Here is a 110,695-nt window from a genome sequence, read left to right as displayed (position 1 = left end):
GCGGCGGGAGTCGGTCCCCCCACATCCGCTCCCGTCGCGCGCCACTCCCCGTCGCCTCGCACCGCACCCCGGCTTGACCTGACCGCGGCCGGTGCGCTCAGCGCATCGCGGTCGCCAGGTACGCGTCGATCTCGCCGCTGATCCGGGCCTGCTCCGTGGGCTCCAGGAACGCGGCGGTGACCGCGTTACGGGCCAGCGCGGCGAGCCCGTCCGGGCCGAGGTGCAGCAGCCGGGCGGCGACCGCGTACTCGTCGTTGAGGGTGGTGCCGAACATGGGCGGGTCGTCGGAGTTGACGGTGACCAGCACCCCGGCCTCGACGAACTGCGGCAGCGGGTGCTCCTCGATGCTCGCCACCGCCCGGGTGCGGACGTTGGAGGTGGGGCACACCTCCAACGGGATCTGCCGCTCGGCCAGGTAGGTGAGCAGCTCCGGGTCGAGCACGGCGGAGACGCCGTGGCCGATCCGCTCCGCGCCCAGCTCCCGCAGCGCGTCCCAGACGGTCTCCGGGCCGGTGGTCTCGCCGGCGTGCGGCACCGAGCGCAGCCCGGCCGCCCGGGCCTGGTCGAAGTACGGCTTGAACTGCGGCCGCGGCACCCCGATCTCGGGCCCGCCCAGGCCGAAGCTGATCAACCCGTCCGGCCGCTGCTCCAGCGCGATCCGCAGGGTCTCCTCGGCGGCCGGCAGCCCCGCCTCGCCGGGGATGTCGAAGCACCAGCGCAGCGCGATGCCGAAGTCCGCCTCGGCCCGCTTGCGGGCGTCCTCGATCGCCTCGCAGAACGCCGGCGCCGGGATCCCCCGCCGCACGTGCGAGTACGGCGTCACGGTCAGCTCGGCGTACCGGACCTGCTGCCGGGCCAGTTCGCGGGCCACCTCGTGGGTCAGGATCCAGACGTCCTCGGGGTCGCGGATCAGGTCCACGACGCTGAGGTAGACCTCGATGAAGTGGGCGAAGTCGCGGAAGGCGAAGTAGTCGGCGAGCCGCTCCGGGTCGGCCGGGACCGGGCTGCGCCCCTCGTGCCGGGCGGCCAGCTCGGCGACGATCCGGGGCGAGGCGGAGCCGACGTGGTGCACGTGCAGCTCCACCTTGGGCAGTCCGGCGATGAACGTGGGCAGGTCGGTCACAGATTCTCCTCGCTGCGGGCGCCGGTACGGGCGACCACGAAGATCCGGCGGAACGGGAAGTACACCTGACCCTGCCGCACCGGGTACGCCTGCGCGAGCCGCACCCCGAGCTCGGCGCGGAAGTCGGCCCAGCCGGCGGCGTCGAGCGCGGCCCGGACCGGGCGCAGCGCCGTCCCATCCATCCAGCTCAGCACCGGGTGGTCCGCGCCGGCGGCGGCGGGAAGCAGGTGCACGTAGGTAGTTTCCCAGGCGTCGACCGCGCAGCCCGCACCGGCCAGCAGCGCGGCGTAGTCGACCGGGTCGTCGACGGGCGCCTCGCGCAGCAGCGGGGCGAGCGTGTCCCGCCACCGGTCCCGCCCGGCCACCTCGCGCAGCGCGCGGTGCGACGGGGCGGCGAAGTTGCCGGGCACCTGGAACGCCAGCCAGGCCCACGACGGCAGCTCGGCTGCCCAGCGGACGAGCAACTCCTGGTGGCCGGGCACCCACTGGAGCACCGCGTTGCAGACGACCACGTCGACGTCAGGCTCTGGGCGCCAGGAGCGCACGTCCCCGACCGCGAAGGACAGCGACTCGGCCAGGGTGCCGGTCGCCGCCAGGCTGCGGACCCGGCTCTGGGCGCGGGCCCGCGCGATCATCTCCGCGGAGGAGTCCAGGCCGGAGATCCGGCTGTCCGGCCAGCGGCCGGCGAGGGTCGCGGTCAAGGTGCCCGGGCCGCAGCCGAGGTCGACGACCGCGCGGGGCCGCTCCGCCGGGACCCGGGCCAGCAGGTCGTGGAACGGCCGGGACCGCTCGTCGCCATAGCGCAGGTAGGTGCTGGGATCCCACATGACGGCCTCCAAACCGTACGTACGTCTTGTTAGACCCTACGGCCCGCCGCGAGAACCGGCAAGCCGCTCACTAGGCTCTCCGGCGTGGAACAGCGCAGCTTCGACCGGCTCGGCCGGCAGGTGGGCATCGTCGGACTCGGCGCCTGGCAGCTCGGCGCCGACTGGGGTGAGGTCAGCGAGAGCGCGGCGATGGCCGTCCTCGCCGCCGCCGTGGACGCCGGGGTCACCTTCCTGGACACCGCCGACGTGTACGGCGACGGCCGCAGCGAGCAGCTGATCGGCCGGTTCCTGCGCGAGCGCCCCGGGCACGGGCTGACCGTGGCCACCAAGATGGGCCGGCGGGTGCCGCAGACGCCGGAGGCGTACACCCTGGACAACTTCCGGACCTGGACCGACCGGTCCCGGGCCAACCTCGGGGTGGACACCCTCGACCTGGTGCAGTTGCACTGCCCGCCCACCGCGGTCTTCGCCGACGACCGGGTCTTCGACGCGCTGGACACCCTGGTCGCCGAGCAGCGCGTCGCCGGGTACGGAGTCAGCGTCGAGACCTGCGACCAGGCGCTCACCGCCATCGCCCGCCCCGGGGTGGCCAGCGTGCAGATCATCCTCAACGCGGTCCGGCACAAGCCCCTGGACCGGGTGCTGCCCGCCGCCGCGGCGGCCCGGGTCGGCGTCATCGCCCGGGTGCCGCTGGCCAGCGGCCTGCTCTCCGGGCGGTACGACGAGCACACCACCTTCCCCGCGAACGACCACCGCACCTTCAACCGGCACGGCGAGTCGTTCGACGTCGGCGAGACCTTCTCCGGAGTGGACTACGATCTCGGCCTGGCCGCCGTACGCCGGCTCGTGCCGCTGGTCGGCGCCGACCGCACAATGGCCCAGTTCGCGCTCCGCTGGATCCTCGACCAGCCCGGCGTCACCGTGGTCATCCCCGGCGCGCGCAACGCCGAGCAGGCCCGGCGCAACGCCGCCGCGGCCGACCTGCCGCCGCTGACCGAGGGGGAGCTGGCCGCCGTCCGCGAGACCTACGACGAGCTGATCCGGCCGCAGGTGCACGGGCGGTGGTGACCCGGCCCGTGGGCGGCGTCGGCGCGGCGTCGCCGCGGACCGCCGCCGGCGGGCATCCTGGAGTCGGGCGGGCGTCGTCGGAGGGGGAACGATGAAAGGCTGGTTCCGGCTCACCCTGGGGCTGCTGGCCGTCGTGCTGGGTGCGGTCTGGACGCTGCAGGGACTGGGCTACGTGGACGGCAGCATGATGACCGGCGAACGGATCTGGGTGGTCATCGGCCCGATCGTCGTCCTGATCGGACTCGTCGTGCTCTGGTACGGGTTGCGGGCCCGGCGCCGGCGTACCTGAATCCGAGGAACGCGTCCAGATGCGGAAAGCCCCGCGTCCCGGAAGCGGGAAGCGGGGCTTCGTGCCGGCCGGCGCGGCCGGCAATTCGTCGCTCAGAGGGGGCGGACCTGCTCGGCCTGCGGACCCTTCTGACCCTGGGCGATCTCGAACTCCACCCGCTGGTTCTCCTCCAGCGTGCGGTAGCCGCTGGACTGGATGGCCGAGAAGTGGACGAACACGTCAGCACCCCCGCCGTCGACGGTGATGAAGCCGAAGCCCTTGTCAGCGTTGAACCACTTCACGGTTCCCTGCGCCATGTGTATCTCCTTCTAAAACTGGCGGCCGAGCACGCCGTGCGGCCGGTTGGCCGTTTTCGAGCAGCGGTGCCTGAGGCGGCCCCCGGTGAAGGAGACTTCTCTCAACCCACGCGTCTCGCAACAGCGTGAGACAGCAAACCACGTACGCAAAAACTCTGCACAGCCTACCCGACGAAATTCTCCGACATGTGACCTGACGGTTGTCAAAGGTCCACTGGCCGGGCTGTGCGAGCCGTGCGAAAGGCCCCCTTTCCGCGCTGGCGAAAAGAGGGCCTGCCGTGCGTAACTGATCAGTCGGGCCAGTGGCCGGTGAGCCGGCGTACGCCGACCGCCCCGCCCCGGGCCACCGCCGAGTGGACGACCGCGAAGATGGCCCCCTGCAACGCCGCGGCGACCAGGATCTCGCCCCAGCCCCGCTCCTCGTCGGTGGCGCTCGGCGCGTCGCCCTCGCCCGCCGTGATCCGCCAGACCTGCCGGAAGATGGCCCCGGCGACCGTACCGGCGGCCACCCCGAGCAGCACCCCGACGGGCTTGTACGCCACCTTGCCGATCCTGTTGCTCACCTACGCCTCCCGCGCACGATCAGCAGCACCACCACGGTCGCCACCGCGCCGGCCGCGACGGCCGCCCAGGGCGCGACCGCCCTGCCCTTCCCGGACGTCCGGGCCCGGGCGATCCGGGCCTTCCCGGCCGCCTGCTCCCGGGCGAACCGGGACTTCGCCGTCGCCTGCCCGCGCACCCGGGCCACGGCCTGGGCGGCCTGCTCGCGCACGCGCCCCTTCGCCTGCTCGGCAGACTCCCGCAGCCGGGCCTTCACGTCGGCCCGGGCGGCCAGCAGCTCCATCGTCTCACCGAGTTCCACCCGCGTGCGGCGGATCTCCTCACGGAGCGCCTCCACATCGCCGCGTCCGTTGCCGGTCATCCCCGTCTCCCGTCCTTTACCGCGGCGGCGACGGTGTCGACGTCCGCCCGGACACTGCGGACCGTCGCCTCCGGCACCGGTGGGACGGCACGGCTGACCTGCGTCTTGCCGACCAGGGCGAGAATCCCCGCGAGCAGGAAGAGCGCCACCGCCACGATCAGGGCGGCCAGCCACGCGGGCAGGACCAGCGCCAGCGCCAGGATCACCGTGGCGACCAGCGCCCCCGCGCCGTAGAGGGCCATCACCCCGCCGCCGCCGAACAGGCCGATCCCGATGCCGGCGTGCTTGCCCTTGCGGGTGAGTTCCACCCGGGCCAGCGCCAGTTCGTCCCGGACCAGGCGGGAGACCTGCTCGGTGGCCCGCTGGATGAGCTCCGCGGTGGACGGCTCGCTCCCGTTCCGGGACGTGCTGCGACTCGCGACGTCAGCCATGCTGTCCTCCTTTCATCATCCCCGCGCTGTATGCCCGGAGTCGCCGCCCGTCAATCCTGCGCGGAGAACGGCCGGTCGGCCCGGCCGCGCACCACCGGGCGTCGGGCCGCCGGGATGGCGAACCCGAGCCGGGGCGTGCGCCGCGGGTCCCCCGAAACGCGCCGGACAAACGCAGCGGGCGGAATGTCTTGCGCGGAGGCGAGGCCCCGGTGGCTGCCCCCTGGCACCGCGGTCGCCGCCTGCAGACGCGCGGGAGCCCCGGCGCCGGGGCTCGGGGCGGTCCGGTCAGCGGTGAGCGTCGACGGGTTCCTCCGGGCCGACGAAGACCTCGCTGCGGGCCTCGCCGTCGTCGCTGCCGCCGAAGACCCGCGCGTCGTCGGGCACGTCTTCGGGCAGCCGGGGGGCCGGTCGCCGGGACCGCACCGCCTGCCACGGCAGCGCGCCGGAGGCGTCGCCCACCTCGGTACGCAGCCGGGGCAGCGCGGCCGGGCGCTGGTCGCGTACCCAGGCCACCAGGTGCTCGCGGACCAGGCAGCGCAGGTCCCACAGGCTGCCGGCGTCGGCGGCGCTGACCAGGGCCCGCACCTTGACCATGCCGCCGGTGGCATCGGTCACCTGGAGTACGCAGACCCGGCCGTCCCACAGCTCGGTGCTCTCGCAGAGCCGGCGCAGCTCCTCCCGCATCGCCTGGACCGGGATCGCCCAGTCCACGTCGAACTCGGCGGTGCCGAGCACCGCCGCCTCGGTACGGGTCCAGTTCTGGAACGGGGTACGGGTGAAATAGGAGGTGGGCAGGATCAACCGCCGGTCGTCCCAGATCTGCACCACCACGTAGCTGAGGGTCAGCTCCTCGATCCGGCCCCACTCCCCCTCGACCACCACCACGTCGTCGAGGCGTACCGCGTCGCTGAAGGCGAGCTGGAGGCCGGCGAAGACGTTGCCCAGCAGGCTCTGGGCGGCCAGCGCGGCGACCGCGGCCGCCACACCGGCGGAGGTCAGCACGCCGGCGCCGATGCCCCGGACCGCGGGGAACGTCATCAGCATGACGCCCACGGTCAGGATGACGATCACCGCGATGGTGAGCCGGCGGAGCATCACCACCTGGGTCCGCACCCGGCGGGCGTGCCGGTTGTTCGGCACGTCCACCCGGAACCGGGCCAGCGCGGTGTCCTCGATCACCACCAGCAGCGAGGCGACCAGCCAGGCCGCGGCGACGATCAGGGCCAGCACCAGGACGTGCAGGACGACCTGACGCCACGGGCTGCCGACCGCGTACAGGGTGCCGAAGCGGACGGCGAGCTGCCCGGCGAACACGGTCGCGGCCACCTGGAACGGGCGGTGCGAGTGCTCGGTGAGCTCGGTCATCAGCACCGAGCGCCGGCCCAGCCGGCGGGCCACCCGGTGCACCACCTCGACCAGCAGCAGAGCGGCCGCCGCCGCGGCGAGCGCGGCGACGGCCGTTCCGACGTAGCTCTGCACGGATCTCTCTCCCTCCGGGCATGCTCGGGCAAAGGGCCCATAATGCCCGACGACCCCGGTATCGACCAGGATCAGACCCGCCGGTATCGGGACTGGAGGAAGCAGTAGACGCCGAAGGCGGCGATGCCGAGCGCCGCGAGGGTGAGCAGCACCGGTCCGTACGACTGGTCCCGCAGGATACGCAGGGCGGCGTCGAGGCCGCGGGCCTTCGCCGGGTCGTACTTCACCGCGGCCACCACGATCAGCAGGCCGGCGACGGCGAAGACCGCGCCCCGGGCGCCGTACCCGGCCATGCCGAGGCGGCGGGCCAGGGTGTGCGCCCTCGGGGTCAGCTGCCCGATCTTGAGATTGCGCTCGAACTTCTTCTTCAGCCCGTACCCGATCATGCCGACGCCGACGGCGGCGAGCACCAGGCCGGCCAGGCCGACCACCCAGCGGCCGCCGGTGCCGGCCATCAGCTTCGCGGTGAGCGCCTGCTGCTGGTCGGCTGCGTTGGCGCTGGCGTCCTGGAAGACCTTGACGGCGGTCCAGGCCAGCCAGCCGAAGACGACGGTACGCACCACGGACGCGATCCGCTCGAAGAGGCGGTCCCGGCCGCGCAGGCTCCGGTGGCCGATGGCCGCCTCGAACGCCTGCCAGATCGCCATGGCGAACAGGCCGATCGCGATCGCCACCAGCAGGAACTTGCCGAGCGGCTGGGCTCCCAGGGTGCGCAGGGCGCCGTTCTGGTTGCCCTCCTCACCGGAGTGACCGAAGGCGATCTGGAGCGCGAGCCAGGCGAAGAGGAGGTGCAGGATCCCGTAGCCGACGAAGCCGGCCCGGGTCAACAGTTCGAGCCACCGGCTGTTGGCGGCCCGGACGGCGGTGGCGCCGGCGTTCCGGGTGAGTGACATGGCGGCACAATCTCCCGCCGCCATGATCTCCAAACGTCGGCCACCACCGCCCGTGGCCGCGGGTCAGCCGTTGGGGTTACGGGCCACCCGGATGGCGACCTGGTCGGCGGTGACGCTGTCCAGGCTCACCTGGAAGCCGCCGGCCTCGGTGGCCTGCTGGCCGGTGGTGAGCGAGAGCTGCTCCCCGGCCACCTCCACGGTCACCTGGTCACCCTGGACGCCGACCAGCTTGGCCTCGACGCCGAGGATGCTGGCGCTGGCCTCGACGCCCCGGTCGAAGGTGACCGTGCAGGCGTCCAGGCCGCAGTCGGTGTCGGCGCCCTCGGAGCTGCAACCGGCCAGCAGCGCGACGCCGAGCGCGAGGCCGGCCAGCAGGCCGCCGGCGCGGCGGACGGGGGTCAGTGCGGGGGAAACGTGTCGGTTCGTCACCGTGCCAAGGGTACGAGACGATCGCCACGCCGCCACCGGCGTGTGATCGTTTCCGGCGGGCGTTAGGGTCCCGCCATGCCGTTCGACATCGCCCGCACCCGGGCCGCCTACCCCGCGCTGACCGAGGGCTTCGCCCACTTCGACGGTGCCGGCGGCACCCAGACCGCCCAGCCGGTGATCGCCGCGGTCGCCACCGCGATGCGGGCCGCGACGGGCAACCGGAGCAGCGCCTTCGTGCCCGGTCGGCGGTCGCTGGAGCTGGTCGCCGCCGCCCGCTCGGCGGTGGCGGACCTGCTCGGCGCGCAGGCTGAGGGGGTGGTGCTCGGGCCGAGCGCCACGGCGCTGACGTACACCCTGGCGCGGACGCTCGGCGCGGGCTGGCGCCCGGGCGACGAGGTGGTCGTCTCCCGGCTGGACCACGACGCCAACGTCCGGCCGTGGGTGCAGGCGGCCGAGGCCGCCGGGGCAACCGTGCGCTGGGCCGAGTTCGACCCGGCGACCGGCGAGCTGCCCGCCGGCCAGTACGCCGACCTCGTCGGCGAGCGCACCCGACTGGTCGCGGTGACCGCCGGCAGCAACGCCATCGGCACGGTGCCCGACGTCGCGGCGATCGCCAAGACCGCGCACGCGGCCGGCGCGCTGGTCTGCGTGGACGGAGTCCACGCGGTGCCGCACGGCCCCACCGACCTGACCTCGCTCGGCGCGGACTTCCTGGTCACCAGCGCCTACAAGTGGTCGGGGCCGCACCTGGCGGCGATGGTCGCCGACCCGGACCGCTGGGCGACGCTGCGGCCGGCGAAGCTGCTGCCCTCCTCCGACGCGGTCCCGGATCGGTTCGAGTACGGCACGCCGAGCTTCCCGCTGCTGGCCGGGGTGGCCGCCGCGGTGGACCACCTGGCCACCCTGGACCCCACGGCGACCGGCAGCCGCCGGGACCGGGTCCGGGCCGGGCTGGCCGCCGCCCAGGCCCACGAGGAGACGGTCTTCGAGCGGCTGCTCGCCGGCCTGGCCGAGCGGCCGGCGGTCACCGTGTACGGCTCCCCGGCCCGGCGCTGCCCCACCGTGTCGTTCCGGCTGGCCGGGCTGGGCCCGGCGGAGACGGCGGCGGCGCTGGGCGCGGCCGGCGTCTGCCTCTCCTCCGGCGACTACTACGCCTACGAGTACTTCCGCACCATGGGGTTGCGGGACAGTGGCGGCGCGGTCCGGGCCAGCGTCTACCACTACAACACGGCCGAGGAGGTGGACCGGTTGCTGGCCGAACTGGACCGGCTGGCCGACGCCGGGGAGACAATGGCCGGGTGAGCTATCTGGTCGAGGACGACCCCGCCAAGCGTCGGTTCGAGATCCTGGTCGACGACGCGCTGGCCGGGTTCACCGCGTACCTGCCGCGCAACGGCGTGCTGGTCCTGACGCACACCGAGGTGGACGAGCGCTACCGGGGCATGGGCGTGGGCGCGGCGCTGGTCCGGGGCACCCTGGACCAGCTCCGCGAGCGCGGCGACCGCATCGTGCCGCAGTGCGCCTTCGTCGCCAGGTTCATCGAGCGCCATGCCGAGTACGCCGACCTGGTGGTCGCCGCGCCGTAGGCCCCGGCCGGGTGGCGGCCGGCCCGGCCACGCCCGGATCAGCGGGTGCCGGCGAGGAGTTCGGCGGCGGCGTACCCGGCCGCCCGGGTGGCGCCGTGGGTGGCCACGTGCACCGCGCCGGTGACCAGCTCGGGGACGCCCAGCTCGACCACCACCGCGTCGGGGCGGGCCGCCAGCGCGCGGTCCACCGCCGCCCGCATCCAGTCGTGCCGGTGCAGGTCCCGCACCACCAGCACCAGGGGGCGGCCGACCGCCCCGCCGGCCGGGTCGGCCGGGGTGTCGCCCTCGGCGTACCGGACGGTGGTGGTGCCGGCGACGAGCGCGGTCAGCGGTGCGGCGATCCCCCACGGGGTCTCCGCGCCGATGGCGATGTTGCGGGGCGGGGCGAACTCCACCACGTGCGCCGGGCCGGCCAGCGGTAGCACCCCGGCCCCGGCCGCCCCGGTGACCACGCGCACCGCCCGGCGCGCGGCGGCCAGCCCGATCGCCGAGCCGTTGCCGGCGTGGGCCACCGGCGGCCGGTCGGCGCGGGCGGCGACCGTCCAGGCGGCGAGCTGGCCGACCCGCTTCGCCGCCTCGGCCAGGCGCTCCTCGGGCAACTGGCCGGCCACCACGGCGGCGACGATGGCGTCGCGCAGCTCCGCCGCGTCCGCCTCGGCGGCCCGCTCCCCACCCACGCAGATGGCGTCCGCCCCGGCGGCGAGGGCGCGCACGGCCGCCCCGGCGAAGCCGTAGCGGTCGGCGACCGCCCGCATCTCCACCGCGTCGGTCACCACCACCCCCTGGAAGCCCAGCTCATCGCGGAGCAGCCCGCCGAGGATCCGGGGGCTCAGGGTGGCCGGCAGCTCCGGGTCCAGCGCCGGCACCAGCAGGTGCCCGGTCATCACCGCCTGCGCCCCGGCGGCCACCGCCGCCCGGAACGGGGCCAGCTCGACCGCGTCCAGCCGGGCCCGGTCGCCGTCGATGCGGGGCAGGTCGTGGTGCGAGTCGACGTGGGTGTCGCCGTGACCGGGGAAGTGCTTGGCGCAGGCGGCCACCCCGCCGGCTTGGAGTCCGCGTACCCAGGCGGCGGTGTGCCGGGCCACCAGGGCCGGGTGGGCGCCGAACGAGCGGACCCCGATGACCGGGTTGGCCGGGTTGGAGTTGACGTCGGCGTCCGGGGCGTAGTTGAGGCCGACTCCCAGGGCGGCCAGCTCGGCGCCCAGGTCGCGGGCGACCTCCTCGGTCAGCTTCGGGTCGTCGACCGCGCCGAGGGCGAAGTTGCCGGGTCGCGAGCTGCCCCGGGCGGACTCGATCCGGGTGACGTCCCCCGCCTCCTCGTCGATCGCGACGATCACGTCGGGCCGCTCGGCACGCAGCGCCGCGGTCAGGCGGGCGAGCTGATCGTGGTCGACGACATTGCGGGCGAAGAGGACCACCGAGCCGAGCCCTGCGCCGAGCCACCGGCGGATCCAGGCCGGCGGGGTGGTGCCGACGAATCCGGGTTGCAGGACGGCCGCGGCGAGACCCGCCAGGTCTCCGGTCGCTCCCTCGATCCGCGCGCTCACACGTACCCCCGTCTCCCCCACGACCCGCCGCCTCCGGCGGTGGTGTCATGGTCACATCGCCTCCCGAAATAGTCAACAATCCTTACTGTTAGCGCCTGGCGCACCCCGGCACGCCATGGGAGAGTGCGACCATGCACCCCGCGCTGCTCGCCGACGCCACCACCGCCGCGGACATTCCCGGCGTACGCCTGCTCGGCCTGATGGTGGGCGGCGTGCTCCTGCTGCTCGCCATCCGCGCGATGTTCCGCCGCTGATCGCCGGAGCCCGCGGCGTTCGCGCGCCAGCTTCCCGGGTACGGCTCTCGTCGTCCGTACGGTGCGCCCGGCACCCGGCGAGGGAGATGTGATGAAGATCGGCTACTTCCTGTCCAGCGAGGAGTACGGCCCGGCGGAACTGCTCGCGCAGGCACGCGCCGCCGAGCAGGCCGGCTTCGCGGCGCTGTGGATCTCCGACCACTACCACCCCTGGCTCGACGTGCAGGGCCAGAGCTCCTTCGTCTGGTCCACGATCGGCGCGCTCAGCCAGGTCTGCTCGCTGCCGGTGACCACCGCGGTCACCTGCCCGATCATGCGAATCCACCCGGCGCTGATCGCCCAGGCCGCGGCCACCAGCGCGGTGCTGCACTCAGGCCGGTTCGTGCTCGGCGTCGGCACCGGCGAGGCGCTCAACGAGCACATCCTCGGCGGCCCCTGGCCGCAGCTCGACCTCCGGTTGGCGATGCTGGAGGAGGCGGTCGAGGTGATGCGCAAGCTGTGGCGCGGCCGGTTCGTCAACCACTACGGCGAGCACTACACGGTGCAGCACGCCCGGATCTACACGTTGCCGGACACTCCCCCGCCGGTCTACATGTCCGGCTTCGGTCCGAAGTCGATCGACCTGGCCGCCCGGATCGGCGACGGCTACATCAGCACCAAGCCCGACGCCGACCTGGTCCGCCGGTTCCGGGACGGCGGCGGCGGCGACAAGCCGTGCCAGGCCGGCTTCAAGGCGGCGTACGCCGAGAGCGAGGACGAGGGCGCTCGGCTCGCGTACGAGAAGTGGCCGAACGAGGCAATGCCCGGCGAGCTGTCCCAGGTGCTCCCCTCGCCGCGGCACTTCGAGCAGGCCGCGCAGCTGGTCAAGCCGGAGATGATGAAGCAGTCGTTCGTCTGCGGCAAGAACCCGGACGCCCACCTGGAGATGATCGACAAGTTCGCCAAGGCCGGCTACGACGAGCTCTACGTGACCAACACCGGCCCGCACTGGCAGGGCCTGCTCGACCTCTACCAGCGCGACGTGCTGCCCCGGCTGCGCTGAGCCGGGGGCGGACACGCGACGACATGCCGGCATGATGACGCACCCGATCAACCCGGCGTCCGCCCCGGACCGTCCCGTGCCCCCGCTCGATCGCCGGGCAGGACGCCGTGCAGCAGGGTGGCGACCAGCGCGTCCACCAGCTCGGCCGGGGGCTCCGGCGGCGGTCCGGACGGGTCGAGCAGCCGGCCGAGGACCAGGTCGTGGCAGACGCCGACGACCAGCGTGGCGACCGCCTCCGGGCTGGCCGAGGCCGCCACCCGGCCGAGCCGCCGCTCGGCGTGGACGTAACCGGCGAGTTCCGTCCGCAGGCCCTGACCGCCGGCCAGCGGGGTGGGCAGGTCACCCAGGCGGGCCAGCAGTTTCGGCTGGGTGGTCAGCCCGGCGAAGGCCGGCAGGATCGCCGCGTGCAGCGCCAGCGCCCGCGCCAGGTACGCGCGCAGGTTCGCCGCGACGGTCCCCTCCCCCGGGCGGGGAGCCGCACCGTCCAGCTCCGCCTCGACCGCCCGCACGTGCGCGTGCAGCGCGTACGCGAGCAGTTCCTCCTTGTCGGCGAAGTGGTTGTAGAGCACCCCGTCGGCGACCCCGGCCTCCCCGGCGATGTCCCGGACGGTCAGCCCGGCGGTGCCGCGCCGGGCGACCAGCGCCCGGGCGGCGGCGATCAGGTGCTCCCGTAGGCTCTGCTCGCCGCCGCGCAGCGCCGCCGCTCGTCTCGGTGCCATGAGGGGGCATCCTAAGGAGGCGCTCGGCGGTCAGTCGGGGCACCGGGCGGTGACCAGCCAGGCCGCGCCCCGCAGGTGCACCCCGTCCGGGCCCTCGTACGGGCGCATGGCCTCGACCAGCGCGGCCTGGACCCGCTCGCCGACCGTCGGGTCGAGCGGGGCGAGCTGGTGCTGGACCGGCCCCCAGCCGGCGAGGAAGGCAGCCGCCTCCGCCGCGTCCCGGCCCCACCGTCCCAGCGCCTGCTGCGGGGCGCAGGCCACCTCGACGAACCCGGCGTCGGTGAGCACCCCGCGGACGACGTCGGGGTCGGCGAAGGAGAGCGGTTCGCCGGCGGCCGTGCCGTCGGTGCCCGGTGCCGGCAAATGCGCGGCGAGGGGCGCGAGCACCGCGCCGAGGTCGCCCCGACGGACGTCGTCGAGGCAGACGAAGGTGAGCCGGCCGCCCGGGCGCAGCGCCCGGCGTACGTTGGCGAACGCGGCGACCGGGTCGGCGAAGAACATCACCCCGAACCGGCTCAGCGCGACGTCGAACCCGGCGGCCGGGAACGGGTGCACCTGGGCGTCGCCCCGGACGAAGTCCACGTTGTCCACGCCCTCGTCGGCCGCCGACGCCCGGGCCCGGTCGAGCATCGGCGCGGAGAGGTCGACGCCGACCGCGTGGCCGGTGCCGGAGCGCCGGGCGGCGAGCCGGGTGAGCTGCCCGTTGCCGCAGCCGATGTCGAGCACCCGGTCGCCGGGCCGGACCGCGGCGAGCAGCAGCTCGTTGAAGCCGCTGTTGACGGCGTCGTAGCGGGCCTGGTGCGCGGCCCAGTGTCGCCCCTCGTATCCGTTCCAGGCCTGCTCCTGATGCCCGTTCACGATCGTCCCCACCCCGGCCTCCTTAATGAACGGCTGTTCATGAACGCGTATTCAGAATGGGCTCGACGAGCAGGCCCGTCAACACCCGGTCCGGTTTCGGCCGTGATCGACGGGGGTAGCACAGCCAGGTACGGCATCCGGAGTGGGGTCCCGGCCCGGTGCTGAGCGACGAGGAGGACCAGATGCGGTGCTCTTCGACGAGGTGGGCCACAAGACGTTGTCCGTGCGCGTGGTGTCCGAACAGGGCCTGCTGACGCTGGACTAGCCTGACCCGGGCATGCCAGGCGTGCCCGTCGACACACGACCACCACGGCGAAAGGGGCTTGATCGTGATCGAGCAGCCGGCGTACACCGGGTTCGGTTTCTCCGACGAGGAGTGGGGGCTGCTGGTCGGGCTGCCGCAGTCCGTCCTCACCGCGGCGAGCGCGGCGGAGTCCGACGGCGCCCGACGCACCATGGCCGAGAGCGCCGCCGGGCTGGAGACCATCGCGACCGGACGCGAATCGGCCAGCCCGCTGGTGGCCGCCGTCGCCGGCGAGGTCGTCACCCGGGTGGGTGACCCGGAGATCGGCGCGGAGCTGCCGGTGATCGAGCCCGCCGACCCGCAGGCGATGATCGACGACGTGCTCGCCCGGGCCGCGCAGGCGTCGACCCTGCTGGCCGCCAAGGTGGACGAGGGGCAGGCCGGGGCCTACCGGCACTGGCTGGTGGAGATCGCCGAGCAGGTGGTGGGCGCCGCCGCCAGCGGCGGCCTGCTGGGCCTCGGCGGCGACGTGGTCAGCGACTCGGAGCGCCACTTCCGGGACCGGCTGGCGCAGGTGCTGAACGACTGATCCGGGGGCGCGACCCCGCGCCCGGCCTGGGACACCGGCCGAGGCCGACGGTTCTAACAGGTGAAGTTATCCTCGTCAATGACGGATATCAGACGCCCCACGACCGCAGACTGTGGCCTCCGTGGGGCGTCGTCATGGATGGAGGGTGACCGAAACACGGGGGTCGTGGCATGGAAATGATGCTCAACCGGATGATTCTCGACACCGAGCGGGTGCCCGCGGCCGATCGCTTCGGGCTGTGGCTGGACATGCTCGCCGACTCGCCCGCGCCCCTGCGGGTACGCACCGAGCACGCCGACGACTTCGTGGCGCGGGCGGACACCATCGACCTGGGCCGGATGCGGCTGGTCCGCTACCGCTACCCGCCGCTGGACTGCGTCCGGAGCCGGAAGCTGATCCAGCGCTCCGACCCGGACTACTACGTGCTCGCGCTGACCCTCGCCGGCACCGGCACGGCGGACCAGGCGGGCCAACGGAGCGAATGCCGCCCCGGCGACTTCACCTTCTACGACTGCTCCCGGCCGCACGAGGTCAGCCACCACGGCGAGCACCACGGGCTCGCGCACCCCAGCTCGATCGTGGCCTTCATCCCGTACGACGCGCTGCCGCTGCCCCACCGCCGGCTCGCCGCGCTGTTCGCCGGCCGGATGCCCGGCAACGAGGGGATCGGGGCGCTGCTCGCCGACTACCTCATCCGGATCACCGGCCACCCCGAGCAGTACCACGCGGCGGACGCCGAACGGCTGGCCGGCATCGGGCTCGACCTGGTGTCCATGATGCTCGGCCGGCATCTGGTGTCCGAGGACGCGGTGCCCACCGAGGTCCGCCGCCAGGCGCTGCTGGCCCAGGTGCGCTCCCACATCCGCCAGCACCTGGGGGACGCCACGCTGAGCCCGCAGTCGATCGCGGACGCGCACCACATCTCGGTGCGGTCGCTGCACCGGCTCTTCGAGGCCGAGGAGACCACGGTGGCGGCATACATCCGGGACCAGCGGCTGGAGCGGTGCCGGCGCGACCTCGCCGACCCGGCCCTGCGCGACCGGCCGATCCAGCTGATCGCGGGCCGCTGGGGCTTCCGGGACAAGGCCCACTTCAGCCGCGCCTTCCGGGCCGCGCACGAGGAGACTCCCCAGGCGTACCGGGTGCGGCACCTCGAACAGGCACGCATCGTCAACACTCCGGCGTCCGTAATCAACTCGCAGCGGACATACTGATCCCGGGCCGGCAGCCGGGAGACCGGCACGGCCCACTGGTAACGGGGGGCCGTGGCGAGGCGCCCGCGACAGGTCGTCGCGGGCGGCCGCCCGGTGCCGGCGCCTCCGCGACCCCGCGGACCGGCCAGTTCCCCCGCCGGCCGTCGACGGCCACGCCGGATTCCGGCCCCGTCCATCTCCCCCCAGGACCTCACGACGGGGCCGGTCAGGCCGCCTCCTCCAGCAGCGCCAGCACGGCCTTCTCCACCGCCTGTCGCGGCGTCGCCGGCTCCACCGGGACCACCACCCCGTCGTGGTAGAGGTCCACCACCCGCGGGTCCACGTAGGACGTTCGGGCCACGGTGGGCGTGTTGCCGAGCAGCTCGGCGACCGAGCGCATCACCGCGGCGACCGCCCGCTTCCGGGCCGTCGCGGAGCGCTGGGCGCCGGCCGCCGCCAGCTCGGTGGCGGCCAGCACCGTGGCGTGCCAGGTACGGAAGTCCTTGGCGGTCATCTCCCCGCCGCTGGCGTCCCGCAGGTAGTCGTTGACCTCGTCGCTGCGTACGTCCCGCCAGAGCCGGCCGTCCCAGTAGCCGAACAGCCGCTCCTCCGTCCGCCGCCGGCGCCGCAGGCTGGTCAGCACCCGGCACAGCTCGGCGTCCTCGATCCGGCGTACCTGCTCGATGCCGCCCTTCGCCGGGAACTCGAAGACCACGCAGCCGCCCCGGGACCGGGCGTGCTCGGGGCGCAGGGTGGCGACGCCGAAGGTGGGGTCGTCACCGGTGGCGTACTGGTCGCTGCCGACCCGGAAGGTGCCCATGTCCAGCAGCCGGGCGACGGTGGCGAGGACGCGTTCCCGGCGCAGCCCGCGCAGCGCCAGGTCGTGGTCCACCTGGTCGCGCAGCACCGGTAGCCGGTGCGCCACCCCGAGCACGTGGTCGAACTTGGCCTCGTCCCGCTTCTGCCGCCACTGCGGGTGGTAGAGGTACTGCTTGCGCCCGGCCGCGTCGATGCCGGTGGCCTGGATGTGCCCGTTGGGGTACGGCGAGATCCACACGTCCCGCCAGGCCGGCGGGATGACGAGATCACGCAGCCGGGCCAGCTCGTCGGGGTCGCGGACCGGCGCGCCCTCCGGGTCGACGAAGAGCCAGCCCTTGCCGCGCCGCCGGCGTCCGTACCCCGGCCGGCCCGGATCGCTACGCCGTAATCGCACCGGAGACCCGCATCGCCCGTTCCGCCTCGTCCGCGGCGGCCAGCACCTCGTCCACCTGAATGACCGCCAGAGTCGGGTGACTTCCTACCCCGGCGCCGGCCCGCCAACCCCGGTCGAGCCCGGGGCGACGCGTGACGTCGAGCACCCGGTGCCGGGGCCGGTCCGGCGGCGGCCCCCAGTGCGCCGGCGGCACCGGCCCGAAGAGCACCACCGACGCGGTGCCGTACCCGGTGGCCAGGTGGGCCACCCCGGTGTCCCCGCTGACCACCAGCCGGGCGTCGGCAACCAGGGCGGCCAGCTCGGCCAGGTCGGTCCGGCCGGCGAGCACCGCGTCCGGCGGCAGCCCGGCGTCGCGGGCGATCCGGGCGGACAGGTCCCGCTCGCCGGTCGAACCGGTGAGCACCACCCGGTGCCCCCGATCGGCGAGGGCCCGGGCGAGCGCCGCGAACCGCCCCGCCGGCCAGCGCTTCGCCGGGATCTTGCTCCCCGGGTGCAGCACGGTGACGCCGGCCGGCATCCCGGCGGCGGGCGGGCGGCGCAGCGCCAGGTCGCCCGGGTCGGCCGACAGGCCGTACCAGTCCAGCAGCCGGCACCAGCGGCGGACCTCGTGCTCGTCGTCGTCCCACGGCGGGCCGTCACCGTGCCCCGCCTCGGCGTTCGCGAAGGCGAGCAGCCGGCCGGGCCGGGCGTCGGCGAGCATCCGGTGCGACCGCGGGCCCCGGCCGTGCAGGTTGACCGCCACTTCCGGCGGCGGGCCGGGCCAGGCCGGGTGATCCGCCAGCCCGTCGGTGGGCAGCACCCGGTCGATCCCGCCGACCAGGTCGGCCAGTGGCGCCAGCCAGGCCGGCGCGGCCAGCACCAGCTCGCGGTCCGGGAAGCCGGCCCGCAGGCCGCGCAGCGCCGGGACGGCGGTGGCCAGGTCGCCGACACCGAGCGCCCGGAGCACGAGGATCACGGGTACGAGGATTCCTGCTCGGCGCAGACCACCATCTCCCGTACGGCGCAGCCGACCGGCTGGGAGAGGGCGAACATGATCGCGGCGGCGGTGTCGGCGGGTTCGTTGAGCGCCGCGTCCGGGCCGGGCCGGTACTGCGCGTCCCGCTCGTCGAAGAACGCGGTGCGCATGCCGCCGGGGATGAGCAGGGTGACGCCGACCGCGCCGGCCAGTTCGGCGGCGAGCGCCCGGGTGAAGCCGACCACTCCGAACTTCGCCGCGCAGTACGCGGTGGCGTCGCTGACCGCCTTCACGCCGAGGGTGGAGGCGACCGTGACGATGTTCCCCCGGGAGGCTTCCAGGTACGGCAGCGCGGCCCGGATCACCGCGGCCGTGGCGAGCAGGTCGACCGTCACGATCCGTTCCCAGGTCTCCCCCGGGATGTCGGCCAGCCGGCCCGGCATGTCCATGCCGGCGGCGGTGACCACGGCGTCCAGCCCGCCGGAACGTTCGGCCAGATCCCGGGTGGCGGCCTCGGCGGCCCGGGTGTCGGCCAGGTCGCATTCGATCCACGGAACCCCGTCCGCGGGGCGCTGCCGGTCGAGCACGAGGGGACGGCCGCCGGCGCGGGCCACCGCGGTGACCACCGCGGCGCCCAGCCCGCTCGCGCCGCCGGTGACCAGGACGGTGGGGCCGGCCCCGGGTGGACTGCTGCTCATGCCGCCTCCTCCTTCCGCTCGGCGCCGGCATGAGGCACCAGGGCGCTGCACTGACGATTCGCTCGCTGACGCTCGCTCATGCCGGCACTCCGCTTCGCTCCGTGCCGCCATGAGGCACCACCGCACTGCGTTGATGATTCGCTCGCTGACGCTCGCTCATCGTGCCCCCTCCGCCGTCGGCCGGATGACCGCCGCCCGGGCCGGGCCGCCGGCGCCGGGCGGGACGCCGCCGCCCGGCGGGACGGCGGAGGCCCGACCGGCGCGGGCCGCCGCGATCATGTCGCTGGTGGACCGCCCGTCCAGATAGGGCACGACGACTGTGTGCCCGCCCCAGCGGGCCAGGATCTCCGCCTCGGGCAGGGTCTCCGCGCCGCCACCGCTGGCGTAGTCGCCGCCCTTGACCCAGATGTCCGGCCGCAGCCAGGAGAGCGCCGCGTGCGGCGTCGGCTCGTCGAAGATCATCACCGCGTCCACGCAGCCCAGCGCGGCGAGCAGTCGGCTGCGGTCGCCCTGCGGCACGACCGGGCGCTCGGGGCCCTTCAGGCCGGCCACGCTGGCGTCGGAGTTGAGGCAGACGACAAGGCAGTCGCCGAGCTGCCGGGCGGCCTGGAGGGTCGCCACGTGCCCGGCGTGCAGCAGGTCGAAGCAACCGCCGGTGGCGACCACCGTGCCGCCGGCGGCCCGCACCTCGGCGACCACCGCACCGGCGGCGTCGGCGCCGATCCGGTCCCCGCCGCCGGAGACCACCACCGGTGAGGCGTCCCGGACCGGGGCGGGCAGCGCGGTGCCCACTCCCCCGCCGGCCACGTACGCGGACGCCTCGGCGACCGCCGCCTGCACCGCCTCGGAGACGAGCGCGCCCCCGGCCAGGGCGAGGGCGGCCGCGGCCGCGAACCGGTCCCCCGCCCCGCAGGTGTCCCCGTCCGCGCTGGCGGACGCGGGGACCACCAGCGGGGTCGAGCCGGCGTGGCAGAGCAGCGCGCCCTCCCCGCCCATGGTCACCGCGACCGCGCCGGCCTGCCAGCGCTGGCGCAGGGCCTGGGCGCTCCGGGACGCGGTGACCAGCCGGGACGCGCCCGGCCGCACCTTCGCCAGCTCGCGCGCCTCCGCCTCGTTCGGGGTGGCCAGGTGCACCCCGGGCACCGCCTCCGGCCCGCGCGGGTGCGGATCCCACACCACCGGCGCGCGGGTGGCGGCGAGCGCCGCCCGCAGCGCCGGATCCCGGGCGACGCCCCGGCCGTAGTCGCTGACCAGCACCACGGCGGCGTCGGCGAGCAGCCGCAGCACCGCCTCGCTCGGCTCACCGGGCTCGCCGGCCGGCCCGCCGCGGTCGTGCCGCAGCAGCACCCGGCCGCGGGCCCGCAGCCGGATCTTCTCTGGGGTGGCCCCGGCCAGCGGCAGCGCGTACAGCTGCACGCCGGCGGCGGCGAGCAGCGTGCCGAGCCGGGCTCCGCCGGCGTCGTCGGCGACCGCGGTGACCAGCGCGACCTCGGCGCCCTCGGCGGCGGCGAAGACCGCGGCCAGGCCGGCGCCGCCGGGGCGGTCGACGTACGTGCTCTCGTCGAGCACCGGCACCGGGGAGTCCGGGCAGAGCCGGTTCACCGTGCCCTCGACGTCCCGGTCCAACAGGGTGTCGCCGAGCACCACCACGGGTCCCGTCACGTTCGACCTCCTCATCGGGCCTGCACCTCCCGGCCGGTGTCGTCACCGAGCACCACCTCGACGCCGGTACGCACCGGGCCCGACCCGGCCGCCGTCCGCGCGGCCAGCGCCGCCGGCAGGGCCCGGTCGACGTACTCGCAGAGCACGTGGGTGGCGACCAGGTGCAGCTCCTGCACCACCTGGCCCTCCGGCGAGTCGATGGCGAGGACCTCGTGGCAGGCGTCGGCGAGTGGGTTGGGTGTCGGGCCGGTGAAGGCCCAGCAGCGCAGTCCGGTCTCGCGTCCGGCGTGGGCGGCGGTGAGCAGGTTGGTGCTGCTGCCGCTGGTGGACAGGAGCAGGAGGATGTCGTCGGTTCGGCCGTGGGCGCGGACCTGGCGGGCGAAGACCTCGTCGTAGCCGTAGTCGTTGCCGATGGCGGTGAGCGCGGAGGTTTCGGCGTGCAGGGCGATGGCGGACAGGGGTTCCCGGTCGTCGCGGAGCTTGCCGACGAGTTCGGCGGTGAGGTGCTGGGCCTCCGCGGCGCTGCCCCCGTTGCCCGCCACCAGCAGCCGCCCGCCGCCGGCCAGCCGGTGCGCCAACTCCCCGCCCCAGCGGGCCAGCAGCTCCTCCGACTGCCGGAACGGCAGCAACGCGGCGGCCAGGTGCGTCAGGTGGTCCTCCAGCACCGTTCCGCCGACCACGGGTCCGGGCGCCCTCATCAGGCGACCACCCGGGTCGGTCGACGCACGGTGGCCACCTGGCCGTACACCTCCGCCAGCCGCTCGGCGGTGCTCGACCAGGAGTAGCGGGTGCGGGCCCGGTCCAGGGCCGCCGTGGCGTACGCGAACCGGCGGATCCGGTCACCGAAGAGTCGGCGGATCGCCGCACCGAGGGCCGCCGGGTCCCGGGCGGGCACCAGGTCGCCGGTCCGTCCGGGCACCACCGTGTCGGTCAGCCCGCCGACCGCGGTGCCGATCACCGGTACGCCGCAGGCCATCGCCTCGAGCGGGGTGAGTCCGAACGGCTCGTACCAGGGGGCGGCCACCAGCACGTCCGCCGACCGGTACCAGCGCCCCATCTCCTCCCGGGGCACCGCGCCGATCAGCTTGACCCGGTCGGCGACCCCGCAGGACTCGGCGAGCGCCCGCAGCCGCCGGGCGTACGGGTCGGTCTCCAGCAGCCCGGCCGGTGGTCCGCCCACCACCACGCACTCGGCGTCGGGGACCAGCGCGGTGGCCCGGATGACGTCCTGGAAGCCCTTGCGTTCCACCAGTCGCCCCACGGTGAGGATGCGCGGCCGGACGCCGTCGCGTTCGGCGACCGGGCCGAGCGGGGCGAAGGTGCTCAGGTTCACCCCGGACGGGACGACGGTCATCCGGGACCGGGGCACCCCCAGCCGGACCAGCTCGGCGACCTCGTCCTGGCACTGGGCCACCACCCGGTCGACCGAGCGGCCCAGCTTGCGCTCGTGCTCGATCCGGCCGGGCGGGCTGGTGTCCTGCGCGCCCTGGTGGCGCCGCTTCACGGTGCCGAGCGCGTGGTACGTCTGCACCACCGGCACCCCGGTCCGCCGGCCGGCGGCGATGGCGGCGAGACCGCTCATCCAGAAGTGCCCGTGGACCACCTCGGGCTGCCAGTCGCCGGCCCGCCACCGCTCGGCCAACCACTCTCCGAACGCGGGCATGTACGGCAGCAGGTCGTCCTTGGCGACCGGCTCGGCCGGGCCGGCGGGCACGTGCACCACCTCGTAGCCGTCCGCGGTGCGGACCGTCACGGGCAGGTCGACGGCGTCTCGCCGGGTGTAGACCCGGACGTCGTGGCCGGCGGCCGCGAGCGCGGCGGAGAGCTCCGCGACATGCGTGTTCTGGCCACCGGCGTCCTCCCCGCCGAGGACGGCGAGCGGGCTGGCGTGCTCCGAGATCATCGCGATCCGCATACTTCCTCCTCCAGCAGCCGGTCCCAGTCGGCGAGGAAACGCTCCAGGCCGTAGCGCTGCCGTGCGGCGCTGCGGGCCTCGGTGCCGGCCCGGCGGGCCGCCGCCGGGTCGTCCACGAGGCCCCGGGCCGCCTCCAGCAGCACGTCGACCCGGGTGGAGAGGGCGCCGGCGGACGGTGGCACCGCCTCCACGGCTTCGGTGGTGGCCAGTGCCACCACGGGCATGCCCATGGTCATCGCCTCGATCAGGCTGAGTCCGAGGGATGTCCAGCGGCACAGGTGCAGGTATGCCCGTCGTCGGGCGAGTTCGGTGTGCATGGTGTGTTGTGGCACGTCGTCGTGGCTGGTGAGCCGGTCGGGTGGTAGTCCGAGGTGGTCGGCCAGTCCGGTCACGCTCATGCCGTAGACGTCCAGCGGGGCGATGTCGGCGAAGCGGGGGAGCAGGTCGGTGCCGGTGACCCGCCAGCGGCGTACGGGTTCGTTGATGACCACGGCCAGGCGGTTCAGCTCGCCGGTCCATTCGACGGCCGGTGGGAGCACTCCGTGTTCGATGACGGTGGTGCGGGTGGCGCCGTTGTCCCAGAACAGTTCGTTGAAGTGGGTGACGTGGGCGATGATCAGGTCGTCCCGGTCGGCCATCGGGTGGCGGGTGTTCGGCACGTCGCCCTTGGGGGTGTTGTGCTCGACGTAGATCGCGGGCAGGTCGCGGCCGGGGCAGCGGCCCAGCCACTCGCAGGCCAGGTCGAATTCCTCGGGGCGCTGGAGCAGCACCAGGTCCACCTCGGACCGGCGCAGCTGCTGGGGAGTCACCTCGACGGCGTTGTCCGGCCACCGGTAGGTCCGCGCCCGCCCGAGGCCGTACGGACCCCGGTCCGGGGTGACCGGCACCAGATAACGGTGCTTGCCGTGGACGAACGACGTGGTCCACGACCCGTGCACGTGCCACACCAGGATGTTCATCCGACCACCCCGCCGGTTCGGGTGGCCACCGGGCCGGCGAGGACGGACTCCGGCGCGTCGGCGGGTACGCCGAGCAGCCGCAGCGCCTCCAGCACGCGCCCCGGCTCCACGGCGGACAGGCACGGGTGCCCGGGGACCGGGCAGCGGGTGGCCCGGGTGTCCCGACACGGCGCCCCGGCGTCGCCGAGCCGGACGGTCGGCACCCGGTACGGCCCCCACTGACCGAACGGGACGGTAGGGGCGAAGAGGCTGACCACGGGCACGCCGAGCGCGGCGGCCAGGTGCGCCGGCCCGGTGTTGCCGACCACCAGGGCACCGGCCCGGGCGATGACGGCGGCCAGTTCGCCGAGTCCGGTACGCCCGCCCAGGTCCACGCCGCCGGCGGCGGCGACCCGCGCGGTCAGGTCCCGCTCGTCCGGGCCACCGGTCACCACCACCCGGTAGCCGGCGGCGCTGAGCACCCGGACGATCCGGGTGGCCAACTCGGGCGGGCAGGCCCGGGTCTCCACGGAGGAGCCCGGGTGCAGCACGACATAGCCCGGCTCGCCGGCCCCGGCCGGGACGGGCGGCAGCCGGTCGGTACGCAGTCGCAGTCCCGGTTCGTCGTCGGTGGGGAGGGTGTATCCGGCGGCGGCGGCGAGGGAGAGGGCTCGTTCGGGTTCGGGTATGCCGGTGGGGACGTGGTGGCGGATGTCGAGCAGGGTGCCGGGGTAGTCGTCGCTGATGGCGCTGATGCGGGGGATGCCGGCGATGCGTAGGAGCAGGGCGAGGGGTAGGGGGGACTGGTGGAAGGAGGTGAAGATGATTGCTTCGTCGGCGTGGGTGGTGGTGAGTCGGGTGGTGAGGTGGTGCATGTCGTGTGGGTCGACGGGTTGGGGGTTGGCGTCGATCCAGGGCAGTGGCCATTCGATGATTTCGTCGATGCCGGGTAGCAGGTCGGCGGCTGCCCTGCCTTGTGGCCCGCAGAGCAGTACGACGCGGTCGGCGCCGGCCGCGACGGCGCGGATGCCCGGGCCGGTGACCAGCACGTCCCCGGCCGCGTCGCTGCGGGCCACCAGGACGGCGCCCCGCCGTGGCGGGGACCCGGGGGCGGCCACCAGCCGCACCCGGCGCAGGATCTCGGTCGCCGCGTCCGGCAGGTCGCGGGCGACCGTGGGCGCCGCAGCCACCTCAGCCGCCCGGGTGGCCGGGGTGGGGACCAGGATGCCGGCCGCGCCGGCCGCCGCGGCGGCGGTCATGTCGGCGCCGATGTCGCCGACCAGCACGCACCGGGTCGGCGTGGTGCCGAGCGCCCGGGCGGCGGCGTGCACCAGACCCGGCGCCGGCTTGCGGCAGGCACAGCCGTCCGGTTCGCCGTGCGGGCAGATCTGCCAGCTGTCGAAGGGGCCGAGCAACTCCTCCACCCGGGCGTTGACGGCGCGCATCTGCCGCTCGGTGAAGTAGCCCCGGGCCAGGCCGGACTGGTTGCTGACCACGGCCAGACGCAGCCCGGCCGCGCGCAACCGGTCCAGCGCCTCCCGCGCGCCGGGCACCGGGCGGACCTTCTCCGGGTCGCCGTTGTAGGGCACGTCCTCGACGAGCGTGCCGTCCCGATCAAGCAGCACCGCGTCGTACAGGCCGGACGGGAACTGGTCAGCACCCGGGTCAACCCGGGCTGACCTGCACTGATCCCGCTCGTGGTCCCGTCGCACGGGCGGCGGGTTCCCGACCCCCCGAGGAGTAAACATCAACTTCGGCGGAGCCGCCTCCGCCGGTGCTGCCACGGCCGGTGCGTCCCGCACTCCGCCGGCCCGGTCCGGCGATACCCGCCGCCCCGGAGAAGCTAACCCGGAGTCGTCGTTAGCCGTGGCGGAGGCGGGGTACGGGGTTGGCGTGGCGATTGTGGAGAAAGTGATCGACGCACCCCCGCAGCAGGTCTTCGCCGTGCTCGCCGACGGGTGGACGTACAGCGACTGGGTGGTCGGCACGGCCCATGTGCGGGGGGTGGACGACAGCTGGCCGCAGGTCGGCAGCCGGCTGCACCACCGGGTCGGACCGTGGCCCTTCTCGCTGCAGGACTGCTCCCACGTGCTGGCCTGCGAACCGGCGCACCGGCTCGTGCTCCGCGCGAGGCTGTGGCCGGCGGGCGAGGCGATCGTCGACTTCACCCTGGAACCGCTCGACGGCGGCCGGACCCAGGTCCGCTTGCGCGAGGACTTCGCCGCCGGGCCGTTGCGCTGGGTCTGGACCGGGCTCAACGGCCTGGTCCTGCGTCAGCGCAACAAGGAGATGTTGAACCGGCTCTCCGACATCGCCACCAGGCAGAAGACGGTGCGCTGACGCCACCCCGCGGTGACCGCCGGTCGGCACGGTCGGTTCCGCCGGCCCGCAACCCCCGAACCGGCGCTTCCGGCTCGCCGAGCGGGCGTCTGTGCGGACCTGGCGCGGGCGACTGGCTACCCTCTCAGGTGAACCATGTCGGCCGACCGAGGATGTCCGTGATGATCGAACCCGTGCAGTTGCCCGCCCCGTGGCGCGACGCACGCCTGACCGTCGTCGTTCCCACCTACAACGAGGCGGGCAATCTCCCGGTGCTGGTCGAGCGGCTCCTCGCCCTGCCGCTGCCCGGATTGAAGGTGCTCGTCGCGGACGACAACTCACCGGACGGGACCGGCGAGGTGGCCGACAAACTGGCCATCGAGCACCCGGACCGGGTGCTCGTGGTGCACCGCCCGGGCAAGGAGGGACTCGGCCGGGCGTACGTGGACGGGATCGGGCGGGCGCTCGCCGGCGACGCCGAGTTCGTCGCGCAGATGGACGCGGACCTGTCGCACCCGCCGGAGGCCCTGCCCGGCATGCTCGGCGCGCTGCTCTCCACCCAGGCCAGCGTGGTGATCGGCTCCCGGTACGTGCCCGGCGGCGAGTTGGACGAGAACTGGCCGCTCTACCGGCGTGCGCTCAGCGGCTGGGCCAACCTCTACGTGCACACCCTGCTGCGGGTGCGGATCCGCGACCTGACCGCCGGCTTCAAGATCTGGCGGGCCGACGCGCTGCGGGAGATCGGCCTGGATCGGGTGCAGTCCAACGGCTACAGCTTCCAGGTGGAGATGCACTACCTGGCCACCAAGCTGGGGCACACCATCCTGGAGGTGCCGATCCGCTTCGAGGAGCGCCGCGACGGCGCCTCGAAGATGACCACCGCCACCAAGATCGAGAGCGCGCTGATGCCGTTCATGCTGCGAGCCCGGCACCGCAACCTGCCGGACTGACGGCAGCGATCCACCATCTCCAGCCTCACGCTGCGTCATCGTGACGCAGCGTGAGAACTCTCCCGCTGCCCTACGGTGCCTGTCGCCCGCCTTTGCTCTGCAGCCATCTACGCAACACCGCGATGACCTGGGACATTGGATCAGCGGCCACCGTCGCCCAACTTCGCGTCATGTACCGACCGTGACCGCTGCGTATCTGGCTGCAGAGCAAAGGCAACGCGCGGCATGGTGCCGGCGGACCACATGGCTCACGCACCGTGACTGCGCGCCGCTGCCCGCACACCGCCGCGCCGACGAACCGTCGCCGCCGGCAGGCCGAGTGCGCCGTGGGCGGCGAGCGCCACCCGCTCCCGGCCGCCGAACTTCGCGGCCACCGGCACGGTGAGCACGCACGGTGCGCGCCGAGCGTTCCGAGCCCCGAGCACGCGGACCGCCGAGCACGCCAAGCAGCGCAGACCGTCGAGCACGCCGAGCACGGCGGAGTCGAGCACGACGCGGCCGTCGAGCACACCGAGCAAGGCGGGCGTCAGCGGTAGACCGCCCGGTGCGCCGCGCCGATCGCGCCCGCGTACAGGCCGCCGGTGAGCGCGCGGTCGCGCGCCAGGGCGGCCCGCGCGGCGTTCGCGCCGGGCGCGCCGTGCACGCCGCCGCCCGGATGCGCCGAGGCACTGGCCAGGAAGAGCCGGTCCACCGGGGTGTCCGCGCGCCCCAGGCCGGGGATCGGCCGCAGGAACAGCTGCTGGTACGCGGCCGCGGTGCCGCCGGCGAGCGCGCCGCCGACCAGGCTGGGATCGCCCGCCTCCAGCTCGGCCGGGCCGGCCACGTGCCGCCCGACGATCAGCGAGCGGAACCCGGGTGCGGCGTCCTCCAGCACCTCCTCCATCCGCGCCACCTGTGCGGCGAGTTCCTCGCCCCGCCAGTCGTGCCGGAACGGCAGGTGGGTGTAGGACCACAGCGACTCGGTGCCCGGCGGGGAGTGGCTCGGGTCGGCCACCGACATCTGCCCGACCAGCAGGAACGGGTCCCGGGGCACCTCGCCGCGGGCCAGCGCCGCCGAGTACGTGGTGAGCCCGTTCAGGTCGGCGCCGAGGTGCACGGTGCCGGCGCCGGCCACCGCCCGGTTGCGCCAGGGCACCGGCGCGGACAGCGCCCAGTCGACCTTGAGCGTGGAGCCGTCCCACCGGAAGTGGGCCAGGTCCTCGACGAGGCGGGGCGGCAGCGCGGCCGGGCCCACCAGGTCCAGGTAGAGCGCCGGGGCGGGCACGTCCGCGAGCACCGCTCGCCGGGCCCGCCAGCTGGCGCCGCCGACCGTGCGGACACCCATGGCCCGCCCCCGGGCGGTGAGCACCCGGTCGACCCGGGCGCCGTAGTCGATCCGGCCGCCCCGTTCGACCAGCCGGGCCACCAGCGCGTCGGTGATCTTCTGGGCGCCGCCGACCGGCACCGGCCAGCCGACCTGCTGGCCGAGCATGGCGAGCAGCCACCCGTAGACCCCGGAGCCGGCCTCGTCTGGCGACAGGTCGGTGTGCAGCGCGCAGCCGGCGAGCAGTGCCGGGCCGCCCTCGCCGGCGAAGAGTTCGTCGCCGAGCCTGCGGACCGGTACGACGAGCCGCCGGGCCAGCCGCAACGCGCCCGACAGGTGCAGCCGGCGCAGCAGGGTCAGCCCGCCACGGACCGGCGGGAAGGGGCTGGTGATGACGCCGAGCATCGGCTCGGCCACCGCGCACCAGGCCGCGTACGCCTGCCGCCAGCTGTCCCCGTCACCGGGGGCGAACTCCGCCAGCGAGGCCGCGGTCACCTCCAGGTCCCGGTTGACCACCGCCGCCCGGCCGTCCGGTAGCAGATGGGCCAGCACGTCCGGGGCGTGCGTCCAGGCCAGCCCGTACCGATCGAGGCCGAGCCGGCGCAGCACCGGGGAGGCGTAGCCGAGCGGATAGAACGAGCTGTAGAGGTCGCTGAGGTAGCCGGGGGCGGTGACCTGGGCCGAACGGACCGCACCGCCCGGCGCCTGGGTGGCCTCCAGCACCAGGACGTCCCAGCCCGCGTCGGCGAGCAGGTTGGCGGCCACCAGACCGTTGTGGCCGGCGCCGATGACCACAGCGTCCGCGCTCTGCGCGCCGGGCGGGCTCATCCGATCCGCCTACCCGGCCGGTTACCGGGCAAAACGCGTTTGCCTCGGCCGGGTCGGGGCATCCACCGCCGCATGTACACGGTTGCGCAACTCATAGGTGGAGTGTGGGGCGCGGGTGGTGAGGGGGGCGAACTGGTCGTACGTGATCCGGCCGACGACTCTCCGGTGGCCACCGTGCCGGTGGCGACGGCGGACGAGGTGGCGAAGGCGGTCGAGGCCGCCCGGGGCGTGGCGGCGGACTGGGCGGTGACCGACCCGGCGGACCGGGCGGCGGCGCTGCACCGGGCGGCGGACGCGGTCGAGGCCGCCGCGGAGGAACTGGCCCAGGCCACCACGGCCGAGATGGGCAAGCCGCTGGACGACGCCCGCGGCGGCGTGGCGGCCGGCATCGGCACCCTGCGCCAGTACGCGGAGCTCGGCCCGCTGCGCGGCGGGCGGACGCTGCACGGTGGGCACGGCGCCCTCGACTTCATGACCCCCGAACCGCGCGGCGTGGTCGCCGCGATCACCCCCTGGAACGACCCGGTCGCGGTCTCCTGCGGCCTGCTCGGCGCGGCACTGGTGACCGGAAACGTCGTGCTCTACAAGCCCAGCGAGCGCACCCCGGCCACCGGCTGGCTGCTGGCGCGGGCCCTCGACGCCGCGCTGCCGGCCGGGGTGCTGTCCCTGCTCACCGGCGGGGCCGAGGTGGGCGCGGCGTTGGCCGGCCAGGACGTGGACGTGGTGGCCCACGTCGGGTCCACCGCCACCGGCCGAGCGATCGCCGCCGCCGGCGCCCGCACCGGCGCCAAGGTGCTGCTGGAGAACGGCGGCAGCGACCCGCTGGTGATCGATAATGGGGTGGATCCGGTCTGGGCGGCCGATCAGGCCGCGCTGGGCTGCTTCGCGAACGCCGGGCAGATCTGCGTCGCCGTGGAACGCATCTACGTGCACCGGGACGTGGCCGAGGACTTCGTCGACGCGCTGATCCAGCGCGCGGAGGCGCTGACCGTGGGCCCCGGCCGGGAACCCGGTACGCAGCTCGGGCCGCTGGTCGACCGGCGGCACCGGGACCACGTGCACGGGCAGGTCACCGCGGCGGTGGCCGAGGGGGCGCGGCTCCGCACCGGCGGAGAACTCCCGGACGGCCCGGGGGCGTTCTACCCGGCCACGGTGGTGTCGGACTGCCGACACGAGATGGTTCTGGTGCGAGAGGAGACGTTCGGCCCGGTCGCCCCGGTGGTCGTGGTCGACTCGTTCAGCGAGGGGCTGCGCTGCGCTGCCGACTCGCCGTACGGGCTGGCCGCCACGGTGCTGACCGGCTCGATGAGCCACGCCCACCGGGCTTGGCGGGAGCTGCCGGTGGGCACCGTCAAGGTGAACGCGGTCTTCGGGGGCGCGCCGGGTGGCGCCGCGCAGCCGCGCCGCGGCAGCGGCCAGGGCTTTGGGTACGGCCCGGAACTGTTGGACGAGTTCAGCACGGTGAAGACGGTGCACATCGAGGCGCCGGGCGGCGGCCACTGGTGACCGACCTGGAAAGGGTGGCTGTCCGAAGGACAGCCACCCTTTCCGGTGGTGCGGTCAGCGGCCGCGGGACTTGGCGCTCTCGCGGGCCTTGGTGGTCTCGCGGGCGTTCGCCTTCTGGATCGCCTTGACCAGTTCCGGCTTGGTCATCCGGGACCGGCCGGGCACGTCCAGCTTCTTGGCGACCTCCATGAGGTGCTCCTTGGGCGCGTTGGCGTCCACCCCGGCGGCGGTGGGTGCCCGCCGCGCCGGGCCACCACCGGCGGCCTGGCGGTCGCTCGGGCCCTTGCGTCCCTTGGGCTCCCAGTGGTCGCCGACCTTCTCGAACTCGTGCTTCACCGCGGCGAACGCGGTGCGGTGCGCCCGCTGTCCCTCGCCGTACGTCTCCACGGCCGAGTCGTGCGTCTTCTCCCAGGTCCGCTGCGCCTTCGCCGGGGAGCGCCGCAGCGTGCTGGGCAGTACCTCGCGCCCGGGCATCTCGTCCTCCTCCGTCTTGATGGGTTCCTATGACCGTTCCCCCGCGTTCCGGCCGCAAACCGCCACCCGGTTTGTCGATTTCCGCGGCGGGGTACCGCCGGGCCACGCGCGACGGGCGCGCCGGGGTCGAGGAGGCGGTCATGGCGGCGACGACGGAGCCGGTGGTCCCGGCCCGGAAGCGGGCCCGGATGCCCCGCCGGGTACGCCAGCTGAGCTGGGCGACCTGGCGCGGGGTGCTGGTCCGCAGCGGGCGGAACTTCGTCAAGGACAACTGCGCCGACTGGGCCGCGGCGTTGACGTACTACGGAGTGCTGGCGCTCTTCCCCGCGACCGTCGTGGTGGTCGCCCTGGTCGGGCTGGTCTCCGACGGCGAGCGGACCGTCGACACGGTGATCGGCCTGGCGCGGGAGATCGGCGCCGGGTCGGTGGTCGGCAACGACGGCTTCGTCAGCGTGGTCCGCGGCGTGGTGGAGCAGCAGGGCTCGGCGAAGGTGCTGCTCAGCTTCGGTCTGCTCGGCGCGCTCTGGTCGGCGTCCGGGTTCATCGGCGCGTTCACCCGGGCGTCCAACGCCGTCTACGGCGTCGCGGAGGGGCGGCCGTTCTACCGGCTGCGCCCGCTGCAGATCGGCCTGGCCGGGTTGTCGCTGGTGCTGCTCGCGGTGGTCGCCACCGGGCTGATCGTCAGCGGCCCGGTCACCGACGCGGTCGGCGACCGGCTGCACGCCGGCGGCCTGGCCCGCACGGTGTGGACGGTGGCGAAGTGGCCGATGCTCGCCCTGGTGGCGTTGACCCTGCTGTCGCTGCTGTTCTGGATCGCCCCGAACGTCCGGCAGCCCCGGTTCCGCTGGCTCACCCCGGGCGGCGCCCTCGCCCTGCTGGTCTGGGTGCTCGCCTCCGCCGGCTTCGGCCTCTACGTCGCCAACTTCGGCTCGTACGACGTCACGTACGGCAGCCTCGGCGCGGTCATCGCCTTCCTGGTCTGGCTCTACCTGTCCAACTGCGCCCTGCTGCTCGGCGTGCAGGTCAACGCGGAGCTGCAGCGCGGCCGGGTGCTGCAGACCGGCGCCACCGACCCGGGCGAGCCGGTGCTGCCGCCCCGCGCGCCGGCCGATTCGTGACCGGATGACCGGCTCTGCCGGCCACCCCCGGTTTACCGGCGGTCCCCTCGGGCATGTCTGTCGGCATGGAACGTGGCAGCAGCAAGCACTCACCCAGGGTCGACGACAACATGAGCCAGGACGTCAGCGGCCTCATCCAGGGTCCGGGGGCCGGTGGCTCGCGCGTCGAGGAGTCCCGCCAGCCGGAGCCGGCGGGTGAGGACCAGCCGGAGCCGAAGACGCTCACGGCCGGCGCGAGCCGCGGCGGCAACCCGCAGGGGATGAGCATGGACGACGTCGAGGCGCGCAGCCGCCTCGGCCGGTTCATCACCATGACCGCGCTGCCTGGGGACCGCGACGCGCTGGTGGCCAACGCGCGGGAGAACCAGGCGCCGGCGGACATCGTGGCCGCCCTGGAACGCCTGCCCGACGGCACCCGTTACCAGACGATTTCCGAGGTGTGGGCCGCACTCGGGCACAAGAACGAGACGACGCGCTGGTGAGCGGATCGGCCCACGTTCCGTGCGACGACACCGGCGGGAACAGGAGGATTCGACGATGAGCAGCGGCGTGATGGAACACGTGGACGTTTCCGTTCCGATCCGCACCGCCTACGACCAGTGGACGCAGTTCGAGGAGTTTCCGCACTTCATGGAGGGCGTCCAGGAGGTCCGGCAGCTCTCCGACACGCTGACGCACTGGACGGTCGAGATCGGCGGCGTGAAGCGCGAGTTCGACGCCGAGATCACCGAGCAGTTGCCGGACGAGCGGGTGGCCTGGCGGTCCACCGGGGGCACCCAGCAGGCCGGCGTGGTGACCTTCCACCGCCTCGACGAGGGGAACACGCGGGTCACCTTGCAGATGGAGTTCGAGCCGCACGGCGTGGTCGAACAGGCCGGCGCCAAGCTCGGCGCGGTGGACCGCCGGGCCAGGGGCGACCTGGAGCGGTTCAAGCAGTTCATCGAGCGGCGCGGCCAGGAGACCGGCGCCTGGCGCGGCACGGTCGAGCGACCCACCCCCTGACGTCGCGCTCCCGGACACCACAGCTCCGATGGCCGCCGGTATTTTCCGGCGGCCATCGCCGTGCCCGCCGTCCGCCGGCCCGGGCCGTTTGCGATCACCGGGTCCGGGTACCGCTGGGGAATGACCGACAAAGACAGGCACGTGTGGCGCGACGAGGATCGCACCTCCCTGCACGAACTGGACCGGGCGATCGCCCGGTCGACCGTCGACGGGCAGGGCGACGACGTCACCGGCAACGACGCCGGCGAGGAGTCCGCGTTCGGCCACGGGCCCGAGGCGGTGGACCGGGGCGCCGGCCCGGAGGCCGAACGCCGGGAGATGACCGACGCGGACCGGGCGTACCGGCCGTCGACAACCGGCCGAACCGGCCCCGACGCGTGAGCCCGCCTCCGGGCGTCGCGAGGCGCCCGGAGGCCGACCCGTGCGACGGTGACGCGCGGTTCGCCCGAAACGACAAGAAGTGAGGTACGGACGGTCGGGAAAACGGACAGCCCATCCAGAATCGGCCGAACGGGGGACGGCGATGTGCCCGTCCCACGTAAGACTTTTCGGATGCAACAGGGCACCGGCTTCCTCACCACCCGTCAGCGTCGCCTGGCCTGGCTGGGCTTCCTGCTCGTCGCCGCCCAGGCGCCCGTCGCCGCCAAACTGGTGGCCGACAGCTCCTGGCTGTTCAGCCTCGTGGTGGCGCTCATGGTGGCGACCGTGATCATCGCCGACGACGCCATGCGGCGCCGGCCGGCGGACGCCCGCTCGTCCGACTAGCCGTCCGCGCCGGGCCGCGCCTCGTGTCCCGGCCGCCCCCGGGTGCGCCGGCGTTCCTTCATCTCCGCCTCGTAGAGGTGCCGCCGGCCGCCGACCAGCTCGTCGCGGGCCCGGCGGTCGAGCTCCCGGAACAGCGCGTAGTACCCGTCGTCGAAGTCCTCGACGAGCTGGAAGGTCCAGCGCCCGGCGATCACGTTGCGGCCGAGCAGGTCCTGCTCGATCCGGTCGGCGATCCCGTCGTGGCCGGCGGACCGGAACAGCGCCACCGCGTCGTCCAGCATCAGGTCGGCGTGGCCGATCAGCTGGTGCACCGAGTAGAAGTGACCCCGGGCCCGCTCCACGCACTCCAGGGCCTCGCTGAGCTTGCCGAGCGCCTCGACCGTGGTGTCACTCACGCCCGCCGGCCGCCGGTGCGCCTCGTCCGGCCCGTCCGCCTGCTGTTCCAATTCCGCTCCTCCACGGGTCCGCCGCACGGCTCGCCGGTCTCCCATCTGCCCGCTGGCGGCCGACTCAATCCCGGCGGGCGGGACCGGACCGCGCCCGGTGGACCCCGGCATCGGCCGGTCGGCCGAGGTCGCCGCGCTCGCCGCGCGGTTAGCCTCGGTCACCATGCGCGTGCCGAACAACCGGGTGGTGTCCCGCTCCGCGGCGGAATCCGCGCGGTCCACCCTCGTCAGGCTCACCGCCTCCGTCGGCACCGCGGGGCTCACCGCGGCCGCCGCCAACCCCGGCCTGCTCGCCGCGGTCGACCAGCACGCCGCCGCCGTACGCGACAGCCTGCAGGACGACAACCGGGCGCTGACCGTGGCCGCGCTGGCCGGGTACGCCGAGGGGGTCCGCGCCGCGGCGCTGGAGCACGGCTGGCGGCCACCGGTCGCGCCGATCGACTGGGCGCAGCCGGACTGGCTGCTCACCCGCCTGCTCGCCGTCTGTGCCCTGGCCCGCTCGCTGGACCCCCGGCACCTGGCCTGAGACACGGCGGAGCCGCCCTCCCCCGTATCGGCCTGCGGCTGCGACCTGCGCGAGCCTCCATGCCGGGCGATTCGGTGACCCGGCCCGCCGCGCGTGATCGAAACCGGTGCGGCACTCTCCGGATAGGCTGCGGTCATGCCAGGCACGGTCGGGCGGGTTCCCACGCCATCAGCCCCCACCTCGGGGGCGCCCATGGGCTCGGGCGCCGCCGCGTCCCCCGCCGGGGCGGCGCACTCGTGGGCCGGCACGCCGCTCGGCGCACCCGAGCAGTGGGACCCGGCCGTCCGCGCGGTGGTCGACCTCGTGCTCGCCTCGCCCGTGCCGATGGCCCTGCTCTACGGCGAGGACCTGGTCCTGCTCTACAACGAGGGGTACGCCGAACTGATCGGCGCGCGGCATCCGGAGGCGCTCGGGCGGCCGGCGGCGGAGGTGTTCGCCGACATCTGGCACGAACCTGACGCCGGGGAGGTGATCGGGCGGGCGTACCAGCAGGGCGAGCCGTTCCTGGAACGGGAGGCCGTGCTGCCGGTCGACCGGCACCGGGCCGGGGCCGCCGAGCCACCGGTGTTCACCCGCGGCTATTCGCCCGTCCGGGACAGCGCCGGCCAGATCATCGGCGTGCTCAGCGTGGCCGCGCAGACCACCCACGTCACCCAGCAGTTGCAGAGCCTCAGCGACTTCGCCGCCGCGCTCTCCGGCACCCTCACCCTGGACGACGTCGCCCGGGTCACCCTCCGCTACTGCCTCGACTCGTTCGACGCCGACCGGGTCTCCTTCATGGTCGACGACGGGTCGGCCTGGCGGATGGTCCGCCGGGTCCGCGGCGAGTTGCTGGACGAGGCCGACGAGCGCCTGCCGCCGCTGTGGCGCCGGATACCGGCCGAGTCGCCCGTCCCGATCGTGGTGACGTCCCGCAGTGGCGTGCCCGTGTTCACCACCGACGGGCAGCCGCTGCGGGACACCGCGGCGGACCGGCACGACCAGAAGATCCGGTCGCTCGCCTCCCTGCCGCTGCGCTCGGCGGTGATCCGCGGCGCGGTCACCGTGGGCTACCAGTCCCCGCACCCCTGGTCGCCGGCGGAGCGCGCGCTGCTCGCCGCGTCCGCGGAGCTGGTCGGCCAGGCCGCCGAGCGGGCCCGCCGCTTCGAGACCCAGCACGGCACGGCCCAGCTGCTCCAACGCAGCATGCTCCCCGAGCAGCTACCGGACCTGCCCCGGCTGCGGATCGCGGCGCGGTACGACCCCGGCGTGGACGGCAACGCCGCCGGGGGTGACTTCTACGACGCGTTCCTGCTGCCCAGCGGCGCGCTCGGGGTGGTCCTCGGCGACGTGGCCGGACACGACGTGCAGGCCGCCGCCCGGATGGGGCAGGTCCGCGCCGCGCTGCGCGCGCTGGCGCTCACCGACCCGCGCCCGGACGCCGTGCTCGCCGGCCTGGACCGGCTCGTTGCCAGCCTGGGTACCGAGCGCGGGACGCAGGAGCTGTTCGTCACCGTGGTGTTCGGGGTCATCGACACCGACCGGGAGCGGATCACCCTGGCCAGCGCCGGCCATCCCGCCCCGCTGATCCGGCGCTGCCCGCCGGTGGGCGGTCCGGCGGCCGAGTACGTCGAGGTACCCCCCAGCCCGCCGCTGGGGCTGGGCCACCGGTCGGGGACGGCCACCGTGGCGTTCCGCCCCGGCGACACCCTGCTGCTGTACAGCGACGGGGTGGTGGAGCGGCGCGGCCAGGACCTCGGTGCCGGGCTGGCCGGGCTGGCCGCGGCGGTGACGGCGGCGACCAGCGGTGACCCCCGGACGCTCTGCGCGGTGGCCACCGCCGCGGTGGCCGGCACGACGGAGGACGACGTGGCGGTGCTCGCCGTGGAACACGCGGTCAAGCCGAGCCGCTCGGCCAGCATGGCGGTGCCGGCGGAGCCGACCGCGCCGAGCCGGGTCCGGCACTGGTTGACCGGCCAGCTCGTTGAGTGGCAGGTGCCCGAGTCGGTGGTCGGCGCCGCCGTGCTGTGCACGAGCGAGCTGACCACGAACGCCCTGCTGCACGCCGGGACCGCCGCCCGAGTGGAGATCGACCTGACCGCGGAACGGCTGCTGGTCTCGGTGGCCGACTCGGGCACCCGGGGTCAGGTGACGCGGGCCCAGACCGACACCCTGAGCAGCCGGGGGCGCGGGCTGGGGCTGATCGAGGAGCTGAGCGACGCCTGGGGCACCGACCCGACGGTGCGGGGGTCGACCGTCTGGTTCGAGATCCTCATTCCCGCGACCTGAGGCGCGCGTCGGCGACGGCGCGGGCGGGTAGGAGGGAAGCCATGCCAAGCGACAACCGCCGAGGTGTCCTCTTCGACGTGGACGGCACCCTGGTCGACACCACGTACCTGCACACGGTGAGCTGGTGGGAGGCGCTGCGACAGGCGGACCACCGGGTACCGATGGCCACCATCCACCGGTCCATCGGCATGGGCTCCGACAAGCTCCTCGACCACCTGCTCGGGCCGGAGCGCGACCGGGACGCCGACCGCAAGCTGCGCGACGGGCACGACGTCATCTACGCCGAGTACTGGGAGCGGCTGACACCGCTGCCACGGGCGGTGGACCTGCTGCGCGCCTGCGCCGCGCGCGGGCTGCGGGTGGTGCTGGCCACCTCGGCGGCCGAACCCGAGGTGGCCGCGCTGAGGGCCGCGCTCGACGCGGACGACGTGATCGACACCGTCACGTCCTCGGGCGACGCGCGGGAGAGCAAGCCGGCTCCGGACATCCTGGTCGCGGCGCTGGACCAGTCCGGGCTGGCCGCCGAACGCGTGGTGTTCGTCGGCGACTCGGTCTGGGACGTCGTGGCGGCCGGCCGCCTGGGCATCCCCTGTATCGGCCTGACCTGCGGCGGCACCAGCCGGGCGGAGCTGGCGGCGGCCGGCGCGGTGGCGGCGTACGACGACCCGGCGGCGCTGCTCGACGGGCTCGGTGAGAGCGCCCTCGCGGCCCGGGGCTGAGACCGACGGGACGGTGGCGGGTCGCACCCGGGACAAGCCGGACCCGGAGGCATGACGGACCGGATTACGGGGCACTGGTGACCACCTGGCCGCCGCGGGCGGCGGGAGGGTGGTGCCGTGGAACCGGTGGATGTCGCGATCGCGCTGCTGGGCGCCGGTGCGCTGCTCGCGGGGGTGCTGCCGCGGGTCCTGGAACGCCGGCCGCTGTCCATGCCGATCGCCTTCCTCGGGCTCGGCATGCTGGTGTTCCTGCTGCCCACCGGGCTGCCGACGCCGGACCCGCTGCGTTGGCCGGAGGTCACTACCCACCTCACCGAGATCGGCGTGATCGTGGCGCTGATGGGCGCCGGACTGAAGATCGACCGGCCGCTGAGCCCGGTCCGCTGGGCGTCGACCTGGCGACTGCTGGCGATCGCCATGCCGTTGTGCATCGCGGCGGTGGCGCTGCTCGGCTGGTGGTGGGCGGGCCTGGTGCCGGCGGCTGCGCTGCTGCTGGGCGCCGTGCTCGCCCCGACCGACCCGGTGCTCGCCGCCGACGTGCAGGTGGGCGAGCCGACCGACGTGGAGGACTCCGAGGATGAGGTCCGCTTCGCCCTCACCTCCGAGGCCGGGCTGAATGACGGCCTGGCCTTTCCCTTCGTCTACGCGGCCATCGCCATCGCCACCACCAGCCTCGCCCCGGCGGACTGGCTGGCCCGCTGGTTCACCGTGCACGTGCTCTATCAGATCGCCGTCGGGTTCGCCGGTGGGCTGCTGATCGGCTGGCTGCTCGGCAAGCTCTTCTTCCGGGCGCCGAGCCAGTTGCGGCTCGCCCGGCACGCCGAGGGCTTCCTCGTGCTGGCCGCCACCTTCCTGGCGTACGGGCTGGTGGAGGTGGCCGGCGGATACGGCTTCCTGGCCGTGTTCGTGGCCGCCCGGGCGATCCGCGCCGCCGAGCGGACCCACGAGTTCCACTCCGTGCTGCACGACTTCGCCGAGCAGGTCGAGCGCCTGCTGACCGTGCTGTTGCTGCTGCTCTTCGGCGGTGCGGTGGTCGGCGGCCTGCTCGCCCCGCTGACCTGGCCGGCGGCCGTGGTCGGGCTGGCCCTGCTCCTCGTGATCCGGCCGCTGTCCGGGTGGCTGTCGCTGCGCGGCGCCCCCGGCCGGCCGGCCGAGCACTGGGTGATCGCCCTGTTCGGCATCCGCGGCGTCGGCTCGTTCTACTACCTGGCCTACGCGACCAGCAGGACCGACTTCCCGCAGGCCGAGCTGCTCTGGGCGACGGTCGGCCTGGTGGTGATCGTCTCGGTGGTGGGGCACGGCATCGCGGCCACCCCGGTCATGCAGTTGCTCGACCGGGCGGGCGAGCGGAGCCACGACGCCCCAGCGCGACACGGGGCCCCCGAACCCACGCTGGACGCCGTCCCCGCTGACCGGGGGCTGCCAGCAACGTCGGGGAGGTTGCCACCTCAGCGCGCCGGGACGCAGCAACCTCCCCGAAGGTAGGCGGATCTTGACCGGGCCCGGTCAGCGGCGGTCGGTGCGCAGCCGGGTCGCGAGCGCCCGGCCGAGGTCGCGGCCGGAGCGCCAAGCGCTCTGCACCCGAGGCCGCCCGAACGCGTCCCCGGCAACGCCGACCCCGTCGTCGTCCAGGTGGTAGGTGCCGTCACCGCCGTCGGTGGGGGTGGCGTACGTCCAGCGGTGCACGTGCACCAGCTCGGCCGGCTCGGGCAGGCCGAGCAGGTCGCGGACCGCCTCCTCGATCGCCGAGCCGGCGGCGGTGGGCTGCAGCAGGTGCCCCGCGGCGAACTCGGGGGTGGTGTGCGCGACCAGCACCGGCGCTGCGTCGCCCCGCCGATCGCCGTCGTCGCAGACCAGACGCAGCAGCGGGTGGTCGTTGACGAAGGCGCCCCGAAAGTCGGGCCAGCGGCGGGCCGGGAAGCGCAGCACCGCGGCCAGCGCCGACGACCAGCGCTGCGCCGCCACCGCCCGGGTCGCCGCCACAAGTGCGGGGTCGAGCAGCAGGGCCGCCTGCGGGCCCGGCATGGCCAGCACCGCCGCCTCGCACGCCCGGCCGTCCACCCGCGGCCCCGGTTCCACGGTCATCACCAGCCGGTCAGGCACCACGGTGAGGTCCCGGGCCAGGTGCTCGACCAGCGAGCGCAGCCCGTGCGGGGCCGCCCAGCGCACCGGCCCGGCGACCTCGCGCCGCCCCTCCGGGCCGTACGCGATCAGGGTGTCGGTCCACGGCCGGATCAGGCCGGCGGCCCGCCAGCCGTCGACGACCTCGGCGAAGTCCGGGTCGTCGACGGTGAGGTACGCGGCCCCCAGGTCGACGGGGCGGCCGTCGAAGCGTTTGCTGGCCATCCGCCCGCCGGTGACCCGGGCCCGCTCGCGGACCTCCACCGGGATGCCGGCCCGAGTCAGCTCGTTCGCGCAGGCCACCCCGGCGATGCCCGCGCCGACCACCACCACACCCGCCCGGTCCGCCGCCACCCCATGATCGTAAGCGGCGGGCGGCGTGCCGGCCTCCGGACCGAAGGGCTGACCGAGGCCGCCGGATCGACGAGCTCCCGGCGGAGGCCGGTCGCGGCCGGGAGTCAGCGCGGGGGCAGGCGGTGCAGCTCCACCCGGTCGAGCCGCCCCGCCGCCACCCGCGCGGTCAGGTACGTCGCGTACGGCTGGGCCCGACGGTCAGTGGGTGAGCCGGGGTTGAGCAGGCGCAGTCCGTTCGGGGCCACGCTGTCCCACGGGATGTGGGAGTGCCCGAAGACGAGCAGGTCGCAGTAGGGGTAGGCGGCCGCGCAGCGCTCCTCCCGGCGGGTCTTCGGCCCGGTCTCGTGCACCACCGCCACCCGCAGCCCGGCCAGTTCGACCCGGGCCACCTCGGGCAGCCGGGCCCGCAGCGGCGGCCCGTCGTTGTTGCCGTAGACGCCGATCAGTCGGCGGGCCCGGGCCGCCATCGCGTCCAGCAGCGACACGTCCACCCAGTCCCCCGCGTGCAGCACCACGTCGGCGGCGTCGATCGCCGCCCAGAGCGCCGGCGGCAGGTCCCGCGCCCGCTTCGGCACGTGGGTATCAGCGGTAACGACCAACTCCACCCCCCGATCCTCCCCCACCCCGCCCCGTCTCCGCGTCGATCATGAGGTTGGCGGCACTCGGGGAGATCCACTCCGCCGTCAACCTCATGATCGCCGGCGCGGGCGGGGCGGGGCGACGGGCGGGGTCAGGCGCCCTGGCCCTGGTTCTGCATGAGGCCACCGTCGATGAAGTACGTCGACCCGGTCACGTAGTCGGCGTCGTCGCTGGCCAGGAAGACCGCCACCTTGGCGATCTCCTCCGGCTTCGCGGCCCGCTTCCAGGGGATGCTCTGCACCTGCTCCTCCAGGTACTTCGGGTCGTCGATGGCCCGCTGGTTGAACGGGGTGAGCACCATTCCCGGCCCGATGTTGTTGACGTTCATGTGCATCGGCGCCACCTCGAGGGCCAGGCTCTTGGCCAGCTCCAGCATCCCGCCCTTGCTGGCGTCGTAGTCGGAGCCGCCGGCCCGGGCCACCTCCTGGTGGATCGAGGTGATGTTGATGATCTTCCCGTGCCCGCCCTGGTCACGCCGGTGCCGGACGAACCGGCGGCAGCAGAAGAACATCCCGTACAGGTTGGTCCGGATGCACCGGTCCCAGGTCTCGGTGTCCAGGTCCGCCACCGGAATGCCGGAGGCGTCGACGCCCGCGTCGTTCATCAACACGTCCAGCGTGTCGAACTCGGCCAGCGCCTCCTCGAACATCGCCTCCACCTGGTGCTCCACGCTGATGTCGCCCTGCACCACCACGGCCCGCCGGCCGGCCTTCTCGATCTCCGCCTTGGTGTGGTTCGCCCCGGCGTGGTCGTGGAGATAGTGCACCACCACGTCGGCGCCCTCCCGGCCGAACTCGATGGCGGTGGCCTGGCCGATGCCCGAGTCCGAGCCGGTGATCAGGGCGGTCTTGCCCGCCAGTCGTCCGGTCATCCGCGCGCTCCCTCCGTGGTCGCCGTACCGGTCGGCACGGCCTCCCGTTCGAACCGTTCGGCGGCCTCGGTGATATGGCCCGCGGCGTTGATCAGGCCGACGTGCGAGAAGGCCTGCGGGAAGTTGCCGAGCTGCTCGCCGGTGGCCTGGTCGATCTGCTCGGCGTACAGGCCGAGGTCGTTGAGCCCGGCGGCGAGCTGCTCGAACAGCCGCCGCGCCCGGTCCAGCTCGCCGGCCTCGGCGAGGCAGCTGACCAGCCAGAACGAGCAGATCACGAAGCCCGCCGGGTCGGTGTCCCAGCGCCGCAGCAGGCCGTCGCGGGAGAGCCGGCGCTCCACCACGTCCATCGTCGACCGCATCCGCGGGTCGTCGGCCGGCAGGAAACCGACCAGCGGCATGATCAGCACGGAGGCGTCCAGCTCGTCCGAGTCGAACGCCCCGGTGTACGCGCCGAGCCGGTCGTTCCAGCCCCAGGTGAGCACCGCCTGGCGCACCTCGTCCCGGGCCGCCGCCCAGCGGGCCAGGTCGGCGTCGTCGCCGATCAGCCGCCCGAAGCGGACCGCCCGGTCCAGCGCGGTCCAGCACTGCACCTTGGACGACAGGTAGTGCCGCTCGGCGTCGCGGGCCTCCCACATCCCGGCGTCCGGCCGGCGCCAGTCCAGCACCGCCTGGTCGGCGAGGCCGTGCAGCAGCTGACGGACCTCGGGCGACATCGGGTCGAGGTAGTACCGCATCAACCAGGCGGCGTCGAGGATCTCGCCGAGCACGTCCGTCTGCCGCTGCCGCCAGGCGTCGTTGCCGACGAGGACCGGCTGGCTGCCGGCGTACCCGGCCAGGTGGTCGAGGCGGTGTTCGGTGAGGTCCCGCTCGCCCTCCACGCCGTACATGATCGGCACGGGTTCGTCACCGATCCGGCCCATGGCCCGGGACACCCAGGCGAACTGTCGGTTGGCCTCGTCCGGACAGGCGGCCCGCCAGAGCGCCTGGAGGGTGAGGCTGAAGTCGCGTACCCAGACGAAGCGGTAGTCGTAGTTGCGGTCGCCGCCCAACTCCTCGGGGAGCGAGGTGGTGGCCGCGGCGACCACCGCTCCGCTGGGCTGGTAAGTCATCCCCTGCACCACCATGGCGCTGCGCCGGACCTGGTCGCGGTAGCACCCCCGGTAGTCGTGCAGCCCGGCCCAGGACCGCCAGCCGGCGACCGCGTCGGCCACCACCTGGTCGGCGTCGGGCAGCGCGGGCTCCCCGCCGTCGTAGGTCGGGGCGTACCCGAGGGTGAAGTGGTGGGCGGTGCCGACGCGGGCGGTGAACCGCCCGGACGCGGCCCCGTCGCCGCAGCTCATCGGGACGTTGGCGCGCAGGCTCAGCCGGGTGCCGCCGGCCACGGCGTCGATGACCTCCTCGGTGCCGGTGACGTAGGCGCGCACCCGCCCGTACTCGAAGCGGGGCTGGTAGTCCACCCGCATCGGCACCTCGCCGGAGAGCCCCTCGACGACCCGGGCGAGCACCCGGGGCGACCGCAGGCCGATCTCGTGCCCGCGCGCGCCGGGCTCCAGCGCCAGGGCGTCGGTGACGGCCACCACCCCGGTCGCGGTGGTGAAGACGGTACGCAGCACCAGCGTGTCCTCCAGGTAGGACCGCTCGGTGGTGAAGTCGTCCACGGGCCGGATGCTCCAGTGGCCGGCGCGATCGTCGAGCAGCCGGCCGAAGACCGAGGGGCCGTCGAAGCGGGCCGGGCACCACCAGTTCACCGCACCGGCCCGGTCGACCAGCGCCGCGCTGCGCCCGTCGGCGAGGAACCCGTGCTCGCTGATCCGTCCCGCCTCCACACTCGTGCCTACCCGGCCCGTCCGCCGCCATGCGTGCCGCGCCCGTCGTCCCGGACGTGTTACCGGAGGACAGCGGTGGGAACGCGGCGGGTTGACGAAGGAGGACGCTCATGACCAGACCCTCGACTCCGTCCCCGGCCTGGCGGCCCGGGATGCCGGGCGGCTCCAACCTCCCGTCCGGCCCCGGCGGTCAACCGGCCGCGCCGAGCGGGGACGGCCACGGGCCGGAGCCAGGTCCACCGACCGTCACGATCGGCACCTACCCGGACTATCCATCCGCCCAGCGGGTGGTGGACTATCTGGCCGACAACCGGTTCCCGGTGGAGCACGCGGCGATCATCGGCACCAACCTCACCCTGGTGGAGACGGTGATGGGCCGGATGACCACGGGCCGGGCCGCGCTGATCGGCGCGGGGGCCGGCGCCTGGTTCGGGCTCTTCATCGGCCTGCTGTTCGGCATCTTCACCGCCGGGAGCTGGCTCGCGGTGATCGTGGTCGGGTTGGTGATCGGCGCGATCTGGGGTGCCGTGTTCGGCGCGGTGGCCCACGCGATGACCGGGGGCCAACGGGATTTCACCTCGGCCAGTTCGCTGCGCGCCAGCCAGTACGCCGTGACCGTGCACGCCGACCTGGCCGACCAGGCCCGGCAGTTGCTCGGCCGGATGCACCTGACGCCGACCGGCGCGACCGCCCGGTAGCCGACCGGCACCAGCCGAGAGGGCCCCGCGCGGGCCCTCTCCTCAGTCTGTCGACAGGTCCGGCCGGTGCTCCCGGATCCACTGCTCCACGTCCGACTTCCGCCACACCTTGCCCATCGCCAAAACGGCGATCGGCTCGGGGAAGTTCCGCTGATTGGCGATCACCGAGGCGCGCTGCCGGGAGACACCGCCGAGCATCACCCGGATCTCCGACACGCCGACAAGCTCCACATGTTGACGATGACAGCGGCGATGCATCTAGACGGAGACAACTACGCAGGCCGTTGACGTAGTCAACACGTTGCACCACCATGAGCAGGTGACCGTCCCTCTGCACGACCGCCAGCGTCGGGCCGTGCGCCCGCACCTGCCCATGCGGCCCCTGTGGCTGTGCCGGATCTGCGCCGCGCCGTGGCCGTGCCAGCCGGCCCGGCTGTTGCTGCTGATGGAGCACCGGCGGGATCGGGTGGCCCTCTCGGTCTACCTGGCGGGCCTGCTCTTCGACGCCACCGCGGACCTGATGAAGCTCAACCCGAATGCCACCCCGTCCCCGGCGGAACTCTTCGACCGCTTCCTCGCCTGGGCCGCCCCGGAAAGCCGCAACCGCCGCCAGGTTGATCATGAGGTTAGCGCCATTCTCGGAGATCAAACTCCCCGCCAATATCATGATCAACGCTAGAAACGGACAGCGGGCCAGGTCTCAGGCCCGGTAGGCAAGCTCCCCGGCCCGGATCGGGACGTCGAGGCGGTTCTCCGGCGGGGCGAGGGGGCAGGCCCAGCGGTCGTCGTACGCGCAGCTCGGGTTGTAGAGGTAGTTGGCGTCGAGGCGGACCCGCCCGCCGGGCAGCACGGTCAGGCCGCGCCCGAAGGTGCCCTTCACCGTGTCGGTCAGGTAGCGCCCACCGCCGTAGGTCTCGGCGCCGCAGGTGGCGTCGCGCAGGGGCACGAACAGCCCACCCCCGTACGCCTCGATCCACCACACGGTGAGCGGGCCCCACGGTGTGTCGGCCACCGCGACCCGGCGGTACCGGACGACCCCGTCGGGCCCGCCGGTGTCGATGGTCTCTGCGCCGGAGGCGGGCCGCAGCGGCGCCTCGACCACGGCCGCCGGATCGGGCGGAAACCAGCGCAGCCCCGGGAAGTCGGCCCGGTCGGCGGCCGGCAGCGGGCTGCACGGGTGCGTGCGGAACAGGTCGTCGCGGGCGGCCCGGAACCCGGCCAGGTCCAGGTCGGAGAGGTAGAGCCGGGCCACCCGCTCCCGCCAGTCGAGCAGGTCGAGATCATCCACTCCCCGACCCTAGCCCGCGCAGCAGTGTCCGGCTCTGCTTCAAATTCCAACCTCCTTCCCAGCACCACTCGTTGTCACGCGGCTCACACGTACTCCGCAGCACTTGTTTAAATTTGAAGTAGTGCTACTGTCATAGCCGTGACCGAGAGCCTGAGCCCCGAGCGGATGACCGCCTGGCGCGCCTACATCGAGGCGAGCCAGCGGCTCTTCACCCAACTCGAGGACGACCTCCGCGCCGACAGCGAGCTGAGCTTCGCCGACTACCACGTGCTGGTCCTGCTCTCCGAGGCGCCGGGGCAGCGGCTGCGGATGGGTGAGCTGGCCAGCCGGCTGGTGTTCTCGCCGAGCCGGCTGACGTACCAGATCTCCTCGATGCAGAAGCGTGGCCTGGTCGCCCGGCAGTCCTGCCCGGAGGACCGACGCGGCAGCGAAGCCGTGCTGACCGCGGCCGGCCTGCTGGCGCTGCGCGAGGCCGCGCCGCACCACCTGCGCTCCGTGCGCACCCACCTGATCGACGACCTCGACGACGCCGAGGTCGCCTGCCTCACCCGGGTCTTCGAGCGGCTCGGCCGGCGCCTACGCGCCGACCGCGACGCGTCGTCCACCCCGGCCGACAAGTAAGGAGCCCGCGATGCCCGCCATCACCGTCGACGACGTCCTCGTCCTGCCCCGCCTGCCGCAGCTGGACGAGTCCACCGCCTTCCGTCCGGTCCGCCGGCTGACCACCGCCCCGAGCGGGTACGAGGGCGAGGGCTTCCCGGTCCGCCGGGCCTTCGCCGGCGTGCCGCTGACCGAACTGGACCCGTTCGTCCACCTCGACCAGATGGGCGAGGTCGACTACGCGCCGGGTGAGCCGAAGGGGACCGCCTGGCACCCGCACCGCGGCTTCGAGACGGTGACCTACATGATCGATGGGATCATGGATCACCAGGACTCGCAGGGCGGCGGCGGGACCATCACCGACGGCGACACCCAGTGGATGACGGCCGGCAGCGGCCTGCTCCACATCGAGGCGCCGCCGGAGCACCTGGTGATGAGCGGCGGCCTCTTCCACGGTCTCCAGCTCTGGGTCAACCTGCCCCGGGTGGCGAAGCTGAACCCGCCGCGCTACCAGGACATCCGCGGCCGGGAATCGGCGCTGCTGACCACGCCCGACGGCGGCGCGCTGATCCGGGTGATCGCCGGGGAGATCGCCGGGCACCGGGGCCCGGGCTCGACCCACACCCCGATCACCATCGCGCACGTGACGCTGCAGCCCGGCGCGGAGCTGAGCCTGCCCTGGCGGCCGGACTTCAACGCACTGGTCTACGTGCTGGCCGGCCGGGGCACGGTGGGCAGCGACCGCCGCCCGATCCACCTCGGCCAGCTCGCGGTGCACGGCGCGGGCGACGCGCTGCGGGTCACCGCCGACGCGAAGCAGGACGGCAACACCCCGGCCCTGGAGCTCTACCTCATGGGCGGGCAGCCGATCCGGGAGCCGGTCGCGCACTACGGCCCGTTCGTGATGAACACCCGGGACGAGCTGGTCCAGGCGTTCGAGGACTTCCAGGCCGGCCGGCTCGGCGTGATCCCGGCCGGGCGGATGCCGCACACCGACGGCGAGGGCTCCCGGCCCTGACCCATCCGCCCAGCACGGGCGTCCCGGGGCAACCCGGGGCGCCCGCCGGCGCTCAGGAGACGGCGAAGATGCCGGCCACGCCGAGGATCACCATCACCAAGACCGCCACCAGCGCACCCCGCTCCCCCTCCACCGCCGGCGCGCGGTGCTCGGTCACGGTGTTCGTCGTCTCGGCGGACATGGTGCGGCCTCCTCCGTGGGGCGGTACAGGGTCGCGGCGGGACCCACGGGAGGGCCGGCCGACCTGGGGCGGTCAGCGCGCGGGGCCGTCTCGGGGGGCCTACCGTGAGGTCGGGGTCGACCTCGGGAGGCTGGAACGTGGCGATGCGGGACTGGTTCCTCACCGCACAGGAACGTGCCAACCCGGCATCTGAGTTACCCATCTGGACGACCGGAAACCTCGCCGAGCCGCTCATTCACGGCGCCGCCTACTTTGACCGGCTGGTCCGCGAGGTGGCGGCGCTAAAGGCCGGTGACCACCTGTTCTTCACCGACTGGCGCCGGCCGGAGGCCGGTGGCGGCCGGCGGATGGTCCAGCGCGACCGGCAGCGCCGGGTACGCGAACGACACCCGGGGCGAGTACAGGCCGCCGCAGATGGTGAGCGGGTTGGCCGGGCGTAACGGATAGACCGGGTGTGCCGGGACGAGGAACTCCACCGACTCGACCTCGAACGGGGTCACCGGTTCGGCCACGTACGGGAATTCGGCGCTGAACAGCCCGCCGCCCCAGGCGGTCAGGTAACGGTGGTGCCCGCTGAACACCCGGCAGCCGGTGCCGCCGACGCGGGCGATCGTGCGGATGAGCGCAGCCCCGTCCGCGTGGGTCTCCGCGGTCAACTGCTCGCCCCGCAGGTCGAGCCAGGTCTTCCCGGGTGTCGCCGGGACGCCCCGGGCGGCGGCGTAGTCGCGGACCCGGGGGCTGGAGGCGAAGTAGTGAATCCACAGGCCGCCGGGGGTGTCCCCCGCGGCCGGCGGCTCGATGCCGTCGAGCGCGACGCCGAGGTAGGTGAGGGAGTACGCGCCGAGGCCGGAGGTCTGCGCCGCGTCGTCCACCACGTACTGACAGAGGAACACCTGGCGGTCGGGGCTCGGACACACCCCGGCGGGCAGTACCGCCGCGACCGCGTCGGGGTCCGCCGGGAGCCAGCTGAACTGCAGCATCCGGGCGTTGAGGACGAGTTGCGGAGCGGCGGGGTCGAGCACGGGGTGCCTCCGTATACGGCTACCCCGTGACGCTACGGGCGGTCTCGTCAGCGGGACAACGACCGAAAGTCGGCAATGCGAGCTGATTGTCGGCTTCTCCGTTGACCGCTCGGTTGAGCTGCACTGACGAAGCGGACACCCGAAGCGGGCTCGGACTGCGGGCCGCTGCCGGCCCGCGATGTCTCGATATCGCCGAATAAGGTAGGTAAGATCCCATAAGTACATCGTACTTTCGGCTAGATTTCTTCCGGACGATCGGGTTACGGTGGCTCCCGAACGTACGAACTGAAGCTGAACCGACGCGTCACGACTTTCCTTCGCGGACGAGGTGCAGGGAGGACCACCATGACCGCGCACACGATCAGCGAGCAGGCGACCACACCGTCCACCACCGGGAAGCTCGACCCGGGCGCGCTCACCGACAGCGCCGCCGACCTGCTCAACGCGATGGCGGCGCTGCCCGCCAACCACCCGTCGCGCCCCGCGCTGCGCGACCGGGCGATCGAGGCCTGGCTGCCGCTCGCAAACCACCTCGCCCACCGCTACAGCGGCCGGGGCGAGCCCACCGACGACCTGGCGCAGACCGCCGCCGTCGGGCTGATCAAGGCGATCGACAAGTTCGACCCCTCCCGGGGCGTCGACTTCGCCGGCTACGCCATCCCGACCATCATCGGCGAGCTCAAGCGGCACTTCCGCGACCGGACCTGGGACATCCGGGTGCCCCGGCGCCTCCAGGAGCTGCGGCTGGCCATCTCCGACGCCAACAGCGCGCTGCTGCAGACCCTCGGCCGCTCGCCGACGGTCGCCGACATCGCCGCCCACCTCAACCTCACCGAGGAAGAGGTGCTGGAGGGCCTGGAAGGCGCCCGCGCCTACAACGCGTTGTCGCTGTCCACCCCGACCGGCGACGGCGACCGGGCCACCGAGCTGGGCGACATGCTCGGCGGCGAGGACGGCGAGTTCGAGCTGGCCGAGCTGCGGGTCGCCCTGGGCCCGGCGCTCGCCACGCTGGACGAGCGGGAGCAGAAGATCCTCACCCTGCGGTTCTACGGCAACCTGACCCAGTCCCAGATCGCCGAGCAGATCGGCGTGTCACAGATGCACGTGTCCCGGCTGCTGGCCCGGGCGCTGACGAGGCTGCGCGGGCAACTCGACGGAGCGTACTGACGGGTGGACGACGGTGGTCGGGCCGGCGGGCCCGACCACCGTCGCGTCCACGCGGCCCGGTCGGCGGTTCGCCGACCGGGCCGTACCCGGTTTCCCGCACGTCGACCCGGGCCGCGTGGACAGCCGCGCATCGACGGCGCGCACCGCTCAGCCGACCGGGTCGCGCCACATCGGGTAGAAGGGGGCGCCGTCGGGAACGCGGAACGGCTCGGCGGCCCGGTAGCCGTGCCGGGCGTACAGGTCGCGGCTGCGCTCGCTGCTCGCCTCCAGGTATGCGGGCACGCCTTCGGCGTCGAGCACGCCGTGATGGTGCCGCAGCAGCGCGTTGCCCAGGCCCCGCCCCTGGCGTTCCGGCGCGACCGCCAGAAACGCCAGATGGTGGTGGTCGGCGTGCGGGTGGTGTGCCTCGAACAGCTCGTCGAGATGCTGGAACCGCGGCGTCCACTCGCCGCAGGCGGCGGCGAGCCGGGCGTCGTAGTCGGCCGGCGGCGGGGCCGGCTCGCCGGTCTGCGGGAACCAGACCGCGACGCCCGCCCGGTCCGCGGTGCCGTGCACGATCCCGTGCAGCATCGCGTGGTCGACCAGGATCTCGAAGTTGTCGGCGAGCACCGCCTCCCGCTTCGCCTCGTCTGGCACGAGCCACCGGGTGACGGCCAGCAGCCGGAAGGCCCGGGCGATCCGCTCGGCGACCGACCGGGTCTCCGCCGGCCCGAGCCGCTCGATCGGCACCTCGCTCATGCCGTCACCTCGCTCCGCTCGGCGCCGCCATGAGGCACCACGGCACCGCACTGACGATTCGCTCGCTGACGCTCGCTCATGCCGTCATCTCCGCCCCGGCCGGCGGCGTCACCTCGTCGGCCGTCCGCGGCGCGTCGACGACGGCGCTCTCCGCGCCCAGCCCGATCCGGGCGTACACGGCCGGCCGGGTGCGGCGCAGCACCAGCCCCCAGAGCAGGCCGAGCAGCGCCGCCACCGGGTAGACCGCCGGGATCATCCAGCGCAGCGGCGAGTCCGGGGCGACCCCGAGCAGGATGGCGAAGTTGTCCACCGCGACCACGATGACGGCGACCAGCGCGATCGCGGCGAGGGCGGGGGCGACGACCCGCCGCCACAGCGTCTCCTCGGTGCGGGTCCGGGCGAAGAAGGTGATCACCGCGACCGCGGTGGCGGTGATCAGCAGCAACACCCCGAACCCGCCGCCGGTGCCGCCCCAGAAGAACAGCTGCACCAGCGGGTCCCAGCCGGCGGCCGCGTAGAGGACGATCACGACCAGGCCGAGGGCGCTCTGCGCCAGGGAGGCGGCCCGCGGCGCCCCGGTGAGCGGCGAGGTCTGCCCGAACAGTGCCGGCAGCACCCGCTCCCGCCCGAGCGCGAAGGCGTACCGGGCGGTGGTGTTGTGGAACGAGATCATCGCCGCCAGCAGCGAGGTGAGGAAGAGCGCCTGGCCGATGGTCACCGCGGTGTCGCCGAGGTGCGCGCCGGCGAGGTTGAAGATGAGCCCCGTGCTCTGTTCCCGGGACGCGTCGACGATCCGGTCCGGCCCGGTGGCGACGGTCATCGTCCAGGCCGAGAAGGCGTACAGACCGGCGATGATGGCCACCGACAGGTAGGTGGCCATCGGGACGGTCCGCTTCGGGTCCTTGCTCTCCTCGCTGAACACCACCGCGGACTCGAAGCCGGTGAAGCCGGTCGTGGCCAGCACCAGGATCGCGCCGACCCCCGGCACCAGCAGATTGTCCGGCGACAGGGTGGCGAAGCTGACCGAACCGCCGGCCGGGTGGGTGACCTGCGCCAGGTCGAAGACGAGGATGACCGCGATCTCGGCCAGCAGCAGCACGGCGAGCACCAGGCCGTTCACGTCCACCCGGAGCACGCCCAGCACCGCGACCAGCGCCCAGGCGACCAGGGCCACCACCCACCAGGCGGGTGAACTGCCGAAGAGCTGGTCCAGCACCGGCTCGGCGGCCGCGCCGATCGCGCCGTAGAGCCCGACCTGCAGCGCGTTGTACGCGATCAACGCGACCCACGCCGCACCGACCCCGGCGGGCCGACCGAGCCCACGGGCGATGTACGCGTAGAACGCGCCGGCGTTCGTCAGCCGGCGGGCCATCGCCACGTAGCCGACCGCGAAGAGGGTGAGCACCAGCGCGACCGCCAGGAACGCCAGCGGGATGCCGGTGACGCCGGTGACGGCGTACCCCGTGGTGACCACGCCGGCCACCACGGTCAGCGGGGCGGCGGCGGAGAGGACGAAGAAGACGACCGACGGTATGCCGAGCCGGCCGCGGGCCAGGGCCTCGGAGACGTTGCTGGGACGCTCGACGGTGGCTGCAGGGGGCATGGGGGCTGCTCCGGTGGAGGGGGAGGAATGGGGGCGGTGACCCGGAGGTCAGGGGATGCCGCGCAGCACCGCGGCACCGACGGCGGCCTCGGTGTGCCCGACCAGTTCCTTCAGCGGCGCGGGCAGCGTGGGGATGAGCCCGCTCAGCCGGTGGTGGGCCTGCGGTCCGGCGCTGAACAGCACCTCGCGGGTCAACCCGGTGGCGGCGATCAGGCCGAGCAGCAGGGCGTCCGGCACGGCGATGGGCTCCGGGCGTTCCAGCAGGGTCCACAGCCGGGCCGCCGGCCAGGCGGCCGCGTTCAGATCGACCGGAACGTAGCTGAGGCTCGTCCGCAGGAGACGCCGGTTCTCCTGGCGGCGCAGCACCCCGGCGCGGGCCAGCCGCTCGCCGACCGCGGTCACGCCGGTCTGGGCCAGGAAACTGAGCCAGGTGCGGACCGCCCGATGCTGGGCCTCGCCGATCAGCTGGTCGAGCACGGTGTGCGCGAGCGCGTCGGCCGGCGGCCGGCGGTCGAGCACGGTGATCAGTCCGGAGGCGACGGTGATCCGTCGAAAGAGGATCAGCTCGCCGAGGAGGCTGGCGGCGAGGCCGAGCCCCGTCGCGGCCGGGTGCAGTCTGGCCTTGCCCCGGCTGTCGTTGTGCGCGATCAGGAAGAACTCGTCAGCGATGAGCAAACGAGCCTCCCGGCTGTCCACAGGTGATGGCTGATACCGGGAAGAGAATGCACCGCAAAGCTCCGGGGATGCAACTCCCGAATTTCACGGTTGCAGTCCGCGCCCGGCGTGAGCTGCGGATCTTGGCGTGCCAAACTCGACGGCGTGACCGCCAGTCCCACCGTTCGTCGCCGCCGCATCGCCCGGGAACTCCGCCAACTGCGCGAACGCGCGGGGATGACCCTCGACGTGGCCGCGCGCCAGCTCGACATGTCGAAGAGCAACCTCTCCCGCATTGAGAACGCGCAGATCGGCATCAAACCGCGGGACGTCCGGGCCGCGCTCGCGCTCTACCAGGTGACCGGCGCGGACGCCGAGGCGCTGATCGAGATCGCCCGGGGGGCGCAGCAGCGCGGCTGGTGGCAGAACTACAGCGACGTCCTGCCGGAGTGGTTCGAGTTCTACGTCGGGCTGGAGGCCGAGGCGGCGACGCTGCGCACGTACGAGGCCGAGGCGGTGCCGGGGCTGCTGCAGACCGAGGCGTACGCCCGGGAGATCTACCGGGTCACGGCGGGCGAGGAGGGCGTCGAGCGCAAGGTCGCCGCCCGGCTGCGCCGGCAGGAGGTGCTGCACCGGGAGGCACCGGTCCGGCTGTCGGTGGTGCTCAACGAGGCGGTGCTGCTGCGCGCCGTCGGCGGGCCGGCGGTGATGGCCGATCAACTCACCCACATGGCACGACTCGCTCAACTACCCAACGTAGCCATCCATGTACTTCCATTCGGTGCCGGTGGTCACCCGGCGATGAGCACCTCCTACGTCATCCTCGGCTTCGCCGACGCGGCCGACGCCTCCGTGGTCTACCTGGACAATCTCACTATGGGACTGGCTCTGGAGGAGCTTGCGCAGGTGCAACGGTATAGCCTGCTGCATGAGGAGCTGTGTCGGATGGCACTGGATCCGGCGGCGTCGTTGGCCCGCCTGGAGGACGCTTCTCGTAACTTTGCGTGACCGCTCGGCGGCACGCCGGCTGAAGAAGAGGTAACGGGGATGGGGCTCGACCTGTCGGGGGCGGGCTGGCGCACCAGCACGCGTAGCAGTGGCAACGGCAACTGCGTGGAGGTCGCCGCCGTGGGCGGTCGGATCGCCGTGCGGGACAGCAAGGACCGCCCCGGTCCCGTCCTGGCCTTCGGGCCGGCGGCGTGGGCGGCCTTCGTCGCCGGCGTGGACGGGGTGCGCCCGGCCTGACACGCCGGATGCGAGAGTGGACCGGTGCTCTCCGACGTAGCCCTCGACCTTCCGGTCCGGTCGGTGCTGCCGGCGCTGGTCGAGGCGCTGCGCGCGGCCGGCACGGCGGTCTTGGTGGCGCCGCCCGGCACCGGCAAGACCACCCTCGCCCCCCTCGCGGTGGCCGACGCAGTCCCGGGCCGGGTGGTGATCGCCCAGCCCCGCCGGGTGGCCGCCCGGGCCGCCGCGCACCGGATGGCCGCCCTGCTCGGCGAGCACGTCGGCGGCCGGATCGGGTACGCCGTCCGGGGCGAGCGCCGGGTCGGTCCGCAGACCCGGGTCGAGGTGGTCACCACCGGCCTGCTGGTCCGGCGGCTGCACCACGATCCGGAACTGCCCGGCGTCGCCGCGGTGCTGCTCGACGAGGTCCACGAGCGACAGCTCGACGCCGACCTGGCCCTGGCCTTCGGCGTCGAGGCCCGGGGCGCGCTCCGGCCCGACCTGTGGCTGCTGGCGATGTCGGCCACCCCGCAGGCGGACCGGTTCGCCGCGCTGCTGGGCGGGTCCGACCGGCCCGCGCCGGTGGTCCGGGCCGAGGCGGCCCTGCACCCGGTGACCCGGATCTGGGCGCCCCCGCCCCGGCCGGTCGCCGCGCCGGGCGCGGGCCGGGTCGCGCCGGCGCTGCTGGACCACGTGGCCGCCACGGTCCGCCGGGCGCTGCATGAGCAGGCCGGGGACGTGCTGGTCTTCCTGCCCGGCGCCGGCGAGATCGCTGCCGTCGGCACCCGCCTGGCCGACCTGCCCGACTCGGTGGCGGTCCTGCCGCTGCACGGCCGGCTGCCCGGGGCGGCGCAGGACGCCGCGCTACGGCTGCCGGCGGCCCGGCCCCGGGACATCGCGCCGCCAGGTGCAACGGCGGCGGACCGCCCAGCCCGGCCGCACGCCGCGGCACGCCCCGCAACGGTCGACCGGCGGCGGGTGGTGCTGGCCACTGCCGTGGCGGAGAGCAGCCTGACCGTGCCCGGAGTGCGGGTGGTGGTGGACGCCGGCCTGAGCCGGGTGCCCCGGACCGACCTGGCCCGGGGCTTGGGCGCGCTGGTCACCGTGCCGGTGTCCCGCGCGGCGGCCACCCAGCGGGCCGGCCGGGCCGGGCGGGAGGGCCCGGGCGCGGTCTACCGGTGCTGGTCCGAGGCCACCCACGCCCGGCTCGCCCCGCAGCCGGAGCCGGAGATCGCCACCGCCGACCTGACCGGGTTCGCGCTGGAGCTGGCCGCGTGGGGTGACCCGGACGGGGCCGGGCTGGCGCTGCCCGACCCGCCGCCGCCCGCCGCCCTCACGGTCGCCCGGGAGACCCTCACCACGCTGGGCGCGGTCGACGCGGACGGCCGGATCACCGGCCGGGGGCGGGCCATCGCGGCGGCCGGCGCGCACCCGCGGCTGGCCCGGGCGCTGCTCGACGGGGCGCAGCGGGTCGGCGCCGACCGGGCCGCCGAGGTGGTCGCCCTGCTCGCCGACGAGACACTCGGCGGCGCGGGGGACGATCTGACCGCGCTGTGGCGGCGGGTGCGGGGCGGCACGGACCAGGCCGCCACCGCCCGCTGGCGCGCCGAGGTACGCCGGCTCCGCGCCACCCTGGCGACGGACAGCGCGCCAGCCGATCGCCCCCGGGCTGCGGCCGCCCGTGCCGGCCGGGATCACCGCCGGCCAGCCGCGGACGCCACCGGGGAGCGCCTCCCCGACGACCTGGCGGCCGGGCTGCTGGTGGGGCTCGCGTACCCGGAGCGGCTGGCCCGGGCGCGCCGGGCCGGCGGGTCCGCGTACCTGATGGCGGGCGGGACCGCGGCGGAGTTGGCGGCCGGGTCGGGGCTGGCCGGCTCGGCCTGGCTGGCGATCGCGGTGGCCGACCGCTCCCCCGGCGCGCCGACCGCCCGGGTGCGGCTCGCCACCCCGGTCGACGAGGTGACCGCGCGGGAGGCCGGCGGACCCCTGCTCCGCGCCGACCGGGAGGTCGGCTGGTCCGGCGGGGACGTGGTGGCGCGGGAGGTCCTCCGGCTCGGCGCGATCGAGCTGGTCGACCGGCCCCTCGCGGCGCCCGACCCGGAGCTGATGGCCGAGGCGGTGCTCACCGGGCTGCGCCAGGCCGGGCTGGGCCTGCTGACCTGGACGCCGGAGGCGACCGCGCTGCGCCGGCGGCTGGCGTTCTGCCGGCAGGCGCTCGGCGTCGAGTGGCCGGACGTGTCCGACGCGGCGCTGCTCGACGGCGCTGCCACCTGGCTGGCTCCGGAGCTGGCCGGCGCCCGGCGCCGGGCGGACCTGGCCCGCATCGACGTCGCGGCGGCGCTGCGCCGGCTGCTCGACTGGCGGCAGGCGGCCCGGCTCGACGAGCTGGCGCCGGAACGGCTGCCGGTGCCCAGCGGCTCCCGGATCCGGGTGGACTACGCCGACCCGGCCGCCCCGGTGCTGGCGGTCAAGCTGCAGGAGACCTTCGGCTGGCGGGACGCGCCGCGGATCGCCGACGGCCGGGTGCCGGTGCTGCTGCACCTGCTCTCCCCGGCCGGCCGGCCGGTCGCGGTCACCGCCGACCTGGCCTCGTTCTGGCGGGTGGGCTACCCGCAGGTGCGGGCGGAACTGCGCGGACGCTACCCGCGGCACCCGTGGCCGGAGGATCCGACCACCGCCGAGCCGACCCGGCGGGCCGCGCCGCGCCGGCGCTGACCCCGGCTACTCGTCCACCACGTCGGCGATCACCACGGTCACGTTGTCCGGGCCGCCGGCCCGCAGCGCCAGGTCGATCAGCTTGCGGGCGCACGCCGCCCGGTCGGGGTACTCGCGGAGCACCTCGGCGAGGGTGTCCGGACGGACCACGTTGGAGAGGCCGTCGCTGCACAGCAGCCAGCGATCGCCGGCCCGGGGCACCATCGTCGCGTACGACGGGGAGACCTCGTCACCCTGCAACGCCTGGGTCACCACGGCCCGGCGGGGGTGGCTGCTCGCCTGATCCGGGGTGATCACGCCCTGGTCGACCAGCATCTGCACGAACGTGTCGTCCCGGGTGACCTGCTTGAGCACGCCCTCGCGGAACAGGTACGCCCGGGAGTCGCCGACGTGGGCCAGAGCCAGGCAGCTTCCGGTGCGGGCGAAGAGCAGCGCGGTGAGTGTGGTGCCCATGCCCTGGCGTTCCGGGTCCTCCACGACGGCTTGACGTATCCGCGTGGTGGCCAGCTCGATGCCGCTCTGGAGGGCGGCGACCAACGCGTCCTCGGGGGTCTCCACGTCCAGCGGGCCGACCGCGTCGATGGCGATCTGGCTGGCCAGGTCACCGGCCGCCATGCCGCCCATGCCGTCGGCCACGGCGACCAGCCAGTTGCCGGCGTGCTGGGCGTCCTGGTTGCCACTGCGGATCAGCCCACGGTCGCTCGCCCCCACGGAACGAAGCTTCAGGGTCATGGGAGGCAGCCTGCCAGGCGAAGGCAGCAGTTGTCTCTAGGAGATCAGGATGATGCTGGCGTGGCGCGGCGAATCTCACTGTCGCATACGGCGGGCAGCCATCGGGCCGGATCAATTGACAGTGGGCGAAGGTGCTGGAAACATCGGACAGCAGGTGGGAGCGCTCCCAGCTCTTTTCGCCTCACCCCACTCCCCAGCGCGGAAGGAACCTCCGTGATCCCACACCGACGCCGCCTCGCGGCGCTCGCCGCGGCCACCACCCTGATACTCACCGGCGCCACCACCGGCGTGGCTTACGCCGAGGTGCCCCCGGACGCCCCCGAACAGCTCCGCAACGGCGACTTCAGCGCCGGCACCAGCCCCTGGTTCTCCTACGGCACCGGGGACCTCGCGGTCGTTGACGGGCGGCTCTGCACCACCGTCCCCGGCGGCCTGGCCAACCCGTGGGACGCCGGCATCGGACAGGACGCCGTGCCGCTCATCGCGGGCGCCGAGTACGAACTCTCCTTCGACGTCTCCGCCACGCCGGGGGCGGCCCTCAAGGCGGTGCTCCAGCTCGGCAGCGCGCCCTACACCACGTACGCCAGCGTCGACGCCACCGCGACCGGCACCGCGCAGCACGTCGCCACGACGTTCACCGCCCCGGCCGACAACCCCGGCGCCCAGCTCGTCTTCCAGGTCGGCGGCAGCCCCGCCGCGCAGACCTTCTGCCTGGACAACGTCTCACTGCGCGGCGGCGAGGCGGCCCCGCCGTACGAGCCGGACACCGGGCCGCGGGTCCGGGTCAACCAGGTCGGCTACCTGCCCGGCAGCCCGAAGAACGCCACCGTGGTCACCGACGCCACCGACCCGCTGCCCTGGCAGCTCAGGTCGGCCGCCGGAGCCGTGGTGGCCGGTGGCGAGACCACCCCGCGCGGGGTGGACGCCGCCTCCCAGCAGCGCGTGCACACCGTCGACTTCTCGTCGTTCCACACCCCGGGCACCGGCTACACACTGGTCGCCGACGGGGAGGCCAGCCACCCGTTCGACATCTCCGGCACCCTCTACGACCGGCTGCGGGTCGACTCGCTCCAGTTCTTCTACGCCCAGCGCAGCGGCACCCCGATCGACGGCGGCCTGATCGGCGCCGGGTATGCCCGCCCGGCCGGGCACCTGGGCGTCGCGCCCAACCAGGGCGACACCGACGTGCCCTGCCAGCCCGGCGTCTGCGACCACCGGCTGGACGTGCGCGGTGGCTGGTACGACGCCGGGGACCACGGCAAGTACGTGGTCAACGGCGGGATCGCCACCTACCAGCTGCTGAGCGCGTTCGAGCGCACCAAGACCGCGGAGACCGCGGCGGGCGGCGGGGCGCTCGGCGACGGGACGCTGCGGGTGCCCGAGCGGGGCAACACGGTGCCCGACATCCTCGACGAGGCCCGCTGGGAGCTGGAGTTCCTGCTGCGCATGCAGGTGCCCGCCGGCCAGCCGCTCGCCGGGATGGCCCACCACAAGATCCACGACCGGAACTGGACCGGGCTGCCGCTGGCCCCGCAGGACGACCCGCAGCCGCGTGAGCTGCACCCGCCGTCCACCGCGGCCACCCTCAACCTGGCCGCCGTGGCCGCCCAGTGCGCCCGGCTCTTCGCCCCGTACGACGCCGCGTTCGCGGCCCGGTGCGGCAGCGCCGCGAAGACGGCGTACGCGGCGGCCAAGGCGCACCCGGCGCGCTACGCGTCGCCGGCCGACGGCAACGGCGGCGGCGCGTACGACGACTCGAACGTCACCGACGAGTTCTACTGGGCGGCCGTCGAGCTCTGGCTGACCACCGGGGAGCAGGCGTACCTGACCGACCTCACCGCGTCGCCGCTGCACACCGCCGACGTCTTCGCCGCCGGAGGCGCGTTCGGCTGGCAGAGCGTGGCCGCGCTGGGTCGGCTCGACCTGGCCACCGTGCCGAACGCGCTGCCGGCCGCCGAGCACTCCCGGATCCGCACCTCGGTGACCGCCGCCGCCGACCGCTACCTGGCGACCCTGCGCGGCCAGGCGTACGGGCTGCCGCTGCCCGGCGAGGCCGGCGCGTACGTCTGGGGCGGCAACAGCAACATCATCAACAACGCGATCGTGCTCGCCACCGCGTTCGACCTGACCCGGGACGCGAGGTATCGGGACGGCGCGGTGCAGGCGGCCGACTACCTGCTCGGCCGCAACGCGCTGAACATGTCCTACGTGACCGGCTGGGGCGAGCAGAACGCGCACCACCAGCACAGCCGGATCTTCGCCCACCAACTCGACCCGGACCTGCCGAACCCACCGGACGGCTCCCTCGCCGGCGGCCCGAACGCCGCCCTCCAGGACCCGTACGCGGCCAACCTGCTGGCCGGCTGCCAGCCGATGTTCTGCTACGTCGACGACATCAACTCGTACTCGACCAACGAGGTGGCGATCAACTGGAACTCCGCGCTGGCCTGGCTGGCGTCCTTCCTGGCCGACCAGCGCGACGCGGCCGCGGTGGCGGCCCCGACCTGCGCCGTCACGTACACCACGCACGGCAGCTGGCCGGACGGCTTCAACACCCAGGTCATCGTGCGGAACACCGGCACGTCCGCCGTCGACGGCTGGAGCCTGCGGTGGGCGTTCACCGGCGACCAGCAGGTGCAGAGCTTCTGGTCGGCCCGGGTCAGCCAGTCCGGGGCCACGGTGACCGCGAAGAACGAGGCGTGGAACGCGAAGATCGCCCCGGGCGGCACGGTGACCTTCGGCCTGATCGGCACCACCGCCGGCGGCCCCAACCCCGCCCCCAACCTGATCACCCTCAACGGAACGGCCTGCACCCTGTCCTGAACCGCCGCGGGGTGGTGGCACCAAACCTCAGGAAGGTGCCACCACCCCGCGTGGACCGCGCAACTCCCGAAATTGTCGCCCGGTCCGCGGATCAGAAGAAGTTGTTGTAGAGGGCCTGCAGGAACACCGCCTGCCCGACCGAGAGCAGCACCAGGCCCGCGACCACGGCGCCCCGCCGCCAGCGCGGGACGAACGCGGCGGTCCAGCGGTCCACCACCACACCGGCCACGCCCGCCACCATCGGGTAGAGGAACATCCACGTCCGCTCCACCTCGCCCGGACGCAGCTTGGTCAGCTCCGACGGCAACCCCGCCCAGACGACCAGCACGAGCACGAGCACGAGCACGAGCACCGGCCGCCCGGCCCCCGGCACCTTCCGGAACACGCCGTAGATCCCGAGGGCGGCCAGCGGCAGACCCGCGTAGATCAGCCAGGCCGCCGGGCTGCCCAGGAACCAGTACCAGTTGTAGGGGACCGAAACCGCCGGTGACACCAGATAGGAGGCGAGGACGTCGAAGCCCAGGACGAGCCAGGCCAGGGCCAGCACCGCCGCTCCGGCGGCCGCCGCGGCGGCCAGCAGCCGCACCGCCGTCCGCCACCCGGTCTGGACCACCAGCGCGATGGCCGCCGAGAGCACGACGAAGGACGTGGCGAAGGTCATCAGGGTGCCCAGCCCCAACACGGCACCCGCGGCCGCCGACAGCCGCCACGACCGACGGTCGGCGGCGAGCAGGAAGAGCGCGACGCTCATGCTCAGCGGCACGGCGAAGGTCGTGTCGAGGGTGCTGTACGCCATCATCAACGGCGCCGGCGCCGCCGCGAAGAGCACGGCGCCGATCCGGCCGGCCCGCTCCCCGCCCAGGGTGCGACCGATCAGCCAGGCGGAGACCGCCGAGCAGAAGGCCACCACCGCGATCACGCCGGCGACGCGCAGGCTGTGCGACGCGCCGAAGGTGCGGAACAACAGGTACAGGAAAACCATCACCCCGGCCGGGTGGGTCCGGCCGTTGTACGAGCGGAACCGCTCGCTCAGCTCGGCGTGCCGCTCGACGAACTCGCGCAGCCCGAGCTCGTACACGAAGTGCAGGTCGGCGGTGTAGTAGGCCGGCTTCGAGCCGGTCGAGAGGCCCCGGGTGAGCTCGCCCAGCTGGCCCCGGACCAGGTTCACCGCGGTGGCGGTGAGCACCCCGGCGACCACCACCAGCGCCAGGGCGAGCCAGGTCGGCAGGCGACGCCAGGAGGTGACGATCCAGCCGATGCCGGCGAGCAGCACGCCTGCCGGGATCACGGTCAACGCCAGCTCGTCCCGGACCAGGACCAACTGGCCGTAGATCGGTGGACGGGCGAAGTAGCCGTAGCCGATGGGTGGGAGCGTCTGGCTCCACCGCCAGAACGCGTAGAGGGCGACTCCGGTGACGGCCATCGCCACCAGGGGCCAGAAGCGCCAGCGCGGCCACGAGTCGGCCTCGAGCTGCGCCGCGGGCGGGTCGAGGACGGCCATGGCCGCGCCACCGCTGTCGACCACATCGTCTCCCCGCCGCCCGTGCACCGTGCTTCCCCCACTCGTGGCTACGACCGCCCTGGTTCACAATCCCATCGGCGACCGACACTGTAGGGGACGACAAAACCCAGCCGGTACCGTCCCCGCATGGCGTACCTGTTTCTGCTGGCCGCGATCACCGCCGAGGTGATCGGCACCAGCCTGCTCAAGGCCACCGACGGCTTCACCCGGCTCTGGCCCACGCTCGGCCTGGCGGTGGCGTACGTGTCGTCGTTCGGGCTGCTCGCCCTGGCGGTGAAGGAGATCCCGGTCGGCGTCGCGTACGCGATCTGGTCCGGCCTCGGCACCGCGGCGATCATGGCGATCGGCGCGACCTTCCTGGGCGAGCCGCTCAGCGTCGCCAAGGTGGCCGGCGCCGGTCTCGTGATCGCCGGCGTGGTGGTGCTCAACCTCGGCGGCGCCCACTGACTGCGACTCACCCTCGACGACGGCGCGTGGGAGGTCGGCGACGGCGGCCTCAGCGACTGGACCGCCCGGCTGACCGGCGACGCCAAGGAACGCTGCCTGGCCACCGCACGCCTCATCACCGGGGCGCCCGGATGACGCCGACTAGGCGACGGGCCGACGCATGGCGATCCGCTCGGCCGGGTCCAGCCCCAGCGCCGCCTCGGCCGCCAGCAGCCCGGCCAGTCCCGGCGTGACCTCCCCGCCGGTCAGCTCCCGGAACCCGCAGCGCGTGTAGTACGGCCCGTTCCACGGCACACTCCGGAAGGTGGTCAGGGTCAACGCCGGCAGCCCACGCGCGGCGGCCCACCCGGCCACGTGGTCGAGCAGTCCCCGCCCGATCCCCCGCCGGGCGTACGCCGGGTCGACGCTGAGCTGCTCGACGTGCGCGCAGCCGTCCACCAGGTCGACCACCACGAAGGCGACCGGCCGGTCCCCCGTGTTCACCGCCACCCAGACCCGGCCGACGCGCTGGCGGTCGGCGAGCACGTCCAGCGGCAGCGGTGACATGTCGGCGACGTCGGCCATCCCGACCTCCCGGAAGGGCGCACCGGAGGCCACCTCGATCCGCTGCACCTCGGTCAACTCGTCGGCCCGGGCCATCCTGGTTCGTTCCACAGCGCCGGAGCCAACCAGAGCGGAGGCGGCCCCGGCCAGCGCTTTTCCAGCTCCGCGCCGTAGGCTGCGGCCATGCTTCTGCCCCTGCCGCCCGGCGACTTCCGCGCGTACCTGTTCGACTGCGACGGCACCATCGCCGACTCGATGCCGCTGCACTACACGGCGTGGTGTGCGGCGCTGGACGAGTGGGGCTGCGAGTTCCCCGAGGAGCTGTTCTACGCCTGGGGCGGCCGGCCCATCGCCGACATCGTCGCCACGCTCAACGAGCGGCACGGGCTGGCCATGCCGGTCGACACGGTCGTGCGGCGCCAGGAGGAGCTGTACGAGCGGTCGCTGCCCGACCTGACCGCCGTGCCCGAGGTGCTGGCGCACATCGAGGCCGACCACGGGCGGATCCCGTTCGCGGTGGTGTCCGGCAGCACCCGGGCAGGGGTCACCGCCTCGCTCACGACGCTGGGTCTGCTCGACCGGTTCGAGGCGCTCGTGTGCGCCGGGGACTACGCGCGGCCCAAGCCCGACCCGGAGGCGTTCCTGCTCGCCGCGCAGCGGCTCGGCGTAGCCCCGGCGGACTGCCTGGTCTTCGAGGACACCGAGCTGGGCATCCGGGCCGCCACGGCGGCGGGCATGGCGGCGGTCCGGGTGCCGGCGCCCTGGGAGCGGGCCGGGAGGATAGGCGCCCGTCCGATGTGACCGCTGTCGCGCATTTCGGGGCCACGGTCCCGCCCGGCCCTGCCTAGGGTCGGCAGCATGACCGGCAATGGGGACGTCACCATCGATCCGGCCGCCGTGCCCGCCGCCGCACCCCGGGCCGGGCGGGTGACCAAGGGCATCGACGACATGCTGTCCGCGGCCGTGCCGGGGACGGATCTGCGCTGATGGGTGCCGGGGTCTCGCCGATCCCGCCGCCGGGACCGCTGCGCACCCTCTCGCTGGCCACCCTGGCCAACACCGTCGGCTCGGGGTTGTGGCTGGCCGGCGCCGCGCTCTACCTGACCCGCGACGTCGGGCTCTCCCCCGCCTCGGTCGGCGCCGGGCTCACCGTCGCCGGGCTGGTCGGGCTCACCGCCAGCGTGCCGCTCGGCGCGCTGGCCGACCGGCGGGACCCGCGTACGCTGCGCGCGGTCCTGCAGCTGGGCCAGGCCGCCGTCGCCGCCGCGTACCTGCTGGTCGGCTCGTTTCCGGTGTTCCTCGCGGTGGCGGTACTCGACGCGCTGCTCACCTCCGGCAACCTGGCAGTCCGCGCCACGCTGGTCGCCGCGGTGGCCGGGCCGCAGGGCCGGGTACGCGCCTTCGCCACCCTGCGCGCGGTCGCGAACCTGGGCATCGCCGTGGGGGCCGGGCTGGCCGGGCTCGCGCTGGCCGCGGACACCCACCGGGCGTACCAACTGCTGGTGGTCGGCGACGCGGTCACCTATCTGCTGTCGGCGGCGCTGTTGCTGCGGCTGCCGGCCTGCCCGCCGGCGGCCCGTGACCGGGCGGGCGGGCGGCCGCGCCGGGGGCGGGCGCTGCGCGACGGGCGGTTCCTCGCCGTAAGCGGGGCGTCGGCCGTACTCAGCCTGCACTGGACGGTGCTCACCCTGGTGGTGCCGCTGTGGACGGTGAGCCGGGCCGGTGCGCCGCCGCCAGTGGTGTCGGCGGTGCTGCTGACCAACACGGCGCTGTCCGTGCTGCTCGCGGTGCGGCTGGCCCGCGGCGCGGACGACGCCGTCGGGGCGGCCCGGTCGATGCGCCGCGCCGGGCTGGTGCTGGCCGTGGCGATGCTGCTGTACGCGGTGACCGCCGGCCTGCCGCCCGCCGCGTCGGTCGCGCTGCTGCTGGTCGCCACCGCGGTCTACACCGCCGGTGACCTGTGGCACGGCAGCGCCGGGGCGGGCCTGGCGTACGCGCTGGCCCCGCCGGACGCGATCGGCGCCTACCAGGGGGCGGACGGGCTGCTCGCCGGGCTGTCGCGGGCGCTCGGCCCGGCGTTGCTGGCGCTGCTGGTGCTCGACGGTGGGCCGCCCGGCTGGGTGGCGGTCGCCGCGCTCTTCGCCGTGGTCGGCCTGGCCACCCCGGCGCTGACCCGGTGGGCCCTGGTCACCCGACCGGCCCCCGACGCGGCGGGCACGGCCCGCACCCCGGCCGGTCATGCCGGCTAACCGGTGTAGCAGCATGGCCGGCATGACGGACCAGCCGACCCTCACCATCCGCCCGGGCGGGCCCGGCGACGCCCGCACCGTGCTGCGGCTGCTCGACACCGCCACGGCCTGGCTGGCGGCGCGCGGCCGGACCGGCCAGTGGGGCACCGAGCCCGCGTCGAGCGATCCACGCCGGATCGCCCAGGCCGATGCGTGGGCGACCAGCGGCGGGCTCTACCTGGCCGGACTCGGCGACACCCCGGTGGGTGCCCTGGTGGTGGGCGCGGCCACCGAGTACGTGCCACCGGCCACCGAGCCGGAGCTGTACGTCAACCTGCTGGTCTCCGACCGGGCGTACGCGGGCCACGGGATCGGGGCCCGGCTGCTGGCGTACGCGGCGGAACTGGCCCGCGACCGTGGCCTGGGGCTGCTGCGGGTGGACTGCTACGGCGGCGACGACCGGGCGCTGGTCGGCTTCTACGAGAGCTGCGGCTTCACCGCCACCGACCCGTTCACGGTCGACCGGCCGGGCCGCCCGCCGTGGCCGGGCCAGGTGCTGGAACACCGGCTCGGCTGACGACCGCGCTCAGCCGATCTCCTCGTCCACGAAGCACCAGCGCCACGACTCCCCGGGCTGGACCGAGCGCATCACCGGGTGCCCGCTGGCCTCGAAGTGCTTCGTGGCGTGCTGGTACGGCGAGGAGTCGCAGCAGCCGACGTGCCCGCAGGCCAGGCAGGATCGCAGGTGTACCCAGTCGGCGTTGCCGATGGCCACGCAGTCCGGGCACTCGGTCGTCGTCGCCGGCGCCGCGTCGCCCGCCTCGGCCAGGTGCGCACAGCTCATCAGTCACTCTCCCGTCGCAGCAACGACTCCTCCAGGTCCAGGTCGCGATAGGCGCGGACCAGCACCTCCTGGGGGATCTTCCCGGTGTCGCGGGCGGCCCGGAAGACCTCCCGCTCGGCATCGATCATCTCCTGCCGCAGCCGACCGTACGCCTCGGACGGGGTCTCCTTCGCGGTGCCGCCCAGCTGTTCCCAGGCCAGGTTGGTGCGGCTCTGCACCAGCCCGCGCAGCCGCTCGACGACCGCCGCGGGCGCCCCCTCGGCCAGTTTGTCCAGGCGTTCCCGGGCGGCCCGGCCGGCCTGCTGCTGCACGGCGGCGGCGGAGAGGGCGTCCTGCACCGGGTCGTCCGGCGGCAGCTTGGCCCGGCGGGCCACGGCCGGCAGAGTGGCGCCCTGCGCGACCAGGGTCACGACGATCACCGCGAAGGCGAGCCAGATGAACAACTGTCGCGGGTAGGCGCGCCCGCCGGCCAGGGTGAGCGGCAGGGCGAGCGCGGCGGCGAGGGTGACCACACCGCGCATCCCGGCCCAGCCGATGACGATCGGGAACTGCACCGGCGGCGCCGGGTCCCGCTGACGGACCCGGGGCACCAGCCGGCCCAGATAGGTGGCCGGGAAGATCCAGACGAACCGGGCCAGCAAGACGGCAAGCAGCACCGCGGCCGTGATCCCGACCAGGAAGCCGAGCGGCTCGTCCAGGCCGCGCACCACCTCGCGCAACTGGAGCCCGACCAGCAGGAAGACCAGCCCCTCCAGCAGGAACCGGATCAGCCGCCAGAACGCGTCGACCTGGAGCCGGGAGGCGGCGGACATCAGCAGCGGCATCTTGTGGCCGATACCCAGCCCGGTCACCACCACCGCCATGACGCCGGAGGCGTGGATCTCCTCGGCGGCGAAGACCACCGCGAACGGCACGATCAGCGACAGCGCGTTGTCCAGCACCGGGTCGGTGATCCGCTTGTGCAGGAAGCCGAAGACCACCACGCCGAGCAGCCCGACCAGGACCCCGCCGCCGGCGGCCACCAGCACCTCCCGGGCCACGTCCCCGACGCCGATCCCGCCGGTCGCCGTGGTGGCCGCGACGATCGCCACCCGCAGCAGCACCAGCGCGGTGGCGTCGTTGACCAGGCTCTCCCCCTCCAGGATGGTCACGATGCGGCGGGGCAGGCCGACCCGGCGCGCCACCGCGGTGGCGGCCACCGCGTCGGGCGGCGCCACCACCGCGCCGAGGGCCAGGCAGATCGAGTACGGCAGATCGGGCCGGAACAGGTGCACCACGGTGCCCACCACGAACGCGGAGAAGATGACCAGCCCGACCGCGAGCAGCAGGATCGGCCGCAGGTTGAGCCGGAACGCGGGCACCGAGGTCTCCAGGGCCGCCACGTAGAGCAGCGGCGGCAGGATGCCCACCAGCACCAGATTCGGGTCGAGCCGGACGTGCGGAAAGCCCGGCACGAAGGAGAGCACGAGGCCGAGCACGACCAGCAGGATCGGCGCGAGCAGACCCAGCCGCCGGGCCAGCGCCGCGCCGAACGTCGCGATCGCGAGGAAGAGCACGACCTCGATGAGCGGTTCCATGAGGTAGGAGCCTAGGCGGCCTCGGTTACCGACGTGATCACGCCGAAGTCCGGAATTCCACGTCGGAGGCGGTACCCGGCCCCCACCGCGGTCCCGGCTACTCCGAGTGCGCGCCGGCGCCGGGGCCGGCCTCGCCCTCGCCGAGCCAGACCGTCTTGATGTTGCAGAACTCCCGCATGCCCAGCGCCGAGAGCTCCCGGCCGTAGCCGGAGTTCTTCACCCCGCCGAACGGCAGCTGGGGGTAGGAGGTGGTCATCCCGTTGATGAACACGTTGCCGGCGTCCAGGTCGGTGGCGAAGCGCTCCTGCTCGGCCGGATCGGTGGTCCAGGCGTTCGAGCCGAGGCCGAAGTGGGTGCCGTTGGCGACCTCGATCGCCTCCTCGTACGACGACACCCGGAAGAGGCCGGCGACCGGCCCGAAGACCTCCTCGGACCACATCCGCATCTCCGGCCGCAGGTCGGTGACCACGGTCGGGGGGTAGTACCAGCCGTCCCCGGAGGGCAACTCGCCGCCGCACAGGACGCGTGCGCCCTTGTCCATCGCGTCCCGCACCTGGGCGTGCACCTCGTCCCGGCCGCGGTCGGTGGCCAGCGGGCCGACGTCGGTGCCCTCGTCCATCGGGTCGCCGACCGTCAACGCCGCCATCCGCGTGGTGAACTTCTCGGCGAAGGCGTCGAAGACGTCGGTGTGCACGATGAACCGCTTGGCGGCGATGCAGGACTGGCCGTTGTTCTGGCAGCGGGCGGTGGTGGCCACCTCGGCGGCGCGGTCCAGGTCGGCCGAGGGCATCACCACGAACGGGTCGCTGCCGCCCAGCTCCAGCACGGTCTTCTTCAGCTCCCTCCCGGCGATCCGGGCGATCGAGCGGCCGGCGACCTCGCTGCCGGTGAGGGTCGCCGCGCGGACCCGCGGGTCGCTGAGGATCCGGTCCACCGCCTCCGAGCCGACCAGCAGGGTGGTGAACGCGCCCTCGGGAAAGCCGGCCCGGCGGAACAGGTCCTCCAGGTAGAGGGCGGCCTGCGGCACGTTGGAGGCGTGCTTGAGCAGGCCGGTGTTGCCGGCCATCAGGGCCGGCGCGGCGAACCGCATCACCTGCCACAGCGGGAAGTTCCACGGCATCACCGCGAGCACCGGCCCGATCGGCTGGTAGCGGACGTAGGCCCGCTTCGCCTTGACCGCGCCGGCGTCGGCCGGCTCGTCGGCGAGCATCTCGGGGGCCTTGGCGGCGTAGAACCGGCAGGCCGCGGCGCACTTGGTCACCTCGGCCCGGGCCGCGGCGTACGTCTTGCCCATCTCGGTGGTCATCAGCCGGGCGGTCTCGTCCCGCTCGGCCTCGAGCAGCTCGGCTGCGGCGATGAGCCACCGGCCGCGCTCCGCGATGGTGGTGCCGTGCAGCTGCCGGAAGGCCAGATCGGCCCGCTCGATGGCGGCGTCGACCTGTTCGTCCGACATCGGGTCGTACGTCTTGAGCACCTGTCCGGTGGCGGGATTGGTGGTGGCGATGGACATGGCGGGCTCCTGTCACTCGAACAGTGAGTGCCGCACGCCCGGTTCCTCACGGCGGCGGGCGGCGCGACGGCGCTGGATGACGACCAGGTCGACCACGGCCACGACGGCGAGGAGCGCGCAGACGACGCCCAGCCAGACCACGTGGGCCCAGAACGCCACCACCGCGAAGAAGGTCATGATCACCAACCCGAAGGTGGCGAGCACGAGCCGCAGGTTCAACGCGCTGTACGCGGCGTTGATCCGGCGGCGCGGCTGTGATCGCGTCATTCCTTCGGGCTACCCCGGCACGGACGGGGCTAACCGACCCGCCGCCGCCCGCCGGATGCCGGTTCTGCGAGTTCCCCGGTCCCGAGCGGAGATGACGCGGTGATGCCGGCCACCGGACGGGTGTGCCGCGGATGCGAGCGCCGGTGGGTTGCGTTACACCCCTACGCCGCGACCGGGCCGATCCGGACGGCGGCGGGAAGGATGGGGGCATGACCATGATCCAGGCGGTGCCGGTGACCGTCGCCGTCGCCCGACGCGCCGATCCCGCGCGTACCGGCGAGATGGTGGCGTGGATGCGGGCCGGCACGGCGCTGGCGGAGAGCTTCCCCGGCTTCCTCGGCGCGGGTTTCGTGCAGAGCGCGCCCGGGTCGCCCGAGTGGCATGTGATGTACCGGTTCGCCGACGACGAGACGCTGCGCCGCTGGGAGGAGTCGCCGCAGCGGCATTGGTGGCTGAGCTCGGCGCAGGGCATCGTCGAGCACACCCGGGTCGAGCGCCGCACCGGCATCGAGGGCTGGTTCGACCCGCCGGTGGACCACGTGGTGGAGACGATCACCGGGGCCGAGGCCGGGCCGGCCGGGCCGCCCAGCCCGCCCCGGTGGAAGCAGGCCGTGACCATCTGGCTGGCGTTCTTCCCGCTGAGCCTCACCGCGACCCTGCTCACCGCCCGGTTCGTCGCCGACGTGCCGCTCGCGGTGCGGACGCTGCTGATGACGCTCTGCCTGACCCCGCTCATGACCTATCTGGTGCTGCCCCGGATCACCCGGGTCCTGCACTGGTGGCTACATGGCCACCCCGCGCCGTGGCGGCGGGTAGCACGCTGACGTGGTCCCGCCGGATCGCCGACCTGGCGCTGTCCGGACCGCCTCGCCTCCGCTGGACCGGCTGTCCGGGCCGTCCCCAGCTCCGCCACCTCGGCGACCTGGCGCCGGCCTGACCGTCCCGACCCCGCCACGGCGGCGACCTCGCGCCGACCCGACCGTGCCGGGGAGCCGTCCCGGTCAGGGTTGGCGCTGCTCCGGCAGGCGCCGCGCGCCGCCGCGGTAGAGGGTCCGGGACCGGTCGGCGAGGTCCTTGGTGGCCGACGAGTTGGCCCAGGTGCCGAGGATGATCGCGGCACCGGGGACCAGCTTGGCGAAGAACCGCTTGGCCGCGCGTACCCCGGCCATCCGGGCCAGCCGTACGCCCAGCTGGAGCATCACCTTGCCGAGCGGGCGCTCCCCGGCCATGCCGAACAGCGCCCCGGCGCGCTCCCGCCCCGCGGCCACCCCGAGCGCGAGCCGGGCGCTCTCGGCGACCTTGTGCACCTTCTGCAGCACCAGCAGGTCGGCGGCCCGGTCGGGATGCGTCGGATCGACGCCGTACGCGGCCGCCACGTGCAGGACCAGCCGGGCCTGGGTCCAGGCCAGCACCCCGACGTCGATCACCGCGCCGGGGAGCCCGGCCGCCCCGGAGACCGCGCCGGAGAGCCGGGCCCGGTTGACGAACCTGCGGACCGCCTGGTCGGCCAGCTCGTCGGCGACGATGTCGGGGCGCAGCGCGCGCTCCCGGGCGGCCCACTGCGCCGCCTCCGGCCCGAGCCGGCGTACGGCCTCCAGGGCCAGGTGCTCGGGGGCGTACTGCGGGTCGTCCCGCATCCGGTCCCAGAGCGTGGCCGGCAGCGCGTCGGAGGCGTCCTGCGGCGTGGGAACGGTGGACCCGCCGTCGACGGGTGAGTCGGTCACGAGGGGCTCCCGGTGGTCGAGCTTGGGGACGTACGGGTCAGCGACGGCGGGACAGCCGGGTGAGCAGCTGCCTGAGCCGGCGCTGGTTCTCCGGCTTGGCCAGCTCGCGCCGGCCACGCTCGACGAGTTGCTGACCGCGGGGCGACCGCAGGAAGGTGGCGATCCGTTGCAACGGTGACATGGCGTTCTCCTGTCCGCGGTCCCACATCATGTGTACCCGGGACCGACAAGCCACCGGTACCCGAGCCGGCCCTCCGGCAAGCGTCCACAGTGGTCGGCGATCCGCCCGGTCAGCTCAGGATCGCGTCGACGACCTCGGTGGCACGCCACTCGTGTTGGGCGTACGCCCAGGGGAACGCGGAGACCTGCACGGCCTGGGCGGCATCGGTGAGCGCCATGTCCTGCCAGCCCGGGATCTGCACCAGCGCGGTGAGGAACTGCCTCGTGGCGTACGCGGGCTGCATCAGGTCGCGCACCGCCCCCCAGCCGCTGCTGGGGCGCTGCTGGAACAGCCCGACCGAGTCGTGGTCCCAGCCGATGGCCTGGTGCGGGTAGTTCTGCGACTCGGGCAACACGCCGCTGGCGTAGTTGTAGAGGTTGCTCTCCTGCATGGCCGTGGCCACCGCGATGATCAGGCCCCGGCGGGGCACGCCCATGTCCCGGCCGGCCTGGACGATGGCCTTGGCGTTGTCCATCTGGTCCTGGTCCAGTCCGGCCACCGGCACGATCCGCTTGGGCTTGGGCTTGGGCTTCGGCTTCTTGGTGGCCGGGGTGGTGTCCGGGTCGGCGGTCGAGGCGACCGGGGTAGGGGTCGAGGCGGCGGGGGTGGGGGTCGGGGCGGCCGAGGCGGGGGTCTCGCGGGTCAGGCCGCGGGAGGCGGCGTCGGCGGCCGCCCGCTGGGCGACCTCCTCAGACGGCGCGGGGGTGGCCGAGCCGTCGACCGCGTCGGCGCCAACCTGGCTGACGCCGAGCAGGCCGAGGCAGCAGACCGCGCCGGTGGCGACCGCCAGCCTGGTGCGGCCCGGCCGGGGGGTGAGGGGGTTAGCGGCGTCCCCGAAGCGGGTACGCAGGAAGCCGAAGGGGAAGCGTCGGGGAGCGGCCGGCTCCAGAGAACCGGTTGACCGAACGGTGGAGTTGGTATCGTCCGAACGGTCAGCCGAACCGCCGAGGCCGTGATGGTCGTCGAAGGTGCCGTCGTCACGCATTCGACGAGGCTAGGCAGAAGGACCGCTGATCACCCACGGTGATCTGGTGGCCCTCGTCACACTTTGCCCTGCCCAAATGGGGTGTACGGCCCGGGCCGACATCAGGACGGGCCAACCCTCGCGGAACGGTAGAACCTCCGGCCGGCGACGAGGCGGGTGGCGCCGGGCAGGAACCTCGCCGACGCCCGCAGGCCCGCCCACGATCGACTAACTCGTCCTTTCGGCCGACCCCCCATTGGGCCGTTTCCCGGACGATGGAGCAAGATCAGCGGATTCGCCCCGATCTGCTCCCCACCGTCGCCGAATCGTGATCATTATTTCGGGGTGCAGCCGGCCCGTAACGGAATGGACCACGCCAGCCGGTACGTTTTGCCGAACGGGATGGTCGTGCCCACACGCCACACCCGTACGCGCGTTCCCAGGGAGGTCCGAACCGGTGCTCGACCCACACGAGCTCTACGAACTCAGCGACGATCTGCCCGACCTCGGTCAACCCGTGCTGATCCAGGCGCTCACCGGCTTCGTCGACGCCGGCAGCGCCACCCGGCTGGCCCGGGAGCAGCTGCTCACCTCCCTCGATGCGCGGCCGGTGGCCCGCTTCGACATCGACCAGATGTTCGACTACCGCTCCCGCCGGCCGGTGATGACCTTCGCCGAGGACCACTGGGCCGACTACGAGGCCCCGGCGCTGGAGCTGCACCTGCTGCGCGACGACGACGAGACCCCGTTCCTGCTGCTCACCGGCCCGGAGCCGGACCTGCAGTGGGAGCGCTTCGTGGCCGCGGTCGCCGGCCTGGCCACCCGGCTCGACGTCCGGCTCACCGTCGGGCTCAACTCCATCCCGATGGCGGTGCCGCACACCCGGCCCAGCGGCGTCACCGCGCACGCCACCCGACCCGAGCTGATCGCCGGCTACGAGCCGTGGCTCCAGCGGGTCCAGGTGCCCGGCAGCGTCGGCCACCTGCTGGAGTACCGCCTCGGCGAGCAGGGTCGCGATGCCCTCGGCTTCGCCGCGCACGTGCCGCACTATGTCGCCCAGACCGAGTATCCGGCCGCCGCCGAGGCGCTGCTCGCCGCGGTGTCCCGCAGCACCGGGCTGCTGCTGCCCCGGGACGGCCTGCGGGCCGCCGCGGAGGTGGTCCGGGTGGAGATCGACCGCCAGGTCGCCCAGACCGAGGAGGCGGCGACCCTGGTCCAGGCACTGGAGGAGCAGTACGACACGTTCGCCCGGGGCCGCGACCAGAAGAACCTGCTGGCCGCCGAGACCGGCCCGCTGCCCACGGCCGACGAGCTCGGCGCCGAACTGGAGCGTTTCCTCGCCGAACAGACCCGCCCAGGAGATACGCCGGAACGTTGACCCGGCGGCCGAACAGACCCGACCCCGAACCAGCGAGATACGCCGGAACGTTGACCCGGCGGCCGAACAGACCCGACCCCGAACCAGCGAGACACCCCGGAACGCTGACCCGGCAGCCGAACAGACCCGACCCACGAACCAGCGAGACACCCCGGGACGCTGACCCGGCGCGGCGGCCGGTGATACGGCAGGCTGGACCCATGCGCCTGGCGACCTGGAACGTCAACTCGGTGAAGGCCCGGCTGCCCCGGCTGCTGGACTGGTTGGCCACCACCAAGCCCGACGTCGTCTGCCTTCAGGAGACCAAATGCCCCGACGGGGCATTCCCGGTCGCCGAGGTGGGCGAGCTGGGCTACGAGGCGGCCAGCCACAGCGACGGCCGGTGGAACGGGGTGGCCATCCTGTCCCGGGTCGGGCTGGCCGACGTCGCGGTCGGCTTCCCCGGCGAGCCGGGGTTCCCCCTGCCCGAGGCCCGGGCCCTCTCGGCCACCTGCGATGGGCTGCGGGTCTGGTCGGTGTACGTGCCCAACGGCCGGTCCCCCGACGACCCGCACTACGCGTACAAGCTGGCCTGGCTGGCGGCGCTGCGGGACGCGTTGGAGCCCGAGCTGGTCGGCGCCCTGCCGCTGGCGGTCTGCGGCGACTTCAACGTCGCCCCGACCGACGCCGACGTCTGGGACCCGACGCTCTTCGTCACCTCCACCCACGTCACCCCGGCCGAGCGGGCCGCCCTGGCGGCGCTGCGCGACCTCGGGCTCAGCGACGTGGTGCCCACCCCGATGAAGGGCCCGCACCCGTTCACCTACTGGGACTACCGGGCCGGCATGTTCCACCAGAACAAGGGCATGCGGATCGACCTGGTGTACGCCTCCGCGCCATTCGTCCGCGCGGTCCGCTCCGCGTATGTGGATCGGGAGGCGCGCAAGGGCAAGGGCCCTTCCGACCACGCGCCGATCGTGGTCGACGCGGACCTGGTGCCGGCCGTCGAGACGTTCTGAACTCGGCGGCCCGGCCAGGCCCGGCGCTGCCCCCCAGGTCGGCGAGGTGGCGGTGACGGCGCGTCCGGGATGCCGCCACATCCCCGAAGTGGTGTCCGACGGCCCGCGCGGCGCGGTCAGGCGGCACCCGGCTGGTTAGGGTGAAGTCATGGCAGTGGTGAAGATCAACGCGATCGACGTCCCGCCGGGCGCGGGCGAGGAGCTGGAGAAGCGGTTCGCCGCCCGGGCCGGCGCGGTGGAGAACTCCCCCGGCTTCCTCGGCTTCGAGCTGCTCCGCCCGGTCGCCGGAGAGAACCGCTACTTCGTCTACACCCGTTGGGAGTCCGAGGAGGCGTACCAGGCGTGGGCGCAGGGGCCGTCCCGGGCCGCGCACGCCGGTGGCGCGGGCGGCGAGCCGCGCAAGCCGGTCGCCACGGGGGCCACGCTGCTGGAGTTCGAGGTGGTCCAGCAGGTCCCCGGCAAGGGCTGACCCCGGCAGCGCCGCGGGTGCCCGACGTCCTACCGGGCCCCTGCCCCGGCGGCGGCGAGCCGGCGATGCTCGTCTTCCGGGTCAACGCGGCGGCCGTACGGGCGATCATGGCAGCCGACCCCAACCACACCACTCCCGGCGTGACCGTCGTGCCGCTACGCCCCTGGCGGCCGGTGGTCGGAACCGGTTGACCGGGCGCGACATGATGCCGGCATGACGCGTCCACCGGTGCGCAGTCGCCTGCTCGGCTGGCTGGCCGGCTCGGCTGTGGGTGGCCTGCTGCTCGCGCTGCCGGACACCGGGCCCCGGCTGTTCTCGTTCAGCCGTACGCATGGGCCCTCCGCGGCGGACCTCGTCGGGATGGTCGTCGTGGTGGTCGCGTGGCTGCCGGTCGGCTGGCTGATCTGGCGGCACCGGCGGGCCCTGCCCGGCCGGACCGGCCGGCTGGCGGCCGGCCTGGCGCTGGTCGGCGTCGCGCTGCTGGCCGTCACGATCCGCGCCGACCTCGGGCTGTGGTGGCTGCTCGCGGTCACGCTGCTGGTGGCCGCCCAGCTGATCGCGCTCGCGTCGATCGCCCGCCGGTCTTCCGGCGGTGGCGGCGACGCGGCCGGTGCACCGGCGCCGGGCTGATCGGGCGACGGTCAGGTTTCGCGGGTGCCGGCCAGCGAGGCGAAGGCGATGACGTTGTCCGCGTAGCCGGCCCGCCCGCCGAGCCACTCGCCGCCGCAGGTGATCAGGCGCAGCCCGGGCGGCCCGTCGTTGCCGTAGACCCGGTCGGCGGGGAGGTTGACCTTGTCGAAGTGCTCGACGGTGTCGACCGTGAAGGTGACGACGCTGTGGTCGGCGCGGGTCACCTCGATCCGGTCCCCCGGCTTGAGCTCGCGCAGGTGGTAGAAGACCGCCGGGCCGCTCTTCGTGTCCACGTGCCCGACGATAATCGCCCGGCCCGGCTCGCCCGGGACCGGGCCGCGGTCGTACCAGCCGGTCTGGTTGTGCTGGCTCAGCGGCGGTACGTCCACCGAGCCGTCCTTCGCCTGCCCGACCGGGGTGATCGGTGCGGTCACCTTGATCGCCGGCACGGCGAGGCTCACCGGCCTGCTGGCCGTCGCCGGTGCCCGCGCCGATTCGTCGGCGCGCTGTGTCGGCCCGGCGGTCGCGTCCACCCAGTCGAACGGCGCGGCGGTGCGGCCCAGCCCGGCCCCGGTGGCGAAGACCCCGACCAGCACCAGCACCACGGCGAGCGGCGTGGACCACGGTCTACGCCCCGTGCCGGTCGCCGACCGGGCGGCTGGGTGGGGGGCGGGATGCGCGGTCATGGCGAGCGTCAGCGGCGGGCCATCCGGGGCCGGCGGGCGGCCGCCACGCCGACCACTGCCCCGGCGACGGTCAACGCCAGCCCGACCGGCACCAGCAGCCCACCGAGCCCGGTCCCGGCGGTGCCGCCGAACCCGGTCGCCGGCCCGCGGCTGGGCGGCGCGGCGGTACGGCTGGGCGTGGCCTTGACCACCTGGAGCATGGTCGACGCGGTCTGCCCGCTGGGGCACTCCAGCTTGACCCGGTAGTTGCCCGGGCGGGTGCGCTCCCGGACCATCGGCGAGGCGGTGAGCAGCCCGCGCTGCGGCTGCACCTGGACCCGGCCGAAGGCGTCGGAGACCACGATCGCCGGCACCGAGTTGTCCCGGCAGCTCGCGCGGATGCCGACCAGGAAACCGGCCTGCACCGTGCTCGGGGTGACCTCGACGAAGACCAGGTCGACCGGCTCCGGTTGCCGCTGGCCCTGATCCGGCGGATCGGTCGGCCCGGCGACGAGCGCGCCGGGTGGCGGGGCGGCCAGGGTGGGGACCGCGCCGAGCAGCGGGGCGGCGCACGCGGCGGCGGCCACGATCAGCATCGCCCCGCGTCGCGTGACTGACACCATGACCCCTTTCGCGCTCCGACAACTCCCGCTCGGCGCGTCTGACGCCGCGCCGCGACCGGGAGCCGTCGTCCGACAATCCCGCTCGGCGCGTCTGACGCCGCGCCGCGACCGGGAGCCGTCGTCCGACAATCCCGCTCGGCGCGTCTGACGCCGCGCCTTGACCTGAAGCTGTCGCGTCGGCGGTGTCGGTCGGCGGGCCGGCCGTCCTGCCGTGGATGAATCCTCTCACCCCCGGTCGCACATCACATCCGTTCCGCGGTGGCGGTCGCGTACGCTCGGTTCGCTGTGACCACCACCGACCAGAACGCCACCCCGCCGGCCCACGCCGCCCGCATCCGTACCTTCCATCCGCGCCGCGGCCGGATGAGCGACCGGCAGCGCGACGCGCTGGCGCGGCTCTGGTCCGCGTACGGCCTGGAGATCGCCGACCTGGACGGGCCGTTCGATCCTGCGGCGCTGTTCGGGCGGCGGGCGCCGCTGGTGCTGGAGATCGGTTCCGGCATGGGCGACGCCACCGCCGCGATGGCGGCCGCCGACCCGGACCGACACTATCTGGCGGTAGAGGTGCATACGCCCGGAATCGCCAACCTGCTGGAACTGGTCGAGCGGCATGGGCTGGCCAACGTCCGGGTGGCCCGGGGCGACGCGCTGGACCTGGTCCGGGCGATGCCGGCGGGCTCGCTGGACGCGGTCCACGTCTTCTTCCCCGACCCGTGGCCGAAGGCCCGCCACCACAAGCGACGGATCATCCAGCCGGCGCACGTGGCGCTGCTGCGCTCCCGGCTGGCCCCCGGCGGCACGCTGCACTGCGCTACCGACTGGGCCGAGTACGCCGAGTCGATGCGCGAGACGCTGACCGCCGACCCGGAGCTGGTCGACGTGCACGGCGACTACGCCCCCCGCCCGGCGCGCCGCCCGGTGACCAAGTTCGAGCGCCGCGCGTTGATCGCCGGCCGCCCGATCTTCGACCTGGTCCACCGTCGGCGCTGAGCCGGTGCGCAGTCCCGCTCGGCGCGACGGCCGGCGTCCGCGGGGCGGCCCGGTTGGCGCGGCGGGCCATGATCCAGGCACCATGGAGCGGCTATGACCCTCACCGCCGCGCTGCCGAAGAGCGCAGACCCCGACACCCTCTACGACGCGTTCGCCGGCTGGGCGTCCGAGCGCGGCCTCGACCTCTACCCCCACCAGGAGGAGGCGGTCATCGAGATCGTCTCTGGCGCGAACGTGATCATGAACACGCCGACCGGCTCCGGCAAGAGCCTGGTGGCGGTCGCCGCGCACTTCGCCGCCCTGGCCGACGACCGGACCACCTTCTACACCGCGCCGATCAAGGCCCTGGTGTCGGAGAAGTTCTTCGCGCTCTGCGAGATCTTCGGCGCGGAGAACGTCGGCATGCTCACCGGCGACGCGAGCGTGAACGCCGACGCCCCGATCATCTGCTGCACCGCGGAGATCCTGGCCAACCTCGCGCTGCGCGAGGGCACCCGGGCCGACGTCGGCCAGGTGATCATGGACGAGTTCCACTTCTACGCCGAGCCGGACCGGGGCTGGGCCTGGCAGGTGCCGCTGATCGAACTGCCCCAGGCGCAGTTCATCCTGATGTCCGCCACGCTCGGCGACACCACCCGCTTCGTCGACGACCTGACCCGGCGTACCGGGCGGCCGACCGCCGTCGTCCGCTCGGCCGAGCGGCCGGTCCCGCTCCTCTTCTCGTACGCGATGACCCCGCTGCACGAGACCCTCGAGGAGCTGCTGGAGACCAAGCAGGCCCCGGTGTACGTGGTGCACTTCACCCAGGCCGCCGCGCTGGAACGCGCCCAGGCCCTGATGAGCGTGAACGTCTGCACCCGGGCCGAGAAGGACATGATCGCCCAGGCGATCGGCAACTTCCGGTTCACCTCGGGCTTCGGCAAGACGCTGTCCCGGCTGGTCCGGCACGGCATCGGCGTGCACCACGCTGGCATGCTGCCCAAGTACCGGCGCCTCGTCGAGACCCTGGCCCAGGCCGGGCTGCTCAAGGTCATCTGCGGCACCGACACGCTCGGCGTCGGCATCAACGTGCCGATCCGCACCGTGCTCTTCACCGGCCTGTCGAAGTACGACGGCACCCGGACCCGGCTGCTCAAGGCCCGCGAGTTCCACCAGATCGCCGGCCGGGCCGGACGGGCCGGCTTCGACACCCTCGGCCGGGTGGTGGTGCAGGCCCCCGAGCACGTCATCGAGAACGAGAAGGCCCTGGCCAAGGCCGGCGACGACCCGAAGAAGCGGCGCAAGGTCGTCAAGAAGAAGCCGCCGGAGGGCTCGATCGGCTGGGGCGAGCCGACCTTCCAGCGCCTCGTCGAGGCCGAGCCGGAGCCGCTCACCTCCAGCTTCCAGGTCAGCCACTCGATGCTGCTCAACGTCATCGGCCGGCCCGGCGACGCGTTCGCCTCGATGCGGCACCTGCTCACCGACAACCACGAGGACCGGGCCGCCCAGCGGCGGCACATCCGGCGGGCCATCGCCATCTACCGGGCGCTGCGGGCCGGCGGCGTGGTCGAGGAGCTGCCCCAGCCGGACGAGCAGGGCCGCCGGGTCCGGCTCACCGTCGACCTCCAGCTCGACTTCGCGCTCAACCAGCCGCTGTCGCCGCTCGCCCTGGCCACCATCGAGCTGCTGGACCGGGAGTCCCCGTCGTACGCCCTCGACGTGCTGTCGGTGATCGAGTCGATCCTCGACGACCCCCGCCAGGTGCTCTCCGCGCAGCAGTTCAAGGCCCGTGGCGAGGCGGTCGCCGCGATGAAGGCCGAGGGCATCGAGTACGAGGCCCGGCTGGAACTGCTCGACGAGGTGACCTGGCCCAAGCCCCTGGCGGAGCTGCTGGAGAACGCGTACGAGATGTACCGCCAGGGGCACCCGTGGGTCGCCGACCACCAGCTCTCCCCCAAGTCCGTCGTCCGCGACATGTACGAGCGGGCGATGACCTTCCCAGAGTACGTGCAGTTCTACGGCCTGTCCCGGTCGGAGGGGCTCGTGCTGCGGTACCTGGCCGACGCGTACAAGACGCTGCGGCAGACCGTGCCCGAGGACGCCAAGACCGAGGAGCTGGTCGACCTGATCGAGTGGCTGGGCGAGCTGGTCCGCCAGGTCGACTCCAGCCTGATCGACGAGTGGGAGCGGCTGCGCAACCCGTCCGACGTCGCGGAGGTCGCCGCGTCGCTGGACGACCGGCCGCCGGCGGTCACCCGCAACGCCCGGGCGTTCCGGGTGCTGGTCCGCAACGCGCTGTTCCGCCGGGTCGAGCTGGCCGCCCTGCGCCGCTGGGATGAGCTGGGCGAACTCGACGGCGCCTCGGGCTGGCACGCGGACGCGTGGGCGGACGCGCTGGAGCCGTACTTCGAGGCGTACGACGAGATCGGGGTCGGGCCGGACGCCCGCGGGCCGGCGCTGCTCATGATCGAGCAGGGCCGGGAGCGGTGGTCCGTACGCCAGATCCTCGACGACCCGGAGGGCGACCACGACTGGGGCATCAGCGCCGAGGTCGACCTGGCCGCCTCGGACGAGGCAGGTGCCGCCGTCGTGCGGATCACCGCCGTCGGGCAGCTGTAACTGCTTCTTTTCAGGGGCCGTCCGGGATGCCCGGGCGGCCCCTTTCGTTCCCTGGGCGATGTCAGCCCCGTCGATTAGAATGTATGTACTAATCGAGCCGCTGACCTGGGAGGATGCTCGTGAACGCGCCCACCTCCACCGCCCCTCTCACCCCCTACGCCACCCTCCTCGGTTTCACCCGGTACGTGGACCGCACCGGGCCCACCAAGGCCACCTTCGTCGGGGGCCTGCGCCGCCAACGGGCGAGCAAGTCCGGCTTCAACCCGCACGGGCAGTTCGTCAAGGCGCTCAAGGCCGACGTCGCCTTCCACACCGGCGGCACCCACCTGGCCCAGGTCGCCGACCTGGTCAAGCCCCGCTGGCGCCCGCTCTACGAGGCCCTCGTCCCGGGCGCGACCAGCTGGCTGCACTCCCTCGGCGAGCCGGCGGGCGTCGACCTGGCACAGACCCGCGACGCCCTGGCCATGCTGGGCGACCTCCCCGTCAAGATCAACCCGCACTTCGGCGTCCGATACGCCGACGGCCGCGCCGAGGCGATCCGCCTGCACTTCGACGAGGCCCCGCCGAGCGAGGAGGCCACCCTGGCCACCCTGCACCTGATGGCCCGGCACATGGACGCGGTCCTCCCGCACGCCGAGCCGGTCCTGGTCGACGTCCGGCGCGGCGAGGCCCACCGCATGCCCGCCGAGGTCAAGCCGGACCAGATCGAGCAGTGGCTGGCCGGTGAGGCGGCCGCTTTCCGCGCCATCTGGTCCACCGCCGCCTGACCTCCGACCCCTGAGCCCCGCAAGATCCGCGCAACTTCGGGGAACGTGCTGCCTTAACGAACTCCGAGGCAGCAGGTGGACTGAAGTTGCGCGGATCTTGGGTCGGGCGGCGCTCAGGCGGAGAGGTACTTGTCGAGGTCGTCGAGGATCTTGTTGGCGGCGGTGACGCCGATGCCGGTCATCCACGTCTCGTCGGAGACCACGTGGGCCTTGCCCGCCTTCACCGCGGACAGGCCCTGCCAGAGGCTCCCGGCGGTGACCTTCGCCTGCTCGGCGGCGGCCTTCTCGCCGTACGCGGTCACGAAGATGACGTCGCCGTCGACCTCCTTGACCCGCTCGGGGCTGACCTGGTCGAAGCGCTTGTCCTCCTTGGCGTCGAGGCGCTGCCGCGCGGGACGGCCCAGCCCGGTGTCGCCGATCACGATGCCGGAGAACGACTCCGGGCCGTAGACCCGGATGTTGCCGGGCATGAAGCGCACGATGGAGATCTCCCGCGAGGCCGCGTCGCCGAGCTTGGCGCCGAAGTCCTTGGCTCGCTTCTCATACGCCGCCAGAAGATCGCGAGCCGGCTGCTCCTTGCCCAGCGCCTTACCGTCGAGGAGGAAGTTCTCCTTCCACGTGATGCCCACCTTCTCGGTGAAGACCGTCGGTGCGATGGCGGACAGCTCGTCGTAGAACTTCTCCTGGCGGAACTTGCTGCCGAGGATCAGGTCGGGCTTGAGCGCGTTGATCGCCTCCAGGTCGGGCTCGGTGAGCACGCCGACCTCCTTGATGCTGGCGAGCTTCTCCGCGCCGAAGTAGGTGGGCCAGCTCTTCGCCTCGCCGGCGGTCGCCGCGCCGACCGGGGTGATCCCGAGCGAGAGTGCGGTGTCGATCTTGTCGGTGTCGAGCACCACCACGCGCTTCGGCTCGGCCGGCACCTTGGTGGTGCCCATCGCGTGGGTGATCTCCCGGGTCTCCCCGGTGGCCGCACCGGGGACGGGGTCACTCTTCCCGCAGGCGGTGAGGCCGACGCCGAGGGCGAGGGCCGCGGTGAGGGCGGCGGCGAGACGACGCATCAGGGTCCTTTCGTGGAGGTACGGCGCGCACTCAGGCGTCGCCGACGGAGGATCCGGCCGGCGCCGGCGCGGCGGCCGGCACGGGCGAGGTGTGGGTGAGGGCGGGCACCACCAGCGGGGCGCCGGTGACCGGGCAGGGCACGACCACGCAGTCGAGCCCGAAGACCTCCCGGACCAGGTCGGCGGTGAGGATCTCGCGCGGCGGTCCGGCTGCGACCACCGCGCCGGCGCGCATCGCGACCAGGTGGTCGGCGTACCGGGCGGCCTGGTTGAGGTCGTGCAGCACGGCGACGACCGTCCGGCCGCGTTCGGTCCGCAGCCGGTGCAGCAGGTCCAGCACCTCGACCTGGTGGGCGAGGTCGAGGAAGGTGGTCGGCTCGTCCAGCAGCAGCGCCTCGGTGTCCTGGGCGAGAGTCATCGCGATCCAGACCCGCTGGCGCTGCCCACCGGAGAGGGTGTCCACCGGCCGGTCGGCGAGCCCGGCGACGTCGGCCATGGTCATGGCCCGCTCGACGGCCCGCTCGTCCTCCGCCGACCACTGCCGCCACCAGCGCTGGTACGGCTGCCGGCCCCGCCCGACCAGGTCGGCGACGGTGATCCCCTCCGGCACCAGCGGGCTCTGCGGCAGCACGCCGAGCCGGCGGGCCACCTCCCGGGTGGGCAGGTCCCGGATCACCGCGCCGTCGAGCAGCACGCTGCCGCGACGCGGGGTGAGCAGCCGGGCCATCGTGCGCAGCAGGGTCGACTTGCCGCAGGCGTTCGGGCCGACGATGACGGTGAACGCGTCGCCGGGCAGGTCCAGGTCCAGCCCGTCCAGGACCGTCCGGCCCTCGTAGCCGACGACCAGGTCGCGGGTGGAGAGCATGGTCACGACCCCCTCTTCCGGGTCCGGAGCAGCAGGAACATCAGGTACGGCCCGCCGATCGCGGCGGTGAGCACGCCGGCCGGGAGCTGGGTGGGGGCGAACAGGCGGCGGCCGGCGAGGTCGGCCAGCACCAGCAGCAGCGCCCCGAGCAGCGCCGCGCAGAGCAGCGGCGGCCGCTCCGCCCGGACCAGCCGGCGGGCCACCTGCGGGGCGACCAGGGCGACGAAGTCCACCGCGCCGACCTGGGCGGTGACGGTCGCGGCGATCAGCACGCCGGTGGCAGCCAGCCCGATCCGCCGGGCCACCGGCCGCAGCCCGATGCCCCGGGCGGTATCGTCGTCCAGGGCGGTGCTGCGCAGCGCCCAGCCGGCCCAGGCCAGCACGGGCAGCAGCAGGGCGAGTGTGCCGCCGATCCAGGCCGCCTCGGTCCACCCCTTGCCGGCCAGCGTGCCGATCAGCCAGAGCTGGGCGCGCAGCCCGTCGATCGGGTCGGCGGTGAGCATGACCACCTCGGTCAGCGCCCGGAACGCGAACGCCACCGCCACGCCGGCCAGGACGAACCGCTGCGCCGCCAACCCGTGCCGGGCGCCGAGGGCGAACACCAGGACCGCCGCGACCAGGCCACCGAGCAGCGCGGCCGGCGCCACCAGGACGGCGGCCGCGCCGCCGGTGAGGGCCACCGTCGCGGCGAGCCCGGCGCCCTGGGTGACGCCGATGACGTCGGGGCTGGCCAGGGGGTTGCGGGCCACGCTCTGGATCAGGGTGCCGGCCACCCCGAAGGCGGCCCCGGCGAGCGCCGCGAGCACCGCGCGGGGCAGTCGCAGGTTGAGCACCACGAGGTCGTACGGGGTGCCGGCCCCGGAGAGCGCACGCAGCACGTCGGCCGGTGCGACGTACGGGGTGCCGAGCGAGAGGCTGAGCACGACGGAGCCGACGAGCAGCAGGAACAGCGTGCCGGCGACGAGCACCGGACGGCGGCGGACCTGGACGGTCACCGGCCCGATCCGCAGCAGCGACCGTCCGGGCAGCGCGACGCTCGACGCGCTCCGGGCTGGGGCGTGGATGGAAGTCACGCGGTCACCACCCGGGCGCGGCGGACCAGGACGGCGAGCAGCGGGGCGCCGATCAGCGCAGTGACGATGCCGGCGGGTACCTCGCCGGGCGGGGCGACGAGCCGGCCGAGGATGTCGGCGCCGAGCACCAGGGCCGGCCCGAGCAGCCCGGCGACCAGCAGGGTCCACCGGTGGTCGGCACCGACCAGAGCCCGGGCCAGGTGCGGCACGGCCAGCCCGACGAAGGCGATCGGTCCGGCGGCGGCGACGGCGGCGCCGGTGAGCAGCACGCCGGCGACGCCGGCGCCGAGGCGGACCAGGGCGATCCGGTGGCCGAGGCCGCGGGCCACGTCGTCGCCCAGGGCGAGCGCGTCGAGGCCCCGGGCGACCAGGGCGGCCAGCACCGCCCCGACGACGACGAACGGGAGCACCTGCCCGGCGACCCCGACGTCCCGGCCGGTGAGGCCGCCGACCACCCAGAACCGGTACTCCTCGAAGGTGCGGGCGTCGATGCTGAGCAGCGCGTACACGACGGCGCCGAGACTGGCGTCGAGGGCCGCACCGACCAGCGCGAGGGTGACCGGGCTGGCGCCCTCGCGGGTGCGGTTGGCGACGGCGAAGACCAACAGGCCGGCGAGGAACGCCCCGGCGATGCCGAACCAGACGTACCCGGTGAGCGTCCCGACGCCGAAGACGGCGATGGCCAGCACCACGCCGAAGGACGCGCCGGCGCTGATCCCGAGGATGCGCGGCTCGGCGAGCGGGTTGCGGGTGACGGCCTGGAAGAGCACCCCGGCGACGGCCAGCGCCAGCCCGACCACCAGTCCCAGGGCGGTACGCGGCAGCCGCAGTTCCCGGACGATGATGCTGGCCTCACCGCCGTCCGGGGCGGTCAGCGCGGCCCACACCTGGTCGACGGGGAGCGGGCGGCTGCCAAGCGCCAGGCTGGCCAGCAGCGCGACGGCGAGCAGGAGCGCCGCCACCAGGGTGACCGCGAGACGGCGGCTGACGCCTCGGCGGGCCGGGGTGTCGGCCCGCTCGGGCCGGACGGCGACGGTGGTCACGGACGAAGTTCCCTCTCGGCTTAGGTTCGCCTTACCTTAGCCGACGAGGTTAGGTGAACCTAACTCGGGATCGTCGATCTTCAGACGACGGGTTGCGCCTCCCGTGGGGGGAGACGCCAGGGTGAGGGGTATGAACGGCGACACGCGCTACTCGATCGGCGAACTGGCCCAACGGAGCGGCCTGACGGTCAAGACCGTCCGGTTCTACTCCGACCGGGGGATCGTGCCGCCGACCGACCGGGGCCCGACCGGCCACCGCCGCTACGGCCCGGACGCCGTCGCCCGCCTGGACCTCGTCCGCACGCTGCGCGACCTCGGACTGGACCTGGCCACGATCCGCCGGATCGTGGACCGGGAGGTCTCCCTGCCCGAGGTCGCCGCGGCGCACGCCGACGCACTGGCGGCACAGATCCGGGTGCTGCGCCTGCGGCGCGCGGTGTTGACGGCGGTGGCCCGGCGCGGGTCCACACCCGAGGAGATGGCGCTCATGCACAAGCTGGCCAGGCTCTCCGCCGACGAGCGTCGGCGGCTGATCGACGAATTCCTCGACGCCGCCTTCGCCGGCCAGGCGGGCAACCCCGCGTACGCGGGGATCAGGCGCTCGCTGACCCCCGACCTGCCTGACAACCCCGACGCCGACCAGGTCGAGGCCTGGGTGGAGCTGGCCGAAATGTCCCAGGACCCGGGCTTCCGGGCCAGCCTGCAACACCTGGCGGAGCAGCACGCGGCGGACCACGCCGACGCGCCGGGCGTACGCCGCGACGCGGTCGCGTTGGCCCGGGCCGAGGTCGAGGAGGCGCTGGCCGCCGGCGTCGACCCGACCTCACCCCGAGCCGACCGGGTCGTCGCCGCGCTCACGAGCCGGTACGCGCACCTCTGTGGCCGGCCCGACGACGTCGACCTCCGGCGGCGGCTGCTGGACCGGCTGGACGCCGCGAACGATCCCCGTCGGGAGCGCTACCTGCACCTGCTCTCGGTGGTCAACGGCTGGCCGACGACCGAGAGCCTGGCGCCGGTCCTCGACTGGTCGATCCGCGCACTGCGGGCCCGGACCTCGCCGTAGCCCCTTTTCGACTGGTTTGCGCTCCTACCCTGGGAGCATGCGATTCGACCAGCACACCGTCGTCCTCCTGGTCCGTCCCGACGACCCGCCCGAGCTGCCCCGGGACGCGGCCGACCGGTTGCAGGACGCGCACCTGGCCCACCAGGCCGGGCTGGTGGAGCAGGGCGCCCTCCTCGCCGCCGGACCGTTCCTCGGCGGCGACGACGAGCGGATCCGTGGCTTCGCCGTGCTCTCCGTGGACCCGCAGATGGCCCGCGAGCTCTACGCCAACGACCCCGCCGTACGGGCCGGGCGGCTGGTCGCTCAGGTGATGAGCTGGCTGGTGCCGGAGGGCAACCTGCGCTTCGAGCAGGTGCCGGTCCCCCGGTCGATGCTGGAGGTGGCGTCGGGCGACTGACCCGGCTCAGTCTTCCGGGGCCTGGCGGCTGCCCGGCACCACCGGCATCGGCCACACCCCGGTCCGCGGCACGGCCGGCACGTCCAGCTGGTGGTCCGACCAGACGTACGTCTCGGGCAGCAGATCGGTCACCGGGACCGCGCGCAGCCCGTCCGGCGGGCCGACGATCACCTTGATCGACGGGAAGTAGTCGGCGAGCACCTGCCGGCAGCGACCGCACGGCGCGAGAACGCCCCGGTTCCGGTCCCCCACCGCGACGATGGTCTCCAGGTCGCCGGCGCCCTGCGTGGCGGCGACACCGATCGCCACCAGTTCCGCGCACGGTCCGCCGGTGAAGTGGTAGACGTTCACCCCGCTGAACACCCGACCGTCGGTGCTTCGCACGGCGGCGGCGACGGTGTGGTTGTCACTGCGGCAGCGCAGCTTGGCAACGGCCATGGCGGCCTGCACCAGTGCCCGGTCGGTGTCGCGCATGATCATCCCGTCCGTCGTCAACCTCGATCGGCGGCCACTTTAGCTCGGCGACCCGGCCCCACCTGGGACGGCACGCGCGGGACGTGGCCGGGGCGCGTCACCCCGGCCCGGCCGGTAACCCGGGAGCGCTGCGCCCGGCGGCTGCCTATCCTTGGCGACGACATGCAGAATCCAGCCGCACCCGCCGCACCCGAGGCCGTCCGCGACCTGCACCGCCGCCTCTCCCCCCTGATGTTCCGCGACCAGCGCCGGCTCCAGCGGCGGCTGGACGGGGTCCGGAAGCTGCGGGACCCGCAGCGGCGCGACTCGGCGCTCGCCGAGATCGCCACCGAGGTGGCGCGGGCGGAGGCGCGGCTGGCCGCCCGGCGGGCCGCCGTGCCGGCGGTCACCTATCCGGCGCAGCTGCCGGTGAGCGAGCGCAAGGACGACATCGCCGCCGCGATCCGGGACCACCAGGTGGTGATCGTGGCCGGCGAGACCGGCTCCGGCAAGACCACCCAGCTGCCCAAGATCTGCCTGGAGCTGGGGCGTGGGATCAACGGACTGATCGGGCACACCCAGCCTCGCCGGCTCGCCGCGCGTACGGTGGCGGACCGGATCGCCGAGGAGCTCGGCACCGAGCTGGGCGACGCGGTCGGCTACAAGGTGCGCTTCACCGACCAGGTCAGCGAGCAGAGCCTGGTCAAGCTGATGACCGATGGCATCCTGCTGGCCGAGCTGCAGACCGACCGGATGCTGCGCCAGTACGACACGCTGATCATCGACGAGGCGCACGAACGCAGCCTCAACATCGACTTCATCCTGGGCTACCTGAAGCAGCTCCTCCCCCGCCGTCCCGACCTCAAGGTGGTCATCACCTCGGCGACCATCGAGACCGACCGGTTCGCCCGGCACTTCGCCGACGCCGAGGGCAACCCCGCGCCGGTCGTCGAGGTGTCCGGGCGGACCTACCCGGTCGAGGTGCGCTACCGGCCGCTGGTCGAGGTGACCGAGGCCGAGGAGGAGGACGAGGCCGACGAGGAGAACGTCCGCGACCAGATCCAGGCCATCGGCGACGCGGTCGAGGAGCTGGCCGCCGAGGGGCCGGGCGACATCCTCGTCTTCCTCAGCGGCGAGCGGGAGATCCGGGACACCGCCGAGGCGCTCGGCAAGCTGGTGGGGAAGAAACGGTCCCTGCTGGGCACCGAGATCCTCCCGCTGTACGCCCGGCTCTCCACCGCCGAGCAGCACCGCGTCTTCGCCCCGCACGCCGGGCGCCGGGTGGTGCTGGCCACCAACGTCGCGGAGACCTCGTTGACCGTCCCGGGCATCAAGTACGTGGTGGACCCGGGCACCGCCCGGATCTCCCGCTACTCCAGCCGGCTGAAGGTGCAGCGGCTGCCGATCGAGTCGATTTCCCAGGCGTCGGCCAACCAGCGCAAGGGCCGCTGCGGGCGTACCTCGGACGGCATCTGCATCCGCCTCTACGATGAGCAGGACTTCGAGTCCCGACCCGAGTTCACCGACCCGGAGATCCTGCGGACCAACCTCGCCTCGGTCATCCTCCAGATGACCTCGATCGGGCTCGGCGACGTCGGGGCGTTCCCGTTCATCGACCCGCCGGACCGGCGCAACATCACCGACGGCGTCAACCTGCTGCACGAGCTGGGCGCGCTGAACCCGGCCGAGACCGATCCGGCGAAGCGGCTCACCCCGCTGGGCCGGCGGCTGGCCCAGCTCCCCGTCGACCCGCGGCTGGCTCGGATGGTCCTGGAGGGCGAGCGGAACGGCTGCGCCACTGAGGTGATCGTGATCGCGGCGGCGCTCTCCATCCAGGACCCGCGCGAGCGGCCGGCGGAGAAGCAGGCCCAGGCCGACCAGGCGCACGCCCGGTTCGCCGACCAGGAGTCGGACTTCGTCGCGTTCCTCAACCTCTGGCGGTACCTGCGCGAGCAGCAGCGCGCCCTGTCGTCCAGCGCGTTCCGCCGGATGTGCAAGGCGGAGTACCTCAACTATCTGCGGGTCCGCGAGTGGCAGGACATCGTCAGCCAGCTGCGCCAGGTGAGAAGCACCCCGGAACCGGGTGACGGGCGGCGGGGCCGGCGCGGCGGGCCGGCGGCCGAGCCCGACGGAGGCGGTGGCCGGCGCGGGGCCGGGGCGGACCTGCCGGAGGAGATCGACACCCCGAAGGTGCACCAGTCCCTGCTGCCGGGTCTGCTGTCCCACATCGGGCTCAAGGACGCCCAGAAGCACGAGTACCTGGGCGCGCGCGGGGCGAAGTTCGCGATCTTCCCCGGCTCGGCGTTGTTCAAGAAGCCGCCGCGCTGGGTGATGGCCGCCGAGCTGGTGGAGACCACGCGGCTGTGGGGCCGGGTCGCCGGCCGGGTCGAGCCCGAGTGGGTGGAGCCGCTCGCCCAGCACCTGGTCAAGCGCAGCTACAGCGAGCCGCACTGGGAGAAGCGGCAGGCCGCGGTGATGGCCTACGAGAAGGTCACCCTGTACGGCGTCCCGATCGTCACCTCCCGCAAGGTCAATTTCGGCCGGATCGACCCGGCGCTGTCCCGGGAGCTGTTCATCCGGCACGCCCTGGTGGAGGGCGACTGGCAGACCCACCACCAGTTCTGGACGGACAACCAGCGGCTGCTCACCGAGGTGGAGGAGCTGGAGAACCGGGCCCGGCGCCGGGACATCCTGGTCGACGACGAGACGATCTTCCAGTTCTACGACGAGCGGATCCCGGCCGACGTGGTCTCCGGCCGGCACTTCGACTCCTGGTGGAAGAAGACCCGCCGGGAGCAGCCCGACCTGCTCACCTTCACCCGCGACCTGCTGATCAACTCCGGTCGCGGCGGGGTCGACGAGGCGGACTACCCGGACGAGTGGCGGGCCGCCGGGGTGACCCTCCCGCTGACCTACACCTTCGACCCGGGCACCCCGATCGACGGGGTCACCGTGGACATCCCGCTGCCGCTGCTCAACCAGGTGCCGGCACAGAACTTCGACTGGCAGGTGCCCGGGCTGCGCGAGGAGCTGGTCGTCGCGTTGATCCGGTCGCTGCCGAAGGCGGTCCGGCGCAACTTCGTCCCGGTGCCCGACTACGCCCGGGCGGCCCTGGCGGCGATCACCCCCGGCGAGGAGCCGCTGCTCGACGCGCTCACCCGGCAGCTGCGCCGGATGACCGGGGTGACCGTCCCGCCGGACGCCTGGGACCTGGCCAAGCTGCCGCCGCACCTGCGGGTCACCTTCCGGGTGCTCGGCGAGGACGACAAGCCGGTCGCCGAGGGCAAGGACCTGCCGGCCCTGCAACGCCAGCTCCGCCAGGAGGTACGCCAGGTCGTCGCCGCCGCCGCGCCGGACGTGGCCCGCAGCGGGCTCACCGAGTGGAGCCTCGACACCCTGCCGCGCACCATCGAGCAGGTCCGCGCCGGGTACGCGGTGACCGCGTACCCGGCCCTGACCGACGAGGGGGCCACGGTCGGGGTGAAGGTGTTCGACTCCCCGGCCGAGCAGGAGGCCGCGCACTGGGCCGGCACCCGGCGACTGCTCCGGCTGATCCTGCCGTCGCCGGCGAAGTTCCTACAGGGCCGGCTGAGCAACGAGGCCAAGCTGGCGCTCAGCCGCAACCCGCACGGCGGGGTGCAGGCCCTCATCGAGGACGCCACCGGCGCGGCGATCGACAAGCTGATGGCGGACGCGGGCGGCCCGGCCTGGGACGCCGACGGGTTCGCCGCGCTGCGGGACAAGGTCCGCGCCGACCTGGTCGACACCGTGGTCGACGTGATGGGCCGGGTCCGTCAGGTGCTCGCCGCCGCGTACGCGGTGGAGCAGCGGCTCGGCGCGACGAGGAACCTGGCCGTGGTGGCCGCCCTGGCCGACATCCGCAACCAGCTCGGCGGTCTGGTGCACAAGGGCTTCATCACCGAGGCCGGGTACGCCCGCCTGCCCGACCTGCTGCGCTACCTCACCGCGATCGAGCGGCGGCTGGACCGGTTGCCGGGCAACCCGCAGCGGGACAAGCAGCAGCAGGACCGCATCGCCGTGGTGCAGCGGGAGTACCAGGACCTGCTGGCCACGCTGCCGCCGGCCAAGCGGCAGTCGGCGGCGGCCCGGCAGATCCGCTGGATGATCGAGGAGCTGCGGGTCAACGTGTTCGCCCAGGCGCTCGGCACCCCGTACCCGGTGTCCGAGCAGCGCATCTACCGGGCGATGGACGAGGCCGAGGGGCGTTAGGGCAAGGGCTCTACACCGGGCGGGAGCTGGTTGTCGGCGGTCGCGTCGTGGACGTACTCCAGCAGGATGCGGCGCAGCTCGCGGCCGGCGTGGGTGGGCACCACATCACGGCGGCGGGCCACCGCGATGGTCCGCCGTACGCCGGGCCGGGCGAGCCGGGTGACCCGGATGCCGGGCCGGCGGGCCACCGCGATGCCGGGCACCAGCGCGACGCCGAGTCCCGCCTCGACGAAGCTGAGCACCGCGTCCAGTTCGCCGCCGTCCACCGCGAGCCGGGGCTCGAAGCCGGCCTCCCGGCACGCCTGGAGGGTGGCGTCGCGCAGGTCGTAGCCCTCGCGGAACATCACCAGCGGTTCGTCGCGCAGGTCGGTGATGCGCAGCTCGCCGGTGACCGGGTCGGCCGGTAGCGGGTCCACCGAGGCGACCACCATGCTCTCCCGCAGTATCGGGTCGGCGCGCAGCCCCGGATCGGTGCCGGCCGACGGCATGATGATCAGCGCCAGGTCGAGGTCGCCGCGGAGCAGGTCGCGGACCAGGTCCTGGGAGCCGCCCTCCTCCACCCGCAGATCGACGGTGGGATGGGCGTCGCGGAACCGGCGCAGCACCGGCGGCGCGAGCGAGGTGGCGAGGCTGGGCGTGGCGCCGAGCCGGACCCGGCCGCGGCGCAGCCCCACCAGCTCCTGCACCTCGCGGGTGGCGGTGTCGACGTCGGCGAGGATCCGCTTGGCCAGCGGCAGCAGCACCTCGCCGGCCGCGGTGAGGGCGATGTTGCCTCTTACCCGCTCGAACAACGGGGCCCCGAGGTCGGTCTCCAGGGCGTGAATTTGCTTACTCAGCGAGGGCTGGGTAATGCCCACGAGGTCGGCAGCTTGGGTGAAATGTCGTACTTCTGCGACCGCGACGAAGTACCGGAGCTGATGGAGCTGCATCTAGATAGCTTATGGCTATCAAGACTGCGCGGTCGATGCATTGGACGACTGATCAAAGTGCTCCTAGCGTCGGTCGCGTGGTAATCACGAAAACTCGGTCGCCCATCCGCTCCAACGTCGGCCTCAAGGTCGTCATGGCGGTGACGGGCATTCTCCTCGTGCTGTTCCTGATCCTGCACATGCTCGGCAACCTGAAGGTCTTCACGGGCGAGACCTCGTTCGACCACTACGCGCACTGGCTGCGCGAGATCGGGACGCCGCTGCTGCCGTCGACCTGGTACCTGTGGATCCAGCGCACCGTGCTGGCCGTGGCCGTGCTCGCGCACATCGGCGCCGCCACCGTCCTGTCGATGCGCGCCCACGCCGCCCGCCCGGTGGCGTACGCGCACCGCCGCAAGATCCACGTGAACTACGCGGCCCGCACGATGCGCTGGGGTGGAGTGATCATCCTGCTCTTCGTGATCTACCACATCCTGGACCTGACCACCGGTCATCTGAACCCGCAGGGCGACCCGAGCAACCCGTACGGCAACGTGGTCGCCGACTTCGCCCCGTCGCGCTGGTACGTCACCCTCTTCTACGTCCTGGCCCTCGTCACGCTCGGCTTCCACCTGCGCCACGGCGCGTTCAGCGCGTTCCGCAGCCTCGGCCAGCAGACCCCGAAGGGCGAGCGCCGGGCCCGGACCGCCGCGCTGGTCTTCGCCGTCGTGCTGGTCGCCGGCTACCTGGTGGTCCCGTTCGCCGTACTCACCGGATTGGTGGCCTGACATGGATCTCTACACCGAAGGCGACCCGATCGCCGACACCAAGGCCCCGGACGGCCCCGTCGAGACCCGCTGGGAGCGCCGCCGCTTCGAGGCGAAGCTGGTCAACCCGGCCAACCGCCGGAAGCTGACCGTGATCGTGGTGGGCACCGGCCTGGCCGGCGGCTCGGCCGCGGCGACCCTCGCCGAGCAGGGCTACCACGTCAAGTCGTACTGCTACCAGGACAGCCCGCGCCGGGCCCACTCGATCGCCGCCCAGGGCGGCATCAACGCGGCCAAGAACTACCGCAACGACGGCGACTCGGTGCACCGGCTCTTCTACGACACCGTCAAGGGCGGCGACTTCCGCTCCCGCGAGTCGAACGTGCACCGGCTGGCCGAGGTCTCGGTCAACATCATCGACCAGTGCGTCGCCCAGGGCGTGCCGTTCGCCCGCGAGTACGGCGGCCTGCTGGACACCCGCTCGTTCGGCGGCGCGCAGGTACAGCGCACCTTCTACGCCCGGGGCCAGACGGGCCAGCAGCTGCTGCTCGGCGCGTACCAGGCCCTGGAGCGGCAGATCGGCCTGGGCAACGTGGAGATGAACGCCCGGCACGAGATGCTGGAGCTGGTCGTCGTCGACGGCCGGGCGCGCGGCATCGTGGTGCGCGACCTGGTCACCGGTGAGATCACCACCGAGATGGCCGACGCGGTGGTGCTCGCCTCCGGCGGTTACGGCAACGTCTTCTACCTCTCCACCAACGCCAAGGGCTGCAACGTCACCGCCTCCTGGCGGGCGCACCGCAAGGGCGCGTACTTCGCCAACCCCTGCTACACGCAGATCCACCCGACCTGCATCCCGGTCTCCGGCGACCACCAGTCGAAGCTGACCCTGATGAGCGAGTCGCTGCGCAACGACGGCCGGGTGTGGGTGCCGAAGGCCAAGGGCGACAACCGCCCCGCCAAGGACATCCCCGAGGACGAGCGCGACTACTACCTGGAGCGGATCTACCCCTCGTTCGGCAACCTGGTCCCCCGCGACATCGCCTCCCGCGCCGCGAAGAACGTCTGCGACGAGGGGCGCGGCGTCGGCCCGAGCGGGCTCGGCGTCTATCTGGACTTCGCCGACGCGATCAACCGGCTCGGCCGCAAGGCCATCGAGGCGAAGTACGGCAACCTCTTCGAGATGTACGAGCGGATCACCGGCGAGGACCCGTACGAGGTCCCGATGCGGATCTACCCCGCCGTGCACTACACGATGGGTGGCCTCTGGGTGGACTACGACCTCCAGTCGAGCATCCCGGGCCTGTTCGTGATCGGTGAGGCGAACTTCTCCGACCACGGCGCGAACCGGCTCGGCGCCTCGGCGCTGATGCAGGGCCTGGCGGACGGCTACTTCGTGCTGCCGAACACCCTGCCCAACTACCTGGCGAACGCCGGTTCGTTCGAGCAGGTAGACGCCAGCCACCCCGAGGTGGTGGCGGCCCGCGCGGCCGTCGAGGAGCGGATCCAGAAGCTGCTCTCCATCAACGGCGACCGGACCGTGGACTCGTTCCACCGGGAGCTGGGCCAGATCATGTGGGAACACTGCGGCATGGAGCGCAGCGACGCCGGGCTGCGCAAGGCGATCGACGAGATCCGCGCGCTGCGCGAGCAGTTCTGGCAGCGGGTCCGCGTCCCGGGCGACGGCGAGGGGCTCAACCAGTCGCTGGAGAAGGCTGGCCGGGTCGCCGACTTCTTCGAGCTGGCCGAGCTCATGTGTATCGACGCCCTGCACCGCGAGGAGTCCTGCGGCGGCCACTTCCGGGCCGAGCACCAGACCCCGGACGGTGAGGCGCAGCGCGACGACGACCGGTTCGCCTACGTGGCGGCCTGGGAGTACACCGGCGACCAGCCCGTGCTGCACAAGGAAGACCTGCAGTTCGAATACGTCCACCCCACGCAGCGGAGCTACAAGTGAATCTGACCCTGCGCATCTGGCGCCAGCAGGGCCCTGAGGACAAGGGTCGGATGGTGACCTACCAGGTCGACGACGTGTCTCCGGACATGTCCTTCCTGGAGATGCTCGACGTGCTCAACGAGCGGCTGATCCTCTCCGGCGACGAGCCGGTCGCGTTCGACCACGACTGCCGCGAGGGCATCTGTGGCATGTGCAGCCTCATGATCAACGGCGAGGCGCACGGGCCGCAGCGCGGCACCACCGCCTGCCAGTTGCACATGCGGCAGTTCTCCGACGGCGACACGATCGACATCGAGCCGTGGCGTGCCCGGGCCTTCCCGGTCGTCAAGGACCTGGTGGTCAACCGGAACGCCTTCGACCAGATCATCGCCGCCGGCGGGTACATCACCGCGCCGACCGGCAGCGCCCCGGAGGCCCACGCCAGCCCGGTGGCCAAGGCCGACGCCGACGCCGCCTTCGAGTCGGCCGCCTGCATCGGCTGCGGCGCCTGCGTGGCGGCCTGCCCGAACGGCTCCGGCATGCTGTTCACCGCCGCCAAGATCACCCAGCTGTCGCTGCTGCCGCAGGGCCAGCCCGAGCGGTACACCCGGGTGATCGGCATGGTGGACGCGCACGACGAGGCCGGCTTCGGCGGCTGCACCAACATCGGCGAGTGCGCGGCGGCCTGCCCGAAGGGCATCCCGCTGAACACCATCGGCCGGCTCAACCGGGACTACCTCAAGGCGACCGCGAAGCGCGCCGGCACACCGGGCTCCTGAGCGCCCGCGGCGGGTCCGCCCGCCGTCCGACCCCACCGACCGCCGCACCCACCGCAGGGTGCGGCGGTCGGCCTTTCCGGGATACGCCGTCTCACGGCCAGGACATCTCCGGTGACCTCCTTTCGAGCTGAGTCGGCTGTGCTATCGCGGCCGGAGCGGTTGCCGTCTCGGAGCGGTGCTGGGCCCGGGGTGGCGGGGCCAGGGCCGGCGGGGGCATCGGAGGTGGGCGGCGACCCTGCCAGACTCGCCCGCCGGCCGCGCTTGAATCGTTTGCGATATCAGCTCCAAAGGGAGCGGAGACCTGGTGCCTCAGTCGCAGCGCGGCCGGAGCCGCCCGGCGCCGAGCGACGGCGGCGGCCGGTTCAAGTCACCCCTCGCGGGTAGCAGTCCCATGGACGGCACCGAAGAGGGGACAAACAGGCATGAAGACACTGCGTACCCACTGGCTGCCGCTCGCGCAGGCGTACGAGATGTTCCAGCAGAAGCGGGACGGCTGCGTCAAGGTCGTGCTCACGCCGTGAGCCGGACGGCGGTGATCAACGGAAGCGAACCGGCGCGCGGGTGGCTACCGTGTACTCGGCGGCGGCCCGGGCGGCCGCAGGGGCCTGCGGGACACGGGAGGGGACGGCGATGGGCACAACCGAGGAGCAGGCGGTCGAGCGGGCGCTGGGCCGGCGGCTGTGGCGGATGGCCGGCGTGGCCGCCCTGGCCGGGGTGGCCTGGGTGGGCCGGGACGTGCCGCTGCAGCTCGGAGGCCGACTCACCGGTGCCCGGGCGGCCCGTGCCGCCCGCTCCCCCCAGTTCCGCGACGGCACCTTCCACAACCCGGCGGGCACCCGGACGATGGTCGCCGACCCAGGCCGCAACCTGCTCAGGGAGCTGCTGTTCGGCAAGCAGAAGCGGCGGCCGGACGGCCCCGTCCCGCTGCTGCGGCCGGCCGACCCGGCCCCGGCGGACACCACCCGCGAGCTGAGCATCGTCTGGTACGGCCACGCGTCGGCCCTGGTCGAGATCGAGGGGCACCGGGTGCTGCTCGACCCGGTGTGGAGCGACCGCTGCTCCCCGTCGGCCCGGATCGGGCCGCGCCGCATCCACCAGCCGCCGGTACGCCTCGACGAACTGCCCCCCGTCGACGCCATCCTCATCTCCCACGACCACTACGACCACCTGGACCTGGCCACCGTGCGCGGGCTGCTCGCCCATCAGTCCGCGCCGTTCCTGGTTCCGCTCGGCGTCGGTGCCCACCTGGACCGGTGGGGCGTACCGGCGGGGCGGATCGTCGAGCTGGACTGGTCGGAGAGCCACCGGGTCGGCGGGTTGACCGTCACCGCCACCGCCGCCCAGCACTTTTCCGGGCGCGGGCTGCGCCGCGACGGCACGCTGTGGAGCTCCTGGGTGGTGGCCGGGGCGCACCGGAAGGTGTTCTACACCGGCGACTCCGGCTACTTCGACGGCTACGCCGGGATCGGTGCCGAGCACGGTCCGTTCGACGTCACGCTGATGCAGATCGGCGCGTACGACCGGGCCTGGCCGAGCATCCACATGTTCCCGGAGGAGGCCGTCGCCGCCCACCTCGACCTGCGCGGCGACCTGCTCCTCCCGGTGCACTGGGCCACCTTCAACCTCGCCCTGCACGACTGGTCCGAGCCGGTGGACCGGCTGTGGGCCGAGGCGAAGGCCCGCGACGTCCGGCTGGCGGTGCCACGTCCCGGCGAGCGCGTCGTGGTGGACGACCCGCCGCCGGTGGACGGCTGGTGGCAGGCGGTCGCCTGATCAGAGCACGAAGGCGTCGGTCCAGAGCGCGCCGGAGCGGCCGGAGAGCGCGTCCAGCATCGCCACCGCCTGCCCGTCGGTGAGCTGGGCGACGAAGTCGACGATCGCCCGGCCGCGAGCCCGGCCGATCCGGTCCGGCGTGCGCGGGTGCAGCTCCGCCTCCGCCAGTTCGACGAGGTCGTGCAGCCGGCGGGGCAACCGGGACTCCTCCTCCGGGTCGAGCAGCCACTCCCAGAGCGCCTCCACCAGGCTGCCCAGCAGCCGCGCCTGGCCCCGCTGGTGCAGGGCCAGGTCGGGGCGGGCCAGCACGAACCGGTGGTGGACGAACTTGAGCACCTGCACCTCGTGCCACTGCGCCTTGGCCAGCAGCACGTGGCCGGAGCGCACGTCCGGCTCCGGGGTCAGCGTGATGGCCTCGACGAACCGGGTGGACCAGCGGGCGGAGAAGCGGGCCACGTACTGCTCCGCCTCGATCGACCCGTCGAACGGCAGCGCCAGCAGCCCCTCCACCAGTTCCTCGCGGACGTGTTCCACGGCGGCGGCGAACGCCTCGTCGTCGGCGATCCAGGCGTCCTTGCGGTGCAGCTGGCGGCGCAGCCGTTCGATGGCCGCCCCGGGGCGCCGGCCGGCGGCGGTCAGCGCGGCGCCGGTGATCGCCCGGAAGTGGCCGCTCTCCCGCTGCCAGGCCATCAGCTCGGCGGCCACCGCGCCCTGCTGGAGCACCCCGACCCGGTAGAAGTCCTCCACGTCGTGGATGGCGTACGCGATGTCGTCGGCGGTATCCATGATGGACGCCTCCGGGGTCTGCTGCCAGTCTGGGATCCGCCCGGCGAACGGCTCCCTGGCCTGCCGCAGGTCGTCCAGCTCGGTCCGGTAGGCGCCGAACTTCGCCGACCCGCTCTCCGGGTCGTCGGGCGGGACGGCCGCGCCGCGGGGCGCCGGGTCCAGGTGCCGCGGGTGTGGGTCCGGGTGGTCCAGGCGGGTCCACGGATACTTCAGCATCGCCGCCCGGACCGCCGCCGTCAGGTCCAGGCCGGTGGTCGCCGCGCCCCGGATCTCCGTACTGGTGACGATCCGGTACGACTGGGCGTTGCCCTCGAAGCCGTCGGGCAGCCCGAGCCGCTGGCGGGCCAGCCGGTCCAGCACCCGCTCCCCCAGGTGCCCGAACGGCGGATGGCCGAGGTCGTGGGCGAGCGCGGCGGCCTCCACCACGTCCGGGTCGCAGCCACCCAGCTTCTCCAGCAGCTCGCGGTGCGCCTCCTCGGCGGTCAGCCGCTCGGCGATCGCCCGGGCCACCTGGGCGACCTTCAGGCTGTGGGTGAGCCGGTTGTGCACCAGCAGGCCGGACCCGCCCGGGCTGACCACCTGGGTCACCCCGCCCAGGCGGGTGAAGAACGGCGACGCGACGATCCGGTCCCGGTCGGCCCGGAACGGGCTGGCGGCCAGGTCGCCGAGCGCCCGGGCGCTGCCGCCGAAGAGCCGCCGGGCCCGCGGATCCGCAGGTTGTTCCATGATCGCCCACGGTAGCGCAGCGAACCGGCCAGCAGCGACGGGTCGGCGTCCGGGCCGGGCGCCCGGTGTCCTACAGGCGCTCCACCGCCGGACCCGCGCACCGGTTACGGGTGTCGAAGACATAGCGCCCGCGCCTGGTCACCATGTCGTAGTCGAAGACGTCGTGATCCGTCACCACGACCACCGCGTCGGCCGCGGCGACCTCCTGTTCGGTCAACCGCACCACCAGCACCCCGCCGGGGATGTGGTGCGGCTCGGCGTACGGCTCGACGGCCCGGACCTCCGCGCCGAGGTCGCGCAGCCGCCGGGCCACCTCCACGGCCGGCGAGTCGCGCATGTCGCCGGTGTTCTTCTTGTACGCCAGCCCGAGCAGCAGCAGCCGGGCGCCGCTGACCGCGCGGCCGGTCCGGTTGAGCCCGGCCATGATCCGTTGCGTCACATGCTCGGGCATCTCGTGGTTGACGTCGTTCGCCAGTTCGATGAAGCGGAACTGCCGGCCCAGCCGCCGCTTCACCTGCCAGGAGAGGTAGCAGGGGTCGATCGGCAGGCAGTGCCCCCCGACGCCGGGCCCGGGCCGGAACGGCATGAACCCGAACGGCTTCGTCTCGGCGGCCTCGATCGCCTGCCACACATCGATGTCCAGATGGTGAGAGAGCATGGTGAGCTCGTTGATCAGGGCGATGTTGACCTGGCGGAAGGTGTTCTCGATCAGCTTGGTCAGCTCGGCCACCCGGGTCGAGGCCACGGGCACCGTGCGCGCCACGATGCGGCGGTAGAACTCGTCCACCCGGGCCAGCGACGCCGCGTCCACCCCGGAAACCACCTTCGGGGTGTTCTCCAGCCGCCAGGTGGGGTTACCCGGATCGATGCGCTCCGGGCTGTAGCCGAGGTGGAAGTCGCCCGGGCTGCGCAGTCCGCTGGCCGACTCCAGGAGCGGACGCAGCAACTCCTCGGTGGTGCCCGGGTACGTGGTCGACTCCAGCACCACCGTGCAGCCCGGTCGGACGTACGGGCCGATGCCGATGCCGGCCTGCTCCACGTAACTCAGGTCCGGGGTGCCGTCCCGCAGCGGGGTCGGCACCGTGATCACGCAGACGTCGAAGCCCTCGGCATCGGGGTACTCCGCGCTCGGCCGGTACCGGCCGCTGCTGAGCGCCCGGCCGAGCCGGTCGGCCGGGATGTCCTCCACGAATGACTCACCCGACGCGAGCCGCTTGACGCGGTCGGTGTCGACGTCCAGACCGACGACGTCCATGCCCGCTTCGACGGCCCGCATGGCCAGCGGCAGACCGACGTAACCCTGGCCGATCACGACCAGCTTCTCAGCACTCACCCGGGCTCCAGTTGGACGGAGGAATCACCTGGTTAGGAGGCTAGAGGGACTTCTGATGCCGTAAGTCCGTTTTCGTGATATCGGCGGCCGATCCACGCCGGTGGGTGCGCCGGGGCGCGGAGCGTCCGGGGCGGACGGCAGAATGCACGACGGAACCCACCCGAGAAGGCGGATCAGATCGTGACCCAGTCTGTTCATCAGCGGATCGCCGACGAGCTCAGCGTCGCCGAACGTCAGGTGCGGGCGGCCGTGGAGCTGCTCGACGGCGGCGCCACCGTGCCGTTCATCGCCCGATACCGCAAGGAGGCCACCGGCTCACTCGACGACGCGCAGCTGCGCACCCTCGAGGAGCGGCTGCGCTACCTGCGCGAGCTGGACGAGCGACGCGCCGCGGTGCTGGAGTCGATCCGGTCCCAGGGCAAGCTCGACGAGGCGCTGGAAGCGCAGATCATGGCGGCCGACTCGAAGTCCCGGCTCGAGGACATCTACCTGCCGTACAAGCCCAAGCGGCGGACCCGGGCGCAGATCGCCCGCGAGGCCGGGCTGGAGCCCCTGGCCGACGCGCTGCTCGGCGACCCGACCCTGGACCCGCGGGAGGCGGCCGCCGGATACGTCGACGCGGACCAGGGGGTGGCCGACCCGGCCGCCGCGCTGGAGGGCGCCCGGGCCATCCTCATCGAGCGGTTCGCCGAGGACGCCGACCTGATCGGCACGCTGCGGGAGCAGATGTGGTCGCGGGGCCGGCTGGTCTCCCGGGTACGCGACGGCCAGGAAAGCGCCGGCGCCAAGTTCGCCGACTACTTCGACTTCGCCGAGCCGTACCCGAAGCTCCCCTCGCACCGGATCCTCGCCATGTTGCGCGGCGAGAAGGAGGGCGTGCTCGACCTGACCATGGACCCGGAGCCGGAGGGTGACTCCGACGCCGTGGCCAGCGGCCCGACCCGGTACGAGGCGGCGATCGCCGGCCGGTTCGGAGTCAGCGACCAGGGGCGCCCGGCGGACAAGTGGCTGACCGACACGGTGCGCTGGGCCTGGCGCACCCGGATCCTCATCCACCTCGGCGCGGACCTGCGGATGCGGCTCTGGCAGGCGGCCGAGGAGGAGGCCGTGCGGGTGTTCGCGACCAACCTGCGCGACCTGCTGCTCGCCGCGCCCGCCGGCACCCGGCCCACCATGGGCCTGGACCCGGGCCTGCGGACCGGCGTGAAGGTGGCGGTGGTGGACGCCACCGGCAAGGTGGTCGCCACCCACACCATCTACCCGCACGAGCCGCGCCGGCAGTGGGACGCCTCCATCGACGTCCTCGCCAAGCTGGCCGCGGCGCACCGGGTGGAGCTGATCGCGATCGGCAACGGCACCGCCAGCCGGGAGACCGACAAGCTGGCCGGCGACCTGATCAAGCGGCACCCGGAGCTGAAGCTGACCAAGGTGGTGGTGTCCGAGGCCGGCGCGTCGGTCTACTCCGCCTCCGCGTACGCCTCGCAGGAGCTGCCCGAGCTGGACGTGTCGCTGCGCGGCGCGGTCTCCATCGCCCGCCGCCTCCAGGACCCGCTCGCCGAGCTCGTGAAGATCGACCCGCGCTCGATCGGCGTCGGGCAGTACCAGCACGACCTGTCCGAGGTGAAGCTGTCCCGCTCGCTGGACGCGGTGGTCGAGGACTGCGTCAACGCGGTCGGCGTCGACGTCAACACCGCCTCCGCTCCCCTGCTCACCCGGGTCTCCGGCATCGGCGCCGGGCTGGCGGAGAACATCGTGCTGCACCGGGACGCCAACGGGCCCTTCCGCACCCGGGCCGACCTGAGGAAGGTGCCCCGGCTCGGGCCGAAGGCGTTCGAGCAGTGCGGGGGCTTCCTGCGCATCCCCGGCGGCGACGATCCGCTGGACTCCTCCAGCGTGCACCCCGAGGCGTACCCGGTGGTGCGGCGGATCCTCGCCCACACCGGGCAGGAAGTCCGCTCGCTGATCGGGCAGAGCAGGATCCTGCGCGGACTGAAGGCGACCGACTTCGTCGACGACACGTTCGGCCTGCCCACCGTCACCGACATCCTCGCCGAGCTGGAGAAGCCCGGCCGCGACCCGCGCCCCGAGTTCCGGACGGCGACGTTCGTCGAGGGGGTCGAGACGATCGGTGACCTGAAGCCCGGGATGGTGCTGGAGGGTGTGGTCACCAACGTGGCCGCGTTCGGCGCGTTCGTCGACGTCGGCGTGCACCAGGATGGTCTGGTGCACGTGTCGGCCATGTCGCACACCTTCGTGAAGGACCCGCGGGACGTGGTGAAGTCCGGCGACGTGGTCCGGGTCCGGGTGCTCGACGTCGACGTACCCCGCAAGCGCATCTCGCTGAGCCTGCGGCTGGACGACGAGGCGCCGGCTGGCGGTGGTCGCCCGGCTGACGGCCGGCGCGAGCGCGGTGGCCAGGGCGGCGGCGCACGGGGCGGCCAGGGCGACGGCCAGCGCGGCGGTCAGGGCGGCGGTCAGGGCGGTGCGCCGCGCGGGGACCGGGGTGGCTCGCGCGGTGGGCCGCAGCAGCGGCCGGGGCGCGGCGGCGGAGCACCGGCCGCGGCCAACAGCGCCATGGCGGACGCGCTGCGCCGCGCCGGCCTGGCCTGACCCTCGGGCCACGCTGTCGAGCTGATGTCGTCAACGGATCGCCGGAACGCGTCAGCTCGACAGCACGACCGGAAGCGGACCGCCCGGAGCTGACGGCACCGGCGGGCGGACGGGGCGCGCCGGTTGAGGCGGCGCGGCACCGGACGGCTCCCGGCCAGCCGTGATGCGAGGGCGTCCCGGCGGCGGGCCGGCGAGGTCCGCGTACCGTGGCACACGTGGCGGACGACGGCCTGGAGTGGCGGGAGCGGCAGCGCCGCGCGGTGCGGGCGCACGCCGAGGCCGACGCCCGGCAGCGCGCCGCCGAGCAGGCCGAGGCGGCGGAGCTGGTGGCCCGGTTCGCGGCCGAGGCGACCCGACGCGGCCTGCGCCCGGACCGGCTGACCGTGACGTCCTACGACGGCCGCGCCCGCTACCGCACCCGCCTCACGGGGTGGTACGTGGATCGGGCGCGCAGCCGTGCGGTCGACGCCGAGGGACGGTTCTACCTGCTGACCGTGCCGCCCAGCCTCCGGTCGCGGCTGTTCGGGGCCGACCCCGAGCCGACCCCGCCGCCACTGGTCGTCGGGCGCGGTGGCCGGGACGGGGAGTCGATGCCGCTGCGGGACCTGCTCACCCGGCGGCTGGCAGCTGGCGACGACTGGGGCTGAGCCGGCTCAGCCCCCGGCGGCCCGGTATCCGGCCGCCCGGTGGCGGATTCGCCACCACCACAGCTGCTGTACGACCAGGGTGGCAAGGCCGGCCAGCACGATCGCGAGCAGGTTGATCATCAGCTGGAGCGACGAACCTGCCGCCTCCTGCCATACGCCGTACGCCGCCGCCACGGCCACGTTCGCGGCGGCCGGCACGGTGGTCACCGAGATCAGCACCCCGACCAGCGCGCCGGACTTCTTCGAGGTCAGGGAGAGCATGCCGGCGACACCGGCGAGCAGACCGACCACCCAGGAGAGTGCGTCCGGCCGCCAGATGAAGTCGGTCAGCGGCCGGGGCGCCAGCAGCGTGGCCCGGCTGACCAGACCTGCCGCGGTCAACGCCCAGGTGCTCAGCACAGTCACCAGCATTGCGGCCAGGAACCCGACGACCAGGGCCTGCACCGATCGGCCGACCACCCGCCAGTTGCGCCGCAGCAGTGCGACGCTGAGTGCGGCGAGCGGGCCGAATTCGGGGCCGACCACCATCGCCCCGACGATCAGGATCGGCTGGTCGAGCAGCACGCCGATACCGGCGATCATCGTGGCCACCATGATGAGAGCCAGGAACGTCCCGCTAAGCACCGTCTGCTCGCCGGTCTTCGCGGCGATCTCGTCCCAGACCAGTGCATCCTCCCCGTGCCCCGGCGCCTCCCGGGCGGCCCGTTCCGCCGCCGCCGAGAGCGTCACCTCGACGTCGTCGGCGGAGATGCCGCCGCGCGCCTCGACGCCGAGTTCCTGGAGCCGCCGCAGGACGTCGTCGGCGCTCTCCCGGACCACGTCGCACAGCACCAGGTCGCCCTGCGGTTGCCGTGCGGCACCGGACAGCACTGCGAGGTGGGTGACGCCGGGTTCCGCGGCCAACATGTCGACCACTGCGGACGACCGGTCGGACGGTGCGATCACCCGGAGGTGCAACACGGCGGGTACTCCCTGCGGTCGGGCGGCTCACACGCCGCCGGTCGCCGCACTGTACCGATCAGCCGGCCGGCTCGCCCACGCGCGGCACGGACGGCGTGGCCGAGATGCCGTAGCAGTTCATCCGCCGCCCTTCGCGGGTGGTCCAGCTGCCCCGCAGCGTCCAGCCCGCCCGCTCGTAGAAGGCGTTCACCCGGTCGTTGCCGTCCGCGTCGGTGGTCAGGTACGCCGAGGTCACCCCCCGCCGACGGACTCCCTGCCACCAGGTGTCGATGAGCTGTCGCCCGTGCCCGCCGTGCTCGGCGGCGGGGTCGACGCAGATCGAGCTGAGCAACGCCCCCCGGGTCTCGACCGGCGCATCGCCGCGGTAGGCGACCCCACGCAGCACCCGCAGTGCCACCGCCGGGCGACGGAGCACCGCCGGCATGCTCGCCAGCGCGAGCCGCGGGCCGCGCTGCCGCAGCAGCCGGCGGAAGAACAGTTCCGGGGCGACGGTGCCGACGACCATGCCGACCAGCTGGCCGTCGGGGTCCCGGGCGACCGCGGTGACCGCGTCGGGGTCTCGGACGAAGCCGGCGTAGAACTCGCGCAGGAAGGGCTCGCCGAGAGTGGACAGGAAGAACCGGTCGAACGCGCGGACGTGCAGCGCCGCGGCCCGGCGGACGTCACCGGGGCGTAGGACGTCGAGGTCGCCGAGGCTTGCCGGGCTCATCGGCGCCCGCCCGACCGGGCGGCGGCGCGCAGCGCCTCCTCCACCCGTCGTACCCCGGAGGCCAGGGAGTACTCCCGGTCGTAGAACTCCCGGCCGTCCCGGCCGAGCAGGTCCAGCTTCTCGCGTCCGAGCGCGCACACCGCACGGACGGCGTCGGCGATCGAGTGGGGGTCTCCGGGCCGGGCGGTGATCCCCGCACCGCTCGCCGACGCCACCGCTGCGGCGTCACCATCCGCCGCGACGAGCAGCGCGCGGCCGGCGGCGAGGATCGCCTGGACCTTGCTCGGCATCGTGTACGCCGACATGCCGGTGGGCCGAAGGCTGACCACGTGCGCATCGCCGGTGCGCAGCAGCGCCGGCATCCGCTCGGCCGGTAGCCGGCCGAGGAACCGCACGTTCGACAGCCCGTGCTGCGCGACCTGCCGGCGCAGGCGTTCCTCGCACCCCCCTGAGCCGGCGAAGAGGCAGACCAGCCGTGGGTCGTCGACCATCGCCACGGCGTCGACGAGGGCGTCGAGCCCCTGCGCCTCCCCCATCGTCCCGGCGTACACCAGGACGATCTGGTCGTCGCGCAGGCCCAGCTCCGCACGGAGGTCACCCGGAACGGCCGCGAGGTTCTCGTCGGCCCACATCGGAATGTGCACCAGCTTGTGCTCGGGCACCCCCCGGCGGACCAGCAGCTCACCGACACTGGGCGAGATGTACGCCACCTGGGCGGCGGACCGGTACATCGCCGCGCACCAGCCGGCCATGCCCCGGGCCAGCAGCGCGCCCCGCCGTCCCGCGCCGAGGAAGCCGCTGGCCTGCGCGCTGTCGGGCCACAGGTCGAGCACGTGCAGCACCACCGGGATCCGGTGGGCGTAGCGGGCGAACCACATCGGCAGCGAGACGGTGATCGGGGAGTTGCTCACCCAGAGCGCGTCCAGGCCCCGCAGGGCGTCGGTGCCGGAGGCGAGGGCCGAGGCGGCGAAGGTGCCGTAGGTGGCCAGCCGGCGCAGCGGGGAGTCGTCGTGGCTCGGGTAGAGAGCGACGCGGCGGATCCGCACCCCCTCGGCGTCCACCTCGTCCTGCCGTCGGCTCATCCGGTAGCCCGGGGCCAGCCGGCCGGTCGGGTAGTTCGGGAAGCCGGTGAGCACCTGGACCGTGTGGCCGCGTCGGGCGAGGCCGCGCGCGAGCGTTCCGGGCAGCGCCGCCGGCCCCGGCTCGGGGTCGTACCACTGGGTCAGCAGACCGACCCGCATTCGTCACCTCACGAACCATATTCGCAAATAGGCGAATAGTCACCAGAAGGGGCGAAGGGAGTTTAACCTCCGACAAGGCAAAACGGACCAAGGCAGCAAAGAGGAGTTTTGGTGGGAGACAGCAGCCTTCCCTTCGCGTTGCCTGACATCGGCGAGGAGGAGATCGCTGCCGTCACGGCCGCCCTCCGCTCCGGGTGGCTCTCCAGCGGGCCGTTGGTGCCGCGCTTCGAGCAGCGGTTCGCCGAGGCGTGCGGACCGGGCATCAGCGCCATCGCGGTGAACTCGGCGACCGCCGGCCTGCACCTGGCCCTCGAGGCGCTCGGCGTCGGGCCGGGCATGGAGGTGCTGGTGCCGACCTGGACCTTCACCGCCACCGCCGAGGTCGTCGTGCACCTGGGCGCCGAACCCGTGCTGGTCGACGTCGACCCGGTGACCCTGCACATCGACTTCGCCGACGCGGCCCAGAAGGTCACGCCGAGGACCGTCGCGGTGCTGCCCGTGCACTTCGCCGGCCAGCTCGTCGCCCCGGCGCAGCTGCGGGCGTTCGCCGAGCGCCACCAACTGGCCGTGGTCGAGGACGCCGCCCACTCGTTCCCGGCGAGCAGCCAGGGAGTCGCCGTCGGAGCCGGACCGAGCGCGGCGACGGTGTTCAGCTTCTACGCGACGAAGACGATCACCACGGGCGAGGGCGGGATCGTGGTCACCCGCGACCCCGACCTGGCCCGGCGGATCCGCACCACCCGGCTGCACGGGTTCGACCGGGACGGCTTCGACCGCTACCGCAGCGACCGGCCGGCGTGGCGGTACGACGTGGTCGAGGCCGGCTGGAAATGCAACCTCACCGATCCGGCGGCCGCGCTCGGCCTGGTCCAGCTCGACCGCGCGGAGGCCATGCGAGCGCGCCGCGAGGAGATCGCCGGCTGGTACCGCGGGGCCTTCGCCGGACTCCCCCTCGACCTGCCCACGCCGGCTCCCGCCGGCGACGTGCACGCCTGGCATCTCTTCGTGGTCCGGCTACGCCCGGAGGCGACACCCGGCCGGGATGGGTTCATCCAGGAGATGTCCCGCCTCGGCGTGGGCTGCAGCGTGCACTTCATCCCGCTGCACCAGCACAGCTACTGGCGGCACCGGTACCACCTCACCGATGCCACGTTTCCCGTCGCCAGCGCGGAGTTCGCGCGCGTGGTCAGCCTGCCCATCTTCTCGGCCATGACCGACGAGCAGGTCGACCGCGTCATCACGACCGTCCACAAGGTGCTTCAGTGATCAAAAGACTCTTCGACGTCGTCATCGCGGCGGCGGCCCTGATCCTCTGCGCCCCCGTCCTGGCCGTGATCGCCCTGGCGATCCGGCTGGACGACGGCGGGCCGGTGCTCTTCCGCCAGGAACGCGCCGGCCGGGCCGGGCGCAGCTTCCACATCCGCAAGTTCCGGACCATGCGGGCCGGACCCGGCGCCGCCGTCACCGCGGACACCGACGCCCGGATCACCCGGGTCGGCCGGCTGCTGCGGGCGAGCAAGCTCGACGAGCTCCCCCAGCTCTTCGACGTGCTGATCGGCCACATGAGCCTGGTCGGTCCGCGCCCAGAGGTCCGCAGGTACGTCGACTGCTGGCCGCCGCTGGCCCGCTGGCGCATCCTCTCGGTGCGTCCGGGCATCACCGACCCGGCGTCGATCACGTACCGCAACGAGTCGGCGGAGCTGGCCCGGGCGCCGCAGCCGGAGGAGTACTACGTGTCGGTGGTGCTGCCTCGCAAGGTGGAGATGTACGTGCGCTACGTCGAGACCCGCAGCTTCCTCGGCGACCTGCTGATCCTCGCCCGAACCGTGCAGGCGGTCATCGGCCGCTGACCTCACCTGAAGAGGGCCGGGGACCTCGTGGTCCCCGGCCCTTTTCCTCGTGGCTCGGACGGGTCAGCGACGGATGCCGGCCCACTCGTGGTGCCGGCGGACGGTGGAGAGGATGAAGTCGACCACCCGGCGGGAGGTGTCGGTCACCTGATAGTCGGCCGGGCAGGGCACGCCGTCGGCGGCGACCTGCTCGACCACCACGCGGACCGCCTCCACGACCCCGGCCGGGTCCAGCCCGGTCATCACGATGCCGCCCGCGTCCAGCGCCTCCGGCCGCTCGATTGACTCGCGCAACGTCACCGCGGGGAACCCGAGGACCGCGGACTCCTCGCTGATCGTGCCGCTGTCGGAGAGCGTGCATCGGGCCCGGCGCTGCAACTGGACGTAGTCGATGAGCCCGAACGGCTCGTGGAACGTGATCCCGTCGAGGGTCAGCGCATCGGCCGCCAGCACCTCCAGCCGCTTGCGGGTACGCGGATGGGTGGACACCAGCACCGGCAGGCCCCAGGCGTCCCGGACGGCCCGCAGGCAGTCGAGCAGCCGGCCCAGCCGGTCCGGCCGGTCCACGTTCTCCTCCCGGTGCGCACTGACCAGGAAGTACCCGCCCTCGTCCAGCCCGAGCTGGTCGAGCACCGTCGAGCGCTCGATGTCCGGCAGGTAGTGCGTCAGCACCTCCCGCATTGGCGACCCGGTGTGCAGGATGCGCCGCGGGTGCAACCCCTCGGCGAGCAGGTTGCGCCGGGCGTGCTCGGTGTAGACCAGGTTGAAGTCGGCGACGTGGTCGACCAGCCGGCGGTTGGTCTCCTCCGGCACGTTGAGGTCGAAGCAGCGGTTGCCCGCCTCCATGTGGTAGACCGGCACCCGCATCCGACGGGCCATCAGGGCGGCGATGCAGCTGTTGGTGTCGCCCAGCACCAGCAGGGCGTCGGGCCGGACCTCGGCGATGGCGTCCTCCATGCCGATCAGCACCCCGCCGAGCACCCGCCCCAGCGACGAGGTGTCCACCCGCAGGAACCGGTCCGGCTCACGCAGCCGCAGCTCGGTGAAGAACACGTCGGACAGCGAGCGGTCCCAGTTCTGTCCGGTGTGCACGAGGACGTGGTCCACCGTACGGTCCAACCGGTCCAACACCCGGGACAACCGGATGATCTCCGGACGTGTACCGACCACCGTCATCACTCGGGTCATGCCTGCTCCTCCCTACGCCGCCGCCACGGCCGGCTCCGCGATGGTCAACTCCACCGGCTCGGGCCAGGTGTCGGGTCGGGCGGGGTCGAAGACCTCGTTGGTCCAGAAGACGGTGAGCAGTTCCGCCGAGCCGGTGTTCACGATGTTGTGGACCCACATCGTCGGCATGTCCACCACCACCGGCTCAGCACCGTCGACCGGGAACCGGACGACGGCGTCGTCGCCGACGCGGCGCAACCGGATCTCGGCGCTGCCCCGCAGCACGCAGAACCGCTCCACCTTGGCGAGGTGGAAGTGCTCACCCCGGACCACTCCGGGACGACTGGTGGAGCAGAACGTCTGGCCGCCGCCACCGTGCACCTTGACCGTCTCGACCAGTTCGCCGCGCGCGTCGGCGCGGCGGGTGAGCGGCAGCGGGTAATGCGCCGGAAAGCAGTGCGACCGGTAGGTGTTGAACAAGCGGACGGCGTGCCGATCGGTCAGCGGCGGGATCTCGCCGCCCCGGTACAGCGCCGCGAATCCGGCGAGCCGGTCGGCCAGTTCCCGCACCCCGGTACGCAGGCCCGGCATGCCGGCGTCCCACGAGTCGCCCGCCGGAGCGCCCATCAGCCGGGCCGCCGCGTCGGTAACGTGCACCAGGGTCAGCTCCCGGTCCTCGTGCACCTCCGGCGACCGCTGCTCGGCCAGCATCCGGCAGAAGGTGGCCACCACGGAGTTGTAGTAGGGCAGGCCGTGCTCGCCGTACAGGTTGGGCAGCTGCACATCCATCAGGTCGGGACGGGCGGCCGCCAGGGTGACGGCGGCGACCGCCTTGGAGTCGCCGTACGGGGTGCCGTTACCCGCCTGCACCGAGTTGGCGAAGACCACCGTCCCGGGCGGGGTGGCGCAGCGGCGCAGGCCGCGGACGAGGGCGGCAGCCAGCTCGACGTTCCCGGCGGCCACCTCCCGCGGGTCGCCCCGGTTCACCCCGGCCAGGTGCAGCACCCGGTCGACGCCGTTCAACTTCGCCGCCAGCGTCGCCTCGTCGAGCAGCTCGGCGCGATCGATCAGGACCGGGTCCGGCCAGCCCAGGGCGCGGGCGAGCACCCGGACGTGCCAGCCGAGGAAGCCCTGCCCGCCGGTGAGCGCGAGCCTCAGCACGCCAGCACCGGATCCCGCAGGGCCAGCTCCGCGCGGATCTCCGGCAGGGTACGCAGCAGGTCCATGATCTGGGGTACGTCCAGGCGCGGCGCGTTGGCCGAGTTGAAGTCCTCGGTCGCCTTCTCGCCGAGGGCGCCCTCTGAGACGTACAGGGCGTAGTTGAGGTCCCGCGCGTCCAGCGGCACTCGGAAGAAGTCGCCGAAGTCGTGCGCCTGGGACAGTTCCTCGCGGCTGGCCAGCGTCTCGTCCCACTTCTCGCTGTGCCGGACCCCGATCACCTCGAGCTTGAACGGCACGTCGAAGAGCTGGCAGACCGCCTCGGCGAGGTCCCCGATGGTGCACGCCGCGGCCTTTCGGATGAAGACGTCACCAGGGCGGCCGTTGTGGAATGCGTGCTCGACCAGCTCGACCGAGTCGGTCAACGACATGAGGAAGCGGGTCATGGTCGGATCCGTCACGGTGAGCGAACGACCGGCCTTGATCTGCTCGACGAAGAGCGGGATGACCGAGCCACGCGAGTACATGACG

The 110,695-nt window shown here is 73.7% G+C and carries 114 protein-coding genes and 3 pseudogenes (1 of these 117 only partly in view); 56 read left to right on the top strand and 61 right to left on the bottom strand.

Features of this window, described 5'->3' with window-relative positions:
• Positions 1–97: 97 nt before the first annotated feature.
• Together ACFYM6_RS20785 and ACFYM6_RS20780 are read right to left on the bottom strand one after the other, a co-directional pair.
• Positions 98–1,123 carry an adenosine deaminase gene (locus tag ACFYM6_RS20785; protein ID WP_387277724.1) on the bottom strand — a complete coding sequence of 342 codons (1,026 nt, stop codon included), beginning with the start codon at positions 1,121–1,123 and terminating at the stop codon, positions 98–100.
• On the bottom strand, positions 1,120–1,950 hold the full coding sequence (locus ACFYM6_RS20780) for a trans-aconitate 2-methyltransferase (RefSeq protein ID WP_387277722.1): 831 nt from the start codon (positions 1,948–1,950) through the stop codon (positions 1,120–1,122). The genes ACFYM6_RS20785 and ACFYM6_RS20780 overlap by 4 nt, the downstream gene beginning before the upstream one ends.
• An 84-nt stretch (positions 1,951–2,034) precedes the next feature.
• Here ACFYM6_RS20780 and ACFYM6_RS20775 point away from each other — a divergent pair, with 84 nt between their 5' ends.
• Complete coding sequence (locus tag ACFYM6_RS20775; RefSeq protein WP_387277720.1) at positions 2,035–3,018, top strand: aldo/keto reductase; 984 nt, start codon at positions 2,035–2,037, stop codon at positions 3,016–3,018.
• Positions 3,019–3,109: 91 nt separating this feature from the next.
• Positions 3,110–3,307 (top strand): hypothetical protein, encoded by a 198-nt coding sequence (locus ACFYM6_RS20770; protein ID WP_357446116.1) that lies wholly within the window; start codon positions 3,110–3,112, stop codon positions 3,305–3,307.
• Positions 3,308–3,399: 92 nt separating this feature from the next.
• Here ACFYM6_RS20770 and ACFYM6_RS20765 read toward each other — a convergent pair whose 3' ends face one another.
• The 7 genes from ACFYM6_RS20765 to ACFYM6_RS20735 all read right to left on the bottom strand — a co-directional run bounded on the left by ACFYM6_RS20765 (position 3,400) and on the right by ACFYM6_RS20735 (position 7,757).
• Positions 3,400–3,603 (bottom strand): cold-shock protein, encoded by a 204-nt coding sequence (locus ACFYM6_RS20765; protein WP_013732668.1) that lies wholly within the window; start codon positions 3,601–3,603, stop codon positions 3,400–3,402.
• A 290-nt stretch (positions 3,604–3,893) separates the two neighbouring features.
• Positions 3,894–4,166 carry a DUF4235 domain-containing protein gene (locus tag ACFYM6_RS20760; protein ID WP_387277717.1) on the bottom strand — a complete coding sequence of 91 codons (273 nt, stop codon included), beginning with the start codon at positions 4,164–4,166 and terminating at the stop codon, positions 3,894–3,896.
• The gene (locus ACFYM6_RS20755; RefSeq protein WP_387277715.1) at positions 4,163–4,525 is read right to left on the bottom strand and encodes a DUF3618 domain-containing protein; all 363 of its coding nucleotides are present in this window, start codon (positions 4,523–4,525) and stop codon (positions 4,163–4,165) included. The genes ACFYM6_RS20760 and ACFYM6_RS20755 overlap by 4 nt, the downstream gene beginning before the upstream one ends.
• Complete coding sequence (locus ACFYM6_RS20750) at positions 4,522–4,956, bottom strand: phage holin family protein (protein ID WP_073839490.1); 435 nt, start codon at positions 4,954–4,956, stop codon at positions 4,522–4,524. Before ACFYM6_RS20750 ends, ACFYM6_RS20755 begins: the two co-directional genes overlap by 4 nt.
• A 285-nt stretch (positions 4,957–5,241) precedes the next feature.
• Complete coding sequence (locus tag ACFYM6_RS20745) at positions 5,242–6,435, bottom strand: mechanosensitive ion channel family protein (RefSeq protein ID WP_387277713.1); 1,194 nt, start codon at positions 6,433–6,435, stop codon at positions 5,242–5,244.
• Positions 6,436–6,506: 71 nt separating this feature from the next.
• Complete coding sequence (locus ACFYM6_RS20740) at positions 6,507–7,328, bottom strand: DUF1206 domain-containing protein (RefSeq protein ID WP_387277711.1); 822 nt, start codon at positions 7,326–7,328, stop codon at positions 6,507–6,509.
• Positions 7,329–7,391: 63 nt separating this feature from the next.
• Positions 7,392–7,757, bottom strand: coding sequence for a hypothetical protein (locus ACFYM6_RS20735; RefSeq protein WP_387277709.1), 366 nt, complete (start codon positions 7,755–7,757; stop codon positions 7,392–7,394).
• A 75-nt stretch (positions 7,758–7,832) separates the two neighbouring features.
• On the opposite strand from ACFYM6_RS20735, the gene ACFYM6_RS20730 reads away from it, so the two are divergent.
• Positions 7,833–9,059 (top strand): cysteine desulfurase-like protein, encoded by a 1,227-nt coding sequence (locus tag ACFYM6_RS20730; RefSeq protein ID WP_387277707.1) that lies wholly within the window; start codon positions 7,833–7,835, stop codon positions 9,057–9,059.
• Positions 9,056–9,343 carry a GNAT family N-acetyltransferase gene (locus ACFYM6_RS20725; protein WP_387277705.1) on the top strand — a complete coding sequence of 96 codons (288 nt, stop codon included), beginning with the start codon at positions 9,056–9,058 and terminating at the stop codon, positions 9,341–9,343. Before ACFYM6_RS20730 ends, ACFYM6_RS20725 begins: the two co-directional genes overlap by 4 nt.
• A gap of 38 nt (positions 9,344–9,381) precedes the next feature.
• Here the strand turns inward: ACFYM6_RS20725 and ACFYM6_RS20720 are convergent, their stop codons facing one another.
• The gene (locus ACFYM6_RS20720) at positions 9,382–10,890 is read right to left on the bottom strand and encodes a glycoside hydrolase family 3 protein (RefSeq protein WP_387277703.1); all 1,509 of its coding nucleotides are present in this window, start codon (positions 10,888–10,890) and stop codon (positions 9,382–9,384) included.
• 131 nt (positions 10,891–11,021) lie between these two features.
• Here ACFYM6_RS20720 and ACFYM6_RS20715 point away from each other — a divergent pair, with 131 nt between their 5' ends.
• Together ACFYM6_RS20715 and ACFYM6_RS20710 are read left to right on the top strand one after the other, a co-directional pair.
• Entirely contained in the window at positions 11,022–11,144 is a 123-nt protein-coding gene (locus tag ACFYM6_RS20715; RefSeq protein WP_387277701.1) for a hypothetical protein, read from the top strand.
• 91 nt (positions 11,145–11,235) lie between these two features.
• Positions 11,236–12,186, top strand: a complete 951-nt coding sequence (locus tag ACFYM6_RS20710) for a TIGR03557 family F420-dependent LLM class oxidoreductase (protein ID WP_387277699.1) — start codon at positions 11,236–11,238, stop codon at positions 12,184–12,186.
• Between the two features lie 47 nt (positions 12,187–12,233).
• Here ACFYM6_RS20710 and ACFYM6_RS20705 read toward each other — a convergent pair whose 3' ends face one another.
• Positions 12,234–12,905, bottom strand: coding sequence for a TetR/AcrR family transcriptional regulator (locus ACFYM6_RS20705; protein WP_387277697.1), 672 nt, complete (start codon positions 12,903–12,905; stop codon positions 12,234–12,236).
• A gap of 30 nt (positions 12,906–12,935) precedes the next feature.
• Complete coding sequence (locus tag ACFYM6_RS20700; RefSeq protein WP_387277695.1) at positions 12,936–13,775, bottom strand: class I SAM-dependent methyltransferase; 840 nt, start codon at positions 13,773–13,775, stop codon at positions 12,936–12,938.
• Between the two features lie 317 nt (positions 13,776–14,092).
• Here ACFYM6_RS20700 and ACFYM6_RS20695 point away from each other — a divergent pair, with 317 nt between their 5' ends.
• Positions 14,093–14,596 carry a hypothetical protein gene (locus ACFYM6_RS20695; RefSeq protein WP_387277693.1) on the top strand — a complete coding sequence of 168 codons (504 nt, stop codon included), beginning with the start codon at positions 14,093–14,095 and terminating at the stop codon, positions 14,594–14,596.
• Between the two features lie 170 nt (positions 14,597–14,766).
• Positions 14,767–15,810, top strand: a complete 1,044-nt coding sequence (locus ACFYM6_RS20690; RefSeq protein ID WP_387277691.1) for a helix-turn-helix domain-containing protein — start codon at positions 14,767–14,769, stop codon at positions 15,808–15,810.
• Between the two features lie 205 nt (positions 15,811–16,015).
• Here ACFYM6_RS20690 and ACFYM6_RS20685 read toward each other — a convergent pair whose 3' ends face one another.
• From ACFYM6_RS20685 to ACFYM6_RS20650, 8 genes are all read right to left on the bottom strand, one after another.
• Positions 16,016–17,002, bottom strand: coding sequence for a DNA topoisomerase IB (locus ACFYM6_RS20685; protein ID WP_387277689.1), 987 nt, complete (start codon positions 17,000–17,002; stop codon positions 16,016–16,018).
• The gene (locus ACFYM6_RS20680) at positions 16,986–17,957 is read right to left on the bottom strand and encodes a glycosyltransferase family 9 protein (RefSeq protein ID WP_387277687.1); all 972 of its coding nucleotides are present in this window, start codon (positions 17,955–17,957) and stop codon (positions 16,986–16,988) included. Before ACFYM6_RS20680 ends, ACFYM6_RS20685 begins: the two co-directional genes overlap by 17 nt.
• Positions 17,954–18,655 carry an SDR family oxidoreductase gene (locus ACFYM6_RS20675; RefSeq protein ID WP_387277685.1) on the bottom strand — a complete coding sequence of 234 codons (702 nt, stop codon included), beginning with the start codon at positions 18,653–18,655 and terminating at the stop codon, positions 17,954–17,956. The genes ACFYM6_RS20680 and ACFYM6_RS20675 overlap by 4 nt, the downstream gene beginning before the upstream one ends.
• A 156-nt stretch (positions 18,656–18,811) precedes the next feature.
• Positions 18,812–20,302 carry a PfkB family carbohydrate kinase gene (locus ACFYM6_RS20670; RefSeq protein WP_387277802.1) on the bottom strand — a complete coding sequence of 497 codons (1,491 nt, stop codon included), beginning with the start codon at positions 20,300–20,302 and terminating at the stop codon, positions 18,812–18,814.
• Positions 20,303–20,328: 26 nt separating this feature from the next.
• On the bottom strand, positions 20,329–21,015 hold the full coding sequence (locus ACFYM6_RS20665; protein ID WP_387277683.1) for an SIS domain-containing protein: 687 nt from the start codon (positions 21,013–21,015) through the stop codon (positions 20,329–20,331).
• Positions 21,015–22,232, bottom strand: coding sequence for a glycosyltransferase (locus ACFYM6_RS20660; RefSeq protein ID WP_387277682.1), 1,218 nt, complete (start codon positions 22,230–22,232; stop codon positions 21,015–21,017). Before ACFYM6_RS20660 ends, ACFYM6_RS20665 begins: the two co-directional genes overlap by 1 nt.
• The gene (locus ACFYM6_RS20655) at positions 22,217–23,191 is read right to left on the bottom strand and encodes a glycosyltransferase (protein WP_387277680.1); all 975 of its coding nucleotides are present in this window, start codon (positions 23,189–23,191) and stop codon (positions 22,217–22,219) included. Before ACFYM6_RS20655 ends, ACFYM6_RS20660 begins: the two co-directional genes overlap by 16 nt.
• Positions 23,188–24,918 carry an HAD-IIIA family hydrolase gene (locus ACFYM6_RS20650; protein ID WP_387277678.1) on the bottom strand — a complete coding sequence of 577 codons (1,731 nt, stop codon included), beginning with the start codon at positions 24,916–24,918 and terminating at the stop codon, positions 23,188–23,190. The genes ACFYM6_RS20655 and ACFYM6_RS20650 overlap by 4 nt, the downstream gene beginning before the upstream one ends.
• Positions 24,919–25,063: 145 nt before the next feature.
• Here ACFYM6_RS20650 and ACFYM6_RS20645 point away from each other — a divergent pair, with 145 nt between their 5' ends.
• Positions 25,064–25,510 carry an SRPBCC family protein gene (locus ACFYM6_RS20645; protein ID WP_387277676.1) on the top strand — a complete coding sequence of 149 codons (447 nt, stop codon included), beginning with the start codon at positions 25,064–25,066 and terminating at the stop codon, positions 25,508–25,510.
• A gap of 161 nt (positions 25,511–25,671) precedes the next feature.
• On the top strand, positions 25,672–26,439 hold the full coding sequence (locus ACFYM6_RS20640; RefSeq protein WP_387277674.1) for a polyprenol monophosphomannose synthase: 768 nt from the start codon (positions 25,672–25,674) through the stop codon (positions 26,437–26,439).
• A gap of 248 nt (positions 26,440–26,687) precedes the next feature.
• Here the strand turns inward: ACFYM6_RS20640 and ACFYM6_RS20635 are convergent, their stop codons facing one another.
• Both ACFYM6_RS20635 and ACFYM6_RS20630 read right to left on the bottom strand, forming a co-directional pair.
• On the bottom strand, positions 26,688–26,948 hold the full coding sequence (locus ACFYM6_RS20635) for a hypothetical protein (protein WP_387277672.1): 261 nt from the start codon (positions 26,946–26,948) through the stop codon (positions 26,688–26,690).
• A gap of 17 nt (positions 26,949–26,965) precedes the next feature.
• Entirely contained in the window at positions 26,966–28,570 is a 1,605-nt protein-coding gene (locus ACFYM6_RS20630; RefSeq protein WP_387277670.1) for a phytoene desaturase family protein, read from the bottom strand.
• A 72-nt stretch (positions 28,571–28,642) separates the two neighbouring features.
• Here ACFYM6_RS20630 and ACFYM6_RS20625 point away from each other — a divergent pair, with 72 nt between their 5' ends.
• A complete protein-coding gene (locus tag ACFYM6_RS20625) occupies positions 28,643–30,076 on the top strand; it encodes an aldehyde dehydrogenase family protein (protein WP_387277668.1) in 1,434 nt (477 codons plus the stop codon).
• 54 nt (positions 30,077–30,130) lie between these two features.
• Here the strand turns inward: ACFYM6_RS20625 and ACFYM6_RS20620 are convergent, their stop codons facing one another.
• Positions 30,131–30,550: a ChaB family protein gene (locus ACFYM6_RS20620; RefSeq protein WP_387277665.1), complete on the bottom strand. Its 420-nt coding sequence runs from the start codon at positions 30,548–30,550 to the stop codon at positions 30,131–30,133.
• Positions 30,551–30,690: 140 nt separating this feature from the next.
• On the opposite strand from ACFYM6_RS20620, the gene ACFYM6_RS20615 reads away from it, so the two are divergent.
• From ACFYM6_RS20615 to ACFYM6_RS20595, 5 genes are all read left to right on the top strand, one after another.
• On the top strand, positions 30,691–31,668 hold the full coding sequence (locus ACFYM6_RS20615; protein ID WP_387277663.1) for a YihY/virulence factor BrkB family protein: 978 nt from the start codon (positions 30,691–30,693) through the stop codon (positions 31,666–31,668).
• A gap of 65 nt (positions 31,669–31,733) precedes the next feature.
• Positions 31,734–32,150, top strand: a complete 417-nt coding sequence (locus tag ACFYM6_RS20610; RefSeq protein WP_387277661.1) for a DUF2795 domain-containing protein — start codon at positions 31,734–31,736, stop codon at positions 32,148–32,150.
• A 55-nt stretch (positions 32,151–32,205) separates the two neighbouring features.
• Positions 32,206–32,670, top strand: a complete 465-nt coding sequence (locus ACFYM6_RS20605; RefSeq protein WP_387277659.1) for an SRPBCC family protein — start codon at positions 32,206–32,208, stop codon at positions 32,668–32,670.
• Between the two features lie 120 nt (positions 32,671–32,790).
• Positions 32,791–33,051 (top strand): hypothetical protein, encoded by a 261-nt coding sequence (locus ACFYM6_RS20600; protein ID WP_073839516.1) that lies wholly within the window; start codon positions 32,791–32,793, stop codon positions 33,049–33,051.
• 171 nt (positions 33,052–33,222) lie between these two features.
• Entirely contained in the window at positions 33,223–33,435 is a 213-nt protein-coding gene (locus ACFYM6_RS20595) for a hypothetical protein (protein WP_073839517.1), read from the top strand.
• Here the strand turns inward: ACFYM6_RS20595 and ACFYM6_RS20590 are convergent.
• On the bottom strand, positions 33,432–33,881 hold the full coding sequence (locus ACFYM6_RS20590; protein WP_387277657.1) for a hypothetical protein: 450 nt from the start codon (positions 33,879–33,881) through the stop codon (positions 33,432–33,434). The genes ACFYM6_RS20595 and ACFYM6_RS20590 overlap by 4 nt on opposite strands.
• A gap of 163 nt (positions 33,882–34,044) precedes the next feature.
• On the opposite strand from ACFYM6_RS20590, the gene ACFYM6_RS20585 reads away from it, so the two are divergent.
• The 4 genes from ACFYM6_RS20585 (at position 34,045) to ACFYM6_RS20570 (ending at position 38,879) form a co-directional block, all read left to right on the top strand.
• The gene (locus ACFYM6_RS20585; RefSeq protein ID WP_387277655.1) at positions 34,045–34,407 is read left to right on the top strand and encodes a DUF6401 family natural product biosynthesis protein; all 363 of its coding nucleotides are present in this window, start codon (positions 34,045–34,047) and stop codon (positions 34,405–34,407) included.
• Between the two features lie 135 nt (positions 34,408–34,542).
• Positions 34,543–36,675 (top strand): SpoIIE family protein phosphatase, encoded by a 2,133-nt coding sequence (locus ACFYM6_RS20580; RefSeq protein ID WP_387277653.1) that lies wholly within the window; start codon positions 34,543–34,545, stop codon positions 36,673–36,675.
• Positions 36,676–36,716: 41 nt separating this feature from the next.
• Positions 36,717–37,394 (top strand): HAD family hydrolase, encoded by a 678-nt coding sequence (locus tag ACFYM6_RS20575; protein WP_387277651.1) that lies wholly within the window; start codon positions 36,717–36,719, stop codon positions 37,392–37,394.
• 117 nt (positions 37,395–37,511) lie between these two features.
• Positions 37,512–38,879 carry a cation:proton antiporter gene (locus tag ACFYM6_RS20570; protein ID WP_387277649.1) on the top strand — a complete coding sequence of 456 codons (1,368 nt, stop codon included), beginning with the start codon at positions 37,512–37,514 and terminating at the stop codon, positions 38,877–38,879.
• A gap of 21 nt (positions 38,880–38,900) precedes the next feature.
• Here the strand turns inward: ACFYM6_RS20570 and ACFYM6_RS20565 are convergent, their stop codons facing one another.
• The 4 genes from ACFYM6_RS20565 to ACFYM6_RS20550 form a co-directional block, all read right to left on the bottom strand.
• The gene (locus tag ACFYM6_RS20565; RefSeq protein WP_387277800.1) at positions 38,901–39,848 is read right to left on the bottom strand and encodes an NAD(P)/FAD-dependent oxidoreductase; all 948 of its coding nucleotides are present in this window, start codon (positions 39,846–39,848) and stop codon (positions 38,901–38,903) included.
• 125 nt (positions 39,849–39,973) lie between these two features.
• Positions 39,974–40,474, bottom strand: coding sequence for a metallophosphoesterase family protein (locus ACFYM6_RS20560; RefSeq protein WP_387277647.1), 501 nt, complete (start codon positions 40,472–40,474; stop codon positions 39,974–39,976).
• A 125-nt stretch (positions 40,475–40,599) separates the two neighbouring features.
• Positions 40,600–41,379, bottom strand: coding sequence for a glucose 1-dehydrogenase (locus ACFYM6_RS20555; RefSeq protein ID WP_357441168.1), 780 nt, complete (start codon positions 41,377–41,379; stop codon positions 40,600–40,602).
• A complete protein-coding gene (locus ACFYM6_RS20550; protein WP_387277644.1) occupies positions 41,376–43,205 on the bottom strand; it encodes a glycoside hydrolase family 15 protein in 1,830 nt (609 codons plus the stop codon). Before ACFYM6_RS20550 ends, ACFYM6_RS20555 begins: the two co-directional genes overlap by 4 nt.
• 110 nt (positions 43,206–43,315) lie before the next feature.
• Between ACFYM6_RS20550 and ACFYM6_RS20545 the strand changes: the two genes are divergently transcribed.
• Complete coding sequence (locus tag ACFYM6_RS20545) at positions 43,316–43,903, top strand: general stress protein (RefSeq protein ID WP_387277642.1); 588 nt, start codon at positions 43,316–43,318, stop codon at positions 43,901–43,903.
• Positions 43,904–43,945: 42 nt separating this feature from the next.
• On the opposite strand, the gene ACFYM6_RS20540 is transcribed toward ACFYM6_RS20545, so the two are convergent.
• Positions 43,946–44,134, bottom strand: coding sequence for a hypothetical protein (locus tag ACFYM6_RS20540; RefSeq protein ID WP_387277640.1), 189 nt, complete (start codon positions 44,132–44,134; stop codon positions 43,946–43,948).
• Positions 44,135–44,276: 142 nt separating this feature from the next.
• On the opposite strand from ACFYM6_RS20540, the gene ACFYM6_RS20535 reads away from it, so the two are divergent.
• Positions 44,277–44,582: a hypothetical protein gene (locus ACFYM6_RS20535; RefSeq protein WP_387277799.1), complete on the top strand. Its 306-nt coding sequence runs from the start codon at positions 44,277–44,279 to the stop codon at positions 44,580–44,582.
• A gap of 21 nt (positions 44,583–44,603) precedes the next feature.
• Here the strand turns inward: ACFYM6_RS20535 and ACFYM6_RS20530 are convergent, their stop codons facing one another.
• Positions 44,604–45,191 (bottom strand): DUF1684 domain-containing protein, encoded by a 588-nt coding sequence (locus ACFYM6_RS20530; RefSeq protein WP_387277638.1) that lies wholly within the window; start codon positions 45,189–45,191, stop codon positions 44,604–44,606.
• A 138-nt stretch (positions 45,192–45,329) separates the two neighbouring features.
• On the opposite strand from ACFYM6_RS20530, the gene ACFYM6_RS20525 reads away from it, so the two are divergent.
• Together ACFYM6_RS20525 and ACFYM6_RS20520 are read left to right on the top strand one after the other, a co-directional pair.
• Complete coding sequence (locus tag ACFYM6_RS20525; protein WP_387277636.1) at positions 45,330–45,812, top strand: MarR family winged helix-turn-helix transcriptional regulator; 483 nt, start codon at positions 45,330–45,332, stop codon at positions 45,810–45,812.
• Positions 45,813–45,822: 10 nt separating this feature from the next.
• A complete protein-coding gene (locus ACFYM6_RS20520) occupies positions 45,823–46,809 on the top strand; it encodes a pirin family protein (protein ID WP_387277634.1) in 987 nt (328 codons plus the stop codon).
• A 52-nt stretch (positions 46,810–46,861) separates the two neighbouring features.
• Here the strand turns inward: ACFYM6_RS20520 and ACFYM6_RS20515 are convergent, their stop codons facing one another.
• Positions 46,862–46,990: a hypothetical protein gene (locus ACFYM6_RS20515; protein ID WP_357441187.1), complete on the bottom strand. Its 129-nt coding sequence runs from the start codon at positions 46,988–46,990 to the stop codon at positions 46,862–46,864.
• A 137-nt stretch (positions 46,991–47,127) separates the two neighbouring features.
• Here ACFYM6_RS20515 and ACFYM6_RS20510 point away from each other — a divergent pair.
• A pseudogene (locus tag ACFYM6_RS20510) lies at positions 47,128–47,310 on the top strand (phospholipase); the annotation flags it as partial.
• Here ACFYM6_RS20510 and ACFYM6_RS20505 read toward each other — a convergent pair.
• Complete coding sequence (locus ACFYM6_RS20505) at positions 47,272–48,012, bottom strand: hypothetical protein (protein WP_387277632.1); 741 nt, start codon at positions 48,010–48,012, stop codon at positions 47,272–47,274. The pseudogene ACFYM6_RS20510 and the gene ACFYM6_RS20505 sit on opposite strands and share 39 nt — an antisense overlap.
• Positions 48,013–48,357: 345 nt before the next feature.
• On the opposite strand from ACFYM6_RS20505, the gene ACFYM6_RS20500 reads away from it, so the two are divergent.
• Complete coding sequence (locus tag ACFYM6_RS20500; protein ID WP_387277630.1) at positions 48,358–49,179, top strand: SigB/SigF/SigG family RNA polymerase sigma factor; 822 nt, start codon at positions 48,358–48,360, stop codon at positions 49,177–49,179.
• Between the two features lie 147 nt (positions 49,180–49,326).
• Here ACFYM6_RS20500 and ACFYM6_RS20495 read toward each other — a convergent pair whose 3' ends face one another.
• The 3 genes from ACFYM6_RS20495 to ACFYM6_RS20485 all read right to left on the bottom strand — a co-directional run bounded on the left by ACFYM6_RS20495 (position 49,327) and on the right by ACFYM6_RS20485 (position 52,195).
• Positions 49,327–49,917 (bottom strand): GNAT family N-acetyltransferase, encoded by a 591-nt coding sequence (locus ACFYM6_RS20495; RefSeq protein ID WP_387277628.1) that lies wholly within the window; start codon positions 49,915–49,917, stop codon positions 49,327–49,329.
• A gap of 76 nt (positions 49,918–49,993) precedes the next feature.
• The gene (locus ACFYM6_RS20490; protein WP_387277626.1) at positions 49,994–51,520 is read right to left on the bottom strand and encodes an APC family permease; all 1,527 of its coding nucleotides are present in this window, start codon (positions 51,518–51,520) and stop codon (positions 49,994–49,996) included.
• A 48-nt stretch (positions 51,521–51,568) separates the two neighbouring features.
• Entirely contained in the window at positions 51,569–52,195 is a 627-nt protein-coding gene (locus tag ACFYM6_RS20485; protein ID WP_387277624.1) for a GPP34 family phosphoprotein, read from the bottom strand.
• Positions 52,196–52,339: 144 nt separating this feature from the next.
• Between ACFYM6_RS20485 and ACFYM6_RS20480 the strand changes: the two genes are divergently transcribed.
• From ACFYM6_RS20480 to ACFYM6_RS20465, 4 genes and pseudogenes are all read left to right on the top strand, one after another.
• The gene (locus ACFYM6_RS20480) at positions 52,340–53,182 is read left to right on the top strand and encodes a helix-turn-helix domain-containing protein (protein WP_387277622.1); all 843 of its coding nucleotides are present in this window, start codon (positions 52,340–52,342) and stop codon (positions 53,180–53,182) included.
• 39 nt (positions 53,183–53,221) lie between these two features.
• Positions 53,222–53,419 carry a DUF397 domain-containing protein gene (locus tag ACFYM6_RS20475; RefSeq protein WP_387277620.1) on the top strand — a complete coding sequence of 66 codons (198 nt, stop codon included), beginning with the start codon at positions 53,222–53,224 and terminating at the stop codon, positions 53,417–53,419.
• A 24-nt stretch (positions 53,420–53,443) separates the two neighbouring features.
• Positions 53,444–55,034: pseudogene (locus ACFYM6_RS20470) on the top strand (helicase-related protein); the annotation flags it as partial.
• Between the two features lie 92 nt (positions 55,035–55,126).
• Positions 55,127–56,113, top strand: a pseudogene (locus ACFYM6_RS20465) (ATP-dependent helicase C-terminal domain-containing protein); the annotation flags it as partial.
• Between the two features lie 6 nt (positions 56,114–56,119).
• On the opposite strand, the gene ACFYM6_RS20460 reads toward ACFYM6_RS20465, so the two are convergent.
• Positions 56,120–56,845: a PP2C family protein-serine/threonine phosphatase gene (locus ACFYM6_RS20460; protein WP_387277618.1), complete on the bottom strand. Its 726-nt coding sequence runs from the start codon at positions 56,843–56,845 to the stop codon at positions 56,120–56,122.
• 213 nt (positions 56,846–57,058) lie between these two features.
• On the opposite strand from ACFYM6_RS20460, the gene ACFYM6_RS20455 reads away from it, so the two are divergent.
• On the top strand, positions 57,059–59,668 hold the full coding sequence (locus tag ACFYM6_RS20455) for a glycoside hydrolase family 9 protein (RefSeq protein WP_387277616.1): 2,610 nt from the start codon (positions 57,059–57,061) through the stop codon (positions 59,666–59,668).
• 91 nt (positions 59,669–59,759) lie between these two features.
• Here ACFYM6_RS20455 and ACFYM6_RS20450 read toward each other — a convergent pair whose 3' ends face one another.
• Positions 59,760–61,193 carry a glycosyltransferase family 39 protein gene (locus ACFYM6_RS20450; RefSeq protein ID WP_387277614.1) on the bottom strand — a complete coding sequence of 478 codons (1,434 nt, stop codon included), beginning with the start codon at positions 61,191–61,193 and terminating at the stop codon, positions 59,760–59,762.
• A gap of 123 nt (positions 61,194–61,316) precedes the next feature.
• Between ACFYM6_RS20450 and ACFYM6_RS20445 the strand changes: the two genes are divergently transcribed.
• A complete protein-coding gene (locus tag ACFYM6_RS20445; RefSeq protein WP_073839592.1) occupies positions 61,317–61,637 on the top strand; it encodes a multidrug efflux SMR transporter in 321 nt (106 codons plus the stop codon).
• A gap of 141 nt (positions 61,638–61,778) precedes the next feature.
• On the opposite strand, the gene ACFYM6_RS20440 is transcribed toward ACFYM6_RS20445, so the two are convergent.
• Positions 61,779–62,291: a GNAT family N-acetyltransferase gene (locus ACFYM6_RS20440; RefSeq protein WP_387277612.1), complete on the bottom strand. Its 513-nt coding sequence runs from the start codon at positions 62,289–62,291 to the stop codon at positions 61,779–61,781.
• Between the two features lie 72 nt (positions 62,292–62,363).
• On the opposite strand from ACFYM6_RS20440, the gene ACFYM6_RS20435 reads away from it, so the two are divergent.
• Genes ACFYM6_RS20435 through ACFYM6_RS20420 form a run of 4 tightly spaced genes read left to right on the top strand, consistent with a single transcriptional unit; the run spans position 62,364 to position 64,985 of the window.
• A complete protein-coding gene (locus ACFYM6_RS20435) occupies positions 62,364–62,981 on the top strand; it encodes an HAD family hydrolase (protein WP_387277610.1) in 618 nt (205 codons plus the stop codon).
• A 57-nt stretch (positions 62,982–63,038) separates the two neighbouring features.
• On the top strand, positions 63,039–63,167 hold the full coding sequence (locus tag ACFYM6_RS20430) for a hypothetical protein (RefSeq protein WP_387277609.1): 129 nt from the start codon (positions 63,039–63,041) through the stop codon (positions 63,165–63,167).
• Positions 63,167–64,429 carry an MFS transporter gene (locus ACFYM6_RS20425; RefSeq protein WP_387277607.1) on the top strand — a complete coding sequence of 421 codons (1,263 nt, stop codon included), beginning with the start codon at positions 63,167–63,169 and terminating at the stop codon, positions 64,427–64,429. The genes ACFYM6_RS20430 and ACFYM6_RS20425 overlap by 1 nt, the downstream gene beginning before the upstream one ends.
• A gap of 22 nt (positions 64,430–64,451) precedes the next feature.
• On the top strand, positions 64,452–64,985 hold the full coding sequence (locus tag ACFYM6_RS20420; RefSeq protein ID WP_387277605.1) for a GNAT family N-acetyltransferase: 534 nt from the start codon (positions 64,452–64,454) through the stop codon (positions 64,983–64,985).
• Between the two features lie 9 nt (positions 64,986–64,994).
• Here the strand turns inward: ACFYM6_RS20420 and ACFYM6_RS20415 are convergent, their stop codons facing one another.
• The 4 genes from ACFYM6_RS20415 to ACFYM6_RS20400 form a co-directional block, all read right to left on the bottom strand.
• A complete protein-coding gene (locus ACFYM6_RS20415; protein WP_387277603.1) occupies positions 64,995–65,252 on the bottom strand; it encodes a UBP-type zinc finger domain-containing protein in 258 nt (85 codons plus the stop codon).
• Positions 65,252–66,829 carry a Na+/H+ antiporter gene (locus ACFYM6_RS20410; RefSeq protein ID WP_387277602.1) on the bottom strand — a complete coding sequence of 526 codons (1,578 nt, stop codon included), beginning with the start codon at positions 66,827–66,829 and terminating at the stop codon, positions 65,252–65,254. The genes ACFYM6_RS20415 and ACFYM6_RS20410 overlap by 1 nt, the downstream gene beginning before the upstream one ends.
• A gap of 97 nt (positions 66,830–66,926) precedes the next feature.
• Positions 66,927–68,339: an NADP-dependent succinic semialdehyde dehydrogenase gene (locus tag ACFYM6_RS20405; RefSeq protein WP_357441231.1), complete on the bottom strand. Its 1,413-nt coding sequence runs from the start codon at positions 68,337–68,339 to the stop codon at positions 66,927–66,929.
• Positions 68,340–68,351: 12 nt separating this feature from the next.
• The gene (locus tag ACFYM6_RS20400; RefSeq protein WP_387277600.1) at positions 68,352–68,606 is read right to left on the bottom strand and encodes a DUF6343 family protein; all 255 of its coding nucleotides are present in this window, start codon (positions 68,604–68,606) and stop codon (positions 68,352–68,354) included.
• A 209-nt stretch (positions 68,607–68,815) separates the two neighbouring features.
• Between ACFYM6_RS20400 and ACFYM6_RS20395 the strand changes: the two genes are divergently transcribed.
• On the top strand, positions 68,816–69,430 hold the full coding sequence (locus ACFYM6_RS20395; RefSeq protein ID WP_387277599.1) for an antibiotic biosynthesis monooxygenase: 615 nt from the start codon (positions 68,816–68,818) through the stop codon (positions 69,428–69,430).
• Positions 69,431–69,607: 177 nt separating this feature from the next.
• On the opposite strand, the gene ACFYM6_RS20390 is transcribed toward ACFYM6_RS20395, so the two are convergent.
• From ACFYM6_RS20390 to ACFYM6_RS20380, 3 genes are all read right to left on the bottom strand, one after another.
• A complete protein-coding gene (locus tag ACFYM6_RS20390) occupies positions 69,608–70,330 on the bottom strand; it encodes an EcsC family protein (RefSeq protein ID WP_387277597.1) in 723 nt (240 codons plus the stop codon).
• A 37-nt stretch (positions 70,331–70,367) separates the two neighbouring features.
• Entirely contained in the window at positions 70,368–70,511 is a 144-nt protein-coding gene (locus tag ACFYM6_RS20385) for a hypothetical protein (protein WP_387277596.1), read from the bottom strand.
• A gap of 109 nt (positions 70,512–70,620) precedes the next feature.
• Positions 70,621–71,535, bottom strand: a complete 915-nt coding sequence (locus tag ACFYM6_RS20380; RefSeq protein WP_387277594.1) for a peptidase M23 — start codon at positions 71,533–71,535, stop codon at positions 70,621–70,623.
• Positions 71,536–71,971: 436 nt separating this feature from the next.
• Between ACFYM6_RS20380 and ACFYM6_RS20375 the strand changes: the two genes are divergently transcribed.
• The 5 genes from ACFYM6_RS20375 (at position 71,972) to ACFYM6_RS20355 (ending at position 74,989) form a co-directional block, all read left to right on the top strand.
• Positions 71,972–72,892: a proteasome assembly chaperone family protein gene (locus ACFYM6_RS20375; protein ID WP_387277592.1), complete on the top strand. Its 921-nt coding sequence runs from the start codon at positions 71,972–71,974 to the stop codon at positions 72,890–72,892.
• A gap of 200 nt (positions 72,893–73,092) precedes the next feature.
• Entirely contained in the window at positions 73,093–73,890 is a 798-nt protein-coding gene (locus ACFYM6_RS20370; RefSeq protein ID WP_387277590.1) for an exodeoxyribonuclease III, read from the top strand.
• Positions 73,891–74,038: 148 nt separating this feature from the next.
• Entirely contained in the window at positions 74,039–74,359 is a 321-nt protein-coding gene (locus ACFYM6_RS20365) for an antibiotic biosynthesis monooxygenase (protein WP_357441249.1), read from the top strand.
• 17 nt (positions 74,360–74,376) lie between these two features.
• Positions 74,377–74,550, top strand: coding sequence for a hypothetical protein (locus ACFYM6_RS20360; protein ID WP_387277588.1), 174 nt, complete (start codon positions 74,377–74,379; stop codon positions 74,548–74,550).
• Positions 74,551–74,572: 22 nt separating this feature from the next.
• Positions 74,573–74,989 (top strand): hypothetical protein, encoded by a 417-nt coding sequence (locus ACFYM6_RS20355; RefSeq protein WP_387277586.1) that lies wholly within the window; start codon positions 74,573–74,575, stop codon positions 74,987–74,989.
• A gap of 11 nt (positions 74,990–75,000) precedes the next feature.
• On the opposite strand, the gene ACFYM6_RS20350 is transcribed toward ACFYM6_RS20355, so the two are convergent.
• Both ACFYM6_RS20350 and ACFYM6_RS20345 read right to left on the bottom strand, forming a co-directional pair.
• The gene (locus ACFYM6_RS20350; RefSeq protein ID WP_387277584.1) at positions 75,001–75,675 is read right to left on the bottom strand and encodes a class F sortase; all 675 of its coding nucleotides are present in this window, start codon (positions 75,673–75,675) and stop codon (positions 75,001–75,003) included.
• A gap of 8 nt (positions 75,676–75,683) precedes the next feature.
• Entirely contained in the window at positions 75,684–76,277 is a 594-nt protein-coding gene (locus ACFYM6_RS20345; RefSeq protein ID WP_387277582.1) for a hypothetical protein, read from the bottom strand.
• 285 nt (positions 76,278–76,562) lie between these two features.
• On the opposite strand from ACFYM6_RS20345, the gene trmB reads away from it, so the two are divergent.
• From trmB to ACFYM6_RS20330, 3 genes are all read left to right on the top strand, one after another.
• On the top strand, positions 76,563–77,267 hold the full coding sequence (gene trmB, locus ACFYM6_RS20340) for a tRNA (guanosine(46)-N7)-methyltransferase TrmB (protein WP_387277580.1): 705 nt from the start codon (positions 76,563–76,565) through the stop codon (positions 77,265–77,267).
• Positions 77,268–77,360: 93 nt separating this feature from the next.
• Positions 77,361–79,865, top strand: coding sequence for a DEAD/DEAH box helicase (locus ACFYM6_RS20335; protein ID WP_387277578.1), 2,505 nt, complete (start codon positions 77,361–77,363; stop codon positions 79,863–79,865).
• 119 nt (positions 79,866–79,984) lie between these two features.
• Entirely contained in the window at positions 79,985–80,632 is a 648-nt protein-coding gene (locus tag ACFYM6_RS20330; RefSeq protein ID WP_387277576.1) for a hypothetical protein, read from the top strand.
• Positions 80,633–80,745: 113 nt separating this feature from the next.
• Here ACFYM6_RS20330 and ACFYM6_RS20325 read toward each other — a convergent pair whose 3' ends face one another.
• The 4 genes from ACFYM6_RS20325 to ACFYM6_RS20310 are packed head-to-tail and all read right to left on the bottom strand — an operon-like array spanning position 80,746 to position 84,671.
• Positions 80,746–81,690, bottom strand: coding sequence for an ABC transporter substrate-binding protein (locus tag ACFYM6_RS20325; protein ID WP_387277574.1), 945 nt, complete (start codon positions 81,688–81,690; stop codon positions 80,746–80,748).
• A gap of 31 nt (positions 81,691–81,721) precedes the next feature.
• A complete protein-coding gene (locus tag ACFYM6_RS20320) occupies positions 81,722–82,555 on the bottom strand; it encodes an ABC transporter ATP-binding protein (protein WP_387277797.1) in 834 nt (277 codons plus the stop codon).
• A gap of 2 nt (positions 82,556–82,557) precedes the next feature.
• Entirely contained in the window at positions 82,558–83,628 is a 1,071-nt protein-coding gene (locus ACFYM6_RS20315) for a FecCD family ABC transporter permease (protein ID WP_387277572.1), read from the bottom strand.
• On the bottom strand, positions 83,625–84,671 hold the full coding sequence (locus ACFYM6_RS20310) for a FecCD family ABC transporter permease (protein ID WP_387277570.1): 1,047 nt from the start codon (positions 84,669–84,671) through the stop codon (positions 83,625–83,627). Before ACFYM6_RS20310 ends, ACFYM6_RS20315 begins: the two co-directional genes overlap by 4 nt.
• A gap of 130 nt (positions 84,672–84,801) precedes the next feature.
• Between ACFYM6_RS20310 and ACFYM6_RS20305 the strand changes: the two genes are divergently transcribed.
• Together ACFYM6_RS20305 and ACFYM6_RS20300 are read left to right on the top strand one after the other, a co-directional pair.
• A complete protein-coding gene (locus ACFYM6_RS20305; protein WP_387277568.1) occupies positions 84,802–85,734 on the top strand; it encodes a MerR family transcriptional regulator in 933 nt (310 codons plus the stop codon).
• Between the two features lie 37 nt (positions 85,735–85,771).
• Positions 85,772–86,131, top strand: a complete 360-nt coding sequence (locus ACFYM6_RS20300; protein WP_387277566.1) for a YciI family protein — start codon at positions 85,772–85,774, stop codon at positions 86,129–86,131.
• Between the two features lie 6 nt (positions 86,132–86,137).
• Here ACFYM6_RS20300 and ACFYM6_RS20295 read toward each other — a convergent pair whose 3' ends face one another.
• Positions 86,138–86,605 (bottom strand): cytidine deaminase, encoded by a 468-nt coding sequence (locus ACFYM6_RS20295; protein WP_387277564.1) that lies wholly within the window; start codon positions 86,603–86,605, stop codon positions 86,138–86,140.
• Between the two features lie 162 nt (positions 86,606–86,767).
• Here ACFYM6_RS20295 and hrpA point away from each other — a divergent pair, with 162 nt between their 5' ends.
• Positions 86,768–90,814 (top strand): ATP-dependent RNA helicase HrpA, encoded by a 4,047-nt coding sequence (hrpA, locus tag ACFYM6_RS20290; RefSeq protein ID WP_387277562.1) that lies wholly within the window; start codon positions 86,768–86,770, stop codon positions 90,812–90,814.
• On the opposite strand, the gene ACFYM6_RS20285 is transcribed toward hrpA, so the two are convergent.
• Positions 90,811–91,743 carry a LysR family transcriptional regulator gene (locus ACFYM6_RS20285; protein WP_387277560.1) on the bottom strand — a complete coding sequence of 311 codons (933 nt, stop codon included), beginning with the start codon at positions 91,741–91,743 and terminating at the stop codon, positions 90,811–90,813. The two genes, hrpA and ACFYM6_RS20285, sit on opposite strands and share 4 nt — an antisense overlap.
• A gap of 83 nt (positions 91,744–91,826) precedes the next feature.
• On the opposite strand from ACFYM6_RS20285, the gene ACFYM6_RS20280 reads away from it, so the two are divergent.
• The 4 genes from ACFYM6_RS20280 to ACFYM6_RS20265 all read left to right on the top strand — a co-directional run bounded on the left by ACFYM6_RS20280 (position 91,827) and on the right by ACFYM6_RS20265 (position 96,977).
• Positions 91,827–92,510, top strand: coding sequence for a succinate dehydrogenase cytochrome b subunit (locus ACFYM6_RS20280; protein ID WP_387277795.1), 684 nt, complete (start codon positions 91,827–91,829; stop codon positions 92,508–92,510).
• A gap of 1 nt (position 92,511) precedes the next feature.
• The gene (locus ACFYM6_RS20275) at positions 92,512–94,446 is read left to right on the top strand and encodes a fumarate reductase/succinate dehydrogenase flavoprotein subunit (protein ID WP_387277558.1); all 1,935 of its coding nucleotides are present in this window, start codon (positions 92,512–92,514) and stop codon (positions 94,444–94,446) included.
• On the top strand, positions 94,443–95,204 hold the full coding sequence (locus tag ACFYM6_RS20270; protein WP_387277556.1) for a succinate dehydrogenase/fumarate reductase iron-sulfur subunit: 762 nt from the start codon (positions 94,443–94,445) through the stop codon (positions 95,202–95,204). The genes ACFYM6_RS20275 and ACFYM6_RS20270 overlap by 4 nt, the downstream gene beginning before the upstream one ends.
• Before the next feature lie 630 nt (positions 95,205–95,834).
• Positions 95,835–96,977 (top strand): MBL fold metallo-hydrolase, encoded by a 1,143-nt coding sequence (locus tag ACFYM6_RS20265; RefSeq protein WP_387277554.1) that lies wholly within the window; start codon positions 95,835–95,837, stop codon positions 96,975–96,977.
• Here the strand turns inward: ACFYM6_RS20265 and ACFYM6_RS20260 are convergent, their stop codons facing one another.
• Positions 96,978–98,489 (bottom strand): deoxyguanosinetriphosphate triphosphohydrolase family protein, encoded by a 1,512-nt coding sequence (locus ACFYM6_RS20260; protein WP_387277552.1) that lies wholly within the window; start codon positions 98,487–98,489, stop codon positions 96,978–96,980.
• A 70-nt stretch (positions 98,490–98,559) separates the two neighbouring features.
• Positions 98,560–99,822, bottom strand: a complete 1,263-nt coding sequence (locus tag ACFYM6_RS20255; RefSeq protein ID WP_387277550.1) for a nucleotide sugar dehydrogenase — start codon at positions 99,820–99,822, stop codon at positions 98,560–98,562.
• Between the two features lie 180 nt (positions 99,823–100,002).
• On the opposite strand from ACFYM6_RS20255, the gene ACFYM6_RS20250 reads away from it, so the two are divergent.
• Entirely contained in the window at positions 100,003–102,432 is a 2,430-nt protein-coding gene (locus tag ACFYM6_RS20250) for a Tex family protein (RefSeq protein WP_387277548.1), read from the top strand.
• Positions 102,433–102,647: 215 nt separating this feature from the next.
• Positions 102,648–103,079: a hypothetical protein gene (locus ACFYM6_RS20245; RefSeq protein ID WP_387277546.1), complete on the top strand. Its 432-nt coding sequence runs from the start codon at positions 102,648–102,650 to the stop codon at positions 103,077–103,079.
• A gap of 6 nt (positions 103,080–103,085) precedes the next feature.
• Here ACFYM6_RS20245 and ACFYM6_RS20240 read toward each other — a convergent pair whose 3' ends face one another.
• From ACFYM6_RS20240 to ACFYM6_RS20230, 3 genes are read right to left on the bottom strand one after another with little or no spacing between them, the layout of a single operon-like run.
• A complete protein-coding gene (locus ACFYM6_RS20240; protein ID WP_387277544.1) occupies positions 103,086–104,039 on the bottom strand; it encodes a DUF389 domain-containing protein in 954 nt (317 codons plus the stop codon).
• A 58-nt stretch (positions 104,040–104,097) separates the two neighbouring features.
• Positions 104,098–104,748, bottom strand: a complete 651-nt coding sequence (locus ACFYM6_RS20235; RefSeq protein WP_387277542.1) for a GNAT family N-acetyltransferase — start codon at positions 104,746–104,748, stop codon at positions 104,098–104,100.
• On the bottom strand, positions 104,745–105,989 hold the full coding sequence (locus ACFYM6_RS20230; RefSeq protein ID WP_387277540.1) for a glycosyltransferase family 4 protein: 1,245 nt from the start codon (positions 105,987–105,989) through the stop codon (positions 104,745–104,747). Before ACFYM6_RS20230 ends, ACFYM6_RS20235 begins: the two co-directional genes overlap by 4 nt.
• 111 nt (positions 105,990–106,100) lie before the next feature.
• On the opposite strand from ACFYM6_RS20230, the gene ACFYM6_RS20225 reads away from it, so the two are divergent.
• Positions 106,101–107,255, top strand: coding sequence for a DegT/DnrJ/EryC1/StrS family aminotransferase (locus ACFYM6_RS20225; protein WP_387277539.1), 1,155 nt, complete (start codon positions 106,101–106,103; stop codon positions 107,253–107,255).
• The gene (locus ACFYM6_RS20220) at positions 107,252–107,839 is read left to right on the top strand and encodes a sugar transferase (RefSeq protein WP_387277537.1); all 588 of its coding nucleotides are present in this window, start codon (positions 107,252–107,254) and stop codon (positions 107,837–107,839) included. The genes ACFYM6_RS20225 and ACFYM6_RS20220 overlap by 4 nt, the downstream gene beginning before the upstream one ends.
• A gap of 63 nt (positions 107,840–107,902) precedes the next feature.
• On the opposite strand, the gene wecB is transcribed toward ACFYM6_RS20220, so the two are convergent.
• The 3 genes in view from wecB to ACFYM6_RS20205 are tightly spaced (at most 12 nt apart) and all read right to left on the bottom strand, a layout consistent with a single transcriptional unit that may run on beyond the window.
• Entirely contained in the window at positions 107,903–109,027 is a 1,125-nt protein-coding gene (gene wecB / locus ACFYM6_RS20215; protein WP_387277535.1) for a non-hydrolyzing UDP-N-acetylglucosamine 2-epimerase, read from the bottom strand.
• A 12-nt stretch (positions 109,028–109,039) separates the two neighbouring features.
• Positions 109,040–110,167 carry an NAD-dependent epimerase/dehydratase family protein gene (locus tag ACFYM6_RS20210; protein ID WP_387277533.1) on the bottom strand — a complete coding sequence of 376 codons (1,128 nt, stop codon included), beginning with the start codon at positions 110,165–110,167 and terminating at the stop codon, positions 109,040–109,042.
• Positions 110,161–110,695, bottom strand: the 3' portion of a protein-coding gene (locus ACFYM6_RS20205; protein ID WP_387277531.1) for a polysaccharide biosynthesis protein. 497 nt of this gene lie beyond the right edge of the window; the window shows 535 of its 1,032 coding nt (coding positions 498–1,032); its start codon lies off the right edge, out of view; it ends in the stop codon at positions 110,161–110,163. Before ACFYM6_RS20205 ends, ACFYM6_RS20210 begins: the two co-directional genes overlap by 7 nt.

Source organism: Micromonospora sp. NPDC006431, from assembly GCF_042870725.1.
Lineage (GTDB): Bacteria > Actinomycetota > Actinomycetes > Mycobacteriales > Micromonosporaceae > Micromonospora.
The sequence above is the reverse complement of the archived record's forward strand: the minus strand, read 5'-3'. Positions and strand labels throughout refer to the sequence as shown.

Coding starts and splice junctions, on each gene's coding strand:
- ACFYM6_RS20780 (WP_387277722.1), bottom strand. CDS start 1,950: ATGTGGGATCCCAGCACCTACCTGCGCTATGGCGACGAGCGGTCCCGG.
- ACFYM6_RS20770 (WP_357446116.1), top strand. CDS start 3,110: ATGAAAGGCTGGTTCCGGCTCACCCTGGGGCTGCTGGCCGTCGTGCTG.
- ACFYM6_RS20765 (WP_013732668.1), bottom strand. CDS start 3,603: ATGGCGCAGGGAACCGTGAAGTGGTTCAACGCTGACAAGGGCTTCGGC.
- ACFYM6_RS20755 (WP_387277715.1), bottom strand. CDS start 4,525: ATGACCGGCAACGGACGCGGCGATGTGGAGGCGCTCCGTGAGGAGATC.
- ACFYM6_RS20750 (WP_073839490.1), bottom strand. CDS start 4,956: ATGGCTGACGTCGCGAGTCGCAGCACGTCCCGGAACGGGAGCGAGCCG.
- ACFYM6_RS20740 (WP_387277711.1), bottom strand. CDS start 7,328: ATGTCACTCACCCGGAACGCCGGCGCCACCGCCGTCCGGGCCGCCAAC.
- ACFYM6_RS20730 (WP_387277707.1), top strand. CDS start 7,833: ATGCCGTTCGACATCGCCCGCACCCGGGCCGCCTACCCCGCGCTGACC.
- ACFYM6_RS20715 (WP_387277701.1), top strand. CDS start 11,022: ATGCACCCCGCGCTGCTCGCCGACGCCACCACCGCCGCGGACATTCCC.
- ACFYM6_RS20710 (WP_387277699.1), top strand. CDS start 11,236: ATGAAGATCGGCTACTTCCTGTCCAGCGAGGAGTACGGCCCGGCGGAA.
- ACFYM6_RS20705 (WP_387277697.1), bottom strand. CDS start 12,905: ATGGCACCGAGACGAGCGGCGGCGCTGCGCGGCGGCGAGCAGAGCCTA.
- ACFYM6_RS20690 (WP_387277691.1), top strand. CDS start 14,767: ATGGAAATGATGCTCAACCGGATGATTCTCGACACCGAGCGGGTGCCC.
- ACFYM6_RS20675 (WP_387277685.1), bottom strand. CDS start 18,655: ATGAGCAGCAGTCCACCCGGGGCCGGCCCCACCGTCCTGGTCACCGGC.
- ACFYM6_RS20665 (WP_387277683.1), bottom strand. CDS start 21,015: ATGAGGGCGCCCGGACCCGTGGTCGGCGGAACGGTGCTGGAGGACCAC.
- ACFYM6_RS20660 (WP_387277682.1), bottom strand. CDS start 22,232: ATGCGGATCGCGATGATCTCGGAGCACGCCAGCCCGCTCGCCGTCCTC.
- ACFYM6_RS20655 (WP_387277680.1), bottom strand. CDS start 23,191: ATGAACATCCTGGTGTGGCACGTGCACGGGTCGTGGACCACGTCGTTC.
- ACFYM6_RS20650 (WP_387277678.1), bottom strand. CDS start 24,918: ATGTTTACTCCTCGGGGGGTCGGGAACCCGCCGCCCGTGCGACGGGAC.
- ACFYM6_RS20640 (WP_387277674.1), top strand. CDS start 25,672: ATGATCGAACCCGTGCAGTTGCCCGCCCCGTGGCGCGACGCACGCCTG.
- ACFYM6_RS20630 (WP_387277670.1), bottom strand. CDS start 28,570: ATGAGCCCGCCCGGCGCGCAGAGCGCGGACGCTGTGGTCATCGGCGCC.
- ACFYM6_RS20625 (WP_387277668.1), top strand. CDS start 28,643: ATGTACACGGTTGCGCAACTCATAGGTGGAGTGTGGGGCGCGGGTGGT.
- ACFYM6_RS20620 (WP_387277665.1), bottom strand. CDS start 30,550: ATGCCCGGGCGCGAGGTACTGCCCAGCACGCTGCGGCGCTCCCCGGCG.
- ACFYM6_RS20615 (WP_387277663.1), top strand. CDS start 30,691: ATGGCGGCGACGACGGAGCCGGTGGTCCCGGCCCGGAAGCGGGCCCGG.
- ACFYM6_RS20610 (WP_387277661.1), top strand. CDS start 31,734: ATGGAACGTGGCAGCAGCAAGCACTCACCCAGGGTCGACGACAACATG.
- ACFYM6_RS20605 (WP_387277659.1), top strand. CDS start 32,206: ATGAGCAGCGGCGTGATGGAACACGTGGACGTTTCCGTTCCGATCCGC.
- ACFYM6_RS20600 (WP_073839516.1), top strand. CDS start 32,791: ATGACCGACAAAGACAGGCACGTGTGGCGCGACGAGGATCGCACCTCC.
- ACFYM6_RS20595 (WP_073839517.1), top strand. CDS start 33,223: ATGCAACAGGGCACCGGCTTCCTCACCACCCGTCAGCGTCGCCTGGCC.
- ACFYM6_RS20585 (WP_387277655.1), top strand. CDS start 34,045: ATGCGCGTGCCGAACAACCGGGTGGTGTCCCGCTCCGCGGCGGAATCC.
- ACFYM6_RS20580 (WP_387277653.1), top strand. CDS start 34,543: ATGCCAGGCACGGTCGGGCGGGTTCCCACGCCATCAGCCCCCACCTCG.
- ACFYM6_RS20575 (WP_387277651.1), top strand. CDS start 36,717: ATGCCAAGCGACAACCGCCGAGGTGTCCTCTTCGACGTGGACGGCACC.
- ACFYM6_RS20555 (WP_357441168.1), bottom strand. CDS start 41,379: ATGACCGGACGACTGGCGGGCAAGACCGCCCTGATCACCGGCTCGGAC.
- ACFYM6_RS20545 (WP_387277642.1), top strand. CDS start 43,316: ATGACCAGACCCTCGACTCCGTCCCCGGCCTGGCGGCCCGGGATGCCG.
- ACFYM6_RS20535 (WP_387277799.1), top strand. CDS start 44,277: ATGCGGCCCCTGTGGCTGTGCCGGATCTGCGCCGCGCCGTGGCCGTGC.
- ACFYM6_RS20520 (WP_387277634.1), top strand. CDS start 45,823: ATGCCCGCCATCACCGTCGACGACGTCCTCGTCCTGCCCCGCCTGCCG.
- ACFYM6_RS20515 (WP_357441187.1), bottom strand. CDS start 46,990: ATGTCCGCCGAGACGACGAACACCGTGACCGAGCACCGCGCGCCGGCG.
- ACFYM6_RS20500 (WP_387277630.1), top strand. CDS start 48,358: ATGACCGCGCACACGATCAGCGAGCAGGCGACCACACCGTCCACCACC.
- ACFYM6_RS20495 (WP_387277628.1), bottom strand. CDS start 49,917: ATGAGCGAGGTGCCGATCGAGCGGCTCGGGCCGGCGGAGACCCGGTCG.
- ACFYM6_RS20490 (WP_387277626.1), bottom strand. CDS start 51,520: ATGCCCCCTGCAGCCACCGTCGAGCGTCCCAGCAACGTCTCCGAGGCC.
- ACFYM6_RS20475 (WP_387277620.1), top strand. CDS start 53,222: ATGGGGCTCGACCTGTCGGGGGCGGGCTGGCGCACCAGCACGCGTAGC.
- ACFYM6_RS20460 (WP_387277618.1), bottom strand. CDS start 56,845: ATGACCCTGAAGCTTCGTTCCGTGGGGGCGAGCGACCGTGGGCTGATC.
- ACFYM6_RS20445 (WP_073839592.1), top strand. CDS start 61,317: ATGGCGTACCTGTTTCTGCTGGCCGCGATCACCGCCGAGGTGATCGGC.
- ACFYM6_RS20435 (WP_387277610.1), top strand. CDS start 62,364: ATGCTTCTGCCCCTGCCGCCCGGCGACTTCCGCGCGTACCTGTTCGAC.
- ACFYM6_RS20430 (WP_387277609.1), top strand. CDS start 63,039: ATGACCGGCAATGGGGACGTCACCATCGATCCGGCCGCCGTGCCCGCC.
- ACFYM6_RS20425 (WP_387277607.1), top strand. CDS start 63,167: ATGGGTGCCGGGGTCTCGCCGATCCCGCCGCCGGGACCGCTGCGCACC.
- ACFYM6_RS20420 (WP_387277605.1), top strand. CDS start 64,452: ATGACGGACCAGCCGACCCTCACCATCCGCCCGGGCGGGCCCGGCGAC.
- ACFYM6_RS20415 (WP_387277603.1), bottom strand. CDS start 65,252: ATGAGCTGTGCGCACCTGGCCGAGGCGGGCGACGCGGCGCCGGCGACG.
- ACFYM6_RS20410 (WP_387277602.1), bottom strand. CDS start 66,829: ATGGAACCGCTCATCGAGGTCGTGCTCTTCCTCGCGATCGCGACGTTC.
- ACFYM6_RS20405 (WP_357441231.1), bottom strand. CDS start 68,339: ATGTCCATCGCCACCACCAATCCCGCCACCGGACAGGTGCTCAAGACG.
- ACFYM6_RS20400 (WP_387277600.1), bottom strand. CDS start 68,606: ATGACGCGATCACAGCCGCGCCGCCGGATCAACGCCGCGTACAGCGCG.
- ACFYM6_RS20395 (WP_387277599.1), top strand. CDS start 68,816: ATGACCATGATCCAGGCGGTGCCGGTGACCGTCGCCGTCGCCCGACGC.
- ACFYM6_RS20385 (WP_387277596.1), bottom strand. CDS start 70,511: ATGTCACCGTTGCAACGGATCGCCACCTTCCTGCGGTCGCCCCGCGGT.
- ACFYM6_RS20380 (WP_387277594.1), bottom strand. CDS start 71,535: ATGCGTGACGACGGCACCTTCGACGACCATCACGGCCTCGGCGGTTCG.
- ACFYM6_RS20370 (WP_387277590.1), top strand. CDS start 73,093: ATGCGCCTGGCGACCTGGAACGTCAACTCGGTGAAGGCCCGGCTGCCC.
- ACFYM6_RS20365 (WP_357441249.1), top strand. CDS start 74,039: ATGGCAGTGGTGAAGATCAACGCGATCGACGTCCCGCCGGGCGCGGGC.
- ACFYM6_RS20355 (WP_387277586.1), top strand. CDS start 74,573: ATGACGCGTCCACCGGTGCGCAGTCGCCTGCTCGGCTGGCTGGCCGGC.
- ACFYM6_RS20350 (WP_387277584.1), bottom strand. CDS start 75,675: ATGACCGCGCATCCCGCCCCCCACCCAGCCGCCCGGTCGGCGACCGGC.
- ACFYM6_RS20345 (WP_387277582.1), bottom strand. CDS start 76,277: ATGGTGTCAGTCACGCGACGCGGGGCGATGCTGATCGTGGCCGCCGCC.
- ACFYM6_RS20335 (WP_387277578.1), top strand. CDS start 77,361: ATGACCCTCACCGCCGCGCTGCCGAAGAGCGCAGACCCCGACACCCTC.
- ACFYM6_RS20325 (WP_387277574.1), bottom strand. CDS start 81,690: ATGCGTCGTCTCGCCGCCGCCCTCACCGCGGCCCTCGCCCTCGGCGTC.
- ACFYM6_RS20320 (WP_387277797.1), bottom strand. CDS start 82,555: ATGCTCTCCACCCGCGACCTGGTCGTCGGCTACGAGGGCCGGACGGTC.
- ACFYM6_RS20305 (WP_387277568.1), top strand. CDS start 84,802: ATGAACGGCGACACGCGCTACTCGATCGGCGAACTGGCCCAACGGAGC.
- ACFYM6_RS20300 (WP_387277566.1), top strand. CDS start 85,772: ATGCGATTCGACCAGCACACCGTCGTCCTCCTGGTCCGTCCCGACGAC.
- ACFYM6_RS20295 (WP_387277564.1), bottom strand. CDS start 86,605: ATGCGCGACACCGACCGGGCACTGGTGCAGGCCGCCATGGCCGTTGCC.
- hrpA (WP_387277562.1), top strand. CDS start 86,768: ATGCAGAATCCAGCCGCACCCGCCGCACCCGAGGCCGTCCGCGACCTG.
- ACFYM6_RS20285 (WP_387277560.1), bottom strand. CDS start 91,743: ATGCAGCTCCATCAGCTCCGGTACTTCGTCGCGGTCGCAGAAGTACGA.
- ACFYM6_RS20275 (WP_387277558.1), top strand. CDS start 92,512: ATGGATCTCTACACCGAAGGCGACCCGATCGCCGACACCAAGGCCCCG.
- ACFYM6_RS20265 (WP_387277554.1), top strand. CDS start 95,835: ATGGGCACAACCGAGGAGCAGGCGGTCGAGCGGGCGCTGGGCCGGCGG.
- ACFYM6_RS20260 (WP_387277552.1), bottom strand. CDS start 98,489: ATGGAACAACCTGCGGATCCGCGGGCCCGGCGGCTCTTCGGCGGCAGC.
- ACFYM6_RS20235 (WP_387277542.1), bottom strand. CDS start 104,748: ATGAGCCCGGCAAGCCTCGGCGACCTCGACGTCCTACGCCCCGGTGAC.
- ACFYM6_RS20230 (WP_387277540.1), bottom strand. CDS start 105,989: ATGCGGGTCGGTCTGCTGACCCAGTGGTACGACCCCGAGCCGGGGCCG.
- wecB (WP_387277535.1), bottom strand. CDS start 109,027: ATGACCCGAGTGATGACGGTGGTCGGTACACGTCCGGAGATCATCCGG.